Origin of the sequence: Rhodoplanes tepidamans (genome assembly GCF_030813915.1) — a bacterium.
Classification (GTDB): Bacteria; Pseudomonadota; Alphaproteobacteria; order Rhizobiales; family Xanthobacteraceae; genus Rhodoplanes; species Rhodoplanes tepidamans.
In genome coordinates, this window is record NZ_JAUSUJ010000011.1 from 1 (window position 1) to 111868 (window position 111868).

The window sequence follows — 111868 nt, forward strand, 5'->3', positions numbered from 1 at the left end:
GCTCGGCTGCGCCCGGCTGACGCCGGTCTTGAACGGGCGATTCGTCATAAGACGAATCTTACATCAGCTCGACCCGCCGATTCTTGCCCAGTCTCTCCGCTCGTTGCGCCCTGCCGGCCGTCACACCACGGCGGGCACCTTCGTCGCCGGCGGGGTGTTGCGGCTGCGCGTCGTCCGCACGAGGCCGTCGATGATGGTCATGCCGATGCCGGGCAGGTCGCCGAGCTGGATCGACTCCAGAAAGTCCTTGCCGGCGGAGTGCTGGGCCTTGTCCATGATCACGAAGTCGGCAGCGCGGCCGACCTCGACCAGGCCGACGTCGAGCGAGCGCATGCGCGCCGTGTTGCCGGTGGCGAAGCAGAAGGCGATCTCGGCCGGCACCTCGCCGAGCGAGGAGAGCATCGACACCATGCGGATGATGCCGAGCGGCTGCACGCCCGAGCCGGCCGGCCCGTCGGTGCCGAGGATGACGCGCTCCAGCTGGCCGAGCTCGCGGGCGGTGCGCAGCGTGTAGAGCGCGGCGCGCTCGTTGCCGTTGTGGACGATCTCCAGGCCGCGCCGGCAGCCCTCGCAGATGCACCGGATCTCGCGGTCGGGCAGGGCGGTGTGGCCGCCGTTGATATGGCCGACCACGTCGGTGTCCGCTTCCAGCACCATGTCGGCGCCGATCAGGCCGGAGCCGGGGATCGACGGGCCGCCGGTGTGGATGGTCGACTGGATGCCGTACTTGCGGGCCCACGCGACCATCTGTCGCGCATTGGCGCCGTCCTTGACGCCGCCCAGCCCGACCTCGCCGAGCAGCTTCACGCCGGCGGCGGCGAGCTCCCTGAAGTCGTCCTCGACCATGCCGTGCTCCAGCACCGGCGCGCCGGCGTGCAGCTTCACGCCCGCCACCCGGAACGCGTCGAAGCAGCGCTGCGCCGTGATCGCCATGGCCTTGAGGCCGACGATGTCGCGCGGCCGTCCGGGGGTGTGCACCTCGCCCGCCGAGATCATCGTCGTGACGCCGCCGTGCAACGTGGAATCGATCCAGCCGAGCTGATTCTGCCGCGGCGTCCAGTCACCTGCGACCGGGTGCACGTGGCTGTCGATCAGGCCCGGGCTCACCACGGTGCCGTTGGCGTCCACCACCGTGGTGGCGCCCTCGACGTCGACGTCCTTCAGCCGGCCGATCGCGGAGATCCTTCCGTCCACCGCGACGATGGTGTCGGCGTCGAGGATCGGGTTCTCCATCGCGCCCGAGAGCAGGAGCCCGATGTTGCGGATGACCAGCTTGGTCGGGCCGGCGGGTCCCGTCGGAGCGTCGTGAGCCATGGTTTCTTCTCCTCGTTGCTGGACGGACCACGATCGCCCCGCTATCCGGCCCTTTCGGGCCGTTGACAAGGCTGCCGCGGCTCCGTCATATTGTTAGTACACTAACGAATGTCGGCCGCCAAGACGGCGACCGGAACTCCCGGCTTCCTGGAATTCCTCGAAGGTTCGATCCATGAGCAACTTCTTCGAAGAGCAGGTCCTCGACGTTCACCACTGGACCGACAGGCTCTTCAGCTTCTCGACCACCCGCGACCCCGGCTGCAGGTTCAAGAGCGGCCAGTTCGTCATGCTCGGGCTGCCGACCGAGGGCCGTCCGCTCATGCGCGCCTACTCGATCGCGTCGCCGCACTACGCCGACGTCCTCGACTTCTTCTCGATCAAGGTGCCGAACGGGCCGCTCACCTCGCGGCTGCAGCAGATCAGGCCGGGCGACCGCATCGTCATCGGCCGCAAGGCGACCGGCACGCTGGTGATCGACAATCTGAAGGCGGGCGAAACGCTGTATCTGCTCGCCACCGGCACGGGCCTCGCGCCGTTCATGTCGACCATCCGGGATCCCGACACCTTCGAGCGGTTCGAGAAGGTGGTGCTGGTGCACGGCGTGCGCACCGTCGCCGAGCTCGCCTACCGGCAGAAGATCGAGGAGGAGCTGCCGCAGGACGAGTTCCTGGGCGAGATGATCTCGCGGCAGCTGATCTACTATCCCACGGTGACGCGCGAGGAGTTCCGCAACCGCGGCCGCATCACCCACCTGATCACGACCGGCAAGCTGTTCGAGGACATCGGCCTCCCGGCGCTCGATCCGGTGCGCGACCGCGTGATGATGTGCGGCAGCCCGGCCCTGCTCGCCGACATGACGCCGATCCTGGAAGGCCTCGGCTTCACGGAAGGCAACACCGGCGAGCCCGGCGACTACGTGATCGAGAAGGCCTTCGCGGAGAAGTGACGGCCCGACCCTCCCCCTGAGGGGGAGGGTCGGGCGCGAGCGCAGCTCGCGACCGGGGTGAGGGTTTACGGCGCCCGTCGGATGGCTCGGCACCCCCTCACCCGGTCTCCACGCTTCGCGTGGAGACCGGCCTCTCCCCGCAGGGGAGAGGTGAAGAGAAGGAGCGAGCGGATCCGATTCGGAGCGCCCCGCGCCGCTCTCCTCACACCGCCAGATAGGCATCGCGCACATCGGGGCGCGCCTCGAGCTCGGCCAGCGTGCCGGTGAACTGGACGCGGCCTTTTTCGATGATCACGGCGCGGTCGGAGATCAGCCGCGCGAAGTGCAGGTTCTGCTCGGAGAGCAGGATCGACAGGCCTTCCTTCTTCATCGCCAGGATGGCGGCCGCCATCTGCTCGACGATCTTCGGGGCGAGGCCTTCGGACGGCTCGTCGAGCAGCACCAGCGAGGGATTGCCCATCAGGGTGCGGGCGATGGTGAGCATCTGCTGCTCGCCGCCGCTCATCCGGCCGCCCGGACGCTTGCGCATCTCGGCGAGGTTGGGGAACAGCTCGTAGAGCTTCTCGGGCTCCCAGGTCGGCGCGCCCTCGCGCGGCTTCTGGCGGCCGACCATCAGGTTCTCCTCGACGGTCAGCTCCGAGAAGATGCGGCGGTTCTCCGGCACGAAGCCGAGGCCGCGGCGGGCGATTTCGTAGGTCGGGAGAGTCGTGATCTCCTCGGCGTCGAACCACACCGTGCCGGTGCGGCGCGCCACCATGGCCATGATCGACAGGAAGGTGGTCGACTTGCCGGCGCCGTTGCGGCCGAGCAGGGCGACGACCTCGCCGGTGTGCACCGAGAACTCGACGTCGAACAGGATGTGGGCCTGGCCGTAGAAGGCATTGAGCTGGACGACGTCGAGCTGCGACGTCCGCGGGCGTTCGGTCATCAGTGAGCCCCCTTCGACGCGACGCCGGCGGCGTCCTGGTGGCGGGCGTCGTAGACGAGGCCTTCGCCGAGATAGATGGCCTGCACCTCGGGGTCGCGCCGCACCTCGGCCGGCGGTCCCTCCGCGATCAGGGCGCCGCGCGACAGCACCATCATGCGGTCGGCGTGCTCGAACACCACGTCCATGTCGTGCTCGGTGAACAGCACGCCGATGCCCTCGCGCCGCGCGATCTCGGCGGTCAGCCGCATCAGCTCGATGCGCTCCTTCGGCGCCATGCCGGCGGTCGGCTCGTCCATCAGGAGGAGCTTGGGCCGGTTGGCGAGCGCGATGGCGAGCTCGAGCCGCTTGAGGTCGCCGTAGGCGAGCTCGGCGGCGGCGCGCCCGGCGTACTGGGCCATGCCGACCAGCGCCAGCAGGCGGTCGGCCTCGGCGGCGTCCTTGGCGGCGCTGCCCCAGAATCGGCGTAGCGCGTGGACGTGGGACAGGAGGGCGACCTGCACGTTCTCGCGCACCGTCATCGACGCGAAGGTCGCGGTGATCTGGAAGGTGCGGCCGACGCCCATGCGCCACACCGCACGCGGCGGCTTGCCGACCGTCGGCTCGCCGTCGATGCTGATGTCGCCGGCGTCGGGCCGGATCTGGCCGTTGAGCATGTTGAAGCAGGTGCTCTTGCCGGCGCCGTTCGGGCCGATCAGCGCGAGGATCTCGCCGCGGTCGAGGCCGAACGAGACGTCGCGCACGGCCTGCACGCCGGCATAGGACTTGGAGAGGCTCTGCACCTCGAGCAGGCGGGTCACGGCTGGGCCTCCTGGCTGGCGGTGTCCCGTGACGGGCCCGCCTGATCGACGACGGACGCGACCACGCCGCCGGCGACCACGGCGGCCACCGCGGCCGCGGCGGCGACCGCCGGCGCGCGGCCCGCGGCGCGGCGGGCCTCGAAGCGGGCCCGCCAGTCGGAGAGGGTGCCGACGATGCCCTTCGGGAAGGCGAGGACGATGACGACGATGGCGGCGCCGAGCACCAGCTTCGAGTAGTCGGTCTGGCTCATCAGCCAGATCGACAGCGCCTTGAACACCAGGGCGCCGACGATCGGGCCGAGCACCGTCTCGATGCCGCCGAGCAGCACCATCACGAGCCCGTCCACCGAGGTCGGGATGCCCATCGCGTCGGGAAACACGCTGCCCTTCAGGAAGGCGAACAGCGCGCCGCCGAGCCCGGCCGCGGCGCCCGCCATCACGAAGGCGACCCACTGGGTGCGCTTGCGGTCGATGCCGATCGCCTCGGCCCGCAGCTCGGAGTCGCGCGTCGCCCGCAGCGCGTATCCGAAGGGCGAGAAGATCACCATCTGCAGGAAGGCCAGCGCCGGCACCACGAAGGCGAGCGTCACCCAGAAGAAGGCCGCCGGCGTCGCCGCGAAGGCGTCCGGCCAGATGCCGAGGATGCCGTTGTCGCCGCCCGTCACCGAGACCCACTGGAAGGCGATCGACCAGACGATCTGCGAGAAGGCGAGCGTCAGCATGGCGAAGTAGACGCCGGTCAGCGACACCGCGAACCAGCCGACGATCGCGGCGCCGACCGCCGCCAGCACCGGGCCGGCGAGGATCGCCAGCAGCATCGGCAGGCCGGCCGCCTTCACGGCGAAGGCGGCGCCGTAGGAGCCGAGACCGAAATAGGCGGCGTGGCCGAAGGAGGCGAGGCCGCCCACCGTCATCAGCAGGTGCAGGCTGGCGGCGAACAGGGTGAAGATCAGCAGCTCGCTGCCGACCGTCAGGGCGTAGTCGGACAGCCACAGCGGCTGCAGCGCGACGACAAGCACCACCCCGGCGGCGATCATCAGCTCGGTGCGGCCGAGCGGGCGCCACGGTCTCACGGTCGCGCCGGTCGTGGACTGGGCGGGCGGCGGCATCTTGCCGAACAGGCCCCACGGCCGCACGACCAGGACGATCGCCATCACGATGAAGACGAGGACGAGCGAGATCTTGGGGAAGACCAGGATGCCGAAGGCGTTGAGCTGCGACACGATGATGGCGGCGACGAAGGCGCCGGTGGTGGAGCCGAGGCCGCCGATCACCACCACCACGAAGGCCTCGACGATGATCCGCAGATCCATCGAGTGGTTGACGGCGTCGCGCGGGATCTGCAGGGCGCCGCCGAGCGCGGCGAGGAAGACGCCGAGCGCGAACACGCCGGTGAACAGCCATTTCTGGTTGATGCCGAGCGCCGCCACCATGGAACGGTCGTGGGTCGCGGCGCGCACCAGCACGCCCCATCGGGTGCGATGGAACAGCACCCACAGGGCGGCGAGCACCAGCGGCCCGAGGACGATGAGGAACAGGTCGTAGGAGGGAATGCGCTTGCCGAACATCTCGACGGCACCGGCGAGGCCGGGTGCGCGCGGGCCGACCAGATCCTCGGGCCCCCAGATCAGCAGGACGAGATCCTCGACCATCAGGGTGACGCCGAAGGTGGCGAGCAGCTGGAACAGCTCGGGGGCGTGATAGATGCGCCGCAGCAGCACCATCTCGAGCAGGCAGCCGATCACGGCGACGATCGCGGCGGCGGCGACGAGCGAGAACCAGAAGCCGAAGGCGCCGGCGAGGCGTTCGGTCAGCGTGTAGGCGACGTAGGCACCCAGCATGTAGAACGCGCCGTGCGCGAAGTTCACGATGCGGGTGACGCCGAAGATGATGGACAGACCGGAGGCGACCAGGAACAACGAGGCCGCGCTCGCGAGGCCGGTCATGAATTGCACGAAGACGAGCTGCATCGGCGGTCACGATCGGGTTGGAGGCCGAGGGGTTTCGGCGAAGATCCGCGACGCAGCGCGGCGGTGACGGGACGGCCCGTCGGGCGAACTCTCGAATTCACGGCACGGGGGGAGGGCGCCATCACCTCTCTCCGCTCGCGGGGAGAGGCCGGATCGCGAAGCGATCCGGGTGAGGGGGCGTCGCGGCTGAAATGCGAGCCGGCTTCACCCCCACCCCGGGTGCGTGCCGTGCACGCGCCCGCGTCTCGTCCCTCCCGCGGAGGGTGCTGTCCGCGCCAGCTCAGTTCTGCGGGCGCAGCTTCTTCACCTCGGCGTCACTCGGCAGGTACTTGGCGCCGTCGCGATAGCTGTAGTCGACCATCACGCCCTTGCCGTCCTTGACGGCGGTCTTGCCGACGAAGGCGCCCAGCGTGGACTGGTGGTCGACGTCGCGAAACGTCACCTCGCCGAACGGCGTGCCGACCTTCAGGCCCTTGGTGGCTTCGATCAGCTTCTCGGTGTCGGTCGACTTCGCCTTCTTGAGCACCTCGGCGGCCGACTGCATCAGAGCGTAGCCGACCACCGAGCCGAGCCGCGGATAGTCGTTGTACTTCGCCTGATAGGCCTTCAGGAACGCCTGGTGCGCGGGCGTGTCGATGCCGTACCAGGGATAGCCGGTGACGAGCCAGCCTTCCGGCGTCTCGCCCTTCAGCGGGTCGATGTATTCGGGCTCGCCGGTCAGGAAGCTGACCACGGTCCTGCCCTGGAACAGGCCGCGGGTGTTGCCCTCGCGGACGAACTTCACGAGGTCGGGGCCGAACGTCACGTTGAGGATCGCCTCCGGCTTGGTCGCGGCGAGCGCCTCGACCACGGCGCCGGCGTCGATCTTGCCCTGCGGCGGCCACTGCTCGCCGACCCACTCGATGTCGGGCCGCTTCTCGGACAGCAGCTTCTTGAACACGCCGACGGCCGACTGGCCGTACTCGTAGTTCGGCGCGACGGTCGCCCACTTCTTGGCCGGCAGCTTGGCGGCCTCCTCGGCCAGCATGGCGGCCTGCATGTAGTTCGAGGGGCGCAGGCGGAACGTGTAGTGGTTGCCCTTCGACCACACCATCGCGTCGGTGAGCGGCTCGCCGGCGAGATAGTAGATCTTCTTCTGCGCGGCGAAGTCCGCGAGGGCGAGGCCGATATGCGAGAAGAAGGCGCCGGTGAGCATCACCACGCCTTCGCGGGACACCAGCTCGTTCGCCGCCGTCACGGCGTCGGCCGGCTTGCCGGCGTCGTCCTTGGAGATCACGACCAGCTTGTCGCCGTTGATGCCGCCCTTGGCGTTGATCTCCTCGACCGCGAGCTGCCAGCCCTTGCGGTAGGGCTCGGTGAAGGCGGGCAGGCCCGAATAGCTGTTGATCTCGCCGATCTTGATGTCGGCGGCGAGCAGCTGTCCGGGCATCGCGAGCGCGAATGCGGCAGCCAGGATGTGACGGCTCGGAACGGTTTTCGACACGGCGATGATCCCTCTCTTCGCTCGACTCGACCGACAGCGACCCGGACGCCGGCTCTCGGGCGCGGACGCGGTGAGCGCCGTGGGGATGTGCGCCGTCGAAGCTGGTCTCGTCGTCCGCGATGGTCGCGAATTCGTTAGCACACTAACGGTATCAAGTCCGCGCCCGCACGCAAGGACGAAACGAAGGCACCGACGCGCCATTGTTGCATATTGTTTGGACGTGTCACCCGTGAAAAAAGCGAGCCGGCACCGGGCTGTTGCGTCCATTTGATGAGCGATGGCGCGGGCGCGTGCCTGCTTTTCTCCCAGTTCGCCGCAGTGCGAAAAAGACGGCCCGGGAGAGCCGGCTCAGGCGGCCGGCGGGTCGCGGCGCTTCGTCGCGGAGCCGCGCAGGAGACCGATCCCGACGACGCCGGCACTGACCGCGAGGCCGGTCATCAGCGGGTTGATCGGCAGCGGCACCACGAGCCTGACCGCGACCGCCGCGGCGGTGCTGCCGATCATCGAGGCGATCGCCCACGGCGCCGACAGCCGGCCGGGGCAGAACACCGCGAGCGACAGCGGCAGGAAGACGGCGGCGCCGCGCAGCGCCATCGACATGTAGTTCCAGTCGAGCACGTAGGAGTCCAGCGCCGACAGCGCGATCAGCATCGACACCGCGCCGACGCCGAGCACGCAGGCGCGATTGATCATCAGGATGGTCGCGTCGTCGGTGAGACCGAACAGGCCGCGGCCGATGTCGTTGGCCATCATGGTGCCGATGCCGAGCGCGAGCCCGGCGATCGAGCCGACCACCGAGATCAGGATGCCGGCCAGGCCGATGCCGCCGAGGACGCCCGGCAGGTACTGGATCAGATACACGGGGAGGGCCAGCACCGGCGCGAGCTCGGGATGGCGGGCATGCATGAACATGCCGACCGCGATCGAAGGCAGGCCGATCGGGATGGTGATCAGCGCCGCCGTCGCGGCGCCGACCGCGGCGACGCGGGTGTCGGACGCGGCGTAGATCGCCTGCACGTAGGTCTGGGTGCAGACCACGCCGACGATCAGCGACATCAGGTTGTACAGCGTCTCGCCGGCGCCGCGGCCCCACAGGCTGAACCACGGAAAGGCCGGAAACTGCGCGTCGAAGTCCGGCAGCTGGGCGAGCGACACGGCGGCGTAGAGGCCGGCGATCCACAGCGACAGCCACAGCACCGCCATCTTGAGGATACCGGAGACGCCGGCGCCCTTCAGCCCGCCGAACAGGCCGTAGGCGAGGACGAGCGCGACCAGCACGACCGCCGAGAGCCAGGGCGCGAGCCCGAACATCGCGACCATCAGATGGATGCCGGCGAGCGCGCTCGCCACCGCGCTGAACAGGATGCCGAGCGACGAGACGAGGCTCGCCAGCGGGCCGGCCGAGCGGCCGTACGGGATCGTCAGATATTGCGGGATGGTCTCGAGCCCGCTCCGGCGCAGCGGCCGGGCGTAGAACACCGCGAGGACGAGGAGCGCGATGCCGGTGCCGAGCGTGAACCACCAGCCCGACAGGCCGAAGGAGGCCGCCATCTGGGCGGTGCCGACCGTCGAGGAGCCGCCGACCGCCGTCCCCGAGATGCTGCCGGCGATCAGGATGGCGCCGGCCGAGCGGCCGTTCAGGCTGTAGCCCTGGGCGGAGCGGACCTTGCGCGACGACCAGGCCCCGAAGGCGACCACGAGGAGCACCGTGCCGGCGAGGCCGGCGACCTGGGAGAACGACAGCGAGAGCATTTCGAACGGACGCTTGCGGGTGGGGGTGTGTGCAATTTTTGCGATTGTGTGCAGAAGGTTAGTGCACCGCACCATGCTCCGGCGGCGGCGCGGCGTCCAATGCAGCGTTGCGTTTTTTTAATCGCGAAAATGGATTAGATTGGTTCGTCCGCGCGCGGCGGCCGCCGCCGCGGTTTCCGTTCGTCGCCGCGGAGGCGGGGACGCGGCGGCCCGCGTCTCCGGGCCCTCGCCGAGGAGAACCCCGCATGGACCTCAAATCGGTCCGCTGTTTCGTCGAGGTCGCCGAGAAGCTGCATTTCGGCCGTGCGGCCGAGCGGCTGCGGCTCGCCCAGTCGGTGGTGAGCCGGCAGGTCGCCGGCCTCGAGCAGGAGCTCGGCGTGCGGCTGCTCGAGCGGCACAAGCGCGCGCCGATCCGCCTCACCGCGGCGGGCGCGCTGTTCCTCGACGAGGCGCGCGCCGCGCTCGCCCGGTTCGAGCGGGCCGAGCTGGTGGTGCGGCAGGCCGGGCGCGGCGAGCGGGGCCGGCTGGAGATCGGCTACGTCGCCTCCGCCACCTGGTCGGGCCTCCTGCCGTCCGCCGTGTTCCACCATCGGCGCGAGCGGCCGGGCGTCACCGTCTCGCTCACCGAGATGGAGACCTGGCGCCAGCTCGAGGCTCTGGAGGAGGGCCGCATCGACGTCGGATTTCTCAGGCCGCGGCCCGACTATCCGCCCGGCCTCGCCGTCCTGCCGCAGCTGCGCGAGCCGATCCTCCTGGCCCTGCGGGCCGATCATCCGCTCGCCGTCGACGCGGGCGCGATCCCGGCGGCGCGGCTCGCCGACGAGGACTTCGCCGTGCCGCAGGCCGACGACCGCGTCGGCTTCGGCGGCCACACCATGGCGATCGGCCGCGCCGGCGGGTTCTCGCCGCGCATCGTCCACCATGTGCGCGACTTCATCTCGGTCCTGAACCTCGTCGGCGTCGGGCTCGCGGTCGCGGCGGTGCCGTCGTCGCTGCAGCGGGTGCGGCTGCCCGACGTCGTCTATCGCCCGCTCGCCGACTGCGAGGTCTTCGCGGAGCTCGTCGCGGCCTTCCGGCGCAGCGGCAACGCCGCCGTGGTGCGCAGCTTCGTCCGGGTGCTGCGCGCCCGCGGCGAAACCGTTCTGCCGGTGCGTCTGGATTGAGAACGGCGATACCGCGGCGGCCGGCGTCGCGGCGGGCCCGTTCTCTGCTCGCGATTTCGGTTGCCACGGTGCTGCGCCGGCGGCACACACGGGCGCCCCCGCCGCACCGCTCCGGTCCCGCTCATGCCCGCCCGCTTCACCGCCGCCCGCTTCACCGCGCTCGTCGACAGCCTGCCCGCCACCGTGCCCTTCGTCGGCCCCGAGACCCAGGAGCGGGCCCGCGGCAAGGTCTTCCGCGCCCGCATCGGGGCGAACGAGAACGCCTTCGGGCCGTCGCCGAAGGCGGTCGCCGCCATGCAGGCGGAGGCGGCCGAGGCGTGGAAGTACTGCGACCCCGAGAGCCACGACCTCCGGCACGCCGTGGCGGCCGCGCACGGCGTCTCTCCCGCGAACGTCCATGTCGGCGAGGGGATCGACGGCATTCTCGGGCTCGTCGTGCGCATGCTGGTCGAGCCCGGCATGCCGGTGGTGTCGTCGCTCGGCGCCTATCCGACGTTCAACTTCCACGTCGCCGGCTTCGGCGGGCGGCTCGTCACGGTGCCGTATCGGGACGACCGCGAGGACCCGCAGGCGCTGGTCGACGCCGTGCGCCGGGAGAAAGCCCCGCTCGTCTACATCGCCAATCCCGACAACCCGATGGGCACCTGGTGGCCGGCCGGGGACATCCGCCGCATGGTCGAGGCCGTCCCGGACGGCACGCTCCTGCTGCTCGACGAGGCCTATGCGGAGTTCGCGCCCGACGGCGTCTCGCCCGTGCTCGATCCGGACGATCCGCGGGTGCTGCGCCTGCGCACCTTCTCGAAGGCGCACGGCCTCGCCGGGATCCGGGTCGGCTACGCCATCGGGGCGCCGGCGCTGATCGCGGGGTTCGACAAGGTCCGCAACCATTTCGGCATCAGCCGGGTCAGCCAGGCCGGCGCGCTGGCGGCGATCCGCGATGCGGACCACGTGCCGCGGGTGCGCGGCGCGGTCGCGGCGGCGCGGGACCGCATCGGCGAGATCGCGCGGCGGAACGGGCTGTCGCCGCTGCCGTCGGCGACCAATTTCGTCACGGTGGACTGCGGGCGCGACGGCGCCTTCGCCCGCCGCGTGCTGCAGGCCCTGGTGGCGCGCGACGTGTTCGTGCGGATGCCGGGCGTCGCGCCGCTCGACCGCTGCATCCGGATCGGATGCGGCCGGCCCGGCGAGCTGGACATTCTGGCGGACGAGCTGCCGGCGGCCCTCGCCGAGGCGGCGCGGGCGTGATCCCGCCGGCCGGCCCGGCGCTCAGGTCGGGCCGGGTCTGGGCTCGGAGCGCCTGCGGGGCCGGCGGACCTGCGCCGGCAGCGTGCGGGCGAGGTGCAGCATCAGGTCGATGGCGGCCGCCCGGATGACGGACCGCTCGGCGGCCCCGAGGCCGCCCGACGGATTCTGTTCATGCTCCGGGCTGTGTCGCCGATCGCTCATCCGGATTCTCCCGATTCGCGAGGCGGGCAGGGCGATCGCGGCGGACTGTCCGCCATGGCCGAGAGACGCGTCGCTGCCGGCGGGCCGCTGCCGAGCCGGCGGAAAACCGATGCTGGACAACCCGGACGGCGGCGCCACGTTCCATGCGGCACACGCGGGGCGGGTATTTCGGTCCGCCGGCTCCGCAGCGGCACGGCCGGCCGTGTGAGGCACCTCACGGTGGGCATCGCGTCCGCCCGGCACTCTCGCGGCATCGAGGAGTGTCCGATGCCGCGTGCCGTCTCCGCCGTGCTGTTCGCCGTCCTGTGGACCGGCGCGATGCCGTGGGCACGGCGTCCCGACGGACTCGGCCTCGCCATCCTGGTCGCGGCCGGGGCGTTCGCCGGCCTCGCCTGGTACTGGCTCAGCCGGCCGGCCTGCGGATGCCGCGAGCCGGCGCCGCACTGAACGGCCCGGCGGGCCCGCCCGGCGCCCGCCCGGCCGTCGGTGCCGTCCGCGGCCCTCAATCGTGGTGGTTGTTGTTGCGGGAGTTGTCCCGGATCGCCAGCAGCCCGTCCTTGATGGCGTTGCGGATGCCTTCCTCGATCAGCGTGCGGGCGACGCCCGGCACGCTGGTGCCGTGCGTGCCCTGGCGCACCAGGCGCTCCAGGTAGCCGATCGTCGCCAGCGACAGCGTGATCGGGATTCGGTCGGTCTCGGCTTTCTCGGTGGCCATGACCGAAACGTTAACCCGACCAAATGTGTACGGAAAAGACTCTATTTCGACTCTCTGGCGTACCCGGCGCGTGACGTCTCGCCGCCGTCCGCGTCGGCGCGCGTCCTGCGCCAGGCGGCCGGCGACAGGCCGAAGGCGCGCTTGAAGGCGCGGCTGAACGCCTCCTCGGACTCGTAGCCGACCGCGTGGGCGATCTGCGCCGCGCTCCTCGCCGTCTCGCGCAGCTGGAGCCGGGCGGTCTCCAGCCGGCCGGCGGTGAGATAGCGGATCGGCGGCATGCCGACGAGGCGGCCGAACCGCTCGACGAAGGCGGTGCGCGACAGGCCCGCCGCCCGGGCGAGCCGGTCGGCCGACCACGGCGCCGCGAGATCGCGGTGGATGAGGGCGAGGGCGCGGCCGATCTGCGGGTCGGCGAGGCCGCGCAGCAGGCCGGCGTCGGCGGCCCGCGCCGCGGTGGCGTGGCGCATCGCCTCGGCGAGCAGGAGCTCGGACAGGCGCGACATCACCTCCGACGAGCCGAGCCGGCCGCTCGCGAGCTCGTTCGCGGCGAACCGCACCGAGGCCTCGATGAGGTCGCGCGACGCCGCCTCGCGGATGTCGACCTTCAGCACCCGCGGCAGCACCGCGGCGAGCGCGACGTGCACGTCCTCGGTGGCGAGGAAGCCGCAGACCATGCGGGTCTCGTCGCCGCCGCCGCCGTGGTCGATATGGGCGAGGCCGCCGTCCTCGGCCGGCCGGATCAGCGCGCGGGCGCTGACCGGCACGACGTCGGGCGCGCTCGCCATCACGTGGACGTCGTTGCGCGGCAGCAGCACGATCTCGCCGGGCCGCACCTCGAGCGGCGGCTCGCCGTCGATGATCAGCGCGAACCGGCCCGACACCGCGACGTGATAGGCGACGAGCTGGGCCGGCGCCTTCAGGAACGGCAGGCAGTCCTCCGCCGTCATCCGGGCCGAGATGCTCCACGGCGCCGTGAAGCGCGCGTCGAGGAACACGCCGCCGACCAGCCGCACCGAACGCAGCAGGTCGGACAGCGGATCGCCACCGGCCGCGGGCCGCTCCGCCGCAGAGGTGTCGGCCGGACGATCGGTCGGGTTTTCGGGCCGGCCGGTCATTCCGCCGGGACTCCGGGGTCGCTATCGATGCAGGTCCGGGGAGGTGCACTGGGGGCGCAAGGACGACACGTGCGCATGACTGTCTGTCGCTCCGGATCGCCGCACGGTTCTGCCGTGCCGCGGTCTCACGGGTCGGCCGCCGGCCCGGCCGAGGCTCCGATCATAGCCGGTTTCGCCGGCCCGCTCGACTCCGGTGCGGCACCGCCCGGCCGGTCCGACGCGGCGCTGTCGGATCTGATCGGCGACGTCTACGACGCCGCTCTCGACGACGGGCTGTGGCCGGGCGTCCTGCACAAGGCGGCCGCCTTCGTCGGCGGCTGCGCGGCCAGCGTCTACTCTAAGGACTCGGTGCATCGCACCGCCGAGATCACCCACGGGGTCGGCATCGACGACGCGTTCAAGCGCTCCTATCTCGACGGCTACGTGAAGATCGACCCGACCACGCCGGGCTTCTTCTTCTGCGGCGTCGGCGAGGTGGTGAACACGCCCGACATCCTGCCCTACGACGAGTTCCTGCAGTCGCGCTTCTACGCCGAATGGGTGGCGCCGCAGGGGCTGGTCGACCAGGTGACGACCGTGCTGGAGAAGTCGGCGACGAGCTACGCCGTGTTCAGCGTGTTCCGCCACGCCCGCGACGGCCTCGCCGACGAGGGCGCCCGCCACCGCATGCGGCTGCTCGCCCCGCATGTCCGCCGCGCCGTGCAGATCGGCCGCACCGTCACGCTCGGCCGTGCCGAGGCCGCGACCTTCGCGGACACGCTCGACAGCCTCGTGGCGGCGACCTTTCTGGTCGACGCGACGGGCCGCATCGTGCACGCCAACCGGGCCGGCCACGCCATGGTGGCGGAGGGGACGGTGATGCGGGCGGCGCGCGGCCGCCTCCTCGCCGCCGACGGCGAGTCCGACCGGCTGCTCCAGGGCACACTCGCGGCCGCGGCCGCGGCCGCGGCGGCGGCGGCCGGAGACGGCGGCGAGGGCGGCGCCAGCCTGCCGCTGCCCGGGCCGGACGACCGGCATCACGTCGCCCATGTGCTGCCGCTGACCGCCGGGGCCCGCCGCCGGGCCGGCGCCGGCTACGCGGCCACCGCGGCGGTGTTCGTGTGCCGCGCCCGCATCGAGCCGCCGGCGGCGCCCGAGGCGATCGCCCGGCTCTACGGCCTGACGCCGAGCGAGCTGAAGGTGCTGCTCGCCGTGTTCGAGGCGGGCGGCGTCGCCGACCTCGCCGCCACGCTCGGCATCTCCGAGACGACCGCCAAGACCCATCTGCGCCGCCTGTTCGAGAAGACCGGGACCCGCCGCCAGGCCGATCTGGTGAAGCTCGTCGCCGGCTTCGCCCCGCCCGGCCGCTGAACGCGCGTCGGGCCGCGTCGTCGTCCGTTCGGATGACGCCGCGGCGCTGCCGGTTGGCCATAAGGGCTCCTGCATGGCCGCGGCCCGGCCGCGGCGCAGGGGAGACGAGGCGATGGTGGCGCGCAGACAAACGCTGGTCCTGGCCGGAGTCGTCGCGGCGGTGGCCTCCGCCGGGCAGGCGGCCGACATGGCGCCGCCGCTCTCGGTGGCGATGGCATCGGGCGGCTGGGCCGCGACCTTCGCCAGCGAGGCGCGGTGGTTCTCGTGGTCCGGCACCCGCGGCACGCCGACCACGGTGGCGGCGAACGGCGGCGCCGGCACGCAGCTCTACGTGCCGGCCGCCCTGCAGCTCGTCGGCCTGCCGGGCGACGATCTCAAGGTCGAGCTGCTCGCCCGCGGCGGCTGGGTGACGGCCCGACAGTCGACGGTCGGGCTCGCCGGCGAGGTGGCGACCCCGACCGACACGGTCGCGTCCGGCACCTTCACCTAGCTCGGCTGGCGCGGCGTGCAGCCCTTCGTCTCGCTCGCCGTCAACATCCCGACCGGGCAGTCCGCGCTGTTCGGGACGGCGGCCAACACCCGCATGGATCCCGATCTCGTCGCGCTGTCGAGCTACGGCGAGGGCTGGAACATCGGCCCGACGCTCGGCGCCAACGTGCCGCTCGGCGAGCACCTCGTCTTCACGGCGAGCGTCGGCGTCACCCGGCGCGGCAAGTTCGACCGCGAGAGCCCGCTGACGCCGGCCGATCCGTCTCTGCCGCCGGCGGCGACGCAGTCGGCGACCACGCTCGATCCCGGCGACGTCGGCACCGTGACGGCGGCGCTCGCCTGGCGCGACCCGCGCTGGTCGGCGAGCCTGCTCGGCTCGATCTCGGAAGAGACCGAGACGGTCCAGAACGGCGTGACGCTCTACCGCGCCGGGCGTCGCTACCTGGTCGCGGCGACGCTCGGCCATGTCTGGCAGGGCGGCTTCGGCGCGACCACCGTGACGGCGGCGTTCGCGCACGCGCTGCGCAACGAGGTGCTGTTCCTCGGCGCCTCGGCACTGGTCACCGAGCCGGCGAGCACCAATTCCGACGTCTACCGGATCGGCCTGCAGCACCTCGTGCCGGTCGGGCCGCTGTGGCTCGGGCCGACCGGCAGCTTTCTCTATCGCGACGACAATTCCTACGACTCGGTGACGCTGCAGTTCGTGCCCGCCAAGCAGCGCTGGACGGCGGGCGGCATCGCCTACCTCGCCGCCTCCGACAGCGTGACGATCAACGCCCGGATGGAGCACGTCTGGGTGCACGAGAACGCCCGCGACGCGCTCGACGGCAAGGTGTTCAGCGTGCTCGCCAACGATTTCGTCGCCGGCTCGGCCGTGCCGGTGGTGTCGAGCCGCGGCTGGCAGATCGCCCTCGGCATCAACGCGAAGTTCTGAGAGGAGCGGCGGGATGATCACGACGAGATCCGGACAGGGCGGCGCGGTGATGCGCCGCGTGCTGCTGGCGGCGGGGCTGCTCGTGGTCGGCGGGGATCCGCTCGCCGCGCAGGCGGGCTGCGGCGAAGGCCGCACCGGCAGCGGCGTCTGCGTCGACGCGACGCTCGCCGAGACGGCCCGGCAGGCCGCGATCGTCTTCGCCCAGCCGAAGATCTCGCAGGCGGCGTTTCCGGTGCTCCCGGTCCTCGACCTGCGCTGGCGTTATCCGCACCAGCTCCTGCCCGATCAGCTCGGGCCGGCGCCGACCGGAACGCCGCTGCCGCCGCCACCGCCACCGCCGATCCCGTGACCGCCACCGAGTCCGTATCGGCTCCACGATCCGCACAACGGGTCGCGCGCGGAACGCGCCGCCCCCGGTCCACCCGACGAGAGGAGCTCCCATGCGAACACCCGTCCTGGCTCTCGCCATCCTCGCCGCGACGCTCGCCATGGGCGGCGTCGCGGCCGCCAAGAAGATCAATCTCACGGCGACCGTCACCCAGGTCCGGATCGCCTGCTCCAAGGTCGGCGGCCAGTTCGGCGTCCACATGGACGGCGGGGGCTACGGCTGCGTGAAGGAGAACTGCAACGGCAAGGGCGGCAAGTGCATCATCGCGTGCGACAACAACAACAACTGCGTCGGCACCTATCCTGGCCGTGCGGTCGCGGGCAATCCCGTCGTCGGTGTCCTGAACGACACCCGGGCGCCGGCCGGGAAGCACGCTCCGCCGGGCGGCGGCATTCTCGACGCCGGCCCCGGCTTCTCGCCGCAGGCGCCGGCCGCGACCGGCACGCCGCTGCCGCCACCCCCGGCACCGCCGACCGGCGGCGGAGTCATCTACTGACCCACTGACCGGCGGCCGTCCGCCGGATCGGGCGGACCCCGTGGCGGGGCATGTCCCGCCGCCTCGTCTCCAGATGCCATCACCCTGTGTCCCGACCGTGCGGGGCGATCGCCTCGCATGCGGCGCGATCGAGCCCGACGGTCCAACCGAGGAACCACCCCCCGTGACCACACTTCTCGTCGTTCCGGACATCCCCGCGATCAAGCAGCGCCAGCGCGCCGTCTGGGCGGCCGGCGACTACGCCGTGGTCGGCACCACGCTGCAGATCGTCGGCGAGCGCCTGTGCGAGGCCGTCGACCTGCGCGCCGGCGAGCGCGTGCTCGACGTCGCCGCCGGCAACGGCAACGCGACGCTCGCGGCCGCCCGTCACTTCGCCGACGTGACCTCGGTCGACTATGTCGGTGCGCTGCTCGACCGCGGCCGCGAGCGCGCCGTCGCCGAGCGCCTGCCGGTGACGTTCCGGCTCGCAGACGCCGAGTCGCTCCCGTTCCCGGAGGCGAGCTTCGACCTCGTGCTGTCGACCTTCGGCGTGATGTTCGCGCCGGACCAGGACACGGCGGCCGCCGAGCTGGCCCGCGTCGTGCGGCCGGGCGGGCGCATCGGGCTCGCCTGCTGGACGCCGGACGGCTTCATCGGCCAGCTCCTCGCGACGCTCGGCCGTTTCGTGCCGCCGCCGCCGGGCCTCAGGTCGCCGACGCTGTGGGGCACCGCGGAGCGCCTCGACGAGCTGTTCCCCGACGGCCGCATCAGGGCGACCAAGCGTGTCTTCACCTTCCGCTACCGCTCGCCGGACCACTGGATCGACGTGTTCAGGACTTATTACGGGCCGGTGTGCCGGGTCTTCGAGATGCTCGAGCCGGCCGCCCGCGCGGCGCTGCGGACCGAGCTGGTCGCGCTGCTGACCGCCATGAACCGCGCCGGCCCCGGCAGTCTGGTCGTGCCGAGCGAATACCTCGAGGCCGTCGTGGTCGCGTCGTGACGTGCCGGCTCCGTCTCCGATCCGGCGTTGCGCTGCGGCGCGCGGACGGCTACAGGCTCTCGAATATCACCCCCACCGGAACGATGGAGTGCGGAATGGCCGGAAGCGTCAAGGAGATGCTGGCGGCGGCGAATGCCGTGGTGCCGAAGATCACGCCCGACGAGGCGACGCAGATGATGAAGAACGGCGGCGTGCTGATCGTCGACGTGCGCGACGCGCCCGAGCTCGCCAGCAGCGGCAAGGTGGCCGGCGCCGTCCATGTCTCGCGCGGCATGCTGGAGTTCCGGGCCGATCCGGAGTCGCCCTACCACGACAAGGCGTTCGACAAGGCGAAGCCGGTCATCCTCTACTGCGCCTCGGGCGGCCGCTCGGCGCTGGCCGCCAAGGTGCTGAAGGACTTCGGCTACGACCGCGTCTACAATCTCGGCGCGTTCAAGGACTGGGTGGCGGCCGGCGGCGCCGTCGAGAAGCCGCTCGACACCGGCATGTGACGACGCCGGGCGCGGCGGTCAGTCGAGCAGCCACCGGAAGGACCGGCGGAGCCGCGCCGCTCCGTCGCGATCGAACCAGCGCCCGTGCGCGAAGATCACGCGCGCGGGCTCCCAGGCCGCGATCTCGCGGGCCGCGGCCTGCGCCGCGGGCCGGCGCCGGTTGATGGCGAAGCGCAGATGGGCCGGGGCGCGGCCGTCCGGCGCCGTCGCTCCGGCGAGCCGCAGCAGCGGCCGGGCGATCGGCCCGATCTTCTCCGGCTCGAGATTCTCGATCAGGTCGGTCAACACCAGAGTGCGGCTCGGGACGTGGAGGAACGCCACCTCGGTCACCCCGAACCCGCCCGGGACGACGCGCTGCTCGATCTCGCCGGCCCAGGCCGCCGGCGCCGCCGGGCCGAGGTCGTGGTCGAGCCGCACGCCCGAAGTCTTCACGGGCGTTCGCGCGCGAAGACCCGGCGCCGCCCAGGTCGTCGCGTCCGGGCAGGCGGTGCGCCAGTCCTTCAGGAACGACCAGTGCGCGACGTTGGGCGCCACCAAGTGGCGGATCGGCCCGATCGCCTCGATCGCCCGCTGCAGGCCCGGATCGTGCCGGGTCGGCGAGTGCAGCCAGACCTCGCCGCCGCGCAGGCGGACCACGGTCATCCGCACCGGCAGGGCGAGCCCCATCGCGTGCAGCGGACCGCTGTCGACGATCCACACGTCGTCCGCCACCGGCTTCAGGGTGTCGAGCGGCGGATAGACGGCGCGATGCGGCTCGTCGGACACTCAACCTCCGAGTGATTGTCCAGGCGTGCGGACGCCGACCGGCGTCGCCCCCGCGTTCCGGGGTCAACCGACTCCGGAGAACGGGGTTCCAGGGACAAAGGGAGCAGACCTTGTCCGCTCCATTTCACCGTCTACGCGTGGCCGCGTTCTGAATGACCGTGCCCATGAGCTGCAGCATCATCTGCTGCTGTTGAAGCTGGACCTCGCGAGCTTTCGTCGCCTGCTCCTCTTTTGCGACCTCCTGCTGGTAGCATAGGGACGCGCCGGAATGGCCCAATTCGGCCGCGCGACGACACAGCTCGATCTTGGTTTCGGCGGGGCTGCCCGGCACGACGTGGCCCCGGTCCACCATCTCGGCGAGGCTCACCATCGAATCAGCGTCGTTCAGTTGCGCGCCGGTCCTGAACATGGCGACGGCCTGGACCGGATCCTTACGGTCCATGTAGTACATCCAGCCTAGATTGTCGAAGGATGCGGGGTAGCGTCGGCTGGTCAGCTCCTGATGGAGTTGTAACGCACGTGGCCGGTCGGTCCATTGCAGAGCCCGCGCGAGCTGGTACTTGAACCGAAGCTGTTGCGGGTTTTGTCGCATTGCGATCTCGCAGTATTGGATCGCCTCCGTCGCTTGGCCTTTCAGAACCCCGAATCCGACGCCCTCCCCGACCTTGTTGCGGTCGTTCGGATTCGCTGCCAGCGAATCGCACATCCGTTCGGCCTCGGATGCTCGGGTCGCCTGCTCCTCCCGTTCACGCCGTTCTTGCTCCTTCTTGCGCTCGAGCTCCCTGCGAGCAGCAGCATCGCGCTCCTCGCGTTCCCGCCGCTCTCTGTCGATCTGCTCCTGCTGTCGGAGGAGCGCCTCTTTCTTGGCGGCGATCTCCGATTCGTAGGCTCGGGCCTCATCGCGGGTGAACTGTTTCAGTGCATCACCGTTGCGTGGGTGGAAACCGGGCCCATCGAAGAACTCGTAGTCGGCTTCCGCCTTGCGCCAGAACCACAGACGTGGCTGTCCGGTCAATGGATCGAACAGGATCACATTGCTGGAAAAGGTAATTCGATTCGGCACCTTCGGAACCGACGATTGTTGCGATTGCCAGTCTCGAGCGATGTCTTTCGTGATCGGCGTCAGCTCCTCTCCGGTCTGAGGATGGAAGCCCATCAGATCGAAAAGCTCGATGTGGCCCTTCTCGTCTTTGAAGTACCAGACGATCGGCTCACCGGTTCTGAGATCGAAGAACATCGGATCGGGAGACTGGATACGGCGGGGGCGGTTCCCCTTCTTGTACTCTTCCAACCGCTCGACGACCTCCGCCGTGAGGAGGCGGCAAAGACGGCCTGTCTGCGGCTCGATCTCTCCCGGCCGGTTCCAGTACTTCACCACGTTCGCCGTATCCCGGGTGATCACGTAACAGCGAGAGCTGTCAGCCTGCTGCTTGTGTGCGCGCCATTCCTTCTGAACGTCGAGATCGACAGGGTTCAGCGCCTCTCCGGTCTCCGGGCTGAATCCCGCGCGGTCGTAAAAGACGAATCCCCCACCCGCCGCCCGCGCGTACCAGAGGCGCGGCTTTCCCGTCATGCTGTCGAAGAAGTCGCCTTCGGTCGGATTGTCCAGACGACGTGGAGGCTGGCGGTCGAACTGGGCTCGCCACGCGAGGGGAACGTCTCGATCGACGGGCTGTAACTCCTGGCCGTCGGGATGGAAGCCCATCAGGTCGAAAAGCTCGATCGTCCCCTCACGCGTACGGATGTACCAGACGATGGCTTCGCCGGTGAGTGGATCGAAGAACTCGGGGTCGCGCATGGTCAAGCGGACTGGGCGGCGCCCGTTCTTATAGTCCTGAAGTTGCCTGAGCCGTTCGGCCGTGACCGGGCGACATGGGCGGCCCGTCTGCTGGTCGATCGTTCCGGGCCGATTCCCGTATCTCACGGGTTCGGCGGGATCTCGGGTCAGAACATAGCATCGTGTCGCGGTCCCCTCCGGAGTGAAGAAGTTCATCCGCCACGCATAGGCCAGGAGAAGCGATACCCCGACCGACAAGCCGAGAAGCCCTAGTCGCCCCAGTCGGCGCTTCAGCGGCGAGAAAGAGAAGCACAGTGTGGTCAGGGTCGTCGCCGCAGCGACGACGACGAGAAAGATAGCCTGGGCAAGGTATTCGTCGAGATCGAAGGCTCGCGCGATGTCGTCGATCCAACCTCGGACCTGGAGGGACCAATACAGGTTCGTTCCTTGGAAGATGAGAAACGCGAAAAGCCCGACGATCAGCACGATCAGCGCGACCATGACCGGAAGTGATATCCGGATAGAGGCGACGCTGTTCCATGCACGTCGGATCAAATCAAAAAGGCCGATCATGGCACCGCCAAATGTGAAGCCGCGACAGTCGATTGGGTCGGATGAGCCGACGACGTATCCTGCCGTGTTGCTCGGCCTTCCTTCAAGTCATGGAAAATGCGTGCAGTCGAGGAAGGCTTTTCTATTATTCGTTATTTGTCGCCCTTATGCCTATCGACATTCTTGTCGACAGTCGAATTCAATCTGGGACGGTTTCGAACACCGGCAGGCGCACGGTGGCGCGCAGGCCGCCGCCGGGGGCGTCGGCGAGGGTCAGGGTGCCGCCGTGCTGGGTGGCGACGCCGTTGGCGATGGCGAGGCCGAGGCCGGCGCCGCCGGTCGCCCGGTTGCGCGAGGCGTCGGCGCGGGCGAAGGGCTCCAGCATCGCGGCGCGGTCCTGTTCCGGAATGCCGGGGCCGTCGTCGTCGACCGTGACGATCAGCATCGCCGCCATGTCTCCGCCGCGCGGCGCCACGGTCGCGGCGATGCGGGCGACGCGGCCGTAGCGCAGGGCGTTGTCGACGAGATTCGCGAACAGCCTCCGCAGCGCGATGGCGTCGCCCAGGACCTCGGCCGCGGCCGCCTCCGGCGCGACCGTGAGGGAGACGGGCGGCGCCGCATCGGCGCCGTCGGCCGCCTTCGGCGTGCGGTCCGCGACCTCGCGGGCGAGCAGCGGCGCCACCGCGACCAGCTCCTCGTTCACCATCGGCGCGCCGGTGCGGCTGGCGAGCAGCGAATCGTCGAGCAGGCGGCTCATCTCGTCGAGATCGGCGACGGTGCGGGCGCGCTCCTGCGCGTCGGGAATGAGGTCGGCGCGCAGCCGCAGGCGCGTCACATAGGTGCGCAGGTCGTGCGAGATGCCGCCCATCAGCGCCATGCGGGCGCGCAGGAGGTCGGCGATGCGCCCGGTGAACCGGTTGAAGGCGCCGATCAGGGCGCGGATCTCCGGCGCGTTCGTCGCCCGGTCGGGGATCGGCGGCGCCGCGGTGCCGAGCGGCACGCGGTCGACCGCGGCGGCGAGCTCGCGCAGCGGCCGCGCCTCGCGGCGCAGCAGAAACAGCGCGAGGCCGGCGACCCCGAGGCCGAGCAGGCCGGCCCAGAAGCCGGGCGGCAGGCCGGCGATCGACAGCGCCAGGACGCCGCCGGCGCTCACCACCAGGGTCTCGCCGCCCTCCAGGCCGATCTCGATCTCGATGGTGCCGGGCGACACCCAGGCGAGCAGGCGGAGCGGGCCGACCAGGACCTCGCTCGACGGCTCGACCCGCACCCGCACCGGCCGGTCGCCGAGCCGGCCGAGATAGCGGCGCAGGATGAAGTCGACGAGCGGCGCCTCGTACCAGTCGGGCTCGCGCCCGTCCGGCCGGCGCTCGACGATGCGGACGGAGAGATCGACGCTGTTGGCGGCGCGCAGCACTTTCGGCCAGTCGGATCGCGGCAGGTCGTCGAGCAGCTCGGCGAGCGCCGCCGCCTGGTCGGGCAGCGGCAGGCGCAGCGCGCTGTCGGTGGCGCGGCTGCGCTGGAGCACGAAGGCGACGACGGCGAGGAGCTGCAGCGCCACCAGGCTGCCGACGAAGATCGCGACCAGGCGGGCGCCGAAGCCGAGACGCATCATGGCGGGGCTTTCCGCATGCTCGTCGTGGCTGCGCGGTTCGTGATCACGTCAGCTGCTTCACGGGGGCGACGAACAGATAGCCGGTGTTGCGCACCGTGGTGATCAGGGTGGTGCCGGGCGCCGCCTGGTCGATCTTCCGGCGCAGGCGCGAGATGGTCATGTCGATGGTGCGGTCGAACGGCTCGGCGTCGCGCCCGCGCGTCCAGTCGAGCAGCTGGTCGCGCGACAGCACGCGGCGCGGCCGCTGGACGAAGCAGGCGAGCAGGTCGAACTCGGCGCTGGTGAGCGGCACCGGCGCGCCGTCGCTGGTCTCCAGCTGGCGGGCGTCGAGATCGACGACGAAGCCCTCGAAGGCGTAGCGGCGGCTCGCCGCCGCCTCCGGCATGCCCCGGGTGCGCCGCAGGACCGCGCGCACCCGCGCCACCAGCTCGCGCGGCTCGAACGGCTTCACCAGATAGTCGTCGGCACCGAGCTCGAGCCCGACCACCCGGTCGATGGCGTCGCCCTTGGCGGTGAGCATCAGGATCGGGAGCGCGCTCCGCGCCCGCAGCCGCCGGCAGATCGACAGGCCGTCCTCGCCCGGCAGCATCAGATCGAGGATCACCAGATCGGGCGTCTCGCGCGCCAGGAGGGCGTCGAGGTCCGCCCCGCCGGCGGCCGGTGCCACCGCGAATCCCTCCTGCACGAGAAGGCCCGCGACGAGGCGGCGGATCTCGTCGTCGTCCTCGACGATGGCGATCAGGGCGTCGGACCGGACCATGCGGCCTTCATAGGCGGGGGAGGGCGCTGCGGACAAGCCTCGGCGGGCCCTCGTTACCAACCGTTACGCGCCGTGACCAAACGGCGAGAACCGTGACCCGCACGGCACATCCCGGCGACCGGCCGCCCCGAGGATGCGCCGGATCGAAAACGACGGGGCCGGTCCCGCGAGCCGGCCCCGCATCCGGAGGAGACCCATGCGCAAGCTCCGCCTCGCCTCGACCGTCCTGGTGCTGCTCGGCGGCCTCGGCGCCGCCGCCCAGGCGTTTCCGGCGCCGCCACCGCCGGCGACCCCGGCCGACGCCGTCGTCCGGGTGCACGGCTGCCACCGCTCCTGCGAGTGGGGCCCCGGGCGCGGCTGGCACCGGCACGGCGCCCTGTGCACGCCGATCGCCTGCGCTCCGCGGGCCGTCTATCCGGGCCGCTGCTGGGTCGACCGCTTCGGCGTCCGCCGCTGCCGGTGGTGAGGACTTCCGCGCCTCGGGGCGCGGAAGCGGGTGAGGGGACGTTCCCGTAGTCCCTGCGTCCCCTCACCCGTCTTCTGTCCGACCGGTCGCCGGCGTCGCGGCGCGCGAGCGTGCAGGCCGCCGCTTCGCCGCCGGCCGGAATGCGTTATGACGGAACGGGTCCGCCGTTCCACGAGGTTTTCGGTTCCATGCGCCGCACGGCCGTCATCATGGCGCTCGCGATGCTGCTCGCGGCGGCCGCCGGACCGGCGGCCGCACAGTCACCGCTGCGGGTGCAGGGCCCGCTGCGCGTGCAGGCGCGCGGCGTGATCGCCGCCTGCGCGGCCGACTACCGGGCGCTCTGCCCGGGCGTGGCGCCGGGCGGCGGCCGCATCGTCGCCTGCCTCAACGCCCAGGCCGAGAAGCTGTCGCAGCGCTGCTTCCAGGCACTCGCCGCGGAAGGCCTCGCCTTCGCGGCGGCGCTGCGGCTGTGCCGGGCCGACGTCGAGCGTCTCTGCGCCGGCACCCCGCTCGGCGGCGGCCGTGCCATCTCCTGCCTGCTGGGCAGCCGCGACCGCCTCTCGGCCGGCTGCCGCGACGCCCTGTCGGCGCACGGCTTCGAGGGGGAGGCGGACTAGAGAGGCCGGCGTTGCCGCGGCTCCGGGCGCGACGCCACATAGGCGGCGCAGGCGAGCAGCCCGGCCGCGACCGCCGCGGCCAGCAGCGGCCCCGGGCCGGCGCTCGCCCAGAACACGACGAAGCCCGCCGTCATCCCGGTGCAGGCCAGCACCTTGGAGCGGCGCGAGATCGCCCGGTCGTCGCGCCACGCCCGCAGCGACGCACCGAAGCGCGGATGGTCGAACAGCCACGCCTCCAGCCGCGGCGACGACCGCGCGAAGCACCACGCCGCCGCGATCAGGAAGATGGTGGTCGGCAGCAGCGGCAGCACGGCGCCGATCAGGCCGATCACCAGCATCAGGCAGCCGAGGCCGAAATAGAACGCGCGCGTCATGGGTCCGCCGAGTGTCTTTCGACGACGATCGTCGCCCGTCTTTTCGTACGCGGAACAGGTGGGGTGCCGGTTGCGCCCGGGCAAACATCGTGCCGACGGACCGTGTCCGGCCCGCCGTCACCCGTAGCGGCGCTGCGCCTCGATGGTGAGGCCGAGGCCGACGGCGCCGAAGCGGTCGCCGTCGACGACGGCGGCCTCCGGCAGCACGGCGCGCACGGCGGCCCGCACGCTCGGCACCAGGCTGCCGCCGCCGGTGAAGAACACGGCGTCGATCGCCTCGGCGGCGAGGCCGGCGGCCGCGATCGTCTCGCGGACGGTGTTGCGCAGGCGCTCCCCGAGCGGCACCGTCGCGGCCTCGAACTGCGGCCGCGTCGCCGCCGGGTGGAGACCCTTCTCCAGCCAGTCGAGCGGGATCGTCGTCTCCTCCGCGTCGGAGAGCGCGATCTTGCCGCGCTCCACCTCGATCAGCACCGAATGGCCGCGCCGCATCTCGATCAGGTGGATGAGCCGGGCGAGCAGCTTCGGCTCGCGCGCCTCGCGCCGGACCAGCTTCAGCTCCGGCAGCACCGCCTTGTCGTAGAGGCGGTTCACGGTCGCCCAGGTGGCGAGGTCGAAATAGGGGCCGGACGGCACCTCGACGTCGCCGCGGGTCATCAGGGTGCGGAAGCCGAGCGCCGGCATCACGGCGGCGAGCGCCAGCGCGCGGTCGTAGTCGGTGCCGCCGAGCCGGGTGCCGCCGCTCGCGAGGATGTCGCGCTTGCGCTCGTCGCGGCCGCGCCGGTCGGGCCCGAGCCGCACCACCGAGAAGTCCGAGGTGCCGCCGCCGATGTCGGCGACCAGCGCCAGCGTCTCGGCCGCGACGCTGCGCTCGTAGTCGAACGCCGCCGCCACCGGCTCGTACTGGAACGACACCTCGGAGAAGCCGGCCTGGCGGGCGATGTCGGCGAGCGTCGCCTCGGCGCGGCTGTCGGCCGCCGCGTCGCCGTCGACGAAGTGCACCGGGCGGCCGTGGACGACGCGGTCGAGCGGGCAGCCGGACTGCGCCTCGGCCCGGTGCTTCAGCGTCTCGACATAGGTGCGCACGATCTCCCGGAAGGCGACGCGCCGGCGCAGCAGCTGGGTCTTCTCGTCGATCAGCGGCGTGCCGAGGATCGACTTCAGCGACCGCATGAAGCGGCCCTGGACGCCGTCCACATAGGCGGCGATCGCGTCGCGGCCGATCAGGACGTGGTGGGCGTGGTCGAGCCCGAAGAACACGGCGCTCGGCACCGTGGTGCTGCCGTGATCGAGGGCGAGCAGCGCCGGCGCGTCCGCCCCCGCCACGCCGAGCGTCGAGTTCGAGGTGCCGAAGTCGAGCCCGCAGGCGCGGCCGTTCGGCGCGCGAAGGCGCGATGAGGATGAGGGCATGACGCAGGGTCCCGGCCGACGCTGAAGGGCCGGGTTGGATAGTCGATGTCGGTGCTCGCATCAACCCGCGGCGGCGAGAGGGGGCACGTCAGAACAGCGAGCCCTGGCCGGGGTCGGGCTTCGGCCTGGCGGCGCGGCGTGCCCCGGTCGCGGCGCGCTTCGCCGCCGGCTCGGGCGGGACGGCGGCCGGCGCCTCGGCGGGCGCTGCCGTCTCTACCGGGGCGAGCAGGTCGGGCGAATCGTTGGCCGTGCGGTTGACCGCGGTCGAGACCTCCCACGCCTCCAGGAGATCGTCGGGCGCCGGCGCGATCAGGGCCGTGGCGGTCGCGGCCTCGGTCGCCGGGTCCAGCCACGGGTCGAACGCCTCGGGCGGCAGGATCAGGGGCATGCGGTCGTGGATCGGCCGAAGCGTGGCGTTGGCGGTCGTCGTGACGATGCACACCGTTTCGAGCTCCTCGCCGTTCGGGCCCATCCAGGCCTCCCACAGGCCGCCGAAGGCGATCGGGCCGCCGCCGCGCCTGCGGATGTAGAACGGCCGCTTCGGTCCGCCGCCGGCCGCCTGCCATTCGAAGAAGCCGTCGGCCGGCAGCAGGCAGCGCCGCCGCTTCATGGCGTTGCGGAAGGCGGGCTTCTCGGTGACCGATTCGCCGCGGGCGTTGATCAGCAGCGAGAAGCCGCGCGGATCCTTCACCCAGGCGGGTATCAGCCCCCAGCGCATCAGCACGAACTGCCGCGCCCCCTCGAACAGCCGGACCACCGGAACGGGCTGGGTCGGCGCCACGTTGTGGCGGGGTGGGAAGTTCGGCATTTCGCCGTAACGGAATAGGGCCCTAATCGCCTCGGGCGAGGACGTGATGGCGTAACGACCACACATGGCTCGATTGCCGTTCCGATCGGGTTCAGACGTGCAACTTTTAATGCGCCCTTAACCGGCGACGCCGACAGTTTTCCGAAAAGAGCGCGCGCCTCTCGGTCGATGAACCCGCACCCCAAAGCCTCCCTGGACGAGCTTCGCGCGCGGGCCCTGGACCCCACGGTGCTGGCGCGGGCGAACATCAATCCGCTCACCCGCCTCGCCACCGATTATCTCAACCACTACAACGAAGTCATCATGCTGCTCGAGATGCTCGAGTCGTGCCCGGAGTTCGCCCCGGACATCCTCGGCTGGGAGCCGCGCGGCTACGACGAGTACTTCGAGAAATCGCATTTCAAGGACAAGGATCTCGCCCGCGTCGCCTGGGAGATGGCGGAGCCGAACTCACGGCGCGAGCTCGAAGGCATGATCGACCACATGAACGCCATCCTGGCGGCGACGCTCGACGCCCTGCGGCACAACCTGTCGCCGACGGGCTGCGCGCGGCTGGGGACCGAGGCCTCCGGCTGGCTGAAGCCGCTGGTGGCGCGGGCCGGGTCGGTGATCAACGGCGAGCACATCATGCCGGCCGCCATGACCGACGAGACGGCCCGCCAGGCCATGGTCGACGCCGTGTTCGAGCGCGGCGCGTGAGCGGGGCGGCGGCGTGAGCGGGGACCGCCTCTATCCGGCCCGGCCGTTCCTGGCGGTCAGCGCGGCGGTGTTCCGGTCCGGCCGGGTGCTGCTGGTGCGCCGCGCCCGGGCTCCGTCGGCCGGGCCGTGGACGCTGCCGGGCGGGGTCGTCGAGACGGGCGAGACCCTGCACGAGGCGTTGGTCCGCGAGATCGCCGAGGAGACCGCCCTGACGATCGCGCCGGCGGCGCTGGCCGGCCATCGCGAGGTGATCGTCCGCGATGCCGAGGGCCGCACCGAGCGGCATTTCGTGGTGCTGTCCTTCGCGGCGCGCTGGCTCGCCGGCGAGCCGGTCCTCGACGCCGAGCTCGCCGCCTGCGGCTGGCACGATCCGGCCGCGGTGGCCGGCCTCGACACCACCGAGGGCCTGGCCGAGATCGTCGCGGCGGCGCGGGCGATTCTCGGGGAGGGGTAGAGCCGGCGATCCGCCTTGCCGCCGACGCGATTGCGTCGCAGAAAGGGGCACCGATCCCGCGACCGTGCCGATGACCCGATTCCGCGCGTTTTCCGTCCTCGCCCTGCTGGCCGTCCTGTCGCTCGGGCCGCTCCGTCCCGCGGTGGCCCAGCAGGCGATTCCGTTCGACGGCGACCTGCGCCGCCTGTCCGAGATCCTCGGCGCCCTGCATTACCTGCGCGAGGTCTGCGGCGCCGCCGAGGGGCAGAAGTGGCGCAACGAGATGCAGCAGCTGGTCGACGCCGAGGCGCCGAGCGGGGCGCGCCGCGCCCAGATGATGGCCAGCTTCAACCGCGGCTACCGGCTCTACCAGCAGAGCTATCGCAGCTGCACGCCGGCCGCCGACACGGCGGTCCGGCGCTACCTCCAGGAGGGCGCCAAGATCGCCCGCGAGGTCACGGCCCGCTACGCCAACTGACGGCCGTGGCGTGGCGGTGACGGTCCGCGACCCGGCGCCGATCCCAACACCGATTCGCTCCGCCTTCTTCCCTCCGCCTTCGGGGCTGCACCGGCGTGCGGCCGGCGCGGGATTTCCCCCTACCCATTAACCTTTCGTAAAGGATTGGCTGGTCGGGCCCGGTTCATCTGGTAAGACTTCATTAAGAAACATGACGGCTGGGCACGGGGACCGGGTGGTCGCGAATGTCGATGGCAATGGACGAGACTTCCGAGCCGGGATCGGAGCAGGAGCAGAAGCGGGCGGCGCTCGGCCACATCAAGGAGGCCTGGGCGGAGGCCTGGGCGGACGGCATCGACGGGGATTGCCTGGCGCAGGCCTCGCTGTTCTGCGCTCTCACCGAGCTGGTCTCCACCTATGGCGAGGACGCCACGGCCCGGTTCGCCGAGGGCCTGCCGAAGCGCATCGCCGCGGGCGAGTTCTCGATCGTCCTGTCGCGCCAGTAGGCGCCGCACGAAGGGCGCCGCGCCGAGGGCGCCGCATCGGCGAGGCGGCGGAGCGCACCGCGCCGCTGCCCGCAATCCGGCCTTGAGCCGGGGGGCGTGCCGCCCTACCTTTCGGATCGACCCTGGCCCGAAAGAATCATGCAGGCTGCGCCCCTCACCGACCGCGGCGTCGTGCTCGTCTCCGGCGACGATGCCCGCCACTTCCTCAACGGCCTCGTGACCGCGAACGTCGCGACGATGAGCGCGGCGACGCCGCGCTTCGCCGCGCTGCTCACCCCGCAGGGCAAGATCGTCGTCGATTTCATCGTCGTGGAGATCCCCGCCGAGGACGGCGGCGGCTTCCTCCTCGACGTCCCGGCCGCGCTTCTCGACGGCCTGCTGACAAAGCTGAAATTCTACAAGCTGCGCGCCAAGGTGACGGTCGAGGACCGCTCGGCCGCCCTGGCGATCCTCGGCCTGTGGGGCGACGGGGTCGATGCGACCGACGCCGGCGCGGTCGACGGCCTGGTGATTCCCGACCCGCGGCTGCCGGCGCTGGGGCTGCGCGCCGTCGTGCCGGCCGGCACGGCCGCGGCGGTCGCCGGAACGCTCGGCGCGACGCTCGCCGACGCCGCCGACTACGAGGCGCACCGCGTCGCGCTCGGGGTGCCGCGCGGCGGCGTCGACTTCGCCTATGGCGACGCCTTCCCGCACGAGACCGACATGGACCAGCTCGCCGGGGTCGACTTCAAGAAGGGCTGCTATGTCGGCCAGGAGGTGGTCTCCCGCATGCAGCACCGCGGCACCGCGCGCAGCCGCGTCGTGCCCGTCGCGGTCGACGGCTTTCCGCCGCCGCCCGGCACGCCGGTGACGGCCGGCGAGATCGCGGTCGGCACCATGGGCTCGGGCACGCAGGGCCGCGGCCTCGCGCTGCTGCGGCTCGACCGCGTCGGCGACGCCCTCGCCGCCGGTACGCCGCTGATCGCCGGCGGCATCGCGCTGGCGCCGCGGAAGCCCGCCTGGGCGACGTTCGCGTGGCCGGGCGAGACGGCGGACGCGTCGTGACCGCGGCCGCGCATCCCGACGGGCTGAAGCGGTGCACCTGGCCGGGCCAGGACCCGCTCTACGTCGCCTATCACGACACCGAATGGGGCGTGCCCGAGCGCGACGACCGCGCCCTCTACGAGAAGCTGGTGCTGGACGGCTTCCAGGCCGGGCTCTCCTGGATCACCATCCTGCGCAAGCGGGACAACTTCCGGGCCGCCTTCGACGACTTCGATCCGGAGAAGATCGCCCGCTACGACGCGGCCAGGCAGGCGGCGCTGATGCAGGACGCCGGCATCGTGCGGAACCGGGCCAAGATCGACGGCGCCGTCCTGTCGGCCCGGGCCTGGCTCGACGTGATGGAGAAGGGGCCGGGCTTTTCCGAACTGCTGTGGGGCTTCGTCGACGGACAGCCGATCGTCAACCGGTTCCGATCCAGCGCCGAGGTGCCGGCCGAGACGCCGGTGTCGCGGGCGATGTCGAAGGAGCTCGCCGCCCGCGGGTTCAAGTTCTGCGGCCCGACCATCGTCTACGCCTTCATGCAGGCGGTCGGCATGGTCAACGACCACCTCGTGACCTGCCATCGCCACGCGGCGCTCGCCGGCGCCGCGCCGCGGCCGGCGCGGCGGGCGTCGGCACCGAAGCCGGCCTCGAAGCCGGCCCCGCGAAAAAAGACCTGACCATGCCGGCAAAACCCAGATCCGCACCGAAGCCGGTTCCGGCCGAGGGCGAGGCCCCCCGTGCCTGGCAGCGCATGTTGTCGGGGCGGCGGCTCGACCTGCTCGATCCCTCGCCGCTCGACGTCGAGATCGAGGACATCGCCCACGGCCTCGCCCGGGTCGCCCGCTGGAACGGCCAGACCAGCGGCGACCACATCTTCTCGGTCGCCCAGCACACGCTGCTGGTGGAGGAGATCGCGCGCCGGCGCTGCGGCGCCGTCGACCGCCGGCTCGGCCTCGCGCTGATGCTGCACGACGCGCCCGAATACGTGATCGGCGACATGATCTCGCCGTTCAAGGCGGTGATGGGCGGCGCCTACAAGGCGGTCGAGGGCCGCCTGCTCGCCGCGATCCACCTGCGCTTCGGCCTGCCGCCGACGCTGCCCGACGAGACGGTGCGGATCGTCAAGGACGCCGACCGCGGCGCCGCCTTCCTGGAGGCTACCCGGCTCGCCGGCTTCGCCGAGGCGGAGGCGAGGAAGTTCTTCGGCGCGCCGCCGGACCTGCCGGCCCGCGTCGAGACGGATTTCCTGCGCCCGTGGCCCGCCGGCGAGGCGGAGCGGCGGTTCCTGGAGCGGTTTTCCAGGATCGATGCCGGATGAGGGCCACATAGGCGCTGACGCGAGGTCCGCGCCCCGGGATCACGGAATTCTGCAAAGCCCCCGCCTGCGGACGACGACGATCGATGGGCCGTCCCTTCGATCTCGTCTCAGCGCCCATGGATGAGCGGCGCGGCCCGGGCCGATCAGCGCGCCCGGCGCTGTCCTCCCGCCGGCGGCTCGTGCTTGACACGGGACCCCGGGAGGATCACGGTCGCCCGGTGATGTAATAACATCCCGGTGCGAGCGGGTCGTCCGCCACGCCTCCGGCCCGCCATCGACGGGCCGGCCGCCGTCCGCCTCCCGGCGGATGGTCCGGGACCAGGATCGCCGCACCCGCTCCACGCCTCCGCGACACGAAGCGCGCCGAGTGCCCCGACCGTTCGGTCCCGACCGGCATGGCCATGCCGGTGGCGGACGGGCGCGGCCGCTCCGCCGGCGCCGAGCAGAGGAGACGGACGATGCGCATCGCGGTGGCGAGCCAGAACTTCCGGACCGTGACCGGCCATGCCGGCAAGACGCGCCGGTTCCTGGTGTTCGAGATCGAGAACGGGGGCCCGCCCCGCGAGGTGGAGCGGCTCGACCTCCCGCGCGAGATGACGATCCACGCGTTCCGGTCCGACGGGCCGCATCCGCTCGACGCCGTCGCCGCCGTGATCGCCGGCAGCGCCGGACCGGGCTTCGTCGACAAGATGGCGGCGCGCGGCGTCACCGCGGTGGCGACGACCGAGCAGGACCCGGTCGCGGCCGTGGTGCAGTTCCTGGCCGGGACGCTGCCGCCGGCCCCGCCCCACGACCACGACTGCGACCATGATCACGAGCACGAGCACGAGCAGGACCATCCGGACGGGACCGGCGACCACGACCGGGCCTCGGCTTCCGCACAGCCGGCCGCGCCGGCCCGGATGGACACCTGCTTCGACACCGAACGGGAAGGCCGGTATGGCGCCATCTGAGCCCGGCGGGGCCGCCGACGATCCGCATGTGCTGGCGGCCCTGGCGGACGTCCTCGACCCGGCGGTCGGCATCAACATCGTCGATTTCGGCCTGGTGTACCGGGCCCGCTTCACCGTGGCCGGCATCGAGGTGGACATCGGGGTGCCGCCGAGCTGTCCGGCGGCGACCCGGCTCGGCGAGGAGGTCCGGGCCGCCCTGGGGCGCCGCTTCCCGGAGGTGCGGGCGATCCAGGTGGCCGTGCTGACCGACCGGCCGTGGTCGCTCGACCGGCTCACCGACAACGGCCGGCGGGCGTTCGGCGAGGCGATGGAGGCCGACGCGGCTGCTGACCCCTGGGCCGCGGCCGCGGTCGGCGCCGGCCGGTTGAACTGATCGCTCCGCCATGATGTCGAACGCGTCGCTGAACGGCGTCCTGGCCGGCGGTCGTCACCGCATGGCCGTGCGAATCCACCGCGAGGACACGGATTTCTCGGGGATCGTCTATCACGCGAGCTACGTGCGCTTCCTCGAGCGCGGCCGCACCAACTACCTGCGGCTCCTCGGGACGAGCCAGGGGCGCCTGTGGGACGTCGGCGAGGACAGCGGGGCCGGCCTCGCCTTCGTGGTCCGCGCCATGACGCTCGATTTCCTCCGCTCCGCCCGCCTGGACGACCTTCTCACCGTGCTGACCGCGTCCGCCGAGGTGAAGGGAGCCTCGGCGATCCTGGCCCAGTCGATCGTCTGCGGCGACACCCGGATGCTCGAGGCGCGGGTGCGCATCGCGCTCGTGTCGGAGGGGCGCGCCCGGCCGTTCCCGCGCCCGCTCCGTGCGGCGATGCGGCCGCCCGACCCTGCGGCCTGATCGAAGCACGTGCATCCGGACCGCAGGCCGGCGGCCCGCCGGCGCGGTCTCGTGGCGCAGATCCTGCCTCGGATCGGGCAGGCGGCGGAGCCGAGCCGTGCGGCCTGCACGAAGCCGCCACATCCGGGCGCTAAAGCGGTGCCGAACACGAGGCTTGCGACTCATGATTCACGTCTGCTCGCTCGACCGGCTGGCCGAGACCGTCGCGGCGACCGGGGCCCGCCGGGTGGTGACGCTGATCGATATCGGCACGCCGGTGACGCGGCCCGGCGGCATCGCGGTCGAGCACCATCTGCATCTCGAGATCCACGACATCTGCCTGCCGCTCGACGGCTACATCCATCCGCAGGAGGAGCACGTCGCGCGGCTGATCGACTTCGTGCGCGACTGGGACCAGACGGCGCCGCTGGTGGTGCACTGCTATGCGGGCATCAGCCGGTCGACCGCGGCGGCCTTCACGGCGGCCTGCACGATCCATCCCGACCGCGACGAGCTCGCCATCGCCCGGGCGCTGCGCACGGCGTCGCCGACGGCCTGTCCGAATCGGCTGATCGTGTCGCTCGCCGACCGGCTGCTCGGCCGCGACGGACGGATGATCGCCGCCGTGGAGGCGATCGCTCCGCACGAGCCGTGCCTCTCGGCCGTGCCGTTCTGCCTGACGCTGGAGTGAGGGGCGCGCCGGCGCGCCCCCCGGGCGACCTCAGTCGGTCGTCTTGATCACGGCGGACTGCACCGGCGGCGGGGCGGCCGGGGCACTGATCGTGGTCGGGCGCAGGTTGAGCGGCCGCGGGCGGCTCGTCCGGGTCGTGCCGGTCGCCTCCTCGCCGGCCGCGCCGGAGCCGGTCAGGCGGGTGCGCGGGTTCTGCCGGACGAAGTCGCAATAGGCGAAGCCGAGGCCGGAGATCGAGCCGCGGAAGCTGTGCGCGCTGGTCTGGTCGACGTCGAAGCAGGGCTGGAAGACGAGGCCCTTCACCGAGGCGCAGATCGAGCTCGAGCTCACCTTGATGGTGCCGGCCGGCAGGGCGACGAAGCGGGGTGAGCGGCCCTTGATCTGCAGCGTCCCGACCACCGAGCCGTCATGATAGATGCGGCCGGTGCCGCGGGTTCCCTCGAAGCACGTGTAGGCGAACAGCTTGCCGGCGACGAAGCGGCGCGCCTCGTCGGGCTTCAACGGACCCGCTGCCGCCGGAGACGCACCGGCGAGCACGAGCACGATCGGCAGAATGGACAGATGGCGCGCGCGCATCTCGGACCCCGTACGGCAGTGAACTGAAGCAACATCGTCACGCGGGCTTAACCATACCCGGTGGCGATCATGCCGCCAGTTCGTCGATAAAGTCTGAACGCGTTTACCCGATCTTGACCACGATTCTGCCCCGGACCTGCCCTTCGACGATCCGGCGGCCAGCCTCGACAACGCCGTCCAGTCCGATTTCCTCGGTCATCTTGGCCAATTTGCGCCGATCCAGGTCGGTGTCCAGCCGCTGCCACGCTTCTCGGCGGAGGTGTTGCGGACACATCACAGAGTCGACGCCGAGAAGCGCCACACCCCGCAGGATGAACGGGGCGACGCTGGTCGGCAGGTCCATGCCGCCGGCGAGCCCGCAGGCCGCGATCGCGCCGCCGTAGCGGGTCATCGACAGGACGTTGGCGAGGGTGGTCGAGCCGACCGAATCGACGCCGGCGGCCCAGCGCTCCTTGGCGAGCGGCCGGACCTTCTCGGCGAGCTCCTGGCGGGCGATCACCTCGGCGGCGCCGAGCTCCTTCAGGTAGTCGGCCTCCTCGGGCCGGCCCGTGGAGGCGATCACGGTCCAGCCCAGCCGGGCCAGGATCGCCACCGCGACCGAGCCGACCCCGCCGGCCGCCCCGGTGACGACCGCCGGACCGCGGTCGGGGGTCAGGCCGTGGCGCTCCAGCGCCAGCACGGCGAGCATCGCCGTGTAGCCGGCGGTGCCGATCGCCATGGCGTCGCGCGCCTCCAGGCCGGCCGGCAGCGGGACCAGCCAGTCGCCCTTGACCCGCGCCTTCTCGGCGTAGAAGCCGAGATGGGTCTCGCCGCAGCCCCAGCCGTTCACCACCACCCGGTCGCCGGGCTTCCAGTCGGGATGGTTCGAGGTCTCCACCGTGCCGGCCGCGTCGATGCCGGCGATCATCGGGAAGCGGCGCACCACCGGCGCCTTTCCGGTGACGGCGAGTCCGTCCTTGTAGTTGACGGTCGACCACTCGACCCGGAGGGTGACGTCGCCCTCCATCAGCTCGCTCTCGTCGAAATCGGCGAGGCCGACGGTCTGGCCCGCCTCGCCCTTGCGGATGACGATCGCCTTGAAGCTCGACACCTGACGCCCCCGGTTCTGCCGCGGCCACCGGGCCGCTGGTTTCGGGGACCTTATCGGCCGTGAACCGGGCCGGACAAGGGCCGGTCCGGCGACCCCGCTATTCCGGTCGGCCCGCCCGGATCACGCCCGGGCGGCGGCGAGGCGGGCGACCGGCTTCTCGACGATCGGCAGGTTGATCACCGCCGACAACACGCCGAACAGCACCGCGAGCCACCAGACGAGGTCGTAGGAGCCGGTGCGCTCGAAGGCGATGCCGCCGATCCACACCCCGAGGAAGCCGCCGACCTGGTGGCTGAAGAAGACGAAGCCCGACAGCATGGCGAACCAGCGGGTGCCGAACATCAGGAGCACGAGCCCGGAGGTCGGCGGCACGGTCGACAGCCACAGCAGGCCCAGCACGGCGCCGAACACCAGGGTGGCGACGGGGCTCGCCGGGAGCGAGACGAAGATCGCGATCGCGATGGCGCGGCTGAAGTAGTTGGCCGCCAGGAGATAGCGCTTCGGCCAGCGGTTGCCGAGCCAGCCGGAGGCGAGCGAGCCGACGATGTTGAACAGCCCGATGATGGCGAGCGTCCAGCCGCCGACCGCCGCGGAGAGGCCGCGGTCGACCAGATAGGCCGGCATGTGAACGGTGATGAAGGCGAGCTGGAACCCGCAGGTGAAGAAGCCGAGCACAAGGAGCACGTAGGAGCGGTGGCCCAGCGCCTCGGCGAGCGCCTGACGGAGCGACTGCGGCGCGGCGTTCTCGCCGGACGCGGCCGCGCCGGGGAGCGGCGCCGCGGCCTCGGCGCGCGGCGTCGCCAGCGCGATCGAGAGCGGCAGGATCATCAGCATGGCGGTGCCGAACATCAGGAGCGTGGTCTGCCAGCCGAACGCCTGGTTCAGCCCGACCGCCAGGGGCGAGAACAGGAACTGGCCGAACGAGCCGGCCGCCGTGCCGGCGCCGAACGACAGCGAGCGCCACTCGACCGGCAGCAGCTTGCCGAACGAGGCGATCACCAGGTTGAAGGAGCAGCCGGCGAGGCCGAAGCCGATCATCACCCCGGCCGTGATGTCGAGGGCGAGCGGCGAGGTCGACCACGCCATCAGGGCGAGGCCGCCGGCGTAGAGCAGGGCGCCGACCGCGATCACCCGGATGGTGCCGAAGCGGTCGGCGAGCGCACCGGCGAAGGGCTGGGCGATCCCCCACAGCAGGTTCTGGATCGCCAGCGCGAGGCCGAACACGTCGCGGCCCCAGCCGTTGGCCTGCGACATCGGGGTGAGGAAGAAGCCGAGCGCCGAGCGCGGCCCGAAGGCGAGCAGGGCGATGCCGCAGCCGCAGACCACGATCACCAGCGGGGTGCGCCAGCCGAGGGGCGTGCGGGCCGGATCGAGAACCGAGGGGGCCGGTGCGGACATCGGGGGCGTCTCCTGAAGACGACAATCGCGCCGGTTGTGGTCTCCGGCGCGTTGCGCCGTCATAGCAGGTCCGATATCATGATTAAAATGAAACATGCTGATGATGATCATGATCGATCGGAATGATGTGGTCGAGGAAGTCGCTCGTCCCCGCGGAGGCGGGGACCCAGGGGCGTCATGTCGTGACGCCTGGATTCCCGCTTTCGCGGGAATGAGCGGAGGTCGGGGCGCGTTCTGCGGTCTTGCGACTGGCGCCAGAGCCGGCCGATGAACCTCGAGGACGTCCGCGCCTTCGTGGCCGTGGTCGACACCGGCTCGGTCGGCAAGGCGGCGCTGTGCCTGAACCTCACCCAGCCGGCGGTGTCGCGCCGCGTGCAGCGGCTGGAGGAGACGCTCGGCGTCACCCTGCTCGACCGCGAGTGCAAGCCCGCCCGTCCCACGCGGGCCGGCGACACGGCGTATCGCCGCTGCGTGGCGGTGCTGCGCGCCGCCGAGGCGCTCACCCGCGACAGCCGCTCCACCGTGGCGGCCGGGCCGCTGCGGGTCGGCCTGACGCTCGCCCTGTCCGAGGCCGTGCTGGCGCCGGCCATCGAGGCGGTGCGCAGCCTCTGCCCGGGCGTGTCGCTGCGTCTCGTCGTCGACCGCTCGTCGGTCCTGCGCCGGCAGATCGCCGACGGTCAGCTCGACGCCGCCGTGGTGGCCGAGAAGCCGGAGCGGCCGCTCGATCCCGGCCATGCGACGCCGCTCGGCACCGAGCGGGTGCTGGTCGTGGTGCCGGCCGACAGCCCGCTGCCGAGCCGGACGACGATCGCCGGGCTGGCCGGGCAGCACTGGGTGATCAACCCGGACGGCTGCGGATTCCGGGCCCAGCTCGATCGCGCGCTCGCCGATCGCGGCGCCCCGGTCGAGGTGGTGGCCGAGACCTGGGGGGCGGGCCTGCAGCTCGCCCTGATCGCCCGCGGCCTCGGCATCGGCCTGATTCCCGAGCGGCTGCTCGCCGAGTCGCCGTGGCACGAGACGGTGCGGGTCGTGACGGTCGACGACTTCGCCCCGGCGCTGACCGCCTGGATGGTGACGGCCGGCCCGCTCGGCCCGTTCGACGCCGCCATCGAGGCGATCGCCGCCACGGTGCGGGGATTTCTGGAGGAGGATGCGATGCCGGCCTCGTTCTCCGCGTCACCTCGCGGATCCCCCTCGGCCGCCGGTTGAATCCTGAAATCGTCTCGTCGTACGCTTCCGCTACACTGGCGAAGCGGCGCCGGATCGGGGAGGGACGCGATGAGCAAGCGTGGTGCCCGACGTGAGCCTGCCACCCCGAAAAAATCGCTGATGCGGCGCGCGGCGCGCGAGCCCGACACGGTGGAGCTGAGGCAGAAGCCCGCGGTCCGCAGCAAGCCCGCGCGCGCCGAGGTCGTGCGCAGCGTCCGCGCCGGCGGGGCCAAGACGACGCGTCGCCCCAAACGAAACGGCGGCGCCGCGCCGCCGCTGCAGGGCGAGGTGATGCGCAACGCCGTCGAGAAGGCGGCGATCGAGACGCTGTGGCCCAAGGTGGCGCGCAACGGCGCGCGAAAGCCGCCGAAGAACTACACATATGTCGAGGAGCTGGCCCGGCTCCAGTACGAGCTGATCAAGCTGCAGGAGTGGGTGCGCACCCGCGGCCTGCGGGTCGCCGTGGTGTTCGAGGGGCGCGACGCCGCCGGCAAGGGCGGCGTGATCAAGCGCATCATGGAGCCGCTGAACCCGCGCATCTGCCGGGTGGTCGCGCTCGGCACGCCGACCGAGCGCGAGCGCGGCCAGTGGTATTTCCAGCGCTACGTCGCCGAGCTGCCGGCAGCCGGCGAGATCGTGCTGTTCGACCGCTCCTGGTACAACCGCGCCGGCGTCGAGCGGGTGATGGGCTTCTGCAGCGAGCGCGAGTATCGCGAGTTCCTGCGCGCCTGCCCGGTGTTCGAGGAGATGCTGATCCGCTCCGGCCTGATCCTGGTCAAGTACTGGTTCTCGGTGAGCGACGCGGAGCAGGAGAAGCGCTTCGTCGAGCGGGCCCGCAATCCGTTCAAGCGGTGGAAGCTGTCGCCCATGGACCTCGAGTCGCGCGCCCGCTGGGTCGACTACTCGAAGGCCAAGGACGAGATGTTCGCCCACACCGACACCAAGAAGAGCCCGTGGAACGTGGTCGACGCCGACAACAAGAAGCGGGCGCGGCTCAACTGCATCGCGCATTTCCTCAAGCAGGTCCCCTACGGGCACGTGCAGCCGGCCTCGATCGAGCTGCCGCCGCGCCAGGTCGACGACGGCTATCGCCGGCCGCGGAAGTCGAGCCAGCGCTTCGTCCCTGCCGTGTACTAGGCCGTTCGGCCTCGCGCGCCGCTGGTGTGGTGCGGGCCATCATGGCCGCTCCGCGCCGCCGCCCCCTTGAACCACGATCCGACATGGCGGACCGTCGGGCCGAGGGATTTCGGCTCGGCCGGGGAGGATCTGTTCGCATGACGACCACCGAGAACCGCGGGCGGTCCGCGCTCGACCGGCGCGCCGTGATGGCGGGGGCGGCGGCGCTCGCGCTCGCCGGCACCGGCCGGGCCGGCGCCCAGCCGGCGACGCGGCCCGTGAAGGTGATGGTCGGCTTCCCGGCCGGCGGCGGCCTCGACACCATGGTGCGGATCATCGGCGAGAAGGTGCGCGAGACGACCGGCACCAGCGTCATCGTCGAGAACCGCCCGGGCACCGCGGGCCGCCTCGCCGCCGAGGCGGTGGCGCGGGCCGAGCCCGACGGCGCCACCCTGCTCGCGGCGCCGATCGTGGTGACGGCGTTCTATCCGTTCATCTACAGGACGCTGCCCTTCGATCCGATGGCCGACCTCGTGCCGGTGACGCGCTTCTGCACGTTCCAGTTCGCGCTCGCCGTCGATCCCAGGCTGAAGATCGACAGCGTTCCCGAGTTCATCGCCTATGCGAAGAGCCATCCCGGCAAGGTGAGCTTCGGCTCGCTCGGCGCCGGCACGCCGTCGCACTTCCTCGGCCTGATGTTCAGCAACGCCACCGGCACCGATCTGACGCACGTGCCGTATCGCGGCTCGGCGCCGGCGCTCCAGGATCTGGTCGGCGGCTCCATCCAGGCCGTGTTCGACACCACCGCGAGCCTGATGCCGCAGCACCAGGCCGGCACCGCCAGGGTGCTGGCCGTCACCGGCACGGCGCGCTCGCCGCGCCTGCCCGCGGTGCCGACCTTCGGCGAGCTCAAGCTCGGCCTCGGCGACATTGAGTCGGCCGATCTCTGGTACGGCTTCTTCGCGCCCGGCCGCACCTCGCCCGACACGGTGGAGCGCCTCGCCGCGACCATCCGGACGGCGCTCGCCGACGCCACGGTGCGCGAGCGTCTCGCCGGGCTCGACGTCACCGTGGTGTCGGACACGCCGGCCGGCTTCGCCGAGATCGTCAAGGCCGACCATGCCCGCTGGGGCAAGGTGATCCGGGCGAGCGGCTTCACGCTCGACTGAGCCGCAGGCGACGAGGCAGGAGGCGGGCCATGCCCATGAAGGTGATCCTGCTCGGCACCGGCGGCCCGCGGCCCGACCCGCGCCGCATGGCGACCACGACGCTGATCCGGCGCGGCGACGAGAACATCCTGTTCGACGCCGGCCGCGGCGTGACGCTGCGCCTCGTGCAGGCCGGCGTGCCGCTCGCCTCGCTCGGGCCGGTGTTCCTGACGCATCATCACTTCGACCACATCGGCGACCTCTACGACGTCGTGCTGAACACTTGGCTGGCCGGCCGGCGCACGACGCTCGACATCTACGGTCCGCCCGAGACCGAGCGCGTCGTCGATGCGCTCCTCACCCAGGTCTACGACAAGGACATCGGCTGGCGCAGCGCCGGCGAGCCGACCTTCGGGGGCTTCGCGCCCGTGGCGGTGACGGACGTCGTCGCCGGACCGGTGCTCGACACCGGGCGCTGGCGGATCCGTGCCGAGACCGTGTCGCACGGCGACGGGCTGGGCATCCCGCCGGCCTTCATGGCGCGCTGGACCTGCCTGGGATACCGCTTCGAGGCGGACGGCAAGGTGATCGCCATCTCGGGTGACACGGTGGCGTGCGACGGGCTCGCCCGGCTCGCCGAAGGCGCCGACCTGCTGGTGCAGTGCTGCTTCCTCGCCTCGCCCGAGATCCAAGGTGATCATTTCCGTCGGCTGGCGAAGCACACGCTCGCCTGCGGCGACACGGTCGGCCGCATCGCCGCCGCGGCGGGCGTCAAGACGCTGGCGCTGACCCATCACCGGCCGCGCGGCGACGACGCGATGCTGAAGGCGCTCGCCGACGAGGTGGCGCGCGACTTCTCCGGCCGGCTGGTGATCGGCGAGGATTTGACCGAGATCGAGGTGTGAGCGGCTGAGCTGCGCCTTGCATCCCCGGCCCGGGACGAGGCCGACGCATGCCTTCGCTTCGCCCGCCGCGCCGACATTCATCTTCACGTAAGCATTGTGGCGGCGCGCGGCGTGGCGGTGCGCGTCTGCATTCGTCGTGATCAGGGGCTGCCGATATTTGCTCCGTGAAACCGTCATACGAATCACGTAGCCTCGGCGACATGGCGGCTCGTGGATGGTGAATCGATGAGCAGGAAGACGACTCCGACATCACCGGATCGTCGTCGCGCCGCCCCTGTCGATGTCGCCTCCGGCGACGCCCTCTCCCTCGGCAGACCATCCGGGCCCCGCTCGCCGACCGACACGCCGCCCATCCCGGTGTCCGGCGTCGAGCCCGTCTACTTCGACCTTCCGTCCTCACCAGAACCTGTCGCGAGACGCGGCGCGCGCGCGCCGGCGTCGTCCCGTCGATTCGGCGAAAGGAGTCCGTCCTTGGGCAAGCAGTCCAGCAAGAAGAAGCGTCGCAGCGACCGATCGGCCGACACGGCCGAGATCATCGCCTTCGCCGGCGCCAAGTTCACGGCCGCCCGTGCGCTCCCGCCGATCGCGCCGCTGACGCCCACCCAAGGCGCGTATCTGGCCGCCCTGCGGTCGAGCCCGCAGGTGATCGTCGTCGGGCCGGCCGGCACCGGCAAGACCTGGATCGCCGCGACCCATGCGGCGGATCTCTACCGCACCCGCAAGATCGACCGGATCGTGCTGTCGCGGCCGAACGTCCCGTGCGGCCGCTCGCTCGGCTTCTTCCCCGGTTCGCTGAACGACAAGTTCGCGCCCTGGGCGGCGCCCGTGATCGAGGCGATCAAGGAGCGCATCGGCAAGGCCGCGTTCGAGATCGCGCTGAAGAACGGCGACATCGAGATGGTGCCGTTCGAGGTGATGCGGGGCCGCTCGTGGAAGGACGCCTTCGTGCTGCTCGACGAGGCGCAGAACACCACGCCGGCCGAGATGAAGACCTTCCTCACCCGGGTCGGCGAGAACTGCCTCACCGTGGTGGACGGCGACGTCAGCCAGTGCGACCTCGCCGCCGAGTCGGGCCTGCGCGTCGTGATCGACATGATCAGGACCCGGAACCTGCCCGTGCCGGTGATCGAGTTCGGCCGCGAGGACATCGTTCGTTCCGGCCTCTGCGCCATGTGGGTGGAGGCGTTCGAGGACATGGAGGCGCAGACGCAGCCACGGGCCTGATGTCCGGGGCGAGCGGAGCGAGAGAGCCTGGCGCCGTGCTCCGCTCGTTCCCGCGCAAGCGGGAATCCAGGGCCATACACTGCATCGGTTCGTCATCGGCGCGTCGTGTCGCTCTCGGTCCCCGCTTTCACGGGGACGCGCGGCTGGCGTGATCTCAGAACCGCTCCGGCCGCACCACGGCGACGTCCGAGACGGTGACGACGCCGATCTGGCGCGACACCAGGGCGAAGACGCCGTCCAGCACGGCGTCGAGCCGGACGGCGTCGACGACGGTGATCAGCATCACCATCTGCGACGCGGTGCCGATCTGGCCCTCGGCGGTCCAGTCGCCGTGCTGGCCGTGGCCGGCCAGGACCGGCACCACGGTCCAGCCGCCGACGCCGGTCTCGGCGAGCCGCGCCGTGATCCGCCGCAGCAGCGGCGCCTCCACCACGATCTCGATGCGCTTCTTCGGAAAGGTCTGCATGGCGAGGCCTCCGGAGGGGCGTGGCCGCCTCACGCCGTGATGCGGCCGGCGAGGGCGATGTAGAGCGGGATGCCGACGAGCAGGTTGAACGGAAACGTGACGCCGAGCGAGAGGGTGAGGGCGACGGCCGGATTGGCCTGCGGCAGGGCGAGCCGCATCGCGGCCGGCACGGCGATGTAGGAGGCCGACGCGGCGAGCGTGATCAGCACGGCCGTGCTGCCCTTCGAGAGGCCGATCGCCCAGGCGAGCCCGCCGGCCAGCACGGCCCCGATCAGCGGCATCACGATCGCGAAGCCGGTGACGGCGGGCGACAGGTACCGGCGGCCCTGGGCGAGGCCGCGGCCGGCGACCAGCCCCATGTCGAGCAGGAACAGGCACAGCACCCCGGGAAAGGCATCGACCAGGAACGGCTTCAGCAGGCCGGCGCCGCGCGCGCCGGTGACGGCGCCGATCAGGAACGCGCCGACCAGGATCACGATCGAGCCGTTGAACGCCACCTCGCGCAGCAGCGCGCCGCGGCTCTCGCCGGGCTCGTCGCCGCCGCTCCGGCCGCGCGCGATCAACAGCGCGGCGACGATGGCCGGTGTCTCCATGGCGGCCGCGACCGCCACCATGTAGCCGTCCCAGGCGATTCCGAGCTGGGTCAGCACGCCGGTGACGGCCACCAGGGTGACGGCCGAGATCGAGCCGTAGTGGGCCGCCACCGCGGCGGCGTTCACCGGGTCGAGGCGGGTCGTCCCGCGCAGGATCGCGTAGGCCAGGACCGGCGTCGCGAAGGAGAGCAGGATCCCGGCCGCGAGCGTCGCGACCAGCGTTCCGTCGACCCCGTGATGCGCGACCTCGGCCCCGCCCTTGAACCCGATCGCCATCAGGAGATAGAGCGCCAGGAGCTTCGCCACCGCCTCCGGCACCGTGAGGTCGGAGCGGGCGAGCGCGGCCGCCAGCCCGAGCACGAAGAACAGCACCATGGGCGAGAGAAGGTTCTGCAACGCGAGCTCGAACATGCGCGGTCGTCCCTCGGAAGCGGCCCGAGGGGCCGGTGAGCCGCGACCCTAGTCACTCTTGAGGCATGGCGAAAATTGATAGTACAAAGAACTATCATTGCCGAACATGATGGTATCGCCGTGCCCCGTCCGCTGCTCAATCTCGACCTCGACCTGGTGCGCACCTTCGTCGCCATCGCCTCGCTCGGCAGCTTCACCCGCGCCGCCGAGACGCTGCGCCGGCAGCAGTCGACCGTGTCGCTCCAGCTGCAGCGGCTGGAGGACGCGCTCGGCCGCAAGCTGCTCGACCGCAATCCGCGCAGCGTCCGTCTGACCGCCGACGGCGAGACCTTCCTCACCCATGCGCGCCGCCTGCTCGACGTGAACGACGAGCTGGTCGCCCGCGTCACCGAGCCGGCCGTGCACGGTACCGTGCGGCTCGGCACGCCCGAGGACTTCGCCTCGCGCCATCTGCCCGAGGTGCTGTCGCGCTTCGCCAAGGCCTATCCGGCCGTCGCGCTGGAGGTGACGTGCGATCTCACGCTGCATCTGATCGAGCGGTTCCGGCGCGGCGGCTTCGACCTTGCGCTGATCAAGCGCGAGCGGCTCGCCGGACCCGCCCTCGCTGGTCCCGGCGGCCTGCGGGTGTGGCGCGAGCCGCTGGTGTGGGTGACGGCCGACGCTGATGGTGGTCTTCCCGACGGGCCGCTGCCGCTGGTCGTGTCGCCGAGCCCGTGCGTCTACCGCAAGCGGGCGACCGAGGCGCTCGACCGGGCGCGCCGCCCATGGCGCGTCGCCTACACGTGCGGCTCGCTCGCCGGCTCGCTCGCGGCCGTACGGGCCGGGCTCGGCGTCACGGTGCTGCCCAAGGACATGGTGCCGGACGACCTGCACATGATCGACGGGGCGCCGCTGCCCGGCCTCAAGGACACCGAGATCGCGCTCCTGCAGCGCGACCGCCTGTCGCTGCCGGCACAGCGCCTGAAGGAGCACATCGTGCGGTCGCTGGGGTAGGGGGGCGGCGCGGGGGCATTCCCACGCCCCACGCTCGGCTCGTTCCCGCGCAGGCGGGAGTCCAGGAGCCGCTCGGCGCGTCGCCCCTGGGTCCCCGCTTCGCGGGGACGAGCGGGGCACGAGACGCCCGGCGGTGCCCGACGGCACAGCGCAGCGCGGCGAGTCACTCCGCCGCGACGATCTGCGGCTGCGGCGGCCCGCGGGTCAGCGCCTCGACCTTGCGCAGATGGGCGACGCCGCGGCGGGCGTCCTCGCTGTGCGTGAACATCGCCAGCGTCTCGGTCTCCTCCTCGGTGACCGGGGTGAGGGCGAGGTCCGTGTAGGGCCGGCGGGCCTGCTCGCGCTTCGCCCGGCGGCGCAGGAGGTCGAGGTCGATCCAGTGCTTCACCATTTGGGCATGCTTCGAAGCGATCTCCCAGGCGAGCCGGGGATAGAACGACCATGCCGGCTCGATCGGCAGCCCGGGGCGGCGGTCGCGCCGGTGCTTGAGCCGGAAGCCGCCGACCTGCAGCGGGTGCACCTTCTCGATGCGCAGCGCCGCCGAGAAGACGAACAGCACGGCGAGCAGGCGCGACAGGCCCATGCCGGTGGCGGCGCCGCGGCGGAAGATGGTGAGCGCGTGCGCCGGCGTGTAGTAGGCCTCCCACGCCTCGCGATAGATCGCCTCCCACTCGGCCTTGCTCATCTTCGGATGCGCCGTGGTGACGTGCTCGAGATCGTACTTGTTCATGTCGGGGTCCATGGCGACCCCCGTGGTCCACAGCGCCTTGTGGTCCTCCGAGCCGGGCAGCGGCGTGAGGAAGAAGAACTCCAGGATGTCGAGCGGCAGCTCGCGCTTGATGATCTCGATGTCGGCGCGGATCGAGTCGGGCGTGTCGCCCGGGAAGCCGAGAATGTAGCCCGCATAGGTCAGCACGCCGGCCCGCTTCCAGGCGAGCAGCATCTTGCGGTACTCGGTGATCTTGTTCTGCCGCTTGTTGGCGGCCATCAGGTTCGCCGGGTTGATGTTCTCCAGCCCGATGAACACCCGCGTCACGCCGGCGCGGCGCGCCTTCTCGATGAAGTTCTCGATCTTGTGGCAGAGCGTGTCGACCTGGATGACCAGGCGGACGTCGATCCCCTCCTGCTCCCGGATCCTGATGATCCGGTCGAAGATCGCCTCCCAGTCCTTGTTACGGGCGAAGTTGTCGTCGGTGATGAAGAAGCGCTTGATGCCGTGCGCCCAGTGGCGGCGGATCAGCGCCTCGACGTCGTCCGGCGAGCGGCGCCGCGACTTGCGCCCCTGCACGTTGATGATGGTGCAGAACGAGCACTGGAACGGGCAGCCGCGGCCGGCGTCGAAGCTCGCGTGGTGATCGAACACGCGCCCGACCGTCTCGCGCGGCAGGAAGGGAACCGGCGCGCTCTCCAGCCCCGGCAGGTCGTGCATGTAATCATAGACCGGCTCCAGCCGGCCCGCGGCGGCGTCGGCGAGCACCCGGTCCATGCGCCCCTCCGCCTCTCCGGCGAACAGGCTGATGCCGAGTTCGAGCGCCTCCTGCAGGTCGGCGGGGCGTTCGGGCAGCATGGCGATCTGGCCGGAGACGTGGAAGCCGCCGATCATCACGGGAACGCCCGCCGCACGCAGCGGCCGGGCGATGTCCATGGCGCGCGGGAACTGGTTCGACTGCACGCCGACGAGCCCGACGAGCCCGAAGCCGCCGTGGCGTTTCATGCGGGCGACGATCTCGTCGACCCGGATACGGGTGTTGGTCTCGTCGACGGCCGTGATGTCGAAGGTGACGTCGGGCCCGAGCACCTGTCGCTCGGCCGCGTCGGCGGCGAGCGCATGAACGCAGGCGAGCGAGTTCGCCGGGATCGACGAGCGCAGCCACTGGATGACGTAGCCGTCATCGTCGTAGTGCGACGGCTTGATCAGCACGAGCTGGAATCGTCGCGCGGCACCGGTCGCAGCCATGGCTGTCCCCCTCCTGGAGCGATCGTGCGTCAGTGGAGATACTTAAGCTCGGTCCGGGAGATGAAGGCAAGCTGCAACTTGGAGTAATACGATCGTACCAGTCCGGCGCGCCTGTCCGGCCGGAGCGGTCGCGCCCCGCCGTGGAGCAGACGGCCGGTGCGGTTCGCGCCCGCTCACGACGGTTCGCAGGCCGGCATACGATGGTGTCCGGAAAACGCGAGAACGCCGCGGCGGCGGGGCCGGCGCGGCGCGACTCGGGTCCGGACTGTCGTGATCAGAGCCGGTCGGAGATCTTCTCGGCCGGCGGCGGCAGCGAGGCGTCGCCCCAGGCCGGGCGGTCGGCGCCGTCGCCCCACTTGCGCGGGCGGTAGAAGGTGTGCACGCCGATCTTGTCGAGCTTGTGCATGGTCCGCACCCACCACGGCCGCACCCAGTAGGCGTGGTAATGGGTCGCCTTGCCGACGTCGGGCAGCCAGTGCTTGCCGTCGAGCGTCTCGGTCGCGACGCGCTGGGCCCGCTCCCAGGCGTCCGGCTCGGTGATCTTGTCCTTGATGCCGTCGCACGCGAAGGTGAACTGGCACGACAGATGCCGGTGGGCGTTCTGATAGACGACGCCGCAGACGTCGGTCGGATAGTAGCCGGAGAACACGCGGTTCATCACCACCTGGGCGACCGCGATCTGGCCGCGCAGCGGCTCGCCGCGCGATTCGAAGTAGACGGCGTCGGCGAGGCACTTCTCGGCCTTGGCGCGCTCGCCGCCGTAGAGGCCGAGGCGCTCGGCCGGGCTGCGCAGCGCATGGCCGCCGCCGAGCACCACCTCGCCCTTGCGCACGATCGTCTCGCCGCCGTCGGGATCGATGGCGGCGCTCAGGGTCTCGGGGCTCGGCGTGATCTCGTCGAGGGCGGCGAGGTCGCCGTCGTGGTCGGGCGCCAGCGACACGCGGTCGGGCGACCACGGCTGCAGAGCGCCGGCCGTGTCGGCGAGCGGGGCGGCACCGAAGTAGACGCTGGCCGTCATCAGGTTCGGCGACAGCGCCTCGCCGAGCGTCGGCACCGCCTCGTCGGAGTGGAACGGCTCGCTGTCGGCGTGCGGAATCGTGACCTGCGGGATCGCGGCCTGCGCCGCGTCCTCGGCCGGTGCCGCGTCGGCGGCCGGCGGGCCCTGCAGGTCGGCCTTCGGGGTGACGCTGCGCGGCAGCACGATCTCGCTGCCGGCACTGGCCAGCATGAAGCTCCGCGGCGCCGGCTCGGCCGCGGGCTCCGCGGCCGCTTCGGCGGTGGTCAGGGCGGGCGCAGCCTGCGGCGCGGGTGCCGGGACCGTCGCTGCGGCGGTCCGCTCGGCGACGATGGTTTCGGCGGCCGGCTTGCGGGCGGCCGGGGTGGCGACCTCGACCTTGGCGGTCCGCCGCGGGCGCGCCGTCCGGGTCGGCTCCGGCGTGCCGCCGAGCCAAGCCATCGACGCGCCGCTGAAGGCCTCGGCGGGCGGCGGCGGCAGCTCGGCGACCGCGGCCGGCGATTCGGTGGCGGCCGGCGCGGGCGCCGGCTCTGCCGGCGCGGCGTCGCCGGCCTCGCGGATGGCGGCTGCCATCTCGGCGGCGGCGCGCTTCTCGGCCTGGGGCAGCACCACCGGCCAGCCGGTGCGCGCCTTGGCGGGCGGCGCCGCGGTCTCGGCGGAAGCCGCGTCGGGCAGGGCGGCGACGACGGCCGGCGGCTCCGGCGCGGTGAGCGGTGCGGCGGCGGCGCGGGTCGCCTGCTCGCGGGCGATCCATTCGGCGACGGCCCGCGGCACCATCCGGTCGCCCTTGCGGGCCCGGTTGACGACGTCGCGGTCGAGCGCCGGCGGCCGTTCGGACAGGTCGAACAGCGCACGGCTCGCGGTCGAGCCGGTGAGCAGCTCGCGGTCGGCCTTCAGGTCGAGGCTCGCGACCCGGAAGCCGGCCGGCTCCGGGATCGCCGTGCCGACCGGGCGCGGGAACGAGAAGGTGGCGGCGTGGAAGGTGCCGAAGGGCGAACGGGCCTGCTCGCGCGCGAGGTCGCCGCCGGCGCTGCGGCCGGCGATCAGCGAGGAGAGGTCCTGATAGGCGACGGAGCTCGGGATCGCCGCGAAGGTCAGCAAGGCGAAGCCGAACGGCGCAGCGACGGCGCCGTGGCGTTTCAGCGAAGATCGCACCAGTGAGCCCAACAGGCCGTCCCCAAGGCGATTGCGAACCGGAATGCGAACCACGTGCTTTACCGATCGTCACCGCGACCGGTAAAAAAGCGGTTTGCACGTTCGCAACACGTCAACCATGCTGCGGGAGCACGGTTAACGTCGTGTTAACGAACGGCGCCGTCGCGCGCCGAGGCGCACGACCGAGCCGGCCGCGCGGCAGGCGGGCCGCACGGACGTGATCACGTCGTGTCTTGCTGAGCGATCCGGAGAAGCTGATCGCCACCGGGCGAGCGATGATGGCAACGGCGCCGGTCTTGCGCCGGATCGTCGCCATCATCGCGCCTCGGCACCCCCACACCCCCGTGCGTCGGCGGCAAGTCGATTTACGAATTTGTAACCAAGACTAAGGCGGCACTTTGGCGGCGCGGTCCGGTGCTTGCCGGAGCCCCTCCGGGGGCCGGACGAGGAGCGCGCAGATGCCCGTGGAATCGGGCCGAAGTGAGTTTCCACAGGCTCCGGCACGAGCCGTTCAGGCGTGCATACCGATCGCGGTCACCCGGCGTCCGCCCGGCGTGCGGTTCGTGTTCGCCGGGATCACGGCTCGCGTCGCGGCGGCGCCGCGGCGCTCGGTTTCTCGCGCGCCGCGTTCCGGCACCTGATCACGGCCTGGTTCAGCGCCGCGCCGTACACGAAGATGGTCGCGGTCCAGTACAGGAACACGAGCGCGATCATGGCGGAGGCGAGGCCCGCATACATCGAGACGTAGGTGCCGGCGAACTCCGACAGATAGCGGCCGAAGAGGACGCCGGTGATCAGCCACATCGCCAGCGTGACGGCGATGCCGGGGGCGATCTCGTCGAGGCTGCGCCGTCCCGCCGGCAGCCACTTGTGGATCAGCGTGAGCGCGACGACCAGGACGATGCTGGCGATGCCGAAGCGCGCCACCGTGAGCGACACCTCGAACTGACGCAGATTGGGAAACCACGGCACCAGCCGAGCGAAGATCAGCGGGCCGAGCACGATCAGGAAGGCGAGCACGATCAGGCCGAGCGCGCCGACCACCACGTAGGCGATCGATTCGAGCCGCAGCAGCCACCACGATCGCGTCTCCACCACCTCGTAGGACCGGTTCAATCCGATGCGCAGGCTCTCCACGCCGCTCGACGAGAAGTACAGGGCGAGTGCCGCCCCGATGGTGAGCAGCCCGCCGTGCGAGGTCGTCAGCACGCTCTCGATCTCGCTGGCGATCGGGGCCGACACCTCCTCGGGCCATGCCTCCAGGAGCAGCAGCGCGGCCTGGTCGGCGAGGTCCTGGGTGCCGAAATAGCCGGTCACGGCGGTGATGAAGATGAGGAACGGGAACAGCGACATCAGGGTCGACAGGGCGATGTGGCTGGCGATCGCCCAGCCGTCGTCGCGGCTGAAGGCGAGGAAGGCGTCGGCCGCGATCCGGGCCGGAAACCTCAGAAGGCGCAACCACATGACGTGAACCGGCCTCCCGAGCCCGCGCGCTGTTTCGTCTCGCGCCGGCCGGAGAATTCCCTCTCCACGCAAGTGCGAAAAGATGCCATCATTAGACCATGTCCGGGCGGGGTGCGAACCCGGTCGCCGCAGAGACATGCGATCACGATAAGAACCGCGAGAGCGCGATCCGGGTCCAACGGCCCGCCGCGCTCGAGGGGCGGACGTTTTTTCAACAAGTGCCCGTCGCGGCCCCGAGACCTTCGTCCCGGGCAACGCGCGATGCCGATTTCCGGAGAAGCCCATGTCGTTAGCCGCCGAGCGTTCCGACTCCGACCCCGATCTCGTCACCCTGGCCCATGCGGCTGCCGCGGCGCTGGACGCTGTTCTGGCCGATGCCGTCCGCAGCGTGCGGGCCCGCGTCGCGGCGCCGGCGCCCGGCGGCAAGCCGTTCGACCGCGAGCAACGCGCCACCCACGGCCTCGCCTGGCTCGCCACCTATGCCGAGGCGGTGCGCCAGCTCGCCGCCTATGCGGCCCGCATGAGCGAGGCCGGCACGCTCGGCGAGATCGAGGATCTGGTGGTCCGCATCGGGCTCGGCGAATACGTCGCCCAGGTCGCCGGCGGCATCCCGATGAGCCAGGGCGAGTTCGTGCGGCCCGCCGATCTGGGACTCGACACCGCCGACGTGCTGCGCCGGCTCGGCCCCTCGCTCGACGCGCTGGCGGCGACCGGCAACACGCCGGAGAACCGCGCCCGCCTGGTCGAGCTGATGCGCCAGCACCACGGCGCCACCGTCGGCGACTGCGGCCTCGAGGAGACCTACGAGCAGATCCGCGAGGAGATGCGCAAGTTCGCCGACAGCGAGGTGATCCCGCACGCCCACGGCTGGCACCGCGCCAACGCCTACATCCCGATGGAGACGGTCCAGCACATGGCCGATCTCGGCGTGTTCGGCCTGACCATCCCGGAAGAGTACGGCGGCATGGGCCTCGGCAAGGAGTCGATGTGCGTCGTCTCCGAGGAGCTGTCGCGGGGATACATCGGGGTCGGGTCGCTCGGCACCCGCTCGGAGATCGCCGCCGAGCTGATCCTGTGCGGCGGCACCGAGGAGCAGAAGCAGTACTGGCTGCCCAAGATCGCGTCGGGCGAGATCCTGCCGACCGCGGTGTTCACCGAGCCGAACACCGGCTCCGACCTCGCCTCGCTGCGCACCCGCGCCACTCGCGAGGGCGACGTCTACGTCGTCAACGGCAACAAGACCTGGATCACCCATCCGGTGCGGGCCGACCTGATGACGCTGCTGGTCCGCACCAACCCCAAGGATCCGGGCTACCAGGGCCTCTCGATGCTGCTGGCCGAGAAGCCGCGCGGCGACGACGCTGACCCGTTCCCGGCCGAGGGCATGTCCGGCACCGAGATCGAGGTGCTCGGCTATCGCGGCATGAAGGAGTACGAGATCGCCTTCGACGGCTTCACGGTGCCGGTCGCCAACCTGCTCGGCGGCGTCGAGGGGCAGGGCTTCAAGCAGCTCATGCAGACCTTCGAGGCGGCCCGCATCCAGACCGCGGCGCGCGCCATCGGCGTGGCGCAGGCGGCCATGGAGGAGGCGCTCGCCTATGCCGAGACGCGCGTCCAGTTCGGCCAGCCGATCGTCGCCTTCCCGCGCGTCTCCGACAAGATCGCCATGATGGCGGCGGAGATCATGATCGCGCGCCAGATCACGTACTTCGCCGCCAAGGAGAAGGACGAGGGCAAGCGCTGCGACCTCGAGGCCGGCATGGCCAAGCTGCTCGCCGCCCGCGTCGCCTGGGCGGCGGCCGACAACGCGGTGCAGATCCACGGCGGCAACGGCTTCGCGCTCGAATACCGCATCTCGCGCATCCTCTGCGACGCCCGCATCCTGTCGATCTTCGAGGGCGCCGCCGAGATCCAGGCCCAGGTCATCGCCCGCCGCCTGATGGACACGCGGAACTGAGGAGCAGGTCGCGCCGACGCGTGTTCCGTTTCGTCTTCGCCCGGAGGAGCCCGCGCCTCGGCGTCTCGACGGGCGCGGGCGGGCGTCGGCCGTCGATCCCGGTTCGGCCGGTGGGCGATGGGTCGGATCGCTGCCGGCCTCCGGCGTGACATGGCCACCCTGCGTGAGATGGCCACAGGTGCGAGGTGCACTCCCGTGGAGCGCTCCTCGCCGTGCGATCGAGGTTCGATCGAAGCGTTCACTCTCACGTCGGCGGCGTCCGCCGGGCGCGGGGCGGCAAGGCGCGGTCCGGTCGCTTCTCAGGCCACTGCGACGATGCGGTCCCCGGCGAGCAGCTCGGCGACCTCGGCCGCCGGCATCGGGCGGCCGAACAGAAAGCCCTGCGCCTGGCCGCAGCCATTGCTTCTCAGCATGTAGAGCTGCTCCGCCGTCTCCACGCCCTCGGCCGTGGTGATCATGCCGAGCCCGTTGGCGACCTCGACGATTCCGCGCACGATGGTTATGCAGTCGAGGTCGTGTGGCAGCTCCTTCACGAACGAGCGGTCGACCTTGACCTTGCTGAACGGGAAGCAGCGCAGATATTTGAGCGACGAGTAGCCGGTGCCGAAGTCGTCCACGGCGATCCGCACGCCCATGCTGCGGAGCTCGCTCAGCGTCTCGTGGATGAGCTTGTTGTCCTCGAGCACGACGGTCTCGGTGATCTCGACCTCGAGCCGATGACCCGGGAAGCCGGAGCGCTCGAGCGCCTCGCGGGTCGTGTCGACCAGCTTCGAGTTCCGAAACTGGACCGACGACAGGTTGACGGCCAGCGACACGTCGTTCGGCCACAGCGCGGCCTCGGCGCAGGCGTGGTGCAGCACCCATTCGCCGATCGAGGCGATCAGGCCGGTTTCCTCCGCGAGGGGGATGAAGTCCGCCGGGCGGATCAGGCCGCGCTCGGGGTGGTTCCAGCGCACCAGCGCTTCGAATCCCTCGATCCGATTGGTGGCGATGTCGGTCCACGGCTGGTAGTGGATGACGAACTCGTCGCGGGCGGCGGCGCGACGCAAGTCGTCCTCGAGATCGCGGCGGGCCTTGATGGCGGCGTCCATCGCCGGCTCGTAGAAGCGGAAGGTGCGACGCCCGTCGTTCTTGGCATTGTAGAGCGCGATGTCGGCCTGGGTGAGCAGATCGTAAGGGTCGAGCGCGCGGTCGGTCGCGACCGCGATGCCGACGCTCGCCGACACCCGGACCTGCTGGTCCTTGATCACGTAGGTGGAGCTCAGCTCGTCGACGATGCGGCTGGCGAGCGCGCTGGCGTCGGCGGCCGAGTCGACGGGGTCCTGGAGCAGGGCGAACTCGTCGCCGCCCATGCGGGCGACGGTGTCGGTCCGGCGGACACACCGTCGCAGGCGCTCGGCGACGATCCGCAGCAGACTGTCGCCGATCGGGTGGCCCAGCGTGTCGTTCACGGCCTTGAAGCCGTCGAGATCGATGCAGTGCAGGGCCACGCCGCGGCCCGGGGCCCTTCCGCTTGTGAGCGCCGAATCGAGGCGCTGGTGGAACAGCGTCCGATTGGCGAGATCGGTGAGCGTGTCGTGATGTGCAAGGTGGACGATGTGGGCCTCGTTGCGCCGTCGCTCGGTCACGTCGATCATGGCGACCAGCACGGCGGCGCGGCCGTCGTACTCGATCGAGCAGGAGTGGACGCAGACCTCGATCGGGGTGCCGTCGGCCGTGCGGTGGTGCACGACTTCTTCGTCCGCAGCGTTCAGTCCGAATCCGTCCAGGTCGTCGCTGCCCTCGTTGTCGACGAGGGCGTCCGTGGTCATCGCGAGCAGCTCGGCGCGATCGTAGCCGTAGAGTGCGAGGAACGCCCGGTTGGCGGCGAGGAATCGCTGGCTCTGCGCCTCGATCACCGCCAGCGGGATCGGATTCGCCTCGAACATCCGGTCGAGCGTGCGGGTGCGCGGCGCCGCGATCTCGACGTCGGTCGCCCTGATCAGCAGGCCGCCGTCGCGCGTCCGGCGTTCCTCGATGCGAGCCCGCCGGTTGCCGGCGAGCGTCAGATCGTAATCGGTGTCGTGTCCGTGCTGGGCGATGCGTTCGGCCAGCCACGCGTCCTCGCGGCCGATCGCGTCGGTGAAGCAGGCGCGCGCCAGCCCGTCCCGGAGCCAGTCCATGAACGACTGCCCGGCCCGCGGCGCGACGCCGGCGTCTCCGGTGAGCGCCGCCCAGCGCGGGTTCCAGGCGACCAGCCGGTTGTTTGCATCGAACACGGCGAGCGCCACCGGGGCCGCCTCGAACGCTGCGACTGCCGCGTGCGGCGGGCACGAGACGACATCGGCCGTCGTCGAGCCATCGGGCTCCGCGCTCACCTCTACTCTCTGTATAGCCAGGCTAGTCACAATTGGTCACCTAGTTTTCCAGAGTGTTTCTATAACACGTTGCGTCACCAGATTTATCACAAGTAAATACCGTGCTTAAGGGCTGGTGAGTATGTGTCTGTGGTTTGAAGTCACGGTAAATGAAGAGAAGGGGATCCTGCTTCGGACGTGACATTTCCGCGATGCTGCCTGCTTTCCTCTTCAGTTTCGACGAGCGTCGTCGAGCAGAAGACGTCCGCAAGCTGACGACCCAGAAGTACTTTGAGTAAATTTAAATCATTCGCTGACGCGCGCGCTTCTGGTCGTCGGGTCGGTCCCGCCGTGTCGCGGATGTCGAAGCGGTCTGTACGCGAGGAATTCATGCTGGGTCGCCTGGTTGATCGCATCCGGCCGCCGTCTCGCCGCTGCCGGTGCCTAGGCGGTGATCCGGGTCTCCTCGCGCAGCAGCGTAGCGGCCTGCGGGGCGGGCATCGCGGCGCCGAACAGGTGGCCCTGGGCATGCGTGCAGCCGTTGCCGCGCAGCACGTAGAGCTGCTCGGGAGTCTCGACGCCCTCGGCCGTCGTCATCATGCCGAGCCCGTTGGCGAGCTCGACGATGCCGTGGACGATCGTGACGCAGTCGAGATCGTGCGGCAGCTCGCGCACGAAGGAGCGGTCGATCTTGATCTTGCTGAACGGGAACCGGCGCAGGTAGCTGAGCGACGAGTAGCCGGTGCCGAAATCGTCCATGACGATGCGCACCCCCATGTTGCGCAGGTCGTACAGAATGTCGCGGATCAGGTTGTTGTCCTCGAGCAGGAGGGTCTCGGTGACCTCGAGCTCCAGCCGGTGCGCCGGCAGGCCCGACGCGACCAGTGCCTCGTGCACCGACTGCACCAGCCCGCCGCTGCGGAACTGGACCGGCGACAGGTTGATGGCGAGGAACACGTGGTTCGGCCATTTCGCCGCCTCGGTGCAGGCCTGGTGCAGCACCCGCTCGCCGATCGCCGAGATCAGGCCGATCTCCTCGGCCAGCGGGATGAATTCGGCCGGGCCGATCGGCCCGTTCTCGGGATGGGTCCAGCGCAGTAGCGCCTCGAATCCCTCGATCCGATTGCTCGCGAGGTCGATCCAGGGCTGGTAGTGCACCTCGAACTCGTCGCGGGCGTAGGCGGCCCGCATGCTGACCTCCAGGGCGCGCCGTGCCTTCAGCTGGACGTCCATCTCGGGGGCGAAGAAGCAGTGGGCCCTGCGGCCGCCGCCCTTCGCCTGGTAGAGGGCGATGTCGGCCTGGGTGAGCAGGTCGTTCGGGTCGTGCGAGGGGCTCGTCGCCAGCGCGATGCCGATGCTGGCCGAGAGCTGGATCTCGTTGCCGTTGATGACGTAGGGGGCGCTGAGCGACTCGATGACCCGGATGGCGAGCGCGCTCGCCTCCTGCGGGGCGCAGACGCCCTCCTGGATCACGGCGAACTCGTCGCCGCCAATGCGCGCGACGGTGTCTTCCTGGCGGACGCAGCGGCGCAGACGCTCGGCGACGATCCGCAGGAGGCCGTCACCGACCGGGTGGCCGAGGCTGTCGTTGACGTTCTTGAAATGGTCGAGGTCGACGCAGTGCAGCGCGACGCTGCCGTTCGGATCGCGCTCGCGGGCGAGCGCCTTCTCCAGGCGCTGGTGGAACAGGGTCCGGTTGGCGAGGTCGGTCAGCGCGTCGTGATGGGCCAGGTGGGTGATGTGGGTCTCCTGGCGCCGGCGCTCGGTGACGTCGAGGAGGGCGACCAGCATGGCCGGCCGGTTTTCCCACGCGATCGGCCGTGCATAGACGCAGACGTCGATCTCGGCGCCGTCGGCGCGGCGGTGGCGCCAGATCCAGTCGCCTTCGGAGTCGGCGTCGGCGCCGCCGGGCATCGTCCCGGGCCGCCGCGGGTCGGGCCAGCCGGTCTCGTGCGCCGTCATCATCAGGAGCTCGGCGCGCCCGTATCCGTACAGAGCCGTGGTGGCGTCGTTGACGGCGAGATATCGCCCGCTGGCGCGGTCGAGCACCGCGAGGGCGATCGGGTTGCTGTCGAACAGCCGGCCGAGCGCGTGCTCGCGGCGCTTCATGTCGGTGATGTCGACCAGCGCGACGAGCGTCCCGGCGGTCGTGCGCCGTTCCTCGACGCGAAGCCAGCGGCCGTTCGCCAGCCGATGCTCGTGGGTGCTGTCCTCGCGCCGGTGCAGCGCCATCCGGATCCGCAGCCAATCCTCCTCGCGGCCGACGGCGTCGGCGTAGATCCCGGCGGCGAGCGCGACGCGCAGCCACGCCTCGAAGGTCAGGCCGGCCGGCGACGGTCCGTCCTGCCCCGAGACGATCTCGACGTACCGGCTGTTCCAGCGGGCATGGCGATCGTCGTGGTCGAGCAGGGCTAGTCCCATCGACGCCGCCTCGAAGGCCTTTATGGCGAGGTCGTCGCCATCCGGGGACGTCGCCGCTGCGACCGCCGGTTCTGTCGATCCCTCCGTGTCATGGTGCTGCGATCCGGACAGATGATCGGGCGGGTCGGCGGGCGTAGCCTTCACCAGAAAGGCGTGGAAACCGTCGAGCAGCATGAAACGGGTCCCCCTCCGGGCGGCGCGATTAAGCAGGCGTCGCGGTGTGCTAGTACCCAAAAATAGCACAATCGGGTTAGGTTGCATTTTCTATTACAAGTAGTAATTAACGGTGTATTGATGAACAGCGTGCATTGCACGAGAACGGCAGGGTCCGCCGCGACTTGGGTCGCGGCCTCGGCGCCGGTCATGCGTCGCGGTGTGGCGGCTCGCCAGCAGAGCCTCGGCGGCGCCGGCCGGCTCGGCGCCGCTGATCGCAGGCCCGGGGCGTCGACCGATCAGCAGGACGGCGCCCGTCCGCGGCGGTGGCGGCGATCCGGCCTCCCCGATCCCGCGGCGCCGCGAGCCGGGTGACAGGCATCGGCCGCGAGCACAGCGAGTGCGTGTCGTGTTGCCGTGTGATCCGATCAGGGGGAGATGGCAATGCCCGAGTACATGATCCTCCGCAATCTCGCGACGCCCCGCACGGCCAGCGGTTTCGAGCGCTTCGGTCCGGCCGCCACCGTGGCGGCACCGACTCCTCCCGAGCCTCGCGTCGAAACCCGGGACCTGTCGCTGCGGGACGCCCTGAACGCGACGCGCGAGTCCGACGTGGCCGCGGTCGCGATGCCGATGCCGATCCGGCTCGTGCGGCCGCTGGAGTCCGCTGTGGGAGCCGCAGCGCCCGGCGATGCGTGGGGCATCGCTGCCGTGAAGGCCGACACGTCGCCGATGACCGGCGACGGCGTGGTCGTCGCCGTGTTGGATACCGGCATCGACAAGGCGCACCCGGCCTTCGCCGGTGTCACCATCGTCGAGAACGACTTCTCGGGATCGGGGAACGGCGATCGGCAGGGCCACGGCTCGCATTGCGCCGGGACGATATTCGGCCGCGACGTCGACGGCAGGCGGATCGGAATCGCCCGCGGCGTGAAGAAGGCGCTGATCGGAAAGGTGCTGGGCGACGACGGCAGCGGCTCCTCGGACATGATCTTCCGCGGCATCCAGTGGGCGCTCGACGAGGGGGCGCATGTCATCTCGATGTCGCTCGGGTTCGATTTTCCGGGCATGGTCAGGCAAATGGAGCAGGCGGGGCTGCCGACCGAGCCGGCGGTGTCGCGCGCCCTCGAGGCCTACCGGTCGAACTTGCGGTTCTTCGATGCGCTGATGCAGATGGTCAGGGCCCGCGCCGCCTTCCTGGACACCGCCGTGGTCGTCGCCGCCACCGGCAACGAGAGCGAACGGCGCGGGGCGCGTCCGTACACGATCGCGGCGTCGCTGCCCGCCGCTTCGGAAGGCATCGTCTCGGTCGCGGCGCTCGGGCAGGGGCAGGGCGGCACGCTCGACATCGCACCGTTCTCGAACACCATGGCCCAGGTCGCCGCGCCCGGAGTCGACATCCTGTCGGTCCGGGTCGGCGGCGGGCTGCGCGCCCTGAGCGGCACCAGCATGGCCTGTCCGCACGTCGCCGGCGTCGCTGCGCTGTGGTGGCAGGCGCTGCGGTCCTCCGGCGCGCTCAGGGCGAGCGCCGGTCTCGTCATCAGCAACATTCTCGCTCACGCGCGGACCGACGGCCTGGCGCCCGGTCTGGACACGGAGGACTACGGAGCCGGAATCGTGACGGCTCCGCAATAGGGCGTCCGAGGGAGCCGAACGAGCGCCGCCCTGCGACCAGCGGGAGGCCCTACGCCGCCGCGGTGCGGCGGCTCGCCAGCAGCGCCTCGGCGGCCTCCGCCGGCATGGCGCGACCGAACAGGTAGCCCTGGCCGAGCGTGCAGCCGATGGCGCGCAGGATCTCCTGCTGCTCGACCGTCTCGACGCCTTCCGCGATGGTGCTCATGCCGAGGCCGGCGGCGAGCTCGGCGACACCGCGCGTGATGGTCAGGCAGTCGATGTCGTTCGGCAGCTCGCTGACGAAGGAGCGGTCGATCTTGATCTTGTCGAACGGGAAGCGGCGCAGATAGCCGATCGACGAGTAGCCGGTCCCGAAGTCGTCCATCGCGATGTGCACGCCGAGCGCCCGCAGCGCGTGGAGGGTGGAGAGATTGGTGGCGTTGTCCTCGAGCAGCACCGTCTCGGTGATCTCCAGCTCGATCCGGGCCGGATCGAAGCCGCTCGCGCCGAGCACCGCCTGCACGGTCTGCACGATGTCGCCGCTGCGGAACTGGACCGGTGACAGGTTGACGGCGAGCTTGATCGGGGCCGGCCAGCGTGCCGCGTCGGCGCAGGCCCGCTGGAGCACCCATTCGCCGAGCGGAACGATCAGGCCGATGTTCTCGGCGAGCGGGATGAACTCGGCCGGCGACACCGGGCCGCGCTCCGGATCGGTCCAGCGCAGCAGCGCCTCGAAGCCGTCGATGCGGCCGGTGCGGAGATCGACCCAGGGCTGGTAGTGCACCTCGAACTGCCCGAGCTCGTGGGCGGCCCGCAGCTGCACCTCGAGGGTGCGGCGCGCCCGCAGCTGGACGTCCATCTCGGTCTCGAAGAAGCAGTAGCTGCGGCGGCCGCGCGCCTTCGCCCGGTAGAGCGCCATATCGGCGTGGTTGAGCAGCTCGTCCGGGGCCCGGCTGCCCTCCTCGAGCGTCGTGGCGATGCCGACGCTCGGCGTCACCGTGATCTCGTGACCATCGATGACGTAAGGCGCGCTGATCACGGTGATCAGGCGTTCGGCGAGGCCTCTGGCGTCGTCGGCCGCGGCGATCCCGTCCTGGATGACGGCGAACTCGTCGCCGCCGATGCGGGCGGCCGTGTCCTGGTCGCGCACGCACTCGCGCAGGCGGTCGGCGACCTGCTTCAGGAGCCGGTCGCCGACCGGGTGCCCGAGCGTGTCGTTGACGTCCTTGAAGCCGTCGAGATCGATGCAGATCAGCGCGATGCCCCTGCCGGGCGTACGCGGCTGGCCGATCGCGTGCTCGAGGCGGGCCCGGAACAGCGTGCGGTTGGCGAGCTCGGTGAGCCCGTCGTAATGGGCGAGGTGGCGGATGTGCGCCTCGTCGCGCCAGCGCTGGGTGATGTCGATCAGGGCGCCGAGCTTGGCGGGGCGGCCTTCCCAGGCGAGCACGCGGGTGTAGGCCTGGATCAGGATCTCGCTGCCGTCGGCGCGGCGATGGCGCCACACCCGCTCGCCGCGGGCGCAGCGGGGCGACCGGGCCGACGCCCGGATGGCGTCGTGGTCGGCCGGGTCGCGCAGGTCGAGCAGGGTCATCGTGAGGAACTGCTCGCGGCTGTAGCCGTAATGCGTGACCGCGGCGTCGTTCACGGCGAGGAACCGCAGCGTCTCGGAGTCGAACACCCACATGGGAACCGGGTTGGCGTCGAACAGCAGGCGGAACGACTGCTCGCTGCGCTTCAGGTCGGTGATGTCGATGCGGATCCCGATCGAGCCGCCGTCGCTGGTGCGGCGCTCCTCGACCCGGAGCCAGCGGTTTCCCTTCATGCGCTGCACGTGGCTGCCCGCATGGGCCCGGAAGCTCGCCATCCGCTCGGCCAGCCACTCCTCCTCGCGGCCGACCGCGGGCGGGATCAGGCCGAGCTTCAGCCGGGCGCGCAGCCGCTCCTCGAACCGCATGCCGGGGGTCAGCGGCAGCGGATTGCCCGCGTAGAGGTCCTCGTACAGCCGGTTCCACAGCACGAAGCGGTCGTCGGCGTCGAAGAAGGCGAGGCCGACCGGCACCGCCTCGATCGCCTCGCGCAGCCGCTCGTGGGCGGCGCGCGCGTCCGCGGAGGCGCGTTCCGCCTCGGCGCGGGCGTCGCGCAGCGCCTGCTCGCGCCGGCGGTTGTCGTGCAGCAGGGCCTGCAGCGACCGCGACAGCGACTCCACCTCGGCGTAATCGCGGACCTCCGGCAGGTCGACGTCGTGGAAGCGGCGCGCCGCGTTCGCCCCTTCGGTGAGACGGACCAGCGGGTCGGCGATGCGGCGGGCGAGGCCGAGCGCCAGCATCATGGCGATCGCCAGCGCGACGGCGGAGATCACGGCGCCGCGGCCGATCTTCAGGTCGGTCCGGGCCAGCACCTTGGCGCGTTCGACGGCGGCGACGATGCGGGCTCCGGACTGCGGAACCTCGACGACGCCGTAGATGCGGGCGGGCCCGCCGGGCGGCGCGGTCTCGATCCAGCCGCCCGGTGTTCGCATCAGGGCCTGCAGGCTGTCACGGTCGATCGGGGCGGGATCCGGCGGGGCGTCGCCGGACCGGTAGCTCGCCATGGCGGTGCCGGTCCGGTCGATCAGCCAGAGGCTCACCTCGGAGCTGCTCGGGAGCTGCCGGGCGAGATCCTCGAGCCAGGTCGGCAGCAGGACCGCCCCGATCAGCCGGGTCACGGCGCCCTCGTCGTTGAGGACGGGCAGCATGGTGATGCTGATCAGCGAGCCGGTCACCCGGCTCGAGATGAAGTCGCCGACCACGAAGCGCCGTTCGGCCATCGCTTGGCGGTAGTAGGCGCGATCGGAGAGATCGAGGCCGGTCCCGCCCGGCGTCGTCGAGCAGACCGCGATGCCATGCGGGTCGAGCGCCATCAGGCCTTCGGCCCACGGACGGGTCCGCTCGATCTGCGACAGGAACCGGCCGCAGGTCTCCGCCGTGCCATGGATCACCTCCGGGACGAAGGCGACGATGTCCAGCAGGGTGCGTGATTCGAGCAGCACCTCCTGATAACGCAGGGCGGCGCGGCGGGCGAGATCCTCCACCTGCAGGCCGGCGGCGTCGACGACCTGGATGCGCTCGCGATGGATGGCGGCCGCCATGGCGGCCATCAGCGGCAGCACGGCGACCAGGATCAAACCCAGAAGCCGCGCCCGAATACCCGAAAATCGCCGGGTCGATCTGGGTAAGCCGTCCGTCATCGCCTGCCCCACCTACCCGGGAACCATCGCCGACGGGCTACCTCACTCGCCTTAAGGGTCGAGGCTAATCAATCGTTAACGGCCGTTATGTTTGACAATCAGTTGTGTCGATTGCGGAGCGGTTCGGTTCCCTGCGCGACGGTTGACCCGGCCCCTGGCCGGCCTATGCTTTTTCGGGCTTGCCTTCACGTCAGGAGAGGCGACCCCATGACCAAGCTCAGCATTCCCCACGACGCCTTCGTGTTCGTCGGTGACGGCCGCAAGGCGCTCTTTCTGCGCAACGAGGGGGACGAGAAGTTCCCCAACCTGCGCACCGAGCGGGTCTTCGTCGACGAGAATCCGCCGGCCCACGAGCAGGGCACCGACGCCCCCGGCCGGGCCTTCGCCAGCACCGGCAGCCGACGCAGCGGCGTCGAGCAGACCGACTGGCACGAGATCGAGGAGCAGCGTTTCGCCAAGGATGCGGCGGCGACGCTCCACCGCCTGGTGCGGGACCGCAAGGTCAAGGCGCTGGTGATCGCCGCGCCACCCAAGACCCTCGCCGAGATCCGGCGCGCCCTGCACAACGAGGTGAAGGCCCGGGTGGTCGCCGAGATCGACAAGGATCTCACCAAGCTGCCGCTCTACGAGATCGAGAAGCACCTGGCCGCTGCGTAAGAGCCGCACTCTGCGGAGCGCCGTCGCTCCCGCCGGCCGCTCGTCCCCGCGCAAGTGGGGATCCAGGGGCGGCACAGGGTGCGTCCGAGATCCGGGCCCTGGATCCCCGCTCGCGCGGGGATGAGCGGCGGGTGGGGCGAAGCCGGGACCGATCAGGAACGACCGGCAATCACCGGCTCGGCGCGCTCACGCGCGTCGCGTCGCCCCGAGCTCGTAGAGGGCCGCGGCGAGCGCGGCCTCGAAGGGCGTGTGCGGGATTGCGTCGATCGTCGCGGCGAGCCGCCGCTCGTCGATCCGATGCGGCACGGTCCACAGGTAGTCGATGTCGACGAGCTCGCGGAAGACCGGCACCACGGGCGCGGCGAGGCGCAGCATCCACCACTGCATACGGTCGATCTTGAACGCGCGGCCGAGGGCGTGGACGATCGCGTCGATCAGCTCGCGGCCGGTGACGGCGTGCCCGGCGAAGCCGAAGGACGCGAAGGGCGGCAGCGTGTCGCGCACCGCCGCGAGCTTCGGAAACGTGGCGGCGAGGTCGGGCAGATAGGCCCAGGGATGCACCACGTCGAGCGGCCCCGGATAGGCGAGCCGCCCGTGGCTGATGTGGTTGAGGACGACGCGGTCGAGCCAGCCGCCGGCGTCGCCGCCGTAGAAGTCGCCGGCCCGCAGGATCACGACGCGCAGGCCGTCCTCGCTCTCGGCGCGCAGCCGCTCCTCGATGGCGACGCGCAGTGCGCCCTTGCGCGACGTCGGCCGCATCGGCGTGTCCTCGTCGAGCACCGCCGGCATGCCGGCGCCGTAGCCGTAGACGTTGCCCGGCATCATCAGGGTGGCGCCGGCGGCGCGCGCCGCCGCGACGGCGGTCTCGGCGAGCCGGAACGCCTCGGTCTGCCACTGGGTATAGGGAACGTTGAGGGCGTGCAGCACGACGTCGGCACCGGCGGCGGCCTCGGCGACCGACTCGGTGTCGCGGGCGTCGAGCGTGATCACCTCGGTGCCCGGGGCGGCACGCGAGGCGGCGCGGCCACGCACCAGGCTCGCGACCTGCCAGCCGGCGTCACGGAACATCTCCGCGGCGGCGCGGCCGAGCCGGCCGGCGGCGCCCAGCACCAGGACGCGGCCGCTCATGCCCCGGTCCCCCCGAGCGCCCGGTCGAGGTCGGCGTAGAGATCCTCCGGATCCTCGAGCCCGACCGAGAGGCGCAGCAGGTTGGTCGGGCAGGGCGAGCCCGGGCCCTCGATCGAGGCGCGGTGCTCGATCAGGCTCTCGACGCCGCCGAGCGAGGTCGCCCGCTTCCACAGCGCGACGGCGGCCGCGACGGCGATCGCCGCCGCCTCGCCGCCATGCACCTGCACCGACAGCATGGCGCCGTAGCCGGTCATCTGCCGGGTCGCGATGGCGTGGCCGGGGTGGTGCGGCAGGCCCGGATAGAGCACCCGCTCGATGCCGCGATGATGGCCCAGCCAGGTGGCGAGCAGGGCGGCGGCCTCCGACTGGGCCCGCACCCGGACGTCGAGGGTGCGCATCCCGCGCAGCAGCAGCCAGGCCTCGAACGGGCCGAGGATCAGGCCGTGCCGGGCCCGCAGCTCGGCGATCCGGGTCCACCAGGGATCCCCGGGGCGGGCGGTGGCGAGGCCGCCGGCGATCACGTCCGAATGGCCGTTGAGGTACTTGGTCGCCGAATGCATCACCAGGTCGGCGCCGAGCGAGAGCGGCCGGCTGAACACCGGCGTCGCGACCGTCGAATCGACCGCGACGCGGGCCCCGGCCGCGTGGGCGATCTCGACGACCCCGGCGATGTCCGTGATGGTCCACAGCGGGTTGCCGGGCGTCTCGATCCACACCAGCCGGGTCTGCCCCGGCACCACGGCGGCCCGGACGGCGGCGAGGTCGGTGGTGTCGACGATCTCCACCGTGTGGCCGTAGCGCGGCGCCTCGCGCAGGAGCCAGTCGCGAAACGCCCAGTACATCACCTGCGACGCGACGATGTGGCCGGGCTCCGGCAGCGCCATCACGGCGGCGGTCGCGGCCGACATGCCGGAGCCGAGCAGCATCGCGGCGGCGGCGCCTTCGAGGGCGGCCAGCACGCCCTCGGCCTGGCGCACCGTCGCGTTGTCCGGCCGGCCGTAGACGTAGCCGGACGAATAGCCGTTGTCGGGGTCGCGCAGGAACGTCGTCGCGACATGCACGGGCGGCACGATCCCGCCGGTCTGCGGCTCGATGTCGCCCAGGGCCTGGGCGGCGAGCGTGCGGGGCTTCGGGGACGAGGGGGGCTTGATCATCGGGGTCCGGACGGTTCGGGGCGCCCCGGCGCGGCGCCCGTGCGGGTCATCCTAGTGGCGCGAAAGAGCCGCGCCGCACAAGGGGCCTGGCCCGAAGGCTGCCATTCCCGCCGGGCGAAACATCCCTATATGCTGGCCTCGTGCCGCCGGCCCGGGCGGCCGGCCCGGAGCAGAGGACGACGGCATGGCGCACGCGCTCAGCATGTATGCGGTTCCGGTGGCGATCGGGGCGGTCGCCGTCGTGCTCCTGCTCGGCCTCGCCAACATGCTGCGCGGCGGCGCGCCGTCGACCTCGCAGCGGCTGATGCGCTGGCGCGTGGTGCTGCAGCTCGTCGCCATCGTGGTGATCATGCTCACCATCTGGGCGATGGGGCGGTAACGGGGCGGGATTGCCCAGGCGTCGAAATCCATTACGGTCCCGCTACCGTAGTGACCCGGCTGGATCGGAACCCCGCAGGATACGCCCATGGTCGTGCTCAATCGCATCTACACCCGCACCGGCGACGACGGCACCACGGCGCTCGGCACCGGCGAGCGGCGCAAGAAGCACGATCTGCGGATCGCCGCCTACGGCACGGTCGACGAGACCAATGCGGCGCTCGGGATGGCGCGGCTCTCCACCGCGGCCGAGCCGGTGCTCGACGCCATGCTCGGGCGCATCCAGAACGACCTGTTCGACCTCGGCGCCGACCTGTGCATGCCGGGCGAGGCCGGCAAGGGGCCGGGCGGCGCGCGGCTCGCCGTCACCGAGGAGCAGGTCGCCCGGCTGGAGCGCGAGATCGACACGCTGAACGCCGATCTGGCGCCGCTGCGCTCCTTCGTGCTGCCCGGCGGCACCCCGGCGGCGGCCGCCCTGCACGTCGCCCGCACGGTGTGCCGGCGGGCCGAGCGGCTGATGGCCGAGCTCGCCGAGCGGCCCGGCGAGGCGGTGTCGGGGCCCGCCCTGAAATACGTCAACCGGTTGTCGGACTTCCTGTTCGTGGCGGCGCGGTGGGCCAACGGCCGCGGCGCCGGGGACGTGCTCTGGCAGCCCGGACGCAACCGCTGAGCCGGTTTCCGACGGTGGCCGCGGGGCTCCGGATTCCGCCGCAGTTTGAAGGTTTTCCAGCCAGGACCCGGGTCGCTGTGCGGCACTGCGGCATGCGCGTTGACAGCCCCGGAACCGGGCCATAGGTTGCGCCGCCGCCGCGGGAGTGATGCAGCATGAAGGTCCTTGTCACAGTCAAGCGGGTCGTCGACTACAACGTGAAGGTGCGGGTCAAGCCGGACGGGTCCGGCGTCGAGCTCGCCAACGTCAAGATGTCGATGAACCCCTTCGACGAGATCGCCGTCGAGGAGGCGATCCGGCTGAAGGAGGCCGGAAAGGCGACCGAGATCGTCGCCGTCTCGATCGGCCCGGCCCAGGCGGCCGAGACCATCCGCACCGCGCTCGCCATGGGCGCCGACCGCGGCATCCTGGTGAAGACCGACGGCATCGTCGAGCCGCTGGCGGTGGCCAAGATCCTCGCCAAGGTGGTCGCCGAGGAGGCGCCCGGCCTCGTCGTCATGGGCAAGCAGGCGATCGACGACGACTGCAACCAGACCGGCCAGATGCTGGCCGCGCTGCTCGGCTGGCCGCAGGGCACGTTCGCCTCCAAGGTCGTGCTCGAGGGCGACGGCGTCACCGTGACGCGCGAGGTCGACGGCGGCCTGCAGACCGTCGCCCTGAAGGGGCCGGCGATCGTCACCACCGATCTGCGGCTCAACGAGCCGCGCTACGCCTCTCTGCCCAACATCATGAAGGCGAAGAAGAAGCCGATCGCCGAGAAGGCGCCGGCCGACTACGGCGTCGACGTCGCGCCGCGGCTCGAGGTCCTCAAGACCGTCGAGCCCGCGGGCCGCAAGGGCGGCGTCAAGGTCGGCTCGGTCGCCGAGCTGGTCGGGAAGCTCAAGGACGAAGCCGGAGTGCTGTGAGATGGCGAACCTTCTGGTTGCGGAACACGACGGCGGAACCCTCAGGGACGCCACCGCCAAGGCCCTGACCGCGGCGAAGGCGCTCGGCGGGGACGTCCACGTGCTGGTCGCGGGACAGGGCGTCTCAGGTGCGGCGGACGCCGCGTCCGGGCTCGACGGCGTCGCCAAGGTGCTGACCGCCGACGACGCCCGCTACGCCCACCAGACGGCGGAGCCGCTGGCCGCCCTGCTGGTCTCGCTCGCGCCGGCCTACGACGCGATCGTCATGCCGGCGACGGCGATCGGCAAGGACGTCATGCCGCGGGTCGCGGCGCTGCTCGACGTCATGCAGGTGTCCGAGATCATCAAGGTGCTCGGCCCGGACATGTTCGAGCGGCTGATCTATGCCGGCAGCGCCATCCAGACGGTGAGGTCGGGCGACGCCAAGAAGGTGATCACGGTTCGCATCTCGTCGTTCCAGGCGACCGGGGCCGGGGCTGCCGCGGCGCCGATCGAGCCGGTGGCCGCCGTCGACGATCCCGGCATCTCCCGCTTCGTCGGCGAGGAGCTGTCGAAGTCGGAGCGGCCGGAGCTCACCTCGGCCCGCATCGTGGTGTCGGGCGGGCGCGCCGTGCAGAGCCGCGAGAACTTCGCCAAGTACATCGAGCCGCTCGCCGACACGCTCGGCGCCGCGGTCGGCGCCTCGCGCGCCGCCGTGGACGCCGGCTACGCCCCCAACGACTGGCAGGTCGGCCAGACCGGCAAGGTGGTGGCGCCGGAGCTCTATGTCGCGGTCGGCATCTCGGGGGCGATCCAGCACCTCGCCGGCATGAAGGACTCCAAGGTCATCGTCGCCATCAACAAGGACGAGGAGGCGCCGATCTTCCAGGTCGCCGATTACGGCCTCGTGGGCGACCTGTTCAAGATCCTCCCCGAGCTCCAGGACGAGCTCGCCAAGACCGGCAAGTGACGCCTGCCGAGGACGCCCGATCCGGGCATCACGGCCGTGGCGGGGGATCGAGACTGGCAGTATAAGAGCATCCCGGTCCCCGGCCGGGCTCGCCGTTCGGCGGGCCGGTAGCCAGGGCCGCCAGTCGCTCGGGTAGGTGAGATGACGAACATCGACAAGGTCGCCATCGACAAGGTCGGCGTGATCGGGGCCGGGCAGATGGGCACCGGCATCGCCCATGTCTGTGCGCTCGCGGGAGTGAACGTCGTGCTCAACGACGTCTCCGCCGACCGCATCAAGGCCGGGCTCGCCACCATCAACGGCAACATGACCCGGCAGGTGAAGCGGAACCGCATCACCGAGGCGGAGCGCCAGGCCGCGCTCGCCCGGATCGTCCCCGCGGTCGGCTACGACGGCTTCTCGGACTGCGACCTCGTCATCGAGGCGGCGACCGAGAAGGAGGACGTCAAGCGCAAGATCTACGGCCAGCTCTGCCCGAACCTGAAGCCGGACGCGATGGTCGGCTCCAACACGTCGTCGATCTCGATCACCCGCCTCGCCGCCGCGACCGACCGGCCGGAGCGCTTCATCGGCATTCATTTCATGAATCCGGTGCCGGTGATGGAGCTGGTCGAGCTGATCCGCGGCATCGCCACCGAGGACGCCACCTACGAGGCCACCAAGGCGTTCTGCCACCGGCTCGGCAAGACGGTCGCGGTGTCGGAGGACTTCCCGGCCTTCATCGTCAACCGCGTGCTGATGCCGATGATCAACGAGGCGATCTACACGCTGTACGAGGGGGTCGGCACGGTCGAGGCGATCGATGTCGCCATGCGGCTCGGCGCCAACCACCCGATGGGCCCGCTGCAGCTCGCCGACTTCATCGGCCTCGACATCTGCCTGTCGGTCATGCAGGTCCTGCACGAGGGGCTGGCCGACTCCAAGTACCGCCCGTGCCCGCTGCTGGTGAAATACGTCGAGGCCGGCTGGCTCGGCCGCAAGACCCAGCGCGGCTTCTACGACTACCGCGGCGAGAAGCCCGTCCCGACCCGGTGAGGCGGGTCGTCGATCCGTAGGGGGGCGAAGGCGCGGAACGTGCCGTGCCCACGCGGTGACACGATCGCGTCGGACGGCGTGGGCACGCTTCGCCTTGCCCGCCCTACGACTTCCTCCCTCGCCGCCACTCCGAAAACGCCCTCCAGGCCCGCCCGTCGATCGCCACGAGGCCGGCCGCGATGCCGAGCATGCCGGCGATCTGGTGCGGCTCCAGGCGCTCGTCCATCAGCACGGTGCCGAGCAGCATGGCGCTGACCGGGATCAGGAATGTGACCAGGAGCGTATTGGTGGCGCCGGCCCGCGACAGAACCCGGAAATACAGGACGTAGGCGAGCGCCGTCGAGAAGGCGCCGAGCGCCAGCAGCGCCGCGACGGCCGGCCAGGACGGGGCCGGCAGCCGCCACGGCTGGTCGAGCAGCAGCACGGGCGGCAGCATCAGCACGATGGCGGCGACCGCCTGGCCGCCGCCCATCACGTTGGGCGAGAGGTGCTTGTAGCGCCGGGCGTAGATGGCGCCGACGGCGTACAGGAAGGCGGCGAGCAGGCAGGCGAGCTCGCCGCCGATATGGCCGCCGAGACCGGCGAGCGCGCCGGGCCCGATCATCACGGCGACCCCGGCGAGGCCGAGCAGCAGCCCGGCCGCCCGGGCGGGCGTGATGCGATCGTCGCGCGTCGTCAGGTGGGCCAGCACGATGGCGAACAGCGGCGTGGTCGCGTTGAGCACGGCGGCGAGCCCGCTCCCGATCCGCAGCTGGCTCCACGAGATCAGTGCGAAGGCGGCGGCATTGCTGAGGAAGCCCATCACCAGGAACGGCAGCCAGTAGCGCGGCATCTGCGCGAGCTCGCCGGCCTGCCGGCACAGCGCCAGCATGATCGGCGCGGCGACCGCCACCCGGATCAGCGAGATGGTCATCGGCGGCACCTCGGCGACCGCCACCTTGGCGAAATAGTAGGAGGCTCCCCACAGCGTGGAGAGGGCGACGAGCATCGCCCAGTCGCCGGGCGACATGGTCAGGAGGGGTCGTTGCCGCATGCCTCCTTGTAGGGGCGAAGCCGCGCCGGCGCGACCCCGAAAGGCGGCGATTTCTGCACATCCTGGGGGCAACGCCAGGATGGCGGGAGCCCGGCAAGCTCTCGTTAACCGGCCCGGGGAGGAGAGGCGTCCGCCGGGCGGGCCCGTTCAGGACTCGTCAACCGGTCGCGCGCCGGAATGGCACGGAGAAGTTGTGTGGCCCGGGGAGTGTGCCGCATGGAGATCACCACGGGACTGACGGCGGCTTGGCTCGACGCGGTGCGCCGCGCCCAGTCGGACATGGTCCAGCGATACGCCCGGCAGGCGCCGACCACCCAGCCGTCGTACCAGGAGCGGACCCTGACCGACGTGATCGAGCGCGCCGTCAAGGCGGGCGGCGCCGCTCCGCCGGCCGAGGGCCGGACCACCGACACCGCCGTCCAGCGGAGCTCGCCGGCCGCCACCGTGCCCAAGGGCACGGTGGGGCGAATCCTCGACATCGAGGTGTGAAAGGGCCGAACGGGCGGACCGGCTCCGCGGCCGCGGCGCGTCACGACGCTGGCGTCGCGCTGCACCGCGCCCGCGACACGCGGTACCCGCGTCGGCTCCCCCAGGCCTTCGAGCAGCTTCGCCCGGTCCACGTTGTTGGTGCCGTGGCCGAAATAGACTCGGTTGCCGGACGGCCCCGTCGAGATCGCGCCGTGCAGCTCGGTCGCCACCGGGCCGGTCGTGCCGGGCTCCTGGCAAGGCAGGCCGGAGTCGCGGATCTTCTTCGGCGCTGCCGATCGGAGAGGTCGTGCCGCGCTGGGCGCGTGACGGCTCGTTCGCCGTGCGGCCGACCGTGCCGTCAGGCCCCGATCGTGGCGAGACCCGCGACCGGCGGCGCCGTCCGGTCGCGGACCGGCACGCCGCCGGACTGCAGCACCGCATCCCACCGCGCGAAATAGGCCGCGTTGGACAGGCGCTCCCGATAGGCGTCGCGGGACAGGCCGCGCAGGGCCCGCCATCGTCCGAGCGTCTCCATCATGGCACGCGCGAAGCCGTCCGGGTCCTCTGCGCTCGCGATCGACGCAGGCGTCGAGGCGCCGACGAGGCCGCGCAGCGCCGCGCCGGTGGCGACGATCGGGTTGCCGGCCGCCAGCGCCTCGATGGTCTTGATCGAGATGCCGGTGCCGAAGCGGGTCGGAATCACGACGACGGCGGCCTGGGCGTAGACGGTCGTCACGTCGTCGACGACGCCGACGAACCAGTGTGCGTAGCGGCCGAAGAGATCCGGGCGGACCGCCTCCATGTGGCCGCCGATCCGTCCGGCGATCGCGATCCGGCAGCCGCGATCGAGCCGCGGTGCGACCTCGGTCAGGAACCAGGCGAGGCTCACCTCGTTGCCCGGATTGTTGTCGCCGACATAGGCGAAGTCGAAGCGCTCGCGATCCGCCGGCTCCAGGGCGAGGAGGCGGCGCTCGTTCTCGGGGGTGAGGGTGGCGCGGACGAGGTGATGAGGTCCGGGCAGCCGCGTGCTGAAATACGCCCGGTCGTCGTCGGTCACGTGGGTGAAGGCGTCGGCGCCGGCGGCGAGCCGTAGTTCGTCCCGCTCCAGCAGCGCCCGCGCGTCCGGCCGGCCGCGGAAGACGTTGGCGAGCCCGCCGTCCGCATAGAGCTCGGCCTGGACGTCGTGAGTTTCCAGCACGACGAGCGGCCGCGGCAGGCGGCGGCGGGCCATCTCCCGCAGCACCGTGTGCGCCAGCCCCATCTGGAAGCAGTGATTGACGACGATCACGCGCGGCGGATGGGCCTCGATGAAATCGAGAAGCGTCGCCGGAAGCGTGGCGGCGCCGCCGTAGCGCGCCATCACCGACAGCTGCGAGTCGCGTCCGCTGGCGAGCCATTGCAGATGGCTGCGCGAGCGCCAGGCGCGCATGCGGTGCGACGTCGAGGCGTGGCAGACCAGCGCGACGCCCTCGAAGCGCATCTGCTCCAGCATCCAGTCCCAGTAGCCGTGATACCTGGCGCGGTGAATGGGGAGATGCGGGCCGAGCAGAAGCGCGGTGCGATAGCCGCGGGTGTCTAGATACCTGCACTGGGCGGCGAAGATGTTGGAACTTCCGCAGCGGGGCCACGGCGACGCGATGACGAGCGCGGAGTCCTGCATGCAGCTGCTCGTCACCCGTTGGGTCGACACCATTCGGAAGCATTAGGAAACCATCCATTAATACCATGCCTTGCCGTGGCCGCCAAACGACACGTGATCACACGCCGCGGTGAGCGTCCAAGACCCCCGACGGCGCGGATCTGGACGTGACGAGCCGGGCCGGTAGGATCGTCCGGCGCGGCGACCCGGCCGCAGACATCGTCCCCTGTCGTCGCGGGCCGTCGGCCAGGACTCGCATGCAGCTTTCCCTTCCGCTCGTCAGCGTCGTCGTCACGTCCTACAATTTTGCCCGCTTCCTGACGGAGGCGGTCGCGTCGGTTCACGCCCAGGCCTATCCGGCGATCGAGTGCATCGTGGTCGACGACGCGTCGAGCGACGACACGGCCGCCGTGCTCGACGCCGTCGCGGCCGAGTGGCCGGCCACGACCGTGATCAGGCGCGAGACCAATGGCGGGCAGGGCGCGGCCTGCCGCACCGGCTACGAGGCGAGCCGCGGCCCCTATGTCGTGTTCATGGACGGCGACGACGTGATGGGGCCGGACTTCGTGGCGACCCACGTCTATGTCCAGCTCTCCTCGCGGATCCACGTCGGCATCACGTCGAGCGACATCTATCAGGTGGTCGACGGACAGGTCGTGCTCGGCACCTGCCAGGGCGTCAACGACCATATCGTCGCGCATGCGGGCAACGGTGCGGGGCTGTTTCGTCCCGTCGAGCCGGCGCCGGCGGGCCCGTGGACGCTCGACACGCCGGGGCCGGCGCTGCTCGATCGGCTGGTGCACGTGCCGCCCGGCCAGGTCCACTGGTGCTGGTCGCATCACAGCGCCAACATGTATCGGCGCGACGCCGTCGATCTGTTCGTCCGCTCCGACGAGTTCTCGGCGATGCGGATCTGCCTCGACGCCTTCCTCTGCACGGCGGTCGGGCATCGTTGCGGCGGGGTGCTGATCGACCGGCCGTTGTCGCTCCATCGCGTGCACGGCGGCAATGCCGGCATCCGGCAGGCCCAGCTGGTCAATGTGCGGGCCGCGCCGCCCGACAAGGAGCTGAGCACGGTCGCGCTGATGCGGCTGGTGGAGCTCTATGTCCGCGAGGCGGCCACGGTCGTGCCGCAGCTCTGGAACGCCGGCACCTACACGGCGCTGGTCGACCGGCTGGACGCACATCTCACCGGGCTCGGCCATCCGGGCGTCCTCGCGGCCGCGATGGCCCGCCACCACGCGACGCTGGTGCAGGCGCTCGGACAGGATGAGCTCACCGGATGGATGGAGCGGCGCGCGACCGGCGGACGGAAGCGGCGTTGGTCCAGACCGTGGCGAAAGCGTGCCCGAGGATGACGGCCGGCGGCCCGGGCTGCTGGTGACGTGCTCGTCGTGGGCGGCGGACCGAGTCGTTTTTCCCGCGGATCGATGGTATTGCTGTGATTGGCAGAGGTGGCCTCGCGACGGTTCGATGAATCGGACCGGCGACCCGCGCTCGATCCTCCCGGTGCGATTCCGAACCGGGCAGGCGAGACGGACATGACGCCGGCCGTTCGAGGATCGGGCCCGAGGAGCGCATTGATGCAGATCGCCCTCCCGCTGGTGAGCGTCGTCATCTCCAACTTCAACTACGGTCGCTTTCTCCGCGATGCGATCGAGTCGGTCCGGGCCCAGACCTACGAGGCGGTCGAATGCATCGTGGTGGATGACGCCTCCACGGACGACAGCGCCGTCGTGCTCGACGCGCTCGCGGTCGAGTGGCCCGATCTCGTGGTGCTGCGGCACGCCACGAACGCCGGGCAGGGCGCCGCGAGCGCTACCGGTTTCGCCGCGAGCCGCGGTCATTACGTCGTCTTCATGGATGCCGACGACCTGCTGTTCCCGGAGTTCGTCGCCACCCACGTCTATGTCCATCTGTCGGCGCGGCGGCATCCCGGCCTCACCTCCAGCGACGTCGTCCAGGTCGTGGACGGGCGAGCGGTGCTGACCACCGGCCAGGCCCTGAACGATCGTCTGATGGAGGACCGCCTCGCCGGCGCCGGTTCCGGCGGCCCGCCCGGGCACGCGTTCCGGCCGCTGGCCCGGGCCCCGGCGGGCCCGTGGACGCTGCCCGGTCCGGCCCCGGCGCTGCTCGACGACCTGGTCTCGGTGCCGCCCGGCCAGGTGAGATGGTGCTGGTCTCCAGGTACCGCGAACATGTTCCGGCGCGACGCCGTCGCGTTGTTCGCCGACGCGCCGGAGCTCGCCGCCACGCGGATCGGGTCGGATGCCTTCCTGTGCATCGCGGTGGGCCACCGCTGCGGCGGCGTGCTGATCGACCGGGCGCTGTCGGTGTATCGCATCCATGGCGGCAATGTCGGCACGGCCCATCCGCAGCTCGCCAATGTCCGCTGCATGAAGCCCGACTCGGAACCGTCGGATGCCGTGGTGGCCGCGCTGATCGAGCTCTACACCCGCGAGGCCGTCGCCATGGTCCCGCGCTTCTGGTCGGTCGAGAGCTACACGGGCCTGCTCGAGCGGCTCGACACGCATCTTGCCGGCGGCGGGCGGCGTGATACCCTCGCGGCCGCTCTGGCGCGGAACCGCGCGGCGGTGGTGCAGGCGCTCGGCCCCGAGCGGCTCGCCACCTGGACGACCAAGCGGCGCAAGCGGTGGTTCAAGCGGTGGCTCCGGCGCCGCCGGACGTGATCAGGTGCGGGTGCCGGGCCGGCGGCGATCCGGACAGACGCTGCCGAGACGGGGGAGAGTGGTGTTCCATTTCCTGAAGCGGATGGTGTCCCGCGAGGCGCCGGCCGGCGGCTTCGACGCCCGTCTCGATCCGCCGCGCTTCCTGTTCCTGCTGATCAACAGCCGCTGCAATCTCAAATGCGAGCACTGCAGCTTCTGGCACACCGACGACGCCGACAGAGCCAACTATCTCGACCGCGCCGGCCGCCGGCGGGTGCTCTCCGAGTTCGCCGCCATGAACCCGCACGGCGCCGTGGTGATCTGCGGCGGCGAGTCGATGCTCGACCTCGAGGACTATTTCGACGTGGCCGGCCACTGCCGCGCGCTGGGGCTGACCTGCCTGTCGGTCGTCAACGGCACCCGCATCCGCACCGACGCGATGGCCGAGCGGATGGTCACCGAGGGGCCGCACGAGATCTCGATCTCGCTCAACAGCCACCGGCCCCAGCTGCACGACCGCACCCGCGGCGTGCCAGGCGCCTTCGACAAGGCCTGCCGGGCCGTGCGCCTGCTGAAGGCGGCGCGCGACCGCACCGGCAGCACCAGCCGCATCTACGTGATGGGGCTGATCTTCGACGAGAACCACCGCGAGCTCGAGCCGTTCTACGACTTCGTCCTGAACGACCTGAAGGCCGACAAGCTGAAGCTGAACTTCCTGCAGCCGTCGTTCGGCGACACCCCGGAGGACCGGTTCTTCGCCGCCCATCACCGGATGGATCCGGACGTGCTGGTCGAAGAAATCCGCCGCTGCGACGCGCGCTTCGGCCTCGGTCTCAACCCGGTCTGGCTCGCCAATGTGCGCATGTATGTCGAGTCGATCGCGGCCGGTCAGCAGTACGAGAAGGGTTGGGCGGCGCCGACCCGCACCCGCGCCCACATCTGCAACACCTACGAGCGCAACATCATGGTCGATCACTACGGCACGGCGCGGCTGTGCTTCTCGACCGACTTTCGCGGCGCGAAGCTGCGCGCCGACGGCGACCTGAAGAGGTTCTGGCTCGGCGCCAACGACATCCGCTGCGAGATGCGCAAGTGCAACCGGCTCTGCGGCATCAGCCACAGCGTCCGCCGCATCGGCAGCACCCTGACCCCCGCCGCCTACAGCCTGCCCACCCGCAGCCTCGCCGGAACCGCGGCGGCGGAGTGATCCGACGCTGTGCGCCGCTCCGGAACGACCGACGAGTCGATCACCGGGACCCCCGTCACGAGACGGCTCAGCCGCCGGTGCCGCCGACCGTGATGCGGTCCATGCGCAGCGTCGGCTGGCCGACGCCGACCGGCACACCCTGGCCGTTCTTGCCGCAGGTGCCGATGCCGTGGTCGAGGGCGAGGTCGTCGCCCACCATGGTGATGCGGTGCAGATCCGTCGGGCCGTTGCCGATCAGCATGGCGCCCTTCACGGGCGCGCCGACCTTGCCGTCCTCGATCCGATACGCCTCGGTGCACTGGAAGACGTACTTGCCCGAGGTGATGTCGACCTGGCCGCCGCCGAAACTCACGGCGTAGAGCCCGTTCTTCACCGAAGCGAGGATCTCGGCCGGATCGTGGCGGCCCGCCACCATCACGGTGTTGGTCATGCGCGGCATCGGCACATGGGCGAAGCTCTCGCGGCGGCCGTTGCCGGTGGGCCGCATGCCCATCAGGCGGGCGTTCTGGCGGTCCTGCATGTAGCCGACGAGAATCCCGTCGTCGATCAGCACGGTGCGGTTGGTCGGCGTGCCCTCGTCGTCGATCGACAGCGAGCCGCGCCGTGACGCCATCGTGCCGTCGTCGATCACGGTGACGCCCCTGGCGGCCACCTGCTGACCCATCAGGCCGGCGAAGGCCGAGGTCTTCTTGCGGTTGAAGTCGCCTTCCAGCCCGTGGCCGACCGCCTCGTGCAGCATCACGCCGGGCCAGCCGGGGCCGAGCACCACGTCCATCTCGCCGGCCGGGGCCGGGACGGACTCCAGATTGACGAGCGCCTGGCGCACCGCGTCGTCGGCCGCGCCGCGCCACGCCGCCTCGCTCACGAACTGCTCGATGGTGGACCGGCCGCCATAGCCGTGGCTGCCGGTCTCCTGGCGATCGCCGTCGCCGACCACGACCGAGACGTTGACCCGCACCATCGGCCGCACGTCGCGATAGGTCTCGCCGTCCGGCCGCACGATCTCGACCACCTGCCAGGTCGCCGCGACGCTCGCCGTCACCTGACGGACCCGCGGGTCCTTGGCGCGCGTGTAGGCGTCGACGGCCTCCAGCAGCTTCACCTTCTCGGCGAAGGCGACGCCGGCGAGCGGGTTGGCATCGGTATAGAGCTTCGCATTGGTGCGCGGCGGCGCGGCGGCGAGCGTCCCGGAATAGCCGCCCTTGACCGCCTTCACGGCGTCGGCGGCGCGGCCGATCGCCTCCTCCGAGAGGGCCGAGGAATGGGCGTAGCCGACCGCCTCGTCCTTGACGGCGCGCAGCCCGAAGCCCTGCGTCGTGTCGTAGGTCGCCTGCTTCAGGCGGCCGTTGTCGAACATCAGCATCTCGGACTGGCGGTACTCGAGATAGAGCTCGCCGTCGTCGGCCCCCTCCAGCCCGCGCGCGATCAGGCGCGACACGTTGGTCCGGTCGAGACCGGCGCGGTCGAGGAGCGAGGTGGTGGCGGTCATGGCAGGTCTTTCTCGGCTTGAAAGGGTCGCCCGGAAGATAGTGGGTCCGGCGCCGCTGCGCGAGGGGGCTCCGGGACGGCGTTCAGCGCCGCAGCCCGCATGAAGTGAAACGGAATGCGGGGCGGCGCTAGCGCCCGGGGATCCCGTTTCCGCCCCGCGGGCTTTCTGCAGGCGAGGCCCCGGCGGCCTCACTCTCCCAGGACGTGCAGGCGGTCGAGGGTGATGTCGATCGCAACCGCCGTGCCGGGCTCCAGCCCGGCCGGCGCGGTGCCGTGGGTGAGGTCGACCGACACCTCGGTGCTGCCTTCGACGCCACCCGCGACCGCGATCCCGTAGCGCTCCGTGGCGCCCAGGAACTCCTTGAACCGGATCGTTCCCGGCAGGCGCGCCCGGCCTTCGGCGAGCGGGACGCCGGGGCGCGACAGGATGGCGTGGTGCGGACGGAAGACCAGCTTCGCCCCGGGCGGCACGTCGCCTCCGGGAAGGGCGCCGGCCGGCAGCGGGATTGTCCCTGCCGCCGTCTCGAAGGCCACGCCGCCGCAGTCGCGCAGCACCCGGCCCTGAAGGATGTTGGTCGTCCCCAGAAAGCCGGCGACGAACAGGTTTCTCGGCGCGTCGTAGAGCGCCGTGGGGGCACCGACCTGCTGCACCGTGCCGTCCTTCATCACGGCGATGCGGTCGCAGATGGTGTTTGCCTCCTCCTGGTCGTGGGTGACGAAGATCGCCGTGAGGCCGAGGCGCTGCTGCAGCTCGCGCAGCTCGCGCCGCACCTCTCCGCGCAGCTTGGCATCCAGATTGGACAGCGGCTCGTCGAGCAGCAGGACCTTCGGCTCGACCACGATGGTGCGGGCGAGGGCGACGCGCTGCTGCTGGCCGCCGGACAGCTGGGCCGGGCGGCGCTTCTCCAGGCCGCCGAGGCCGACGAGGTCGAGCGCGGCGGCGACGCGCTTCCTGATCTCCTGGCGCGGCAGCCGCCGCTCCTCCAGGCCAAAGGCGATGTTCTGCTCGACCGTCATGTGCGGCCACAGCGCATAGGACTGGAACACCATGCCGACGTCGCGCTTCCACGGCGGCAGGCCGGAGACGTCGCGCCCGGCGATCAGGACGCGGCCGCGGTCGGCCTGGTTGAAGCCGGCGATCAGGCGCAGCAGAGTGGTCTTGCCGCAGCCGGACGGCCCCAGGAACGCGAAGAACTCGCCCGGCTCGATCCGCAGATCGACGTCGCGCAGCACGTGATTGCTGCCGTACCAGAGATCGACGTGCTCGATGGCGATGTCGACCGAGGGGGCGGACAGGGACGATGCGGACGTGGGCGCGGCGGGCAGGGCGGTCATCGGGCTCCGGAGGCGTTCGTGGCCCTTCCGATTAGCCTCCCGGGTGCGTCTCGGCAAATCGCGCGCCGCGCGGCGCGGCCGCGCCGCGAAAACGAAAGGGGCGGCCCGCGGGCCGCCCCTTCGCATCACGTCGTCCTCCGGTCCGGCCTAGCAGCAGCGGAAACGGCCGCCCTTGCCGAAGCCGTAGCGCGCCTCCTGGCGCTCCCGGAAGAACTCCTCGTAGGTCATGATCGGCTCGTCGGGGTGCGTCGCCTTGCGATGCGCCACATAGGTGTCGTAGTCGGGCACGCCGACCATCAGGCGGGCCGCACGAACGGCCCACCCGGTGATGCCGAGCGTCTGGGGCCCTGCCTCAGGCATGGGCTGCCCGCGCGCTGCCGGCGACGCCGCCGACCTCGGCCGTGGTGACCCGCGAGGTCGCGAGCGCCCGGCGGATGCTGACGATGCCGAACACCAGCATGGCGAGGACGACGGCCACGAAGGCGGCCGACAGCGCCGTGTTGATGTAGTCGTTGAACACCACCCGGCTCATGTCCTCGATGGACTTGGCCGGCGCCAGGACCTTGCCCTGGGCGAGCGCGTCGCCGAACACCTGGGCGTGGGCCAGGAAGCCGATCTTCGGGCTCGGGTGGAAGATCTTCTGCAGGCCGGCGGTGAGCGTGCAGGCCAGCAGCCAGCTGGTCGGCAGGAGCGTGACCCAGGCGTACCGCTCGCGCTTCATCTTGAACAGCACGGTGGTGCACAGGATCAGGGCGATGCCGGCCAGCATCTGGTTGGAGATGCCGAACAGCGGCCACAGGGTGTTGATGCCGCCGAGCGGATCGACGACGCCCTGGTACAGGAAGTAGCCCCAGCACGTCACCGAGAGCGCGGAACCGATCAGGTTGTTGACCCACGATTCGGTGTTCTTGAAGGGCGGGATCACGCTGCCGATCAGGTCCTGGATCATGAAGCGGGCGACCCGGGTGCCGGCGTCGACCGTCGTCAGGATGAACAGGGCCTCGAACAGGATGGCGAAGTGGTACCATAAGCCCATCATGGTCTTGCCGCCGATCAGGCCGGACAGGATGTGGGCCATGCCGACGGCGAGGGTGGGCGCGCCGCCGGCGCGCGACAGGATCGTGTGCTCGCCGACGTCGCTCGCCATCTGGCTGAGCATGTCGGGCGTCACCACGAAGCCCCAGCCCGAGATCACCTGCGAGGCGTTCTCCACGGTCGTGCCGATGAGGCCCGCCGGGCTGTTCATGGCGAAGTAGACGCCGGGCTCGATCACGGTCGCGGCGATCAGGGCCATGATGGCGACGAACGACTCCATCAGCATGCCGCCGTAGCCGATCAGCCGGATCTGGTTCTCGTTCTCGATCATCTTGGGCGTGGTGCCCGACGAGATCAGGGCGTGGAAGCCGGAGACCGCGCCGCACGCGATGGTGATGAACAGGAACGGGAACAGGCTGCCGGCCCACACCGGGCCGGTGCCGTCGATGAACTTGGTCACGGCCGGCATCTTCAGCTCGGGCTGAACGATCATGATGCCGATGGCGAGCAGACAGATGGTGCCGATCTTGAGGAAGGTCGACAGATAGTCGCGCGGGGCGAGCAGCAGCCAGACCGGCAGCACCGAGGCGACGAAGCCGTAGCCGATGATGGTGAGCGCGAGCGTCTCGCCCTTCCAGTCGAACAGCACGGCGAGCGACGGCGTCTCGGAGACGGTCTTGCCGAAGATCAGCGCGGCCATCAGCAGCACGAAGCCGATCACCGACATCTCGCCGATGCGGCCGGGCCGGATGAACCGGGTGTAGACGCCCATCAGCATGGCGATCGGGATGGTGGCGACCACCGCGAAGGTGCCCCACGGGCTGCCGACCAGCGCCTTGACCACGACGAGAGCGAGCACGGCGAGCAGGATGATCATGATCAGCAGCACGCCGACCAGCGCGATGCCGCCGGCGACCGGGCCCATCTCGGCCCTGATCATGTCGCCGAGCGAGCGGCCGTCCCGCCGCGTCGACATGAACAGCACGATCATGTCCTGCACGGCGCCGGCGAACACGACGCCGGCGAGGATCCACAGCGTGCCGGGCAGGTAGCCCATCTGCGCGGCCAGCACCGGGCCGACCAGCGGGCCGGCGCCGGCGATGGCGGCGAAGTGGTGACCGAACAGCACGTAACGGTTGGTCGGGACGTAGTCGAGGCCGTCGTTGTGGCGCTGCGCCGGGGTCGGCCGCGCCGGGTCGACGCTCAACACCTTCTCGGCGATGAACAGGGCATAGAACCGGTAGGCGATCAGGTAGACGCAGACGGCGGCTACCACCAACCAGGCGGCATTGATGCTCTCCCCGCGGTTGAGCGCCACCACCCCGAGCGAGATGGTGCCGGCCACGACGATGAGCGCCCAGAGGGCCCAGTGCCCTCTCGGGTTGCTTCGCACGAGAGATGTCATTGAAGTCTCCTGATGCGGATCCCGCGCGTGATCCCGACCGGGAGATCGCGCGACTGCAGTGACGTGCGGCCGCAACGAGAACGCGCGACACGCAATGAACGTTCACTGCGGGATGGCTATCAAGAAAGGGGAATAATCTATAGTCGGGCGAGTCCTTATGACGATATGCAAGTCTTTCGAATTTCAGCGCTCCCGCGAAATTTTCGGAAGAGCTCAACCGTCGCGTGTCCTGGCGCGGAGGTATTGACCGAAGCAGCATAAGGGTTATTGCGGCGCACCGCCGTCGGCGTGCCGCGGCCGCGTGCGGCGCGGTTCCGCGTCCTCCGCCGCCGAAGGCCGGACGGCGGCGGAGGACAGGCGGCGTCAGGAAAAGCGGACCGTCACGTCGCCGAGCGGCGCGAGCCGATGCTCGAGCAGGCGGTCCTGGGGGCCGAGCATCAGCGGCGGCGTGATCGAGCCGGCGATGATCACGTCGCCGGCCCGGAGCGTCTCGCCGAGCGCGGCGAGCGTGTCGGCGACATGGCGGACGACGCGGGCGAGCGACCCGGTGTTGGCCGTCACGTCGTCGGGCGCCGGTACCGCCGTGCCGTCGCGCAGCACGGTGGAGGCGAGGCCGGCGGTGTCGCCGCGGGGGCGCGGCAGCCGCGGGCCGAAGATCACGTGCCGGTGAAAGATGTTGCCCGACAGGATCGCCTCGGCGTCGTCGGTCGGCGAGAAGTCGGCGAGCTCGATCGCCGGGCCGAGTGCCGCGATGGCGGCCGCGGCCGCCGCCTCGTCGCCGCCGCCCGGCAGGTCGGCGCCCATCTCGACCGCCACCTCCGGCTCGGCGACCGGCATGGCGAAGCGCGACAGCGGCACGGTGGCGCCCGAGGCGAGCACGTTGCGGTCGAGCAGGAAGCCGACGATCGGCGCCGTGATCTTCAGCTTGGCGAGCCCGGCGGGCGCGCCGAAGCCGACCTTCCAGCCGATCGGGCCGGCGCCGTCGCGCAGCGCGCCGCGGCGCAGCTCCATCTGGGCCGCCATGCCGCGGGCGAGCCGCGGGTCGTCGAGCGGGCCGCTCATTGCTCGCCCCCGCCCCGATGCGACGCGCCTTCGGGCGTCTCGTAACCCGAGTCCGCGATCGAGCCGGCGCCCATCCAGCCCCACACCAGCACCACGTCCCGGTCCGAGGTGTTGTTGAAGCCGTGCCAGCAGCCGCGTGGCGAATAGACCACGTCGCCCTTCCTGGACGGCTCGAGGCCGGTCTCGGTGATGATGTGGCCCTCGCCCTCGAGCACGATGAAGAACTCGTCGCAGTTCCGGTGCAGATGCGCCTCGTGGCTGGCGCCGGGCTTCAGCACGGTCCAGCCGACGACGTGGTCGGCGCCGGCCGACTTCTTGTCGATCAGGAACTGGACCTGCATGTCGATCCAGCCGTCGTCGCGCTTCAGGCCTTCGACCAGCGGCACGTCGGCCATGCGGGTGCGGAACATGGTGCTCATGACTGTCCTCCCAGCCGCCGGTAGACCTCGTGGGCGGCGACGAAATCGCGGTGGTCGATGCCGAGCCCGCGACAGGCGTTCATCATCTCGTTGGCGGCGGCGGCGAGCGGCACCGGGCTGCCGAGCCGGCGGCCGAGGTCGAGCGCCAGCATCATGTCCTTCTGCTGCAGCGTCACGTCGGCGAGCGGCTTCGCCGGCATCTTGCCCTCCAGGATGAAGGGGCCGCGATAGCCGAGCACCGGCGAGGCCGCGACGCTCTTGAGGATCGCCTCGACCGCGACGGCACGGTCGACGCCACCCTTCTCGGCGAGCGCCACCGATTCGCCGAAGCAGATCACCTCGACCATCAGCAGCAGGTTGACGGCGATCTTCATCTGGCAGGCGAGCCCGTTGCCGCCGACCCGCATCACCTTGGGACCGATCGCCAGCAGAACCGGGGCGATTCTCTCGTAGCCCGCCTCGTCGCCGCCGACCATCACCGAGGCCTGGCCGGCCTGGATGGTCACCGGGCTGCCGGAGATCGGCGCGTCGAGCATCACCCGCCCGGCGGCGGCGAACGTCTCGGCGACGCCGCGGCTCACATGCGGCGCGATGGTGCTCATGTCGGCGTAGATGCCGCCTTCGCGCAGGCCCGCCAGGATGCCGTCCGGTCCGAGCGCCACCTGCTCGACGGCGGCGCCGTCGGTGACGATCGAGAAGACGATCTCGGCGTTCGCCGCCGCCTCGCGCGGCGTGGCGGCGAAGCTCATGCCGGCCGCGATCAGCGGCTCGGCCTTCGATCTGGTGCGGTTCCAGCCGGTGACGCGATGACCGGCCGCCATCAGGCGCGGCACGATCAGCGATCCCATGTCGCCGAGACCGACGAATCCGATCTCCACGGTGTACACCTCGGGGGTTGGCGCCGTTCCGGCCGGATGCGGACCCGCGCCGCCGCGCGATGGGGCGGGCGATGTCACGCGCGGAACGGAGAGGCGCGGGGGAAGAAGGCTCCGCATGCTGCCGCGCCGCACGCGCCGACGCAAGCGGCACGAAACGTCCCGCTCCGGCCCGCGGGTCGGCCGGACGAGCGGGCCGGCCGGCGGCGGCGGCTCGCGCGCCGGCGTGTGCAGTGCGGGATGATCGTCCAAACGAGCTTCTATACAGAGCGCGACGACGGCGCCCGGGCCGGCCGATCCGGCAGCGCTCCGCCGAAACGTCGCGGAGACCTGCACGGCGCGCGGGACCCGCTTCGCAGCGCCGCAGCTTTGCCGATTGACAAATGGGCCGCTGCCCGTGGACTCTTCGTCCAACCGGCTCGCCGAAACGACGAGCGGACGACAATGCATAACAACATAACGACAACGGGGAGAGACGCATGAGCGAGCCGGCCGCGAGTGAGCCGACCGTCAGCGAACCGGCCGTGGCCCGCACTCCGGGCGCCAAGCGGGCCGGCCCGGGCGAGTACGTGTTCGAGCTCGCGAAGGTCAATCACATTCTCGGCGGGCCCGACTACTCGACCGCGAACGGGGCCTGCGTCGAAGGCGATCGGATGATCGTCGGCCTGATGCGCATGCCCGCCGGCACCGGCGCGGCGCCGCATTCGCATCCGAACGAGCAGTGGATCTACGTCCTCGAGGGCACGTTCCGGGCGACCATCGGCGACCGGCCGGTCGAGGCCGGACCGGGCTCGCTCGTCTACATCCCGGCCGACACGATCCATTCGGGTGGCGCCACCGAGGACGGCGACGTGCTGTTCTTCACCGTGAAGGACGCGTCCCACTCGCTGCACGGCATCAAGGCCTGACCCTGCCGCCGTCGAGCGGCGGCGCCCTCCACGCCCGGGTCGGGCGTCGCGTTCTGCACCACGACACAACGATCCGTCACCGATCGAAATCGACGGACGCATCCAAGGAGGAGAGCATGCAACGAACCGTGCTGGCCCTGATGTCGGCCGCCTGCGTCGCGGTGGCGGGTGTCGCCGCGACGTCGAGCGTCGTGGCGCAGGAGAAATACCCGTCGCGCACCGTCAAGATCATCGTGCCCTACGCGCCGGGCGGCGCCACCGACATCGTCGCGCGCCTGATCGGCGAGCACATGCGACAGGATCTCGGCCAGTCCTTCGTGGTGGAGAACAAGCCGGGCGCCTTCGGCATCATCGCCATCGAGGAGATGGCGCGGGCGAAGCCCGACGGCTACACGCTGATGATCGGCAACGTGTCGACCAATGCCATCACGCCGGTGCTGTTCCCGAAGAAGTTCAAGATCGACTACGTCAAGGACGTCGTCCCGGTCACCCGCCTCGTCGACATTCCGGAGTTCATGGTCGCCACCACCAAGGACTTTCCGCCGAAGAACGTGAAGGACGTCGTCGACTACGCCAAGAAGAACCCCGGCAAGGTGCGCTACGGCTCGGTCGGCGTCGGCAGCTATCCGCACTACGACGCGGCGCTGTTCGCCAAGCGGGCCGGCGATCTCGACATGGTGGCGATCCACAACAAGGCCGGCGCCTCCGGGGTGATCAACGACCTGGTCTCGGGCGACGCGCAGTTCGCCTTCCTCAACGTCGCCTCGACGGCGCCGATGATCAAGGCCGGCAACCTGCGCCCCTTCGCCCTCGTCAACCATGCGCGGCTGCCCGACTATCCGGACGTCCCGACCATGGACGAGCTCGGCTACAAGGGCGTCGGCACGATCGCCTGGCAGGGGCTGTTCGCCCCGGCGGGGACGCCGCCCGAGGTTCTGGAGACGCTGTTCAAGGCGTCCGTGAAGGCCATGCAGGCGCCCGCCGTCCAGGAGGCCTTCAAGAAGCAGAACTTCAACGTGGTGCCGAGCAAGTCGACGGCCGAGGCGAAGACCTGGCTCGCCGCCGAGATGGACGCCTGGAAGAAGATCGCCGCCGAGGTGAAGATCGAGCTGGCGGAGTAGGCGAACGGTCGCTCGGTTCCCGGCCCGTCCTCTCCTCGCACGCAGAGGCTGCTCTCCCTCTCCCCGCGCGCGAGGAGAGGTGAAGAGCCGACCTTTCCCGGACCATCGATATATCGACATACGGAGTGTCCTCAGTGCTGGACGTGAAGAGCGAGACGCCCGGCGGCGCCGGGACTGCCGGTGGCACGAGCAGCGGCATCCGGGTGGAGCGGAACGTCGACGTTCCGGTCCGCGACGGTGCCCGCCTGAAGGCGGACGTGCTGCGGCCCGATGCCGACGGGCGGTTTCCGGCGCTGCTCAATCTCGGCCCCTACCAGAAGGACAAGGTGTGGATCCCTCCGGAGAACCTGGAGGAGAAGCCGAACCCGCTGATGAACTGGGAGACCGTGAACCCGGAATGGTGGGTGCCGCGCGGCTACGCCTGCGTCCGCATCGACGCCCGCGGCACCGGCAAGTCGCCGGGCCGCACCCAGCCGTGGTCGCTGCAGGAATCGCTCGACTACTGCGACGCCATCGAATGGGCCGCGGCGCAGCCCTGGTGCAACGGCAAGGTCGGGCTGATCGGCATCTCCTACTTCGCCATCAACCAGTGGTTCGTCGCCAACCACCAGCCGCCCTCGCTCGCCGCGATCGTGCCGTGGGAGGGCTTCGCGGATCTCTATCGCGACGCCCTGTTCCACGGCGGCATCCTCAACCAGTTCATGACCAACTGGTTCGTCACGCATCTGTGCCACCACCTGATCGGCCGGGCCTATCGGGACAATCCGGACACCTTCACGGCCGACACGCTGTGGCGCTGGGTGCGGCACAATCTCGACACCGGTGCCTTCGCGGGCGAGCAGGCGCAGTGGGACAGGATCACGGTGCCGCTGTTCTCGGTCGGCAACTGGTCCGGCATGGGCCTGCATCTGCGCGGCAACACCGAAGGGTTCATGCGCGCGGCCTCGAGGCACAAGAAGCTGCGGATGCATTCCGGCACGCATGTGCATCCGTTCTACACCGAGGAGGCGCGCGGGCAGCAGCTCCGCTTCCTCGATCACTTCCTCAAGGGCGTCGACAACGGCGTCATGGACGAGCCGCCGGTGCGGCTGTTCATCCGCCACGGCAACGGCGAGGGCGTCTGGCGCGACGAGCACGAATGGCCGCTCGCCCGCACGCAGTGGACCAGGATGTATCTCGACCTCTCGGCCCCGAAGCCGGGCGCGGCGGCGAACAGCGGCAGCCTGGTGCCGGAGAAGCCGGCGGAGACGTCGCACCGCACCTACAACGCCAGCGGCGCGTCGAAGGGCGGCTCGGCGTCGGCCTCGTCGACCTTCCTGGCGTCGGGCGCCATGCAGGCCGGCATGGGCATCACGCTCGACACGGCGCCGTTCGCCGAGGACACCGAGATCACCGGCCCGGTCGCCGCGACCCTGTGGGTGTCGAGCGCCACCGAGGACATGGATCTGTTCCTCACCATCCGCGACATCGACCCCGACGGCAACGACGTCTGGGAGGTCGGGCAGCAGGGCCAGCAGGTGCCGATCGCCAAGGGCTGGCTGCGGGTCTCGCATCGCGAGCTCGATCCGACGCTGAGCACGCCGTGGCGGCCCTATCACCGGCACGCGCGGCGGCTCTATCTCGAGCCGGGCGAGATCGTGAAGGTTGAGGTCGAGATCTGGCCGACCTCTATGGTGTTCCGCAAGCGCCACCGGCTGCGGCTCGACATCCAGCCGCGCGACGGCGTGGGAAGCGTGCACTACACGCACTATCACGCCGACTACAACACCGGCACCAACACCATCTATTCCGGCGGCGACAAGGAGTCGTTCCTGCTGCTGCCCGTGATTCCGGCGCGATGAGCGCGGCGTTTCCGCGTGCCGTCGTTCCGGGGCGCGGGCGCAAGCCCGCGAGCCCGGACTCCATGGCCCCGGGACATTGTCCGCCGAGGCTCGCCTCGCGCTCCGCTCATTCCCGCGAAAGCGGGAATCCAGGGCCACACGTCGAGTCGCCCTGGGGTCCCGCTTTCGCGGGAATGAGCGGAACATCGGTGCGGAGCCTGCCATGACCGAAGCCTCCGGCTTTCCGATGACCCGGCCGTGGCGGCGGCTGATCCACCGCGACGTGCTCTCCGGTCTCCTGTTCATCGCGCTCGCCGGCCTCGGCCTGTGGCTGTCGCGCGACTATCCGGTCGGCACGGCGCTGCGCATGGGCACCGGCTACGTGCCGCGGCTGCTGTGCTGGATCCTGCTCGGCCTCGGCGCCGTGATCGCGCTGCGCGGCTTCATGGCACCGGGTGCCGAGCGCAGCACGCTGCCGATCGGCCTCGCCGCCGTCCGGCCCGTGATCCTGGTGTTCGTCGCGCTCGTCGTGTTCGGCGTCTCGCTGGAGCGGCTCGGGCTGGTGATCTCGATCCTCCTCCTGGTGGGGATCGGGGCGCTCGCCGGCCGCAATCTCCGCCCGGCCGAGACGGTGCTGGCGGCCGTTGTCCTGGTCGCGCTCGCATGGGGCGTGTTCATCGCCGGGCTCGGGCTGACGATCCCGGTCTGGCCGGAGTGGTAGGGGCGCCATGGAGTTCCTGTCCAACCTGGCGCTCGGCTTCTCGGTGGCGCTGACCCCCGCGAATCTGGTGTTCGCCTTCGTCGGCGCGATGATCGGCACGCTGATCGGCGTGCTGCCCGGCATCGGCCCGATCGCCACCATCGCGATGCTGCTGCCGCTGACCTTCCATCTCGAGCCGACCGCCGGCCTGATCATGCTGGCCGGCATCTTCTACGGGGCCCAGTACGGCGGCTCGACCACGGCGATCCTGATCAATCTGCCGGGCGAGACCTCCTCGGTGGTGACGACGCTCGACGGCCACCAGATGGCGCGCAACGGCCGCGCCGGGGCGGCGCTGGCGGCGGCCGCGCTCGCCTCGTTCCTGGCCGGCTGCGTCAGCACCGCCCTGATCGCGACGCTGGCGCCGCCGCTCGCCCGGGTCGGGCAGTCGTTCGGGGCGCCGGAGTACTTCTCGCTGATGGTGCTCGGGCTGATCGCCGCCGTGGTGCTGGCGCACGGCTCGGTCCTCAAGGCGATCGCCATGATCGTGCTCGGCCTGCTGCTCGGCCTGATCGGCACCGACGGCAACACCGGCGGCCAGCGCTTCACCTTCGGGCTCAACGAGCTCGCCGACGGGATCGACGTCGCGACGCTGGCGATCGGGCTGTTCGGCATCAGCGAGATCATGGCCAACCTGACGCAGCGGGAATCCTCGCGCGAGCCGGTGGTGCAGAAGATCACCCGGCTGTGGCCGACCGGCGAGGAGTTCCGGCGCGGCTGGCCGGCGGCGCTGCGCGGCACCGCCCTCGGCGCCGTGCTCGGCGTGCTGCCGGGCGGCGGCGCGACGCTCTCGGCCTTCGCGGCCTATGCCCTCGAGAAGCGCGTCTCCGACCGCCCGGGAATGTTCGGGCGCGGCGCCATCGAGGGCGTGGCCGCGCCGGAGGCCGCCAACAACGCCGGTGCGCAGAGCTCCTTCATTCCCATGCTGACGCTGGGCCTGCCCGGCAATCCGGTGATGGCGCTGATGATCGGCGCGCTGATGATCCACGGCATCCAGCCGGGCCCGCAGATCATGACCGAGCGGCCGCAGATGTTCTGGGGCATGGTCGCCTCGATGTGGATCGGCAATCTCATGCTGGTGATCATCAACCTGCCGCTGATCGGCATGTGGGTGCAGCTCCTCAAGGTGCCGTACCGGTTCCTCTATCTCGCCGTGCTGCTGTTCTGTGCCATCGGCGTCTACACGGTGAGCAACAGCCCGGCGGCCGTGGTGATGGCGGCGATCTTCGGGGTGGCCGGCTTCGTCTTCCAGCGGCTCTCCTGCGAGCCGGCGCCGCTGATCCTCGGCTTCGTGCTCGGGCCGCTGATGGAGGAGAACCTGCGGCGCGCGCTGCGGGTCTCGGGTGGCGACCCGATGATCTTCGTCAATCGGCCGATCTCGCTCGGCCTGCTGATCGTCGCCTTGGTCCTGCTGCTGATCGTCGCCCTGCCGGCGATCCGCTCGGGCCGCGAGCAGGCGTTCCAGGAGTAGGATGAGCGGAGCGGACGGCTGGAGCGGGCATCCGCTTCGATGTTTCGATGCGCGGCAGTCTCGCCGCAGGAGGAGACCATGGCGATCCATTTCAACGAGAGCGAGGTCGCGACCGTGCCGCTCGCGGCGGGCGTCGGCCGCCAGCGGCTGCTCGACGCCGCCCGGGTGCCGGGGGTGCTGTTCGAGCTCGACCGGATCGTGCTGGCGCCCGGCGCCGCCGTGACGTTCGACATCGCCGGCGACGCGCTCGCCTGGTTCCAGATGATCGACGGCGGCGGCGTGCTGCACATGCCGCAGGGAGGCGTCGAGGTGGTGTCGACGCATATCGGCCTGCTGCCGCCCGGGTTCTCCGGCACGCTCGCCAGCGAGAGCGGCGCGACCCTGCTGTTCGCCAGGGTGCCGGACGTCGGCACGCTCGACGCCCCCGTGCTGGCGAGCCCGCCGCCGTTCCGGCTCGTCGACTGGCGCGAGGAGCCGCTGCTGAAGTCCGAGCACGACGCCCGCAAGCGGATCTACATCGTGACCCCGAAGATGTTCGGCGTCCGGGCGATCCGCGGCGAGATGATCATCTATCCGCCCGGCACCACCTGTCCGGTGCACCACCACGAGGGCGGCGCGCATTTCATGTATTTCATCGCCGGGCAGGGCACCTGTTACGCCGGCGACGACCAGGAGATGCAGGTGAAGCCGGGCGACGTCGTCTATTATCACGACCGCGAGCCGCACTGGGTGAAGGGCGGCGACGCCGGCGACATGATCTTCTCGGAGTTCTTCGTGCCGAGCGCCGTCGCGACCGTGTGGGCCGACCCCTCGAAGATCTGCACCTGGATCCCGCTGGGCGTGAACCACCGCGGCGGCGCCCCCTCCCGCACCATCGAGAAGCACGCCCACGGGCCCATGGCCGAGGTGTGAGACCGGCACCGTTACCCTCTCCCCTCGTGGGAGAGGGTGGCTCGGACCGAAGGTCCGAGACGGGTGAGGGGGCGTCCCGCACACTCCGAATTTGCGGATCGCCCCCTCACCCGCCTCGCTTCGCTCGGCCCCCTCACCCGCGAGGGGAGAGGGTTTGGCCGTGCCTCGCGGAAGGCCTCTGGCGACGGTCCTGTCTCGTCCCCCGGGCTTGGCGGCGCGGCGCTCCTGTGGTCAAGTGCGCTCCCCGCCATCCCCGGACCCCGTAATGAGCAACGTCAACCCCAATCCGTTCACCACCCGTCCCGAGATCGAAGGCACGTTCGGGGTCGTCACCTCGACTCACTGGATCGCCACCGCGGTCGGCATGGCTACGCTGGAGAAGGGCGGCAACGCCTTCGATGCGGCGGTCGCCACCGCGTTCACGCTGCAGGTCGTCGAGCCGCACCTCAACGGCCCGGGCGGCGACGTGCCGATCGTCCTCTACGACGTGCGCAAGGGGCGCCCCGAGGTGATCTGCGGCCAGGGCCCGGCCCCGGCCGGCGCCACCATCGCCTATTATCGCGGACTCGGCCTCGACATGGTCCCGGGCACCGGACTGCTGGCGGCCTGCGTGCCGGGCACGTTCGAGACCTGGATGATGCTGCTGCGCGACTACGGCACCATGCGTCCGGTCGACGTGCTCGCCCCGGCCATCACCTACGCCCGCGAGGGACATCCGCTGGTGGAGCGTGCCAATGCCACCATCCGTTCGGTGGAAAAGCTGTTCCGCGAGCACTGGCCGACCTCGGCCGCCGTGTATCTTCCCGGCGGCGCCGTGCCGGAGACCGGCAGCCTGTTCGTGAACCGCGGGCTCGCCGACACCTATGCGCGCATCGTCCGCGAGGCGGAGAGCGGCGGCGGCGGGCGTGAGCAGGAGATCGGCCGCGCCTGCAAGGCGTGGTCGGAGGGCTTCGTGGCCGACGCGGTCGATCGCTTCTGCCGTACCCAGAAGGTGATGGACACCTCGGGCGAAGCCCATCGCGGCGTCCTGTCCGGCCACGACATGGCGAGCTGGAAGCCGCGCATCGAGGCGCCGCTCACCTACGACTACGGCCGCTACACGGTGTGCAAGGCCGGCGCCTGGTCGCAGGGCCCGGTGCTGCTCCAGCAGCTCGCGCTGCTGAAGGGATTCGCTCTCGACGGCCTCGACGTGACCGGCCCCGAGTTCATCCACACCGTGGTCGAGTGCGCCAAGCTCGCCTATGCGGACCGCGAGAAGTTCTACGGCGATCCGGACGTCGTGAAGGTGCCCATGGAGGTGCTGCTGTCCGATGCCTACAACGACGCGCGACGCAGGCTGGTCCAGCACGCCGCGTCGCTGGAACAGCGGCCCGGCTCGGTGGAAGGCTTCGGCGGCAGCATCACGCTGCGCCGCGCGGGCGCGGTGCCGGCCGCCGCCGGCGCCGGCGAGCCGACCGTCGGCCGCATGGGCGAGGTGCGCGGCGACACGGTGCATTTCGACATCGTCGATCGCGCCGGCAACATGATCTCGGCGACGCCGAGCGGCGGCTGGCTGCAGTCCTCGCCGGTCATCCCCGACCTCGGCTTCTGCCTCGGCACGAGGGCCCAGATGTTCTGGCTGGAGGAGGGGCATCCGGCGGCGCTCGCGCCCGGCAAGCGGCCGCGCACCACGCTGTCGCCGACGCTGGCGCTGCGCGACGGCGAGCCCTACCTGGCCTGGGGCACGCCGGGTGGCGACCAGCAGGACCAGTGGAACCTGCAGCTCTTCCTGCGCCATGTCCACGCCGGCATGAACCTCCAGCAGGCGATCGACGCGCCGGCCTTCCACAGCGAGCATTTTCCGATCTCGTTCTGGCCGCGCACCGCGCGCCCGGGCGTGCTGGTCGTCGAGGAGCGCGTGCCCGAGGAGACGCGGCGCGACCTCGCCGCCCGGGGCCATGTCGTCGAGGTCGGGCCGGCGTGGTCCGAGGGGCGCCTCACCGCCGCCTCGCGCGACGGCTGGCGCCGCCGCGCCGCCGCCAATCCGCGCGGCATGCAGGGCTACGCGGCGGGGCGGTGAACCTGTCTCCCCCGGTGCTGGTGTGTCCGACACCGGGTGCGGCATGCTCCGGATCACCTCTCCCCTGCGGGGAGAGGTCGACGCGCACAGCGCGTCGGGTGAGGGGGTGCCGAGGCCAGCCGACTGGCGCTGTAAACCCTCCCCCCGGTCGCGAGCTTGCGCTCGCGCCCGACCCTCTCCCTCGGGGAGAGGGTGAGTGCCCCGAGCCAATCCGGAGCCCGACCGGACCTCGTGGGAAGAATTCACGACAGCACGACGAACCGACAGCAGGACCCCATGACCAACGTGATCAGATCGTCGCGCGACGGCGCGGTCGCGACCCTGGTGATCGACCGGCCGGAGGAGAGGAACCTCCTCACGATCGCCCAGGTGCGCGAGCTGACCGCGGCGATCCGCGAGGCCGCGGCGAGCGACGCCAAGGCGATCGTCATCCGGGCGAACGGACCTGACTTCTGCCGCGGCCGCGATCCGCGCGACGGGTCGGGTCTCACCAACGCGCTGCAGCTGCGCACCACCACGCTGGAGCCGATCCTCGGCGCCTACGCGGCCATCGAGGCGGCGCCGCAGCCGGTGATCGCCGTCGTTAACGGCGCCGCGCACGGCTTCGGCTCGGCCGTCACCTCGGCCTGCGACATCGCCGTCGCGGCCGACACGGCCCGCTTCAAGCTGCCCGAGATGGAGCACGACCTGCCGCCGACGCTCGCCATGTCGGCGCTGGTGCCGAAGGTGTCCAGGAAGGCGGTGGGCTGGATGGTCTTCGCGCTGGAAGAGCTCACGGCCGCGCAGGCGCTGCAGATCGGTCTGGTCAGCACGGTCGTGCCCGAGGCCGAGGTCGATGCCGCCCTGGAGAAGGTGCTGGCGACCGTGACGTCGCGGGCGGCGCCGTCGCTCGTCGCCGTGAAGGACTTCCTGCGCGTCGCCTATCACATGGAGCCGCGCGGCCTCGCCGACTACTCGGCGAGCGCCCTCGCCACCGTGCTGTCGTCGCGCGAGCGCTGACATGAGCGCGGCCGGGGAGGGCGGCGGCTCGCCGTTCTGGCGCTTCTCGCTCGCCACCTACCGCAAGCCCGGCGTCGCCGAGGCCTGCCTCGCCCTGCAGGACGGCTGCTCGGTCGACGTCAATGTGCTGCTGTTCGTGCTGTGGCTCGGCACCCAGGGCCGGCGCCTCGACGCGCAGGCGACTGGGCTGGTGCTCGATCAGGCCGTCGGCTGGGCCCGCGAGGTCGTCGTGCCGCTGCGCGGCGTGCGGCGCCGCCTCAAGCAGGATCCGCCGCTGGTCGACACCGCGGCCGCACAGGCGTTCCGCAGCGAGGTGAAGCGGCTCGAGCTCGAGGCCGAGCGCCTGCAGCAGGAGGCGCTGTTCCGGCTCGCCGGGACGCTGCCGTCAGCCGACGGAGCGCCGCCCGAGGCCGCGGCCCGGGCCAATGTCGGGATGCTGGCGCGGGTGATGGGGACGGCGTTTCCGGCCGCCGAGGTCGAGCGGCTGGTGGAAGCGGCTGTCCCGGAGCGTGCGTAAGGCCGTACGGCACGGCCTCTCCGGAGTCGTCGTCCGGGCAGGCGGACGGACCCGGGACACGCCGGCGTCGCGGTCGATCGCCGAGGCTGCGGCGTACCGGGTGCTCCGCCCTGCGCGGAGCACGACGGAGAGGACCGCGGTGACGCCGACCGGTCGTTCCTCAGCGCGTGATGACGATCTTCTGGTACAGGCCGCCGAAATAGGAGGTCCGCGGCCAGTCCTTCTTGGACCAGGGGGCGGGCATCCAGGTGGTCAGCTTGTGGTTCCAGAGATCGAGCGCGAACGGCTCCAGCACGGCCAGGACCGGCTTGAACCAGTAGCGCCACGGGTGCCACCAGTCCGGCTTGGCGTAGTCGACGATCACCACCTTGCCGCCCGGCTTCACCACGCGGAAGATCTCGGCGAGCGTCTTCTCGCGATGCTCGACCGGCTGCTCGTGGAACAGCAGGTAGACGATGGCGCGGTCGTAGCTCGCGTCGGGCAGGTTGAGGTCGGCCGAATCCATGTTCAGGAGCCGCACCGGCGCGTCGGCCTTGAGCTTGCGGCGCACGTTGCGCAGCTGCGCCGGCACGATGTCGATGACGTCGAGGCGCCCGCCGCCGGCGGAGACGCGGTCGCACAGGTGCGGCGTCAGGTCACCATAGGCGCAGGCGACCTGCAGGGTGCTGCCCGGAAGCTCGTCGCCCATCTCGGCGAGCGCGGCGTTCCTCAGCTTGGCGTAGTTGCCCCACAGGATGAAGTTGATGATCGGCTGATGGTCGAAGAAACGGATCGCGTTCGGGTGAATATAAGCCCACCAGTAATGCTTCTCGAGGTAAGCAGGAATGGAAACGACGGGAGCTTTCGCACTATCTACCGGTGAGCCGGCCTCGATTCGCACCGAAGTCGGCGTTCTGACTGCAGTACTCTGCATGTGTAATGACCTCGAAACGGGTGGGGGATCCCGCAAGAGTTCATGCCCCCTGTAATCGACCATCGCATTCACCCCGGTACAACACCTTGAGATAACGCAACACTAAACCATCGGGCACGTCCGCCATGCGCGGCGGACGGGGCGGGGCTCAGCGGGTCACGACAATCGCCTGGTAAAGTCCACCAAAGTACGAGCGCCGCTCGATTTTCCGGTCGTGCGGCAGATCCGGAATCCAGGCCGCGACGTCCTCGCGCCAGAGATCCAGGGCGAAGGGTTCGAGCGCGGCCAGCACCGGTGCGAATACGTATCGCAGCGGGTTCCACCAATGCGGGCGGGCGTAGTCGACGATGACGACGCGGCCCCCGGGCTTCACCACCCGCAGGGCCTCGGCGAGGGTGCGGCGGCGCCAGCTCTCCGGCTGCTCGTGCAGCAGGAAGAACAGGAGCGCGCGGTCGTAGGTCGCGTCGTCGAGCGGCAGCGCCGACGAATCGGTCTCCACCAGCCGCGCCGGTGCATCGGCCGGCAGCTTGCGGCGCAGATTGTCGAGCTGCACCGGCAGCACGTCGACGATGTCGAGCTCGCCGCCCCCGGCGGCGACGCGATCGACGAGATGCGGCGTCAGGTCCCCGTAGGCGCAGGCGACCTGGAGGGTGCGGCCCGGCAGCGCCCCGCCCAGGAGGGCGAGGGCGGCATCGCGCAGGCGCGCGTAATTTCCCCAGAGAATGAGATTCGCGAGCCACTGGCGCTCGAACACCCGCACGGCGTTCGGGTGCACATAGGCCCACCAGTAGTGAACGTCGAGATAGGAGGGCACCTGCGGCGCCGCCTGCGCCTCGAGGTGCGGCAATCCCGCCGGGGCGCCGCCCGAGACCGCCTGCGTCGCGACCGCTGACTTCATGTCGTGCTCCCCCCACCGTCCGGAACCAACAGATCCGAACTTATCGCATAGCACACAGCCGATGGGCGCAACATCCTTGGCTTTACAGACACGTTGTCACGAGATCCTTACGCGGTCCTCCTTATGGTGGATCACGGATGGTCGAGATCCGAGGCGTCGGCTGCCTTTTCCGATTGCCGCGCCCGGGCGGCGGGTCGATACTCGGAGGTGCTCGGAGCTCGGTGCGGGCCGCGGACGCGGCGAGGCGCGCCGCCGGGTGCGGGGCGGTGCGGCACCGGAGCGATCCGAGCAGGAGAAGCCGCAATGAAAGCCCGAGACGTGATGTCGAGCCGGGTGGTGTCGGTCGCCCCCGAAGCCACCATCCAGGATGCCATCCGGCTGATGCTGGACAACCGGATCAGCGGGCTGCCGGTGGTGGATGCCGCCGGCACCCTGGTGGGGATCGTCACGGAAGGGGACTTCCTGCGCCGCGCCGAGACCGGCACGCTGCGCAAGCGGCCGCGCTGGCTCGAGATGCTGATCGGCCCCAACAGCCTCGCGACCGACTATGTGCGCTCGCACGGCCGCCGGGTCGAGGAGGTGATGACCCGCACGCCCGTCACGGTCGGCGAGGACGCCGGCCTCGACGAGATCGTCGCTCTCATGGAGCGCAAGCGGGTGAAGCGGCTGCCGGTGGTGCGCGGCCGTGAGGTGGTCGGCATCGTCAGCCGCGCCAACCTGCTGCACGCGCTGGCGAGCGTCAGCCGCGACCTGCCGCCGGCGCCGGCCAGCGACGCCGAGATCCGGACCCAGGTGATGGACGAGCTCGCCCGCCAGCCCTGGGCGCCTATCGCGCTCGTCGACGTCATCGTCAAGGACGGCGTCGTCGAGCTGTGGGGCAGCATCACCGAATCGAAGCAGGGCGAGGCCCTGCGGGTGGTCGCCGAGAACGTGCCCGGCGTGAAGGGCGTGGTCAGCCATCTCGCCTGGATCGAGCCGATGTCCGGCCTCGTGATCAGCGAGCCCGACGTCCCGCCGACGCGAAAGACGGGATGACGGTGGGCTTTTCCCTGGGGCGGCGCGGAGAGGCTGCCGCCCTGTCTCGCCCTCACCCCGAGGAGCGAACCGCGGGTTCCCGTCTCGATGGGCGAGGGCGGCCACCGAGGTCGGTGTTCGCCGTCTGCACGGACGGCGGGGCCTCATGGTTCCAGACGCGATCCTGCGGGCCGCTCCTCGCCACGAGGGGAGGAGCATGCCCTGCACGCGCCGCATCGGCACATGACATACAAGGGGTGGTCCGCGTCTCCGGCAGCCGCTATGACAGGCGGTTCTCGGAGGAAACACAACAATGCCCAATGCGAAGACGATCGACACGCACGCTCACATCCTGAGCGACGAGACCATGCGGCTGATCGCCAAGGAAGCCCCCGCGATCTCCCCCAAGATCACGCCGATCGACGACGAGTTCTCGGTGCTGGACGTCGCCGGCGTGCCGTACCGGCCGTTTCCGCGCGGCGGCTGGAACCTGGAGAAGCGCCTCGCCGACATGGACGTCGCCGGGGTCGACATGCAGGTGCTGTCGAACACGCCGCAGACCTTCCTCTACAACATCGACGCCTCGCTGAACGCGACGCTCGCGGCGCTGCAGAACGACCAGATCGCCGCGACCGTGAAGCAGATGCCCGACCGCTTCATGGGCATCGCCACGCTGCCCATGCAGGCGCCAGAGGCGGCGGCCGCCGAGCTGACCCGGGCGATGCGCTCGCTCGGGCTGAAGGGCGCCCAGATCGGCTCCAACGTCAACGGCCGCAATCTCGACGACCCGGCGCTCGAGCCGCTGTGGGCGGCCGCCGACGAGCACGCCGCCTTCGTCATGATCCATCCGACCCAGGTGGCCGGCATGGACCGGCTGAAGTCCTATTACCTGAACAACCTGATCGGCAATCCGCTCGACTCGACCATCGCGGCGGCCGCGCTGGTGTTCGGCGGCGTCGTGTCGCGCTTCCCCAGGATCAAGTTCCTGTTCGTCCACGGCGGCGGCTTCGTGCCCTATCAGTTCGGCCGCTGGATCCACGGCTGGACGGTCCGGCCCGAACCGCGGGTGCACCTGAAGGAGTCGCCGGAAGCCGCGCTGAAGACGCTGTGGTTCGACACCATCCTGCACGCCCCGGAGCCGCTGGAGTACCTGATCTCGTCCGCCGGCGTCGCGCGCGTCGTGCTCGGCAGCGACTATCCCTACGACATGGGCACGCTCGAATGCGTCCGCCAGGTGCGGGCCCTGTCGATCTCCGACGCCGACAAGGAGCGGATCCTCTCCGGCGGTCCGCTGGCGCTCGCCGGCGCGCGCGCCGAGGTGCCGGCATGAACGCGCCTTCCGTGTCGTTCCGGCGCGCCTCCGCGGCCGGGGTGAAGGGCCTGATCGCCGACTGCCTCGCCGCCGCCGGCGCGCCGCGCCCGGACGCCGAGGCGGTCGCGGGCTTGATGACCGAGGCCGATCTCACCGGAGCCGACGCCCACGGCGTCTTCCGCCTGCCGCAATATGTCCGCCGGCTGCGCGCCGGCGGCTTCAACAGGACCCCGTCGATCGCGGTCGAGCGCACCGCGCCCGCGACCGCCCGGGTCGACGGCGACAACGGCATCGGCCATCTGGTGGTGAAGCGTGCCGCCGAGACGGCGATCGAGATCGCCCGCGAGACCGGCGTCGCCTGGGTCGGCGTGCGCGGCTCCAACCACGCCGGCTCGGCCGGGCTCTATGCCGAGATGGCCGCCGCGCACGGCATGATCGGCATCTACTCGGCGGTGGCGAGCGCCAACCACATGGCCGTGTGGGGCGGCAACGAGCTGCTGCTCGGCACCAACCCGCTCGCCATCGCGGTGCCGACCGGGACCGGGCCGATGGTGCTCGACATGGCGACCACGGTGGTCTCCTACGGGACGATCAAGAAGCACGTCCTGCAGGGGCTGCCGATGCCGGAGGGCTGGCTGATCGACCGCGACACCGGCGAGCCGATCACCGATCCGGCGAAGGCCGGGCGGGGGATCCTGCTGCCGATCGGCGGCTACAAGGGCTCCGGCCTGTCGCTGATGCTCGGCGTGCTGGCCGGCATCCTCAACGGCGCCGCGTTCGGCCGCGACTGCGTCGACTTCAACGCCGACGACACCAGCGTCACCGACACGGGCCAGCTGGTGATCGCGGTCGACGTCGCCCGATTCGTCGGGCTCGACCGCTTCACCGCGGAGGTCGACCGCCACATGGCGGCGCTGCGCGGCTCGGCCCGGATGGCGGGCGTCGACGCGATCCGGCTGCCCGGCGATCGCCGCCGCGAATGCCGGGCCGAACGCGCCGCCTCGGGCATTCCGCTGCCGGCGGCGCTGGTCGCCCAGCTCGACACGGTGGCGACCGAGCTCGGCGTGAAGACGCTGGGGGAAAGATAGCGGCGGGATCGCCGGCACGAACGTCGGCATGGCCGGGCTCGTTCCGGCCATGCCCGGTCTCCTCGGGCGCGTTCGTCGTGACGGCGTGGATGGCCGGGACGAGCCCGGTCACGACGAGTCACCGCCGCACAGCCGCCGCCGTCCTCACCCCGCGTCCTCCGCGAACACCTTCTCGCGGCCGGCGCGGATCGCCGGAAGCAGCAGGATCAGCACGACGATCGCGGTGAGGATCAGGAAGACGAGGCTGATCGGCCGCTCGACGAACACGGCCGGGCTGCCGTGCGAGATGAGGAGCGCGCGGCGCAGGTTCTCCTCGATCAGCGGGCCCAGGATGAAGCCGAGCAGCAGCGGCGCCGGCTCGCATTGCAGGCGGGTGAGCACGTAGCCGACCAGGCCGAACACGCTGGCGACGATCACGTCGAGCGCGTCGTTGCGGATCGAGTAGACGCCGATGCAGCAGATCAAGAGGATCGACGGATAGAGCAGCCGGTACGGCACGGTGAGCAGCTTCGCCCAGAAGCCGACCAGCGGCAGGTTGAGGACGACCAGCAGCAGGTTGCCGATCCACATCGAGGCGACCAGCCCCCAGAACAGCTCGGGCTTCTCGGCGATCAACTGCGGGCCGGCATAGAGGCCGTGCATCATCAGGGCGCCGACCATCAGCGCCATCACCGGGCTCGCCGGCAGGCCGAGGGTCAGCAGCGGGATGAACGCGGTCTGCGAGGCCGAGTTGTTGGCCGCCTCCGGCGCGGCGACGCCCTCGATGGCGCCCTTGCCGAACTTCTCCGGCTCGTCGGAGATGCGCTTCTCCAGCGCGTAGGCCGAGAAGGAGGCGAGCACCGGGCCGCCGCCCGGCAGGATGCCGAGCGCGGCGCCGAGGAACGTGCCGCGCAGGGCGGGCCGCACGATCTCCTTGAGATCGTGCGGCTTGGGCCACAGGCCCTTGTAGTCCTTCACGTACTCGCGCGCCTCGGCGCCTCGGCCGAGATTCGTGATGGTCTCGCCGATGCCGAAGATGCCCATGGCGATGACCGCGAAGTCGATGCCGTCGCCGAACTGCGGCACCCCGAAGGTGTAGCGCGGCAGGCTGGAATTGACGTCGATGCCCATGGTGCCGAGCAGGATGCCGACCAGGATCATGCCGATCGCCTTGATCACCGAGCCGTGCGCCAGGATGACGGCGGCGACCAGGCCGAACACCATCAGCGAGAAGTAGTCGGCCGGCCCGAAATCGAGCGCGAACTCGGCGAGCGCCGGCGCCGCGAAGGCGATGATGAAGGTGGCGATGGTGCCGGCCATGAAGGAGGACAGCGCCGCGGTGGCGAGCGCCAGTCCCGCCTTGCCCTTGCGGGCCATCTGGTAGCCGTCGAGCGTCGTCACGACGGACGAGGATTCGCCCGGCAGGTTGACCAGGATCGCCGTCGTCGAGCCGCCATAGGCGGCGCCGTAGTAGATGCCGGCCAGCATGATGATGGCCGACTGCGGCTGCAGCGTGAAGGTGACCGGCAGCAGGATCGAGATGGTCGCCACCGGCCCGAGACCCGGCAGCACGCCGATGGCGGTGCCGAGCAGCACGCCCAGGAAGGCGTAGACCAGGTTGATCGGCTCGAGCGCGACCGAGAAGCCGAGGGCGAGATTGCTCAGCACGTCCATCGGAGCCTCACCACTGCGGGAAGGGGCGGAGCGGCAGGCTGAGGCCGAGCCAGAACAGCGCCGCGACGAAGGAGACGAGGCCGAGCGCCAGGAGCCCGACCTCGAGCGGCCGGAAGTCGCGGTCGGCGAGCCGCGCCAGCACCACGACCAGGATCGCCGAGATCACGAAGCCGGCCTTCTCGACCAGCAGCCCGAACAGGATCGTTCCGGTGAGGACGAACAGCAGCGGCCGCAGCGAGATGCCCTCGATGCGGTCGCCGGGAGCGAAGAGCGAGCGGGCGACCAGGATCAGGCCGAGCAGCACCAGGCCGGAGCTGACCAGCATCGGATAGTAGCCGGGACCGATGCGGGCCGGGGTGCCGAGCGGGTAGTTCCAGCCGTAGACGATGGCGAACAGGCCGAGCGAAACGAAGAGCAGGCCGGTGACGAGATCGGTCGAGAGTCGCATGCGCACGGGCACCTCCCTTCGCCATGGAAACACCATCGCATCGTCGCGGCACGGCGGTGCGCGACGGCGGGTCCATCAGGACGATGCGGCCGGACCGCGAGGCCCGGCCACCCACGCGAACGGATCAGTCCGGCTTGGCGCCAGATTCCTGGATCACCTTGGCCCAGCGGGCCGTTTCCTTGCCGATGAAGGTCTTGAACGCCTCGGGCGACTGGCTCGCCACCGCCGAGACCCCGCCCTCGAGCATGCGCTGCTTCACGGTCGGGTCCGCCGTCGCCTTGACGATCGCCTGGAACAGCTTGTCGACGATCGGCTTGGGCGTGCCGGTCGGCACCAGGAAGCCCTGCCAGGAGGTGGTGACGATGTCCGGATAACCGAGCTCGACCACGGTCGGCACGTCGGGCAGCGCCGGGCTGCGCTTCGAGTCGGTGATGGCCAGCACCTTCACCCGGCCGGACTTGATGTGCGGCATCGCCGAGGGCAGCGTCACCGACATCACCTCGACATGGCCGCCGAGAATGTCCGCCACGGCCGGGCCGGCCCCGCCCTTGTAGGGCACGTGGTTCATGTCGAGGCCAGCCGCCTTCCGGAACTGCTCCATCTCCAGGCGGTCGACGCTGCCGCTGCCGGGCGAGGCGAAGTTCACCTTGCCGGGCCGCGCCTTCACGTAGTCGACGAACTCCTTGATGGTGTTCGGCGGGAACTTGGGATTGGCGATGAAGACGCTGGGCGTCTCCGAGGCCACCGAGACCGGGATGAAGGCCTTGTCGGGCTTCACGGTCATGTCGGGGAACAGGGTCGGGTTGATCGACACGGTGCCGACATTGCCGAAGAACAGGGTGTAGCCGTCCGGCGCGCCGCGGGCGGCGACGTCCATGCCGACATTGCCGGCGGCGCCGGCGCGGTTCTCGATGACGATCTGCTGGCCAAGCGCCTGCGACATAGGCGCCTGCAGCAGCCGCATCGCGAAGTCGGAAGCGCCACCCGGGGCGAAGGGCACGATGACCCGGATCGGCTGGCTCGGATATTTCGACGGGTCCTCGGCGGCGAGGGCGCCGCCCACGGAGCCGAACGCGATCACGCAGGTGGTCGCGAGCAGGGTGCCCAGAACGTGTCGACGATTCATTCCGATCTTCCTCCGAATGACTCTCTGACGGAGTCTCTGTTGCTAGGCGACGGGGCGGCGGCGCCGTCCCGTCCGGCGTCTGGCCGCCAGGTCGTCAGCTCGGCAGGTCGGCCGGGTCGAGCGGCACCGGGACCGGCTTCTTCAGCTTGGCGGAGAGGTCGAGCGCCTTGGTCAGCATCAGGTTCCGATGCGCCTCGGCGGCCGTGGCGGCGACCGTCGGGATGCCGAGCGCCATGCGGTTGAGCCACGACATGGTCTCCTCGGCCATCGGGCCGCGCAGCTCGCCCATCGCCATGTCGCCGGGCGGATAGCTGCCCATGAAGTCGACCAGCCGGCGTTCGTCCGGATTGTAGCCTTCCGACTGCGGCTTGGAGACCGCGAGGATGATGTCGCGATGGGTGTCGTCGATGGTCAGCACGCCGGTGGTGCCGGCGATGCCGACCTCGAGGCTGTACACGGCGGCCGGCCAGGTCACCGGCATGGCCCAGGAGATGTTCAGATGGTAGATGGTGCCGTCCGAGAACATGATCATCCCGGCAGTCGCGTCGATGCCCTGGTAGAGCGGCCCCAGCACCTTGTCGACCGAGCGGGCGTAGACCTCGGTCGGGGTCTTGCCGTCCAGGCACCACATGCAGATGTCGAGGGCGTGGGTGCCGGAGATGACGAGCGGGGAGATCGTCGACGGATCGTCGGTGCGCTTGTAGTTGTCGATCGCGACGAGGCGGTTCATGAAGGCGCGCGAGGTGACCAGCTCGACCTCGCCCAGTGCGCCGGACTGGCATTTCTCCCGGGCGGCGAGCCAGCGGCGGCGGAACCGCTGGGTGTAGCCGACCACCGCGTCGAGCCTGGCCTTCTCGATCTCGGCCAGCACCGTGGCCGAGGCGCCCAGATCGGTGGCGAGCGGCTTCTCGATCAGCATCGGCAGGCCACGCTCCACCGCCGCCATGATCGGGTCGATGTGGAGGTGCTCGTCCGTCGCGATGATGACGCAGTTGACCTCGGGCCGGGCCAGGAGCTCGCGATGGCTGTTGGTGACGAAGTCGGCGCCGATCTTCTCGGCCACCGAGGCGGCACGGTTGGGATTGAGCTCGGCGATTCCGATCCACTCGACGGAGGGATGGCGGGTCGCGACCTCGCCCCGGAACAGGCCGACACGTCCGGCACCGACGATCGCGAGTCCGAGTTTCTTCGGCGTCCGACCCTTCATGGCAACCCCCGATTTTTCTTGAGACGTTGATCGAGGTCATCACGCGGTCCAGATGCCGTCAACGGCCCGGCTAGACCTGTCATGCAGAGCTTCCATGTTCAGATGCAGCACTCCGGCGCGCCAAACGGCACGGCCGGTCACGGCAGCCGACACGCCGGAGCCGCGGCACGCCGCCCGCCGCGGCACCCGCCGGAGCCGCATCGGCCGCTGGACGCCCCCGCCGGCGGGACGGTAAGGAAGGTTCCGAGCCAGGAGGCGCCGTCGGGGCGTGCCCTCCGGTCGCAAACCCCTTGTCTCGCCGGAGGAACGACGTGACCGATCTGGTCGGATGCCGCCGCGACCGCGACGTCGCGGTGATCACGATCGACAATCCGCCCGTCAACGCCCTGAAGGCGGAGGTGCGGGCCGGCCTGATGGCCGCCATTGCTGCGGTGCAAGATGATCCGGACGTGGCCGCGGTGGTGATCCGCTGCGCCGGGCGCACCTTCGTGGCCGGGGCGGACATCTCCGAGTTCGGCAAGCCGCCGCTCGCGCCGCTCCTGCCGGACGTGATCAGGGCCGTGGAGGAGAGCCGCAAGCCGGTGGTCGCGGCTCTGCACGGCACCGCGCTCGGCGGCGGGCTGGAGATCGCGCTCGCCTGTCATCATCGCGTCGCGGTGCCGGGCACCCGCATGGGCCTGCCCGAGATCCGGCTCGGCCTGATCCCGGGCTCCGGCGGCACCCAGCGGCTGCCGCGGCTGGTCGGGCCGGACCGCGCCTTCGCCATGGTGCTGACCGGTGATCCGATCGACGCCGAGACGGCGCTGGCGGAGGGGCTGGTGGACGCGATCGTGGCGGACACCGAGGCGGCGGCGGTCGCCTTCGCCCGCACCGTGGCGGCGCACGGCGCGCCGGTCCGCACCCGCGACCGCACCGAGAAGATCGCCGAGGCCGCGGCGAAGCCCGAGACGCGCGAGGCGCTGGTGGCCCGTCACGCCCCGAAGGCGGACGGGCGCGAGGCGCCGCCGGCCGCGGTGGCGGCGCTGTGCGCCGCGCTCACGCTGCCGTTCGACGAAGGGCTGGCGCGCGAGCGCGCCCTGTTCGTGAGCCTGCGCGACGGCGACCAGTCGGCCGCCTATCGGCACCTGTTCGCCGCCGAGCGCGAGGCCGCGCGGCTCGACCTGCCGGCCGGCGTCGCGGCGAGAAAGCCCGCCCGGGCCGCCGTGATCGGCGCCGGCACCATGGGGGCCGGCATCGCCACCTGCTTCGCCAATGCCGGCATCCCGGTCACCATGGTCGACGTCTCGCCCGAGAGCCTGGCACGCGGCAGCGAGACCATCCGCAAGACCTGGGCCGGCGCGGTGGCGCGCGGGAAGATGACACAGGCCGAGATGGACCGGCGGCTCGGCCTGCTCGCCACCGGCACGGCGCTCGCCGACGTCGCCGGCAGCGAGGTGGTGGTCGAGGCGGCGATCGAGGAGATGACGGTGAAGCGCGACATCTTCGCGACGCTCGACACCATCGTTCCGGACGCCGTGCTGGCCACCAACACCTCTTATCTGGACATCGACGACATCGCGCAGGCGACCACACGGCCGCGGCAGGTGGTCGGCCTGCATTTCTTCAGCCCGGCGCCGGTGATGAAGCTGGTCGAGGTGGTGCGCGCCAGGGAGACGTCGCCCGAGGTGCTGGCGACCGCCGTGTCGCTCGCCCGCACGCTCGGCAAGACGCCCGTGGTGGTCGGCGTCTGCCACGGCTTCGTCGGCAACCGCATGCTGCGGGTGCGGAGCACCGAGGTCGAACGCCTGCTGCTGGCCGGCGCGCTGCCGCAGGACATCGACGGCGCGCTGACCGGATTCGGCTTCGCCATGGGGCCGTGCGCGGTGGGCGATCTCTCCGGGCTCGACATCGCCTGGCGGATGCGCAAGGCGCAGGGCGCGCGCGCCGAGATCGCCGACCGGCTGTGCGAGGCGGGGCGCCTCGGCCAGAAGACCGGCCGCGGCTATTTCCGCTACGAGCCGGGCTCGCGCACGCCGCTGCCCGATCCGGAGGTCGAGGCCCTGATCGTCGCGACCTCGCAGGCGCTCGGCGTCGCGCGGCGCCGCTTCTCGGCCGACGAGATCGTCGAGCGCCTGCTGCTGCCGATGGTCAACGAGGGGGCCCGAATCCTCTCGGAAGGGATCGCGCAGCGGGCCGCCGACATCGACGTGATCTGGGTGAACGGCTACGGCTTCCCGGCGTATCGCGGCGGTCCGATGTACTGGGCCGACCGGCTCGGCCTCGCGCATGTCCGCGACCGCCTGACGGCGATCGCGGCCGAGACCGGAGAGCCGTCGCACGCCCCGGCGCCCCTGCTGGTCGACCTAGCGCGCGCCGGGGCGGGATTCGCGGACGCGCCGCGCCCCGGAGTGACGGCGAACTGATCAACCGGAAACACTGTGACGGATTACCCCGCCGCGGTCGCGCGGAGCACCAGCGTGGCGCCGGAGGCGATCAGGATCACGTAGATGATCCGCAGGAACTGATCACGTGTCAGGCGCAGCGTGACGTGATGGCCGGCCCAGGTGCCGAGCAGCATGCCGGGCACCAGCAGCACGGCGAGGACCAGGAGCCTGCCGTCGGTGTAGAGGCCGGCCAGGGCGAAGATGCTCGCGCGGGTCAGCGTCGACAGCCCGATCAGCGCACTCTGGGTGGCTCGGATGGCGTCCTTGTCGGCGAGCCGGCGGCCCAGATAGATGGCGTAGATGAAGCCGCCGCTGCCGAACATCGCGCTGACGATGCCGCCGATGCCGCCGAACGGCAGCACCCAGCCGCGCGACAGCCGGCCCTGCGGCGGGCGCGCGAGGAGCGCGTACACGGCGTAGGCGACGACGAAGAGGCCGAGCGCCAGCATCATCGGACGTGGCGGCACGATCATCAGCAGCCAGGCGCCGACCAGACTGCCCGCCACCATCAGCGGCACCAGCGAGAACAATTCGTCGCGTGCCACCTTGTCACCGATGCGCAGCCCGTTGACGATCGCGGCGGCGCAGTCGAGCAGCGCGAGCGTCGGCACGATCGCGGCGACCGGCATGGCGTGCGCCAGCACCGGCGCCGCGATCAGGGCGGTGCCGAATCCGGCGATCCCGAAGATCACGTAGGCGAGCGCCACGGTCGGCAGCGCGACGGCGATCTGATCCAGCGAGGGAAGCGCGTCGAAACCCATCGCCGGTGGTCCACGGTGGCAGGAGGGGCGGCAGGAGGAGGCGTCTCCTTTGGCACGCACGCCGGACCGGCGCAATCGCGGGCGGCCGCCCCGGCCGTGGCGCGGATTCGTCGCCGGCTCCGCAAGCGCCTGGGTTCCTTGGGGATATTCCAGTTCTCGACAGCCACTTGTGGCACTGTCGACCCGCCGTCCACCGCGACTCCGGCCTGCCCGCCGCGCTATTGACGCGGCCCGGACCGGTCCCTATCGTCCGCGCGCCGTCGCCCAGGGTGAGCGCCGAGCGTCGTTTCCCCGAGTCGGACCGTTCCATGCCGCTGAACGATCTCGTCGCGCCGCAAGCGGTCATTCCGGCGCTCAAGGTCAACAACAAGAAGCAGGCCCTGCAGGAGCTCGCCGAACGCGCCGCCGAACTCACCGGTCGGACGGAGCGCGAGATCCTCGAGGTGCTCATGCAGCGCGAGCGGCTGGGCTCGACCGCGATCGGCAACGGCATCGCGATTCCGCACGGCAAGCTGCCGCGGCTCGACAAGCTGTTCGGTCTGTTCGCGCGACTCGACCGGCCGATCGACTTCGAGGCGCTCGACGGCCAGCCGGTCGATCTCGTCTTCCTGCTGCTCGCGCCGGAAAGCGCCGGCGCCGATCACCTGAAGGCGCTGGCGCGCGTCGCCCGCATGCTGCGCGAGCCGGAGATCACCCGCATGCTGCGCGATTCGCAGGATCGCGAGGCGCTCTACGCGGTGCTGGCGATGCCGCCGCCGGTGTGCTGACGCGGCCGGCTCCCCCGCGCGAATCCCGTCGCGAATCCCGTCCTCGAAACGACGATGCCCGGCACGGTGGCCGGGCATGTCGATATCGGTCGGACGACGGGTCGGGCGCGCCGATGCGGCGCGCCGCCGGTCGGGTCAGTGGACGCTCACCGCCTCGAGCTCGTGGCTCCAGGCGTTGGCGACCGCCGCCTCGCGGCTGTCGGTGATCATGATCGGCGTGCCGTCCGCGGCGTGCAGGGCGAACAGGCGAAGGCCGGGCGCCACCTGGGGCGCCTGCGGGAACAGGGTGGGCAGATCCTCGGAGCGGATCGGCTTCACATAGGCGATGCGGCCGTCACCGAGATGCGCCAGCGCCTCCGGCGTGATGGCGGTCTGGCGGGGGGTGGTTTCGTTGTTCATGGCCCTCGACTCCTTACTTTTCTGGCTTTGCCGAGTCCTGTGCGTGACCGTCAGTCGGTGTCCCTGATGGCGATCGATCGCACCACGCGCGCCGGTTCTGGACGCGCCAGGTCGATCGACAGCAGGCCGTTCCTGAGGTCGGCCCCCAATACCTCCATCCCGTCAGCCAGCAGGAAGGTCCGCTGGAACTGTCGTGCGGCGATGCCGCGATGCAGATACTGGCGTGTCTTGTCCTCCTGCTGCCGGCCCCGGATCAGGAGCTGGCTTTCCTCGACCGTGACGTCGAGCTGCTCCCGGGTGAAGCCGGCCACCGCCAGGGTGATGCGCAGCCGCTCGGGCTGCCCGTCGCCGCCGGCGACCCGCTCGATGTTGTACGGCGGATACCCGTCGGCGCCCTTTGTCACCCGGTCGAGTGCCCGCTCGATCTCGTCGAAGCCGAGCAGAAAAGGGCTGGAGAGCGAAGACACACGCGACATGGTCTCAAAGTCCTGTGCAGCGACTTTGGGTTCGAGGCCCTTGCGGCGCCCCATCCGGCCCCGGCAGCCCACGGGCCTGCCTGTTCCGGACACCACAGAATATGGTCAGAACTTTTAAGGGTTCAAGAACGGCGACGCTGCAACTGCGAAGGTTCGGCCCGGCGCGAGGGGAGGGGACGCCCGGCAAACCCGCCTCCGGCGCATTCCAGCCGCTCCCGGCGGCCCCCTGCCACGGCGGCGTCCGAAGGAGTAGAGCGGTTCCGGCGGATTCAACGGGAGGGCGACCATGCGGATCGCGGTGATGGGATCGGGCGGGCTCGGCGGCTTCTTCGGCGGGCGGCTCGCCAAGGGCGGGGCGGACGTCGTCTTCATGGCGCGCGGCGCCCATCTCGCCGCCCTGAAGGCGACTGGGCTGACCATCGAGAGCCCCGAGGACCCGTTCACGCTGCCCGCCGTCCAGGCGACCGACGACCCGGCCACGATCGGGCCCGTCGACCTCGTCCTGTTCACCGTGAAGCTGTGGGACACCGAGGCGGCGGCCCGCGCCATCGCCCCGATCGTCGGCCCGCGGACCGCCGTGGTGTCGCTGCAGAATGGCGTCCAGAAGGACGACATGCTGCGTCCGATCCTCGGCGACAACGCCTTGATGGGAGCGATCGCCCAGATCTCGACGACCATCGCCCGCCCGGGCGTCATCGCCCAGACCGGCACCATGCAGCGGCTCGTCTTCGGCGAGTTCGACGGCGCCCGCTCCGAGCGCGCCGAGCGGTTCCTGGCGGCCTGTCTCGCCGGCGGCATCAAGGCCGAGATCTCGACCGACATCACCCGCGAGATCTGGCAGAAGTTCGTGTTCCTGGTCGGCCTGTCGGCGCTCACCTGCGCGACCCGCTGCACCATCGGGCCGGTGCGCGAGAACCCCCACACGCGGGCCATGCTGCTCGGCGTGATGGAGGAGGTGGTGGCGGTCGGCCGCGCCCATCGGGTCGCGGTGCCGGAGGACTTCGCGGCCGAGCGGCTCGCCTTCATCGACACCCTGCCGGCCGGGATGGTCGCGTCGATGTTCCACGATCTCGCCGCTGGACGGCGGCTGGAGCTGCCCTGGCTGTCGGGCGGGGTGGTCGACCTCGGCGCCGCCGTCGGGGTGCCGACCCCGCTCAACCGGGCGATCCGCGACGTCCTGGTTCTCCACGCCGACGGCCGTCCGGCCTGATCTGGCCGGTTCGGGCTAGGGCGAGCGGGCGGGTTTTCGTCCGCTCCCGTCCGGTCGCGGAGAGCGTCCGCCGCGGCGCGCCACCTGGGCGTGCGGTAGCGCACTGCCGTCCGATTTCTGCTTCAATCCTGTGGTCCCGGTCGTGCGACAATGTCGTGCTTTTCCGGGGAGGTGGACATCTTGCGCGCCCGCACAGCGACTCTCGCCGCGCTGCTCGCCCTCGTGGCGGCCGCGGTTCCGGCCTCGGCCCAGACCGGCCGTTTCGGCTCGGTGGAGACCCTGAAGATCGACGACCAGCCCGGCTACGTGCCCGACGACGAGCGGCTGCCGCCCTCGCTGCAGCGTCAGCTGGTGTTCTTCCGCACCACCGAGCCGCCCGGCACCATCATCGTCCACACCTCGGAGCGCTTCCTCTACGTCGTCCAGGGCAACAACCGGGCGCTGCGCTACGGCATCGGAGTGGGCCGCGACGGGTTCCAGTGGCAGGGCCTCAAGACGATCGTGCGCAAGGCCGAATGGCCGGACTGGACGCCGCCGCCCGAGATGATCGAGCGCCAGCCCTACCTGCCGCGCTTCATGGCCGGCGGCCCCGGCAATCCGATGGGCGCCCGCGCCCTCTATATCGGCGGCACCGTCTACCGCATCCACGGCACGAACCAGCCGCAGACCATCGGGCATGCCGTCTCGTCCGGCTGCTTCCGCCTCGTCAATTCCGACATCGAGGACCTCTACGAGCGCATCCCGGTCGGCACCCGGGTCGTCGTACGCCAGGCCCCGGAGCTCTGAGCCATGACCCTGCCGATCAAGACCGCCGCCGCGGCGGCGACCCTCGCGCTCGTCCTCGCGCCGGCCGCGGGCGCCGGCGCCCAG

General features: G+C 71.0%; 107 protein-coding genes (1 of these 107 cut by a window edge). 59 read left to right on the forward strand and 48 right to left on the reverse strand.

Translation table 11 applies throughout. The annotated features are described in order from the left end of the window. Positions 1 to 120 precede the first annotated feature (120 nt). Positions 121 to 1314 (reverse strand): amidohydrolase family protein, encoded by a 1194-nt coding sequence (locus tag J2S22_RS14115; RefSeq protein ID WP_272840714.1) that lies wholly within the window; start codon positions 1312 to 1314, stop codon positions 121 to 123. A gap of 172 nt (positions 1315 to 1486) precedes the next feature. On the opposite strand from J2S22_RS14115, the gene J2S22_RS14120 reads away from it, so the two are divergent. Next, on the forward strand, positions 1487 to 2260 hold the full coding sequence (locus J2S22_RS14120) for a ferredoxin--NADP reductase (RefSeq protein ID WP_272840713.1): 774 nt from the start codon (positions 1487 to 1489) through the stop codon (positions 2258 to 2260). Positions 2261 to 2462: 202 nt separating this feature from the next. Here the strand turns inward: J2S22_RS14120 and J2S22_RS14125 are convergent, their stop codons facing one another. The 5 genes from J2S22_RS14125 to J2S22_RS14145 all read right to left on the reverse strand — a co-directional run bounded on the left by J2S22_RS14125 (position 2463) and on the right by J2S22_RS14145 (position 9190). Next, complete coding sequence (locus J2S22_RS14125) at positions 2463 to 3188, reverse strand: ABC transporter ATP-binding protein (RefSeq protein WP_272777635.1); 726 nt, start codon at positions 3186 to 3188, stop codon at positions 2463 to 2465. Beyond that, entirely contained in the window at positions 3188 to 3985 is a 798-nt protein-coding gene (locus J2S22_RS14130; protein ID WP_272777636.1) for an ABC transporter ATP-binding protein, read from the reverse strand. The genes J2S22_RS14125 and J2S22_RS14130 overlap by 1 nt, the downstream gene beginning before the upstream one ends. Continuing rightward, positions 3982 to 5955: an ABC transporter permease gene (locus J2S22_RS14135; RefSeq protein ID WP_272777637.1), complete on the reverse strand. Its 1974-nt coding sequence runs from the start codon at positions 5953 to 5955 to the stop codon at positions 3982 to 3984. Before J2S22_RS14135 ends, J2S22_RS14130 begins: the two co-directional genes overlap by 4 nt. A 280-nt stretch (positions 5956 to 6235) precedes the next feature. Further along, complete coding sequence (locus J2S22_RS14140) at positions 6236 to 7384, reverse strand: ABC transporter substrate-binding protein (protein ID WP_272777731.1); 1149 nt, start codon at positions 7382 to 7384, stop codon at positions 6236 to 6238. A 402-nt stretch (positions 7385 to 7786) separates the two neighbouring features. Further along, positions 7787 to 9190 (reverse strand): sodium:solute symporter family protein, encoded by a 1404-nt coding sequence (locus J2S22_RS14145; RefSeq protein WP_272777638.1) that lies wholly within the window; start codon positions 9188 to 9190, stop codon positions 7787 to 7789. A gap of 245 nt (positions 9191 to 9435) precedes the next feature. Here J2S22_RS14145 and J2S22_RS14150 point away from each other — a divergent pair, with 245 nt between their 5' ends. Further along, positions 9436 to 10353 (forward strand): LysR family transcriptional regulator, encoded by a 918-nt coding sequence (locus J2S22_RS14150; RefSeq protein ID WP_272777639.1) that lies wholly within the window; start codon positions 9436 to 9438, stop codon positions 10351 to 10353. A gap of 123 nt (positions 10354 to 10476) precedes the next feature. Continuing rightward, positions 10477 to 11598, forward strand: a complete 1122-nt coding sequence (locus tag J2S22_RS14155; protein ID WP_272777640.1) for a pyridoxal phosphate-dependent aminotransferase — start codon at positions 10477 to 10479, stop codon at positions 11596 to 11598. A gap of 21 nt (positions 11599 to 11619) precedes the next feature. On the opposite strand, the gene J2S22_RS14160 is transcribed toward J2S22_RS14155, so the two are convergent. Continuing rightward, entirely contained in the window at positions 11620 to 11799 is a 180-nt protein-coding gene (locus J2S22_RS14160) for a hypothetical protein (RefSeq protein ID WP_272777641.1), read from the reverse strand. A gap of 267 nt (positions 11800 to 12066) precedes the next feature. On the opposite strand from J2S22_RS14160, the gene J2S22_RS14165 reads away from it, so the two are divergent. After that, positions 12067 to 12246, forward strand: coding sequence for a hypothetical protein (locus tag J2S22_RS14165; protein ID WP_272777642.1), 180 nt, complete (start codon positions 12067 to 12069; stop codon positions 12244 to 12246). Between the two features lie 55 nt (positions 12247 to 12301). Here the strand turns inward: J2S22_RS14165 and J2S22_RS14170 are convergent, their stop codons facing one another. Both J2S22_RS14170 and J2S22_RS14175 read right to left on the reverse strand, forming a co-directional pair. Continuing rightward, positions 12302 to 12514, reverse strand: coding sequence for a hypothetical protein (locus J2S22_RS14170; RefSeq protein WP_111357660.1), 213 nt, complete (start codon positions 12512 to 12514; stop codon positions 12302 to 12304). A 41-nt stretch (positions 12515 to 12555) separates the two neighbouring features. Further along, a complete protein-coding gene (locus J2S22_RS14175) occupies positions 12556 to 13629 on the reverse strand; it encodes an AraC family transcriptional regulator (protein ID WP_272777643.1) in 1074 nt (357 codons plus the stop codon). 114 nt (positions 13630 to 13743) lie between these two features. On the opposite strand from J2S22_RS14175, the gene J2S22_RS14180 reads away from it, so the two are divergent. The 7 genes from J2S22_RS14180 (at position 13744) to J2S22_RS14210 (ending at position 18756) form a co-directional block, all read left to right on the forward strand. After that, complete coding sequence (locus J2S22_RS14180; protein WP_272777644.1) at positions 13744 to 14979, forward strand: helix-turn-helix transcriptional regulator; 1236 nt, start codon at positions 13744 to 13746, stop codon at positions 14977 to 14979. Between the two features lie 115 nt (positions 14980 to 15094). Next, positions 15095 to 15469 (forward strand): hypothetical protein, encoded by a 375-nt coding sequence (locus J2S22_RS14185; protein ID WP_307155837.1) that lies wholly within the window; start codon positions 15095 to 15097, stop codon positions 15467 to 15469. 15 nt (positions 15470 to 15484) lie between these two features. Continuing rightward, positions 15485 to 16402, forward strand: a complete 918-nt coding sequence (locus J2S22_RS14190) for a hypothetical protein (RefSeq protein WP_272777646.1) — start codon at positions 15485 to 15487, stop codon at positions 16400 to 16402. Between the two features lie 13 nt (positions 16403 to 16415). Continuing rightward, positions 16416 to 16751, forward strand: a complete 336-nt coding sequence (locus J2S22_RS14195) for a hypothetical protein (protein WP_272777647.1) — start codon at positions 16416 to 16418, stop codon at positions 16749 to 16751. Between the two features lie 91 nt (positions 16752 to 16842). Next, a complete protein-coding gene (locus J2S22_RS14200) occupies positions 16843 to 17286 on the forward strand; it encodes a hypothetical protein (RefSeq protein ID WP_272777648.1) in 444 nt (147 codons plus the stop codon). A 163-nt stretch (positions 17287 to 17449) separates the two neighbouring features. Further along, entirely contained in the window at positions 17450 to 18265 is an 816-nt protein-coding gene (locus J2S22_RS14205; protein ID WP_272777649.1) for a class I SAM-dependent methyltransferase, read from the forward strand. A 95-nt stretch (positions 18266 to 18360) separates the two neighbouring features. Further along, positions 18361 to 18756: a rhodanese-like domain-containing protein gene (locus J2S22_RS14210; RefSeq protein ID WP_272777650.1), complete on the forward strand. Its 396-nt coding sequence runs from the start codon at positions 18361 to 18363 to the stop codon at positions 18754 to 18756. Between the two features lie 18 nt (positions 18757 to 18774). On the opposite strand, the gene J2S22_RS14215 is transcribed toward J2S22_RS14210, so the two are convergent. From J2S22_RS14215 to J2S22_RS14230, 4 genes are all read right to left on the reverse strand, one after another. Next, positions 18775 to 19521: a DUF4336 domain-containing protein gene (locus J2S22_RS14215; RefSeq protein ID WP_272777651.1), complete on the reverse strand. Its 747-nt coding sequence runs from the start codon at positions 19519 to 19521 to the stop codon at positions 18775 to 18777. Between the two features lie 124 nt (positions 19522 to 19645). After that, positions 19646 to 21799, reverse strand: coding sequence for a tetratricopeptide repeat protein (locus tag J2S22_RS14220; RefSeq protein WP_272777652.1), 2154 nt, complete (start codon positions 21797 to 21799; stop codon positions 19646 to 19648). Positions 21800 to 22049: 250 nt separating this feature from the next. Further along, on the reverse strand, positions 22050 to 23462 hold the full coding sequence (locus J2S22_RS14225; protein ID WP_272777653.1) for an ATP-binding protein: 1413 nt from the start codon (positions 23460 to 23462) through the stop codon (positions 22050 to 22052). Between the two features lie 43 nt (positions 23463 to 23505). Continuing rightward, complete coding sequence (locus tag J2S22_RS14230) at positions 23506 to 24222, reverse strand: response regulator (protein WP_272777654.1); 717 nt, start codon at positions 24220 to 24222, stop codon at positions 23506 to 23508. Positions 24223 to 24418: 196 nt separating this feature from the next. Here J2S22_RS14230 and J2S22_RS14235 point away from each other — a divergent pair, with 196 nt between their 5' ends. Both J2S22_RS14235 and J2S22_RS14240 read left to right on the forward strand, forming a co-directional pair. Continuing rightward, positions 24419 to 24688: a hypothetical protein gene (locus J2S22_RS14235; RefSeq protein ID WP_272777655.1), complete on the forward strand. Its 270-nt coding sequence runs from the start codon at positions 24419 to 24421 to the stop codon at positions 24686 to 24688. A 188-nt stretch (positions 24689 to 24876) separates the two neighbouring features. Further along, the gene (locus tag J2S22_RS14240; RefSeq protein WP_272777656.1) at positions 24877 to 25305 is read left to right on the forward strand and encodes a hypothetical protein; all 429 of its coding nucleotides are present in this window, start codon (positions 24877 to 24879) and stop codon (positions 25303 to 25305) included. Here the strand turns inward: J2S22_RS14240 and J2S22_RS14245 are convergent. The 3 genes from J2S22_RS14245 to J2S22_RS14255 form a co-directional block, all read right to left on the reverse strand. Beyond that, the gene (locus J2S22_RS14245) at positions 25302 to 25679 is read right to left on the reverse strand and encodes a YbaN family protein (protein ID WP_272777657.1); all 378 of its coding nucleotides are present in this window, start codon (positions 25677 to 25679) and stop codon (positions 25302 to 25304) included. The genes J2S22_RS14240 and J2S22_RS14245 overlap by 4 nt on opposite strands. Positions 25680 to 25796: 117 nt before the next feature. Further along, entirely contained in the window at positions 25797 to 27086 is a 1290-nt protein-coding gene (locus tag J2S22_RS14250) for an Hsp70 family protein (protein ID WP_272777658.1), read from the reverse strand. A gap of 88 nt (positions 27087 to 27174) precedes the next feature. Further along, complete coding sequence (locus J2S22_RS14255; protein WP_272777659.1) at positions 27175 to 27960, reverse strand: SOS response-associated peptidase; 786 nt, start codon at positions 27958 to 27960, stop codon at positions 27175 to 27177. A gap of 162 nt (positions 27961 to 28122) precedes the next feature. On the opposite strand from J2S22_RS14255, the gene J2S22_RS14260 reads away from it, so the two are divergent. The 11 genes from J2S22_RS14260 to J2S22_RS14310 all read left to right on the forward strand — a co-directional run bounded on the left by J2S22_RS14260 (position 28123) and on the right by J2S22_RS14310 (position 34798). Continuing rightward, complete coding sequence (locus J2S22_RS14260) at positions 28123 to 28593, forward strand: hypothetical protein (RefSeq protein ID WP_272777660.1); 471 nt, start codon at positions 28123 to 28125, stop codon at positions 28591 to 28593. A gap of 13 nt (positions 28594 to 28606) precedes the next feature. Continuing rightward, the gene (locus J2S22_RS14265) at positions 28607 to 29047 is read left to right on the forward strand and encodes an NUDIX hydrolase (protein ID WP_272777661.1); all 441 of its coding nucleotides are present in this window, start codon (positions 28607 to 28609) and stop codon (positions 29045 to 29047) included. Positions 29048 to 29117: 70 nt separating this feature from the next. Beyond that, positions 29118 to 29504 carry a TIGR02301 family protein gene (locus J2S22_RS14270; protein WP_272777662.1) on the forward strand — a complete coding sequence of 129 codons (387 nt, stop codon included), beginning with the start codon at positions 29118 to 29120 and terminating at the stop codon, positions 29502 to 29504. Between the two features lie 236 nt (positions 29505 to 29740). Continuing rightward, complete coding sequence (locus tag J2S22_RS14275) at positions 29741 to 29989, forward strand: hypothetical protein (protein ID WP_272777663.1); 249 nt, start codon at positions 29741 to 29743, stop codon at positions 29987 to 29989. Positions 29990 to 30127: 138 nt separating this feature from the next. After that, positions 30128 to 31033 carry a CAF17-like 4Fe-4S cluster assembly/insertion protein YgfZ gene (gene ygfZ, locus J2S22_RS14280; RefSeq protein WP_272777664.1) on the forward strand — a complete coding sequence of 302 codons (906 nt, stop codon included), beginning with the start codon at positions 30128 to 30130 and terminating at the stop codon, positions 31031 to 31033. Beyond that, positions 31030 to 31692 (forward strand): DNA-3-methyladenine glycosylase I, encoded by a 663-nt coding sequence (locus J2S22_RS14285; protein WP_272777665.1) that lies wholly within the window; start codon positions 31030 to 31032, stop codon positions 31690 to 31692. The genes ygfZ and J2S22_RS14285 overlap by 4 nt, the downstream gene beginning before the upstream one ends. A 2-nt stretch (positions 31693 to 31694) precedes the next feature. Then, positions 31695 to 32333 (forward strand): YfbR-like 5'-deoxynucleotidase, encoded by a 639-nt coding sequence (locus J2S22_RS14290; RefSeq protein WP_272777666.1) that lies wholly within the window; start codon positions 31695 to 31697, stop codon positions 32331 to 32333. 458 nt (positions 32334 to 32791) lie between these two features. After that, a complete protein-coding gene (locus J2S22_RS14295; protein ID WP_307155838.1) occupies positions 32792 to 33286 on the forward strand; it encodes a NifB/NifX family molybdenum-iron cluster-binding protein in 495 nt (164 codons plus the stop codon). Continuing rightward, the gene (locus tag J2S22_RS14300; RefSeq protein ID WP_272777667.1) at positions 33273 to 33659 is read left to right on the forward strand and encodes a metal-sulfur cluster assembly factor; all 387 of its coding nucleotides are present in this window, start codon (positions 33273 to 33275) and stop codon (positions 33657 to 33659) included. Before J2S22_RS14295 ends, J2S22_RS14300 begins: the two co-directional genes overlap by 14 nt. A 61-nt stretch (positions 33660 to 33720) precedes the next feature. Beyond that, positions 33721 to 34128 carry a YbgC/FadM family acyl-CoA thioesterase gene (locus tag J2S22_RS14305; RefSeq protein WP_272777668.1) on the forward strand — a complete coding sequence of 136 codons (408 nt, stop codon included), beginning with the start codon at positions 33721 to 33723 and terminating at the stop codon, positions 34126 to 34128. A 163-nt stretch (positions 34129 to 34291) separates the two neighbouring features. Continuing rightward, complete coding sequence (locus J2S22_RS14310; RefSeq protein ID WP_272777669.1) at positions 34292 to 34798, forward strand: tyrosine phosphatase family protein; 507 nt, start codon at positions 34292 to 34294, stop codon at positions 34796 to 34798. 30 nt (positions 34799 to 34828) lie between these two features. Here J2S22_RS14310 and J2S22_RS14315 read toward each other — a convergent pair whose 3' ends face one another. The 3 genes from J2S22_RS14315 to J2S22_RS14325 form a co-directional block, all read right to left on the reverse strand. Further along, positions 34829 to 35374: a hypothetical protein gene (locus tag J2S22_RS14315; RefSeq protein WP_272777670.1), complete on the reverse strand. Its 546-nt coding sequence runs from the start codon at positions 35372 to 35374 to the stop codon at positions 34829 to 34831. A 103-nt stretch (positions 35375 to 35477) separates the two neighbouring features. After that, positions 35478 to 36464, reverse strand: coding sequence for an acrylyl-CoA reductase (NADPH) (gene acuI / locus J2S22_RS14320; RefSeq protein ID WP_272777671.1), 987 nt, complete (start codon positions 36462 to 36464; stop codon positions 35478 to 35480). A gap of 120 nt (positions 36465 to 36584) precedes the next feature. Continuing rightward, positions 36585 to 37862 (reverse strand): MFS transporter, encoded by a 1278-nt coding sequence (locus J2S22_RS14325; protein WP_272777672.1) that lies wholly within the window; start codon positions 37860 to 37862, stop codon positions 36585 to 36587. Between the two features lie 267 nt (positions 37863 to 38129). On the opposite strand from J2S22_RS14325, the gene J2S22_RS14330 reads away from it, so the two are divergent. From J2S22_RS14330 to J2S22_RS14350, 5 genes are all read left to right on the forward strand, one after another. Further along, on the forward strand, positions 38130 to 39071 hold the full coding sequence (locus J2S22_RS14330; RefSeq protein ID WP_272777673.1) for a LysR family transcriptional regulator: 942 nt from the start codon (positions 38130 to 38132) through the stop codon (positions 39069 to 39071). Positions 39072 to 39362: 291 nt separating this feature from the next. Continuing rightward, positions 39363 to 40208, forward strand: coding sequence for a polyphosphate kinase 2 (ppk2, locus tag J2S22_RS14335; RefSeq protein ID WP_370878210.1), 846 nt, complete (start codon positions 39363 to 39365; stop codon positions 40206 to 40208). Between the two features lie 137 nt (positions 40209 to 40345). Continuing rightward, on the forward strand, positions 40346 to 41356 hold the full coding sequence (locus J2S22_RS14340; RefSeq protein ID WP_272777675.1) for a Bug family tripartite tricarboxylate transporter substrate binding protein: 1011 nt from the start codon (positions 40346 to 40348) through the stop codon (positions 41354 to 41356). A 29-nt stretch (positions 41357 to 41385) separates the two neighbouring features. Then, entirely contained in the window at positions 41386 to 42240 is an 855-nt protein-coding gene (locus J2S22_RS14345) for an MBL fold metallo-hydrolase (RefSeq protein WP_272777676.1), read from the forward strand. Positions 42241 to 42771: 531 nt separating this feature from the next. Continuing rightward, positions 42772 to 43464 (forward strand): PhoH family protein, encoded by a 693-nt coding sequence (locus J2S22_RS14350; RefSeq protein WP_370878211.1) that lies wholly within the window; start codon positions 42772 to 42774, stop codon positions 43462 to 43464. Positions 43465 to 43618: 154 nt separating this feature from the next. On the opposite strand, the gene J2S22_RS14355 is transcribed toward J2S22_RS14350, so the two are convergent. Next, complete coding sequence (locus J2S22_RS14355; RefSeq protein ID WP_272777677.1) at positions 43619 to 43930, reverse strand: DUF190 domain-containing protein; 312 nt, start codon at positions 43928 to 43930, stop codon at positions 43619 to 43621. 29 nt (positions 43931 to 43959) lie between these two features. Beyond that, entirely contained in the window at positions 43960 to 44934 is a 975-nt protein-coding gene (locus tag J2S22_RS14360) for a sodium-dependent bicarbonate transport family permease (RefSeq protein ID WP_272777678.1), read from the reverse strand. A gap of 120 nt (positions 44935 to 45054) precedes the next feature. Between J2S22_RS14360 and J2S22_RS14365 the strand changes: the two genes are divergently transcribed. Beyond that, positions 45055 to 45927 carry a LysR substrate-binding domain-containing protein gene (locus J2S22_RS14365; RefSeq protein ID WP_272777679.1) on the forward strand — a complete coding sequence of 291 codons (873 nt, stop codon included), beginning with the start codon at positions 45055 to 45057 and terminating at the stop codon, positions 45925 to 45927. A gap of 163 nt (positions 45928 to 46090) precedes the next feature. Here the strand turns inward: J2S22_RS14365 and J2S22_RS14370 are convergent, their stop codons facing one another. The 4 genes from J2S22_RS14370 to J2S22_RS14385 all read right to left on the reverse strand — a co-directional run bounded on the left by J2S22_RS14370 (position 46091) and on the right by J2S22_RS14385 (position 51518). Then, entirely contained in the window at positions 46091 to 47884 is a 1794-nt protein-coding gene (locus J2S22_RS14370; RefSeq protein ID WP_272777680.1) for a B12-binding domain-containing radical SAM protein, read from the reverse strand. A 274-nt stretch (positions 47885 to 48158) separates the two neighbouring features. After that, a complete protein-coding gene (locus J2S22_RS14375) occupies positions 48159 to 50054 on the reverse strand; it encodes a cell wall hydrolase (RefSeq protein ID WP_272777681.1) in 1896 nt (631 codons plus the stop codon). Between the two features lie 112 nt (positions 50055 to 50166). Continuing rightward, complete coding sequence (locus J2S22_RS14380) at positions 50167 to 50373, reverse strand: hypothetical protein (protein WP_272777682.1); 207 nt, start codon at positions 50371 to 50373, stop codon at positions 50167 to 50169. Positions 50374 to 50630: 257 nt separating this feature from the next. Then, positions 50631 to 51518, reverse strand: coding sequence for a YihY/virulence factor BrkB family protein (locus tag J2S22_RS14385; protein WP_272777683.1), 888 nt, complete (start codon positions 51516 to 51518; stop codon positions 50631 to 50633). A 283-nt stretch (positions 51519 to 51801) separates the two neighbouring features. Here J2S22_RS14385 and J2S22_RS14390 point away from each other — a divergent pair, with 283 nt between their 5' ends. Then, positions 51802 to 53475, forward strand: a complete 1674-nt coding sequence (locus J2S22_RS14390) for an acyl-CoA dehydrogenase family protein (RefSeq protein ID WP_272777684.1) — start codon at positions 51802 to 51804, stop codon at positions 53473 to 53475. A gap of 299 nt (positions 53476 to 53774) precedes the next feature. Here J2S22_RS14390 and J2S22_RS14395 read toward each other — a convergent pair whose 3' ends face one another. Next, complete coding sequence (locus J2S22_RS14395) at positions 53775 to 55832, reverse strand: putative bifunctional diguanylate cyclase/phosphodiesterase (RefSeq protein ID WP_272777685.1); 2058 nt, start codon at positions 55830 to 55832, stop codon at positions 53775 to 53777. Between the two features lie 423 nt (positions 55833 to 56255). Then, positions 56256 to 58406: a putative bifunctional diguanylate cyclase/phosphodiesterase gene (locus tag J2S22_RS14400; RefSeq protein ID WP_272777686.1), complete on the reverse strand. Its 2151-nt coding sequence runs from the start codon at positions 58404 to 58406 to the stop codon at positions 56256 to 56258. Positions 58407 to 58829: 423 nt separating this feature from the next. Here J2S22_RS14400 and J2S22_RS14405 point away from each other — a divergent pair, with 423 nt between their 5' ends. Continuing rightward, positions 58830 to 60020, forward strand: a complete 1191-nt coding sequence (locus J2S22_RS14405) for a S8 family peptidase (protein ID WP_272777687.1) — start codon at positions 58830 to 58832, stop codon at positions 60018 to 60020. 49 nt (positions 60021 to 60069) lie between these two features. On the opposite strand, the gene J2S22_RS14410 is transcribed toward J2S22_RS14405, so the two are convergent. Continuing rightward, on the reverse strand, positions 60070 to 63162 hold the full coding sequence (locus J2S22_RS14410) for a bifunctional diguanylate cyclase/phosphodiesterase (protein WP_272777688.1): 3093 nt from the start codon (positions 63160 to 63162) through the stop codon (positions 60070 to 60072). A gap of 270 nt (positions 63163 to 63432) precedes the next feature. Between J2S22_RS14410 and J2S22_RS14415 the strand changes: the two genes are divergently transcribed. Next, positions 63433 to 63882 carry a baeRF12 domain-containing protein gene (locus J2S22_RS14415; protein WP_272777689.1) on the forward strand — a complete coding sequence of 150 codons (450 nt, stop codon included), beginning with the start codon at positions 63433 to 63435 and terminating at the stop codon, positions 63880 to 63882. 186 nt (positions 63883 to 64068) lie between these two features. Here the strand turns inward: J2S22_RS14415 and J2S22_RS14420 are convergent, their stop codons facing one another. Beyond that, a complete protein-coding gene (locus J2S22_RS14420; RefSeq protein ID WP_272777690.1) occupies positions 64069 to 65010 on the reverse strand; it encodes an NAD-dependent epimerase/dehydratase family protein in 942 nt (313 codons plus the stop codon). Continuing rightward, complete coding sequence (locus J2S22_RS14425; protein WP_272777691.1) at positions 65007 to 66164, reverse strand: trans-sulfuration enzyme family protein; 1158 nt, start codon at positions 66162 to 66164, stop codon at positions 65007 to 65009. The genes J2S22_RS14420 and J2S22_RS14425 overlap by 4 nt, the downstream gene beginning before the upstream one ends. A gap of 184 nt (positions 66165 to 66348) precedes the next feature. Here J2S22_RS14425 and J2S22_RS14430 point away from each other — a divergent pair, with 184 nt between their 5' ends. The 5 genes from J2S22_RS14430 to J2S22_RS14450 all read left to right on the forward strand — a co-directional run bounded on the left by J2S22_RS14430 (position 66349) and on the right by J2S22_RS14450 (position 70101). Further along, entirely contained in the window at positions 66349 to 66543 is a 195-nt protein-coding gene (locus tag J2S22_RS14430; protein WP_272777692.1) for a twin transmembrane helix small protein, read from the forward strand. A gap of 87 nt (positions 66544 to 66630) precedes the next feature. Continuing rightward, positions 66631 to 67212: a cob(I)yrinic acid a,c-diamide adenosyltransferase gene (locus J2S22_RS14435; RefSeq protein WP_272777693.1), complete on the forward strand. Its 582-nt coding sequence runs from the start codon at positions 66631 to 66633 to the stop codon at positions 67210 to 67212. 155 nt (positions 67213 to 67367) lie between these two features. Next, positions 67368 to 68117 (forward strand): electron transfer flavoprotein subunit beta/FixA family protein, encoded by a 750-nt coding sequence (locus J2S22_RS14440; RefSeq protein ID WP_272777694.1) that lies wholly within the window; start codon positions 67368 to 67370, stop codon positions 68115 to 68117. 1 nt (position 68118) lies between these two features. Beyond that, positions 68119 to 69066: an electron transfer flavoprotein subunit alpha/FixB family protein gene (locus J2S22_RS14445; protein ID WP_272777695.1), complete on the forward strand. Its 948-nt coding sequence runs from the start codon at positions 68119 to 68121 to the stop codon at positions 69064 to 69066. Positions 69067 to 69207: 141 nt separating this feature from the next. Continuing rightward, positions 69208 to 70101: a 3-hydroxybutyryl-CoA dehydrogenase gene (locus tag J2S22_RS14450; protein WP_272777696.1), complete on the forward strand. Its 894-nt coding sequence runs from the start codon at positions 69208 to 69210 to the stop codon at positions 70099 to 70101. 103 nt (positions 70102 to 70204) lie between these two features. Here J2S22_RS14450 and J2S22_RS14455 read toward each other — a convergent pair whose 3' ends face one another. Beyond that, positions 70205 to 71134 carry a DMT family transporter gene (locus J2S22_RS14455; RefSeq protein ID WP_272777697.1) on the reverse strand — a complete coding sequence of 310 codons (930 nt, stop codon included), beginning with the start codon at positions 71132 to 71134 and terminating at the stop codon, positions 70205 to 70207. 216 nt (positions 71135 to 71350) lie between these two features. On the opposite strand from J2S22_RS14455, the gene J2S22_RS14460 reads away from it, so the two are divergent. Beyond that, on the forward strand, positions 71351 to 71623 hold the full coding sequence (locus tag J2S22_RS14460; protein ID WP_272777698.1) for a hypothetical protein: 273 nt from the start codon (positions 71351 to 71353) through the stop codon (positions 71621 to 71623). Positions 71624 to 71960: 337 nt separating this feature from the next. Here J2S22_RS14460 and J2S22_RS14465 read toward each other — a convergent pair whose 3' ends face one another. Continuing rightward, complete coding sequence (locus J2S22_RS14465) at positions 71961 to 73262, reverse strand: glycosyltransferase (RefSeq protein ID WP_272777699.1); 1302 nt, start codon at positions 73260 to 73262, stop codon at positions 71961 to 71963. Between the two features lie 236 nt (positions 73263 to 73498). On the opposite strand from J2S22_RS14465, the gene J2S22_RS14470 reads away from it, so the two are divergent. From J2S22_RS14470 to J2S22_RS14480, 3 genes are all read left to right on the forward strand, one after another. Continuing rightward, a complete protein-coding gene (locus J2S22_RS14470; protein ID WP_272777700.1) occupies positions 73499 to 74599 on the forward strand; it encodes a glycosyltransferase family 2 protein in 1101 nt (366 codons plus the stop codon). A gap of 225 nt (positions 74600 to 74824) precedes the next feature. Then, positions 74825 to 75931, forward strand: coding sequence for a glycosyltransferase family 2 protein (locus J2S22_RS14475; RefSeq protein WP_272777701.1), 1107 nt, complete (start codon positions 74825 to 74827; stop codon positions 75929 to 75931). 58 nt (positions 75932 to 75989) lie between these two features. Continuing rightward, positions 75990 to 77117 carry a radical SAM protein gene (locus J2S22_RS14480; protein WP_272777702.1) on the forward strand — a complete coding sequence of 376 codons (1128 nt, stop codon included), beginning with the start codon at positions 75990 to 75992 and terminating at the stop codon, positions 77115 to 77117. A gap of 67 nt (positions 77118 to 77184) precedes the next feature. Here the strand turns inward: J2S22_RS14480 and tldD are convergent, their stop codons facing one another. From tldD to J2S22_RS14515, 7 genes are all read right to left on the reverse strand, one after another. Further along, the gene (gene tldD / locus J2S22_RS14485; protein ID WP_272777703.1) at positions 77185 to 78606 is read right to left on the reverse strand and encodes a metalloprotease TldD; all 1422 of its coding nucleotides are present in this window, start codon (positions 78604 to 78606) and stop codon (positions 77185 to 77187) included. Between the two features lie 188 nt (positions 78607 to 78794). Further along, on the reverse strand, positions 78795 to 79940 hold the full coding sequence (locus J2S22_RS14490) for an ABC transporter ATP-binding protein (RefSeq protein WP_272777704.1): 1146 nt from the start codon (positions 79938 to 79940) through the stop codon (positions 78795 to 78797). A gap of 147 nt (positions 79941 to 80087) precedes the next feature. After that, positions 80088 to 80300: a YbdD/YjiX family protein gene (locus tag J2S22_RS14495; RefSeq protein ID WP_272777705.1), complete on the reverse strand. Its 213-nt coding sequence runs from the start codon at positions 80298 to 80300 to the stop codon at positions 80088 to 80090. Then, complete coding sequence (locus tag J2S22_RS14500; protein WP_272777706.1) at positions 80293 to 82380, reverse strand: carbon starvation CstA family protein; 2088 nt, start codon at positions 82378 to 82380, stop codon at positions 80293 to 80295. Before J2S22_RS14500 ends, J2S22_RS14495 begins: the two co-directional genes overlap by 8 nt. Before the next feature lie 363 nt (positions 82381 to 82743). Then, positions 82744 to 83442 (reverse strand): 2-keto-4-pentenoate hydratase, encoded by a 699-nt coding sequence (locus J2S22_RS14505; protein WP_272777707.1) that lies wholly within the window; start codon positions 83440 to 83442, stop codon positions 82744 to 82746. Further along, positions 83439 to 83861, reverse strand: a complete 423-nt coding sequence (locus tag J2S22_RS14510; protein WP_272777708.1) for a cupin domain-containing protein — start codon at positions 83859 to 83861, stop codon at positions 83439 to 83441. Before J2S22_RS14510 ends, J2S22_RS14505 begins: the two co-directional genes overlap by 4 nt. Beyond that, positions 83858 to 84739 carry an NAD(P)-dependent oxidoreductase gene (locus tag J2S22_RS14515; protein WP_272777709.1) on the reverse strand — a complete coding sequence of 294 codons (882 nt, stop codon included), beginning with the start codon at positions 84737 to 84739 and terminating at the stop codon, positions 83858 to 83860. The genes J2S22_RS14510 and J2S22_RS14515 overlap by 4 nt, the downstream gene beginning before the upstream one ends. A 476-nt stretch (positions 84740 to 85215) precedes the next feature. On the opposite strand from J2S22_RS14515, the gene J2S22_RS14520 reads away from it, so the two are divergent. The 9 genes from J2S22_RS14520 to J2S22_RS14560 all read left to right on the forward strand — a co-directional run bounded on the left by J2S22_RS14520 (position 85216) and on the right by J2S22_RS14560 (position 95303). Further along, positions 85216 to 85644, forward strand: coding sequence for a cupin domain-containing protein (locus J2S22_RS14520; protein ID WP_272777710.1), 429 nt, complete (start codon positions 85216 to 85218; stop codon positions 85642 to 85644). 116 nt (positions 85645 to 85760) lie between these two features. After that, on the forward strand, positions 85761 to 86765 hold the full coding sequence (locus J2S22_RS14525) for a Bug family tripartite tricarboxylate transporter substrate binding protein (RefSeq protein WP_272777711.1): 1005 nt from the start codon (positions 85761 to 85763) through the stop codon (positions 86763 to 86765). Positions 86766 to 86890: 125 nt separating this feature from the next. Then, positions 86891 to 88606, forward strand: coding sequence for a CocE/NonD family hydrolase (locus J2S22_RS14530; RefSeq protein ID WP_272777712.1), 1716 nt, complete (start codon positions 86891 to 86893; stop codon positions 88604 to 88606). Between the two features lie 202 nt (positions 88607 to 88808). Beyond that, on the forward strand, positions 88809 to 89306 hold the full coding sequence (locus J2S22_RS14535) for a tripartite tricarboxylate transporter TctB family protein (RefSeq protein WP_272777713.1): 498 nt from the start codon (positions 88809 to 88811) through the stop codon (positions 89304 to 89306). A 7-nt stretch (positions 89307 to 89313) separates the two neighbouring features. Next, a complete protein-coding gene (locus J2S22_RS14540; protein WP_272777714.1) occupies positions 89314 to 90816 on the forward strand; it encodes a tripartite tricarboxylate transporter permease in 1503 nt (500 codons plus the stop codon). A gap of 78 nt (positions 90817 to 90894) precedes the next feature. After that, positions 90895 to 91728, forward strand: coding sequence for a cupin domain-containing protein (locus J2S22_RS14545; protein WP_272777715.1), 834 nt, complete (start codon positions 90895 to 90897; stop codon positions 91726 to 91728). Between the two features lie 265 nt (positions 91729 to 91993). Then, complete coding sequence (locus J2S22_RS14550) at positions 91994 to 93787, forward strand: gamma-glutamyltransferase family protein (RefSeq protein WP_272777716.1); 1794 nt, start codon at positions 91994 to 91996, stop codon at positions 93785 to 93787. Between the two features lie 276 nt (positions 93788 to 94063). Beyond that, entirely contained in the window at positions 94064 to 94786 is a 723-nt protein-coding gene (locus tag J2S22_RS14555) for an enoyl-CoA hydratase/isomerase family protein (protein ID WP_272777717.1), read from the forward strand. 1 nt (position 94787) lies between these two features. Then, positions 94788 to 95303 (forward strand): TIGR02444 family protein, encoded by a 516-nt coding sequence (locus J2S22_RS14560; protein WP_272777718.1) that lies wholly within the window; start codon positions 94788 to 94790, stop codon positions 95301 to 95303. A 160-nt stretch (positions 95304 to 95463) separates the two neighbouring features. Here J2S22_RS14560 and rquA (J2S22_RS14565) read toward each other — a convergent pair whose 3' ends face one another. Both rquA (J2S22_RS14565) and rquA (J2S22_RS14570) read right to left on the reverse strand, forming a co-directional pair. Beyond that, complete coding sequence (gene rquA / locus J2S22_RS14565) at positions 95464 to 96183, reverse strand: rhodoquinone biosynthesis methyltransferase RquA (protein WP_272840373.1); 720 nt, start codon at positions 96181 to 96183, stop codon at positions 95464 to 95466. Between the two features lie 181 nt (positions 96184 to 96364). Then, entirely contained in the window at positions 96365 to 97114 is a 750-nt protein-coding gene (gene rquA / locus J2S22_RS14570) for a rhodoquinone biosynthesis methyltransferase RquA (protein WP_272777720.1), read from the reverse strand. 303 nt (positions 97115 to 97417) lie between these two features. Here rquA (J2S22_RS14570) and J2S22_RS14575 point away from each other — a divergent pair, with 303 nt between their 5' ends. The 3 genes from J2S22_RS14575 to J2S22_RS14585 all read left to right on the forward strand — a co-directional run bounded on the left by J2S22_RS14575 (position 97418) and on the right by J2S22_RS14585 (position 100528). Then, the gene (locus J2S22_RS14575; protein ID WP_272777721.1) at positions 97418 to 98149 is read left to right on the forward strand and encodes a CBS domain-containing protein; all 732 of its coding nucleotides are present in this window, start codon (positions 97418 to 97420) and stop codon (positions 98147 to 98149) included. 292 nt (positions 98150 to 98441) lie between these two features. Next, a complete protein-coding gene (locus J2S22_RS14580) occupies positions 98442 to 99458 on the forward strand; it encodes an amidohydrolase family protein (RefSeq protein WP_272777722.1) in 1017 nt (338 codons plus the stop codon). Next, on the forward strand, positions 99455 to 100528 hold the full coding sequence (locus tag J2S22_RS14585) for an Ldh family oxidoreductase (RefSeq protein ID WP_272777723.1): 1074 nt from the start codon (positions 99455 to 99457) through the stop codon (positions 100526 to 100528). The genes J2S22_RS14580 and J2S22_RS14585 overlap by 4 nt, the downstream gene beginning before the upstream one ends. A gap of 144 nt (positions 100529 to 100672) precedes the next feature. Here the strand turns inward: J2S22_RS14585 and J2S22_RS14590 are convergent, their stop codons facing one another. The 4 genes from J2S22_RS14590 to J2S22_RS14605 form a co-directional block, all read right to left on the reverse strand. Next, positions 100673 to 102181 carry a tripartite tricarboxylate transporter permease gene (locus J2S22_RS14590; RefSeq protein WP_272777724.1) on the reverse strand — a complete coding sequence of 503 codons (1509 nt, stop codon included), beginning with the start codon at positions 102179 to 102181 and terminating at the stop codon, positions 100673 to 100675. Positions 102182 to 102188: 7 nt separating this feature from the next. Then, a complete protein-coding gene (locus J2S22_RS14595) occupies positions 102189 to 102629 on the reverse strand; it encodes a tripartite tricarboxylate transporter TctB family protein (RefSeq protein WP_272777725.1) in 441 nt (146 codons plus the stop codon). 124 nt (positions 102630 to 102753) lie between these two features. Next, a complete protein-coding gene (locus J2S22_RS14600; protein WP_272777726.1) occupies positions 102754 to 103755 on the reverse strand; it encodes a Bug family tripartite tricarboxylate transporter substrate binding protein in 1002 nt (333 codons plus the stop codon). Between the two features lie 94 nt (positions 103756 to 103849). Next, positions 103850 to 104962 (reverse strand): Gfo/Idh/MocA family protein, encoded by a 1113-nt coding sequence (locus tag J2S22_RS14605; RefSeq protein WP_272777727.1) that lies wholly within the window; start codon positions 104960 to 104962, stop codon positions 103850 to 103852. A gap of 311 nt (positions 104963 to 105273) precedes the next feature. Between J2S22_RS14605 and J2S22_RS14610 the strand changes: the two genes are divergently transcribed. After that, the gene (locus J2S22_RS14610) at positions 105274 to 107364 is read left to right on the forward strand and encodes a 3-hydroxyacyl-CoA dehydrogenase NAD-binding domain-containing protein (RefSeq protein ID WP_272777728.1); all 2091 of its coding nucleotides are present in this window, start codon (positions 105274 to 105276) and stop codon (positions 107362 to 107364) included. Positions 107365 to 107387: 23 nt separating this feature from the next. On the opposite strand, the gene J2S22_RS14615 is transcribed toward J2S22_RS14610, so the two are convergent. Next, positions 107388 to 108146, reverse strand: coding sequence for a sulfite exporter TauE/SafE family protein (locus J2S22_RS14615; RefSeq protein ID WP_272777729.1), 759 nt, complete (start codon positions 108144 to 108146; stop codon positions 107388 to 107390). A 308-nt stretch (positions 108147 to 108454) separates the two neighbouring features. On the opposite strand from J2S22_RS14615, the gene ptsN reads away from it, so the two are divergent. Continuing rightward, complete coding sequence (gene ptsN, locus J2S22_RS14620; RefSeq protein WP_272777730.1) at positions 108455 to 108913, forward strand: PTS IIA-like nitrogen regulatory protein PtsN; 459 nt, start codon at positions 108455 to 108457, stop codon at positions 108911 to 108913. A gap of 135 nt (positions 108914 to 109048) precedes the next feature. Here the strand turns inward: ptsN and J2S22_RS14625 are convergent, their stop codons facing one another. Both J2S22_RS14625 and J2S22_RS14630 read right to left on the reverse strand, forming a co-directional pair. Then, positions 109049 to 109312 carry a BQ00720 family protein gene (locus J2S22_RS14625; RefSeq protein ID WP_272778059.1) on the reverse strand — a complete coding sequence of 88 codons (264 nt, stop codon included), beginning with the start codon at positions 109310 to 109312 and terminating at the stop codon, positions 109049 to 109051. A 50-nt stretch (positions 109313 to 109362) separates the two neighbouring features. Continuing rightward, positions 109363 to 109788: an Hsp20 family protein gene (locus J2S22_RS14630; RefSeq protein ID WP_272778058.1), complete on the reverse strand. Its 426-nt coding sequence runs from the start codon at positions 109786 to 109788 to the stop codon at positions 109363 to 109365. A gap of 286 nt (positions 109789 to 110074) precedes the next feature. Between J2S22_RS14630 and J2S22_RS14635 the strand changes: the two genes are divergently transcribed. The 3 genes from J2S22_RS14635 to J2S22_RS14645 form a co-directional block, all read left to right on the forward strand. Next, on the forward strand, positions 110075 to 110998 hold the full coding sequence (locus J2S22_RS14635) for a ketopantoate reductase family protein (protein ID WP_272778057.1): 924 nt from the start codon (positions 110075 to 110077) through the stop codon (positions 110996 to 110998). 150 nt (positions 110999 to 111148) lie between these two features. Further along, positions 111149 to 111784: a L,D-transpeptidase gene (locus J2S22_RS14640; protein WP_272778056.1), complete on the forward strand. Its 636-nt coding sequence runs from the start codon at positions 111149 to 111151 to the stop codon at positions 111782 to 111784. Positions 111785 to 111787: 3 nt separating this feature from the next. Continuing rightward, positions 111788 to 111868 carry the start of an amino acid ABC transporter substrate-binding protein gene (locus J2S22_RS14645; protein WP_272778055.1) on the forward strand. The gene runs 945 nt beyond the window's last position, so 81 of the gene's 1026 nt are visible here — the first part of the coding sequence; it begins with the start codon at positions 111788 to 111790; the stop codon falls past the right edge of the window.

Bases quoted from the DNA above. Each gene is read 5' to 3' on its own strand.
- J2S22_RS14305 (WP_272777668.1), top strand. From the start codon at position 33,721: ATGGCCGTGCGAATCCACCGCGAGGACACGGATTTCTCGGGGATCGTC.
- J2S22_RS14495 (WP_272777705.1), bottom strand. From the start codon at position 80,300: ATGCCTGAGGCAGGGCCCCAGACGCTCGGCATCACCGGGTGGGCCGTT.
- J2S22_RS14200 (WP_272777648.1), top strand. From the start codon at position 16,843: ATGCGAACACCCGTCCTGGCTCTCGCCATCCTCGCCGCGACGCTCGCC.
- J2S22_RS14595 (WP_272777725.1), bottom strand. From the start codon at position 102,629: ATGCGACTCTCGACCGATCTCGTCACCGGCCTGCTCTTCGTTTCGCTC.
- J2S22_RS14540 (WP_272777714.1), top strand. From the start codon at position 89,314: ATGGAGTTCCTGTCCAACCTGGCGCTCGGCTTCTCGGTGGCGCTGACC.
- J2S22_RS14250 (WP_272777658.1), bottom strand. From the start codon at position 27,086: ATGCCCTCATCCTCATCGCGCCTTCGCGCGCCGAACGGCCGCGCCTGC.
- J2S22_RS14615 (WP_272777729.1), bottom strand. From the start codon at position 108,146: ATGGGTTTCGACGCGCTTCCCTCGCTGGATCAGATCGCCGTCGCGCTG.
- J2S22_RS14370 (WP_272777680.1), bottom strand. From the start codon at position 47,884: ATGGCTGCGACCGGTGCCGCGCGACGATTCCAGCTCGTGCTGATCAAG.
- J2S22_RS14405 (WP_272777687.1), top strand. From the start codon at position 58,830: ATGCCCGAGTACATGATCCTCCGCAATCTCGCGACGCCCCGCACGGCC.
- J2S22_RS14210 (WP_272777650.1), top strand. From the start codon at position 18,361: ATGGCCGGAAGCGTCAAGGAGATGCTGGCGGCGGCGAATGCCGTGGTG.
- J2S22_RS14355 (WP_272777677.1), bottom strand. From the start codon at position 43,930: ATGCAGACCTTTCCGAAGAAGCGCATCGAGATCGTGGTGGAGGCGCCG.
- J2S22_RS14140 (WP_272777731.1), bottom strand. From the start codon at position 7,384: ATGCCCGGACAGCTGCTCGCCGCCGACATCAAGATCGGCGAGATCAAC.
- J2S22_RS14420 (WP_272777690.1), bottom strand. From the start codon at position 65,010: ATGAGCGGCCGCGTCCTGGTGCTGGGCGCCGCCGGCCGGCTCGGCCGC.
- J2S22_RS14310 (WP_272777669.1), top strand. From the start codon at position 34,292: ATGATTCACGTCTGCTCGCTCGACCGGCTGGCCGAGACCGTCGCGGCG.
- J2S22_RS14415 (WP_272777689.1), top strand. From the start codon at position 63,433: ATGACCAAGCTCAGCATTCCCCACGACGCCTTCGTGTTCGTCGGTGAC.
- J2S22_RS14450 (WP_272777696.1), top strand. From the start codon at position 69,208: ATGACGAACATCGACAAGGTCGCCATCGACAAGGTCGGCGTGATCGGG.
- J2S22_RS14225 (WP_272777653.1), bottom strand. From the start codon at position 23,462: ATGATGCGTCTCGGCTTCGGCGCCCGCCTGGTCGCGATCTTCGTCGGC.
- J2S22_RS14575 (WP_272777721.1), top strand. From the start codon at position 97,418: ATGAAAGCCCGAGACGTGATGTCGAGCCGGGTGGTGTCGGTCGCCCCC.
- J2S22_RS14290 (WP_272777666.1), top strand. From the start codon at position 31,695: ATGCCGGCAAAACCCAGATCCGCACCGAAGCCGGTTCCGGCCGAGGGC.
- J2S22_RS14135 (WP_272777637.1), bottom strand. From the start codon at position 5,955: ATGCAGCTCGTCTTCGTGCAATTCATGACCGGCCTCGCGAGCGCGGCC.
- J2S22_RS14430 (WP_272777692.1), top strand. From the start codon at position 66,349: ATGGCGCACGCGCTCAGCATGTATGCGGTTCCGGTGGCGATCGGGGCG.
- J2S22_RS14235 (WP_272777655.1), top strand. From the start codon at position 24,419: ATGCGCAAGCTCCGCCTCGCCTCGACCGTCCTGGTGCTGCTCGGCGGC.
- J2S22_RS14295 (WP_307155838.1), top strand. From the start codon at position 32,792: ATGCGCATCGCGGTGGCGAGCCAGAACTTCCGGACCGTGACCGGCCAT.
- ygfZ (WP_272777664.1), top strand. From the start codon at position 30,128: ATGCAGGCTGCGCCCCTCACCGACCGCGGCGTCGTGCTCGTCTCCGGC.
- J2S22_RS14580 (WP_272777722.1), top strand. From the start codon at position 98,442: ATGCCCAATGCGAAGACGATCGACACGCACGCTCACATCCTGAGCGAC.
- J2S22_RS14525 (WP_272777711.1), top strand. From the start codon at position 85,761: ATGCAACGAACCGTGCTGGCCCTGATGTCGGCCGCCTGCGTCGCGGTG.
- J2S22_RS14125 (WP_272777635.1), bottom strand. From the start codon at position 3,188: ATGACCGAACGCCCGCGGACGTCGCAGCTCGACGTCGTCCAGCTCAAT.
- J2S22_RS14510 (WP_272777708.1), bottom strand. From the start codon at position 83,861: ATGAGCACCATGTTCCGCACCCGCATGGCCGACGTGCCGCTGGTCGAA.
- J2S22_RS14625 (WP_272778059.1), bottom strand. From the start codon at position 109,312: ATGAACAACGAAACCACCCCCCGCCAGACCGCCATCACGCCGGAGGCG.
- J2S22_RS14245 (WP_272777657.1), bottom strand. From the start codon at position 25,679: ATGACGCGCGCGTTCTATTTCGGCCTCGGCTGCCTGATGCTGGTGATC.
- J2S22_RS14600 (WP_272777726.1), bottom strand. From the start codon at position 103,755: ATGAATCGTCGACACGTTCTGGGCACCCTGCTCGCGACCACCTGCGTG.
- J2S22_RS14340 (WP_272777675.1), top strand. From the start codon at position 40,346: ATGACGACCACCGAGAACCGCGGGCGGTCCGCGCTCGACCGGCGCGCC.
- J2S22_RS14440 (WP_272777694.1), top strand. From the start codon at position 67,368: ATGAAGGTCCTTGTCACAGTCAAGCGGGTCGTCGACTACAACGTGAAG.
- J2S22_RS14640 (WP_272778056.1), top strand. From the start codon at position 111,149: ATGTCGTGCTTTTCCGGGGAGGTGGACATCTTGCGCGCCCGCACAGCG.
- J2S22_RS14500 (WP_272777706.1), bottom strand. From the start codon at position 82,380: ATGACATCTCTCGTGCGAAGCAACCCGAGAGGGCACTGGGCCCTCTGG.
- J2S22_RS14300 (WP_272777667.1), top strand. From the start codon at position 33,273: ATGGCGCCATCTGAGCCCGGCGGGGCCGCCGACGATCCGCATGTGCTG.
- J2S22_RS14400 (WP_272777686.1), bottom strand. From the start codon at position 58,406: ATGCTGCTCGACGGTTTCCACGCCTTTCTGGTGAAGGCTACGCCCGCC.
- J2S22_RS14550 (WP_272777716.1), top strand. From the start codon at position 91,994: ATGAGCAACGTCAACCCCAATCCGTTCACCACCCGTCCCGAGATCGAA.
- rquA (WP_272777720.1), bottom strand. From the start codon at position 97,114: ATGAAGTCAGCGGTCGCGACGCAGGCGGTCTCGGGCGGCGCCCCGGCG.
- J2S22_RS14585 (WP_272777723.1), top strand. From the start codon at position 99,455: ATGAACGCGCCTTCCGTGTCGTTCCGGCGCGCCTCCGCGGCCGGGGTG.
- J2S22_RS14385 (WP_272777683.1), bottom strand. From the start codon at position 51,518: ATGTGGTTGCGCCTTCTGAGGTTTCCGGCCCGGATCGCGGCCGACGCC.
- J2S22_RS14195 (WP_272777647.1), top strand. From the start codon at position 16,416: ATGATCACGACGAGATCCGGACAGGGCGGCGCGGTGATGCGCCGCGTG.
- J2S22_RS14560 (WP_272777718.1), top strand. From the start codon at position 94,788: ATGAGCGCGGCCGGGGAGGGCGGCGGCTCGCCGTTCTGGCGCTTCTCG.
- J2S22_RS14230 (WP_272777654.1), bottom strand. From the start codon at position 24,222: ATGGTCCGGTCCGACGCCCTGATCGCCATCGTCGAGGACGACGACGAG.
- J2S22_RS14315 (WP_272777670.1), bottom strand. From the start codon at position 35,374: ATGCGCGCGCGCCATCTGTCCATTCTGCCGATCGTGCTCGTGCTCGCC.
- J2S22_RS14170 (WP_111357660.1), bottom strand. From the start codon at position 12,514: ATGGCCACCGAGAAAGCCGAGACCGACCGAATCCCGATCACGCTGTCG.
- J2S22_RS14345 (WP_272777676.1), top strand. From the start codon at position 41,386: ATGCCCATGAAGGTGATCCTGCTCGGCACCGGCGGCCCGCGGCCCGAC.
- J2S22_RS14255 (WP_272777659.1), bottom strand. From the start codon at position 27,960: ATGTGTGGTCGTTACGCCATCACGTCCTCGCCCGAGGCGATTAGGGCC.
- J2S22_RS14380 (WP_272777682.1), bottom strand. From the start codon at position 50,373: ATGATGGCGACGATCCGGCGCAAGACCGGCGCCGTTGCCATCATCGCT.
- J2S22_RS14535 (WP_272777713.1), top strand. From the start codon at position 88,809: ATGACCGAAGCCTCCGGCTTTCCGATGACCCGGCCGTGGCGGCGGCTG.
- J2S22_RS14330 (WP_272777673.1), top strand. From the start codon at position 38,130: ATGAACCTCGAGGACGTCCGCGCCTTCGTGGCCGTGGTCGACACCGGC.
- J2S22_RS14545 (WP_272777715.1), top strand. From the start codon at position 90,895: ATGGCGATCCATTTCAACGAGAGCGAGGTCGCGACCGTGCCGCTCGCG.
- J2S22_RS14470 (WP_272777700.1), top strand. From the start codon at position 73,499: ATGCAGCTTTCCCTTCCGCTCGTCAGCGTCGTCGTCACGTCCTACAAT.
- J2S22_RS14325 (WP_272777672.1), bottom strand. From the start codon at position 37,862: ATGTCCGCACCGGCCCCCTCGGTTCTCGATCCGGCCCGCACGCCCCTC.
- J2S22_RS14425 (WP_272777691.1), bottom strand. From the start codon at position 66,164: ATGATCAAGCCCCCCTCGTCCCCGAAGCCCCGCACGCTCGCCGCCCAG.
- J2S22_RS14520 (WP_272777710.1), top strand. From the start codon at position 85,216: ATGAGCGAGCCGGCCGCGAGTGAGCCGACCGTCAGCGAACCGGCCGTG.
- ptsN (WP_272777730.1), top strand. From the start codon at position 108,455: ATGCCGCTGAACGATCTCGTCGCGCCGCAAGCGGTCATTCCGGCGCTC.
- J2S22_RS14145 (WP_272777638.1), bottom strand. From the start codon at position 9,190: ATGCTCTCGCTGTCGTTCTCCCAGGTCGCCGGCCTCGCCGGCACGGTG.
- J2S22_RS14275 (WP_272777663.1), top strand. From the start codon at position 29,741: ATGGACGAGACTTCCGAGCCGGGATCGGAGCAGGAGCAGAAGCGGGCG.
- J2S22_RS14630 (WP_272778058.1), bottom strand. From the start codon at position 109,788: ATGTCGCGTGTGTCTTCGCTCTCCAGCCCTTTTCTGCTCGGCTTCGAC.
- J2S22_RS14175 (WP_272777643.1), bottom strand. From the start codon at position 13,629: ATGACCGGCCGGCCCGAAAACCCGACCGATCGTCCGGCCGACACCTCT.
- J2S22_RS14165 (WP_272777642.1), top strand. From the start codon at position 12,067: ATGCCGCGTGCCGTCTCCGCCGTGCTGTTCGCCGTCCTGTGGACCGGC.
- J2S22_RS14555 (WP_272777717.1), top strand. From the start codon at position 94,064: ATGACCAACGTGATCAGATCGTCGCGCGACGGCGCGGTCGCGACCCTG.
- J2S22_RS14455 (WP_272777697.1), bottom strand. From the start codon at position 71,134: ATGCGGCAACGACCCCTCCTGACCATGTCGCCCGGCGACTGGGCGATG.
- J2S22_RS14360 (WP_272777678.1), bottom strand. From the start codon at position 44,934: ATGTTCGAGCTCGCGTTGCAGAACCTTCTCTCGCCCATGGTGCTGTTC.
- J2S22_RS14220 (WP_272777652.1), bottom strand. From the start codon at position 21,799: ATGGTCGCGCTGATCGTGCTGATCGTCGGGCTTTTCGCGTTTCTCATC.
- J2S22_RS14465 (WP_272777699.1), bottom strand. From the start codon at position 73,262: ATGCAGGACTCCGCGCTCGTCATCGCGTCGCCGTGGCCCCGCTGCGGA.
- J2S22_RS14590 (WP_272777724.1), bottom strand. From the start codon at position 102,181: ATGGACGTGCTGAGCAATCTCGCCCTCGGCTTCTCGGTCGCGCTCGAG.
- J2S22_RS14435 (WP_272777693.1), top strand. From the start codon at position 66,631: ATGGTCGTGCTCAATCGCATCTACACCCGCACCGGCGACGACGGCACC.
- tldD (WP_272777703.1), bottom strand. From the start codon at position 78,606: ATGACCGCCACCACCTCGCTCCTCGACCGCGCCGGTCTCGACCGGACC.
- J2S22_RS14240 (WP_272777656.1), top strand. From the start codon at position 24,877: ATGCGCCGCACGGCCGTCATCATGGCGCTCGCGATGCTGCTCGCGGCG.
- J2S22_RS14115 (WP_272840714.1), bottom strand. From the start codon at position 1,314: ATGGCTCACGACGCTCCGACGGGACCCGCCGGCCCGACCAAGCTGGTC.
- J2S22_RS14270 (WP_272777662.1), top strand. From the start codon at position 29,118: ATGACCCGATTCCGCGCGTTTTCCGTCCTCGCCCTGCTGGCCGTCCTG.
- J2S22_RS14475 (WP_272777701.1), top strand. From the start codon at position 74,825: ATGCAGATCGCCCTCCCGCTGGTGAGCGTCGTCATCTCCAACTTCAAC.
- J2S22_RS14150 (WP_272777639.1), top strand. From the start codon at position 9,436: ATGGACCTCAAATCGGTCCGCTGTTTCGTCGAGGTCGCCGAGAAGCTG.
- J2S22_RS14160 (WP_272777641.1), bottom strand. From the start codon at position 11,799: ATGAGCGATCGGCGACACAGCCCGGAGCATGAACAGAATCCGTCGGGC.
- J2S22_RS14490 (WP_272777704.1), bottom strand. From the start codon at position 79,940: ATGACCGCCCTGCCCGCCGCGCCCACGTCCGCATCGTCCCTGTCCGCC.
- J2S22_RS14635 (WP_272778057.1), top strand. From the start codon at position 110,075: ATGCGGATCGCGGTGATGGGATCGGGCGGGCTCGGCGGCTTCTTCGGC.
- J2S22_RS14505 (WP_272777707.1), bottom strand. From the start codon at position 83,442: ATGAGCGGCCCGCTCGACGACCCGCGGCTCGCCCGCGGCATGGCGGCC.
- J2S22_RS14390 (WP_272777684.1), top strand. From the start codon at position 51,802: ATGTCGTTAGCCGCCGAGCGTTCCGACTCCGACCCCGATCTCGTCACC.
- J2S22_RS14120 (WP_272840713.1), top strand. From the start codon at position 1,487: ATGAGCAACTTCTTCGAAGAGCAGGTCCTCGACGTTCACCACTGGACC.
- J2S22_RS14155 (WP_272777640.1), top strand. From the start codon at position 10,477: ATGCCCGCCCGCTTCACCGCCGCCCGCTTCACCGCGCTCGTCGACAGC.
- J2S22_RS14605 (WP_272777727.1), bottom strand. From the start codon at position 104,962: ATGAAGGGTCGGACGCCGAAGAAACTCGGACTCGCGATCGTCGGTGCC.
- ppk2 (WP_370878210.1), top strand. From the start codon at position 39,363: ATGCGCAACGCCGTCGAGAAGGCGGCGATCGAGACGCTGTGGCCCAAG.
- J2S22_RS14445 (WP_272777695.1), top strand. From the start codon at position 68,119: ATGGCGAACCTTCTGGTTGCGGAACACGACGGCGGAACCCTCAGGGAC.
- J2S22_RS14460 (WP_272777698.1), top strand. From the start codon at position 71,351: ATGGAGATCACCACGGGACTGACGGCGGCTTGGCTCGACGCGGTGCGC.